The following is a 115343-nucleotide window of genomic DNA, read 5'->3' as shown; positions in this document are numbered from 1 at the left end:
TAATGGACTAAACATTGTTTTAAATTTAATACCTTGGGATGTCCATTTACTAGGGCGAGTGTATTAATACCAAAGCTAGTTTGAAGAGACGTTTGTTTATATAAGTTATTTAATAGGACATTTGCATTTGCGTCTTTACGAACCTCAATAACAATACGCATTCCATTGCGGTCAGATTCATCGCGTAAATCAGTAATGCCTTCTATTTTTTTATCACGATGCAATTCTGCAATTCGTTCAACTAATTTCGCTTTGTTTACTTGGTATGGTAATTCGTTAATAATAATAACTTCTTTACCATTTGATTTTTGTTCAATTTCGACTTTTCCGCGTATGGTGATTGATCCTCTACCTGTTTCGTATGCTTTACGAATACCGCTTCGACCAATAATAATTCCTCCGGTTGGAAAGTCCGGGCCTGGAATGACCTCCATTAATTCTTGGATAGTGATCTCTGGGTCACGAGTAACGGCTAATACGCCATCAATCACTTCACCTAGCTGGTGTGGTGGAATATTTGTAGCCATACCAACAGCAATACCCATAGAACCATTGACTAATAGATTAGGGAATCTTGCTGGCAGAACAGAAGGCTCTCTTTCTTCACCATCATAGTTGTCCTGGAAATCAATTGTGTCTTTGTTAATGTCCCTAAGTAATTCCATAGAAATTTTGGACATTCTAGACTCTGTATAACGCATCGCCGCTGCTGAATCGCCGTCTACTGATCCAAAATTTCCATGTCCATCAACAAGCATATAACGATAGTTAAAGTCTTGAGCCATCCGTACCATTGTTTCATATACGGCTGAATCCCCATGCGGGTGATATTTACCGATTACATCCCCAACGATACGAGCTGATTTTTTATAAGGTTTATCCGCGTGTATGCCAAGATCATGCATAGCGTATAAAATACGGCGATGAACTGGTTTTAAACCATCTCGAACATCTGGAAGGGCACGAGAAACAATAACACTCATTGCATAGTCAAGAAACGATGTTTTCATTTCTTGGCTGATATTAATATCCTTCACTTGAGAATTTGGTGTTTCGGCCATTTTAGTACCTCCTATTTTGGTGACGATCTGCCTTTAATCATCATCCAATGAGATCAAGATAAACGAAAAAAGGAGGATAGTGGTCACCCCTCTATCCCTTTTTGAAAAGCGGAAGCGCCTTGTCCAGTGGCTTAAGCCCCCGAATCCCTAAGCGCTGTTCGCTAGACAAAACTATATATCTAAATTCTTTACGTATTGAGCGTTTTCTTCAATGAAGTTACGACGCGGCTCTACCTTGTCTCCCATTAACATTTCAAATGTTTCATCTGCTTCAATCGCGTCTTCTAGACTCACTTGAAGCATAGTTCTATTAGCAGGATCCATTGTCGTTTCCCATAATTGTTCAGGATTCATTTCTCCTAAACCTTTATACCGCTGGATATTAGGCTTCGGCTGACTTGGGAGCTCGGCGAATATTTTTTCTAACTCTTTGTCATCATAAGCATACCTAACCTTTTTTCCTTGCTGAACTTTATATAATGGCGGCTGAGCAATGTATACATAACCGGCTTCTAAAATTTTGCGAATATAACGGTAGAAGAAGGTTAACAATAACGTTCGAATATGAGCACCATCAACGTCCGCATCCGTCATAATGACTATTTTATGGTATCTTGCTTTCGCGATATCAAAATCTTCACCAATACCTGTTCCTATTGCCGTAATCATAGAACGAACCTCGTTATTGGAGAGAATTCGATCTAAACGTGCTTTCTCAACATTGAGTATTTTTCCTCTCAATGGCAGAATTGCTTGGAAATGGCGGTCACGGCCTTGCTTTGCCGATCCACCTGCCGAGTCACCCTCAACAATGTACAGTTCGCTGATAGAAGGGTCCTTTGAAGAACAGTCAGCTAATTTCCCAGGTAAACTTGAAACCTCTAAAGCACTCTTTCGGCGCGTCAATTCTCTAGCTTTCTTTGCCGCAAGTCTTGCTCTGGCAGCCATTAATCCTTTTTCAACGATTTTTTTAGCTACTGGTGGATTTTCTAGTAAGAATTTTTCAAAGTGGCTCGAGAACAATGAATCCGTTATCGTTCTTACTTCAGAGTTTCCAAGCTTTGTTTTCGTTTGCCCTTCGAATTGTGGGTCCGGATGCTTAATTGAAACAATCGCAGTTAAGCCTTCACGAACATCTTCACCAGATAGGTTCGTATCATTTTCTTTTATCAAACCATTTTTTCTTGCATAATCGTTTATAACACGGGTTAAACCGGTTTTAAATCCAGATTCATGGGTACCGCCTTCATAGGTGTGGATGTTATTCGCGAAGGAATAAATGCTGTCTGTATACCCCTCATTGTATTGAAGAGCTACTTCAACGCTAATGCCATCGCGTTCTCCCTCAATATAGATCGGCTCATCATGAATAACCTCTTTTGTGCGGTTTAAATGCTCTACATACGATTTAATTCCGCCTTCGTAGTAATATTCATTCTGTTTATTTTCTACACGATTATCTTTAATCGTGATTTTTATTCCTCGATTTAAAAATGCGAGTTCACGCAGACGAGTTGCTAAAATATCATACTCATATTCCAATGTTTCAGTAAAAATTTCACCGTCTGGTTTAAAGTGAGTAATTGTACCTGTTGTATCTGTTGTTCCGACGACCTCTAATTCTTGAACCACAGCTCCACGTTCAAACTTAATGGAGTATATATTACCGTCACGATGTACCAAAACATCTAAATTTGTGGAGAGTGCATTAACTACGGAGGCACCTACACCATGCAGTCCACCAGAAACCTTATATCCTCCGCCGCCAAATTTACCTCCGGCATGAAGCACGGTCATAATAACTTCAACAGCTGGTCTGCCCATTTTCTCTTGAATTCCGACCGGTATACCACGTCCGTTATCTTTAACAGTTATACTGTTATCTTCCTCAATAATGACATTGATTTCGTCACAATATCCTGCCAAAGCCTCATCAATACTGTTATCTACAATTTCCCAGACAAGATGATGGAGACCTTTTCCACTAGTTGAACCAATATACATACCAGGTCTTTTTCTAACAGCTTCTAGACCTTCAAGAACCTGTATTTGATCCGCACCATATTCTTGTTCCTGGACTACTTTTTGTTCCATTGTCATATCGTTCACCCCGCACTTTCATTCAAAAAAATCACTCTATAACCTAAATGAAAAATAATAATCTCAAGATTCCTGCATTTCCTTTTGATTTGAACGTTTTTTTAATGTTCCAGAAGAAATTGGGGATAAATAAACCTTGTCGTAAGTAATTACGACAGATTTAAAGGGGTTTTTCGAAAGGTTAACAAGCTTTTCCTTATGCTGTTCTAAGAACTCTTCGACTAGATTTGAAGAATTCACGCACCCTTTATCAAGAATGGCGATGATATCTTTCGCCCTGATATTTAAATCTTCCCCGACATGAATATACACACTTCCCACCTCAATTAACCTTATTGATAACCCCAGACTCTACTTCAAAAGTTGAAGCTTCTTTTAATGTTTGATGATGGATCCCGTCCACACTCGTTGTGGTAACGAATGTTTGGACCTTCCCCTGGATGGTATTAAGCAAGTGTGACTGACGATAATCATCTAATTCCGATAAAACATCGTCAAGGAGTAAGATGGGATATTCGCGAATTTCTGAATGAATTAATTCAATTTCGGCAAGCTTAACAGAAAGTGCCGTTGTTCTTTGCTGACCTTGTGATCCAAATGTCGAAACATCCCGATTATTTACAAAAAACAACAAATCATCACGATGTGGTCCGAATAAGGTTGTACCACGTTCTATTTCCCTACTTCTAACCTTACTAAATTTTTCCTCAAAGCTTGCTTTCATTTTCGACAAATCTTGGTCTTCTAATACATCAACAGATGGTTTATAGACAATTTCTAATGATTCCAGCCCTCTAGAAATGCCCTTATGAATAGGTTTAGCCCAATTTTCAAGCAAGTGGAGAAACTCAAACCTTTTCAATACTATTTTCACAGCCATATCAATAAACTGCTCAGTAAGAATTTCAAGCATGGTTTGATCGGTTTGTTTTTTTATTTGCAACATTTTCAAAAAATGATTTCTCTGTTGAAGTATTTTTTGATATTGACTCATATCATGTAAATAAATGGGCGACACCTGCCCAATTTCCATATCAATAAACCGCCTTCTTACTTGCGGGCTGCCTTTTACTAAGTTTAAATCTTCCGGTGCGAACATGACCACATTCATGTTCCCGACATATTGGCTGAGTTTCTGCTGCTCTATATGGTTGCATTTAGCCTTTTTTCCTTTTTTGGAAATAATTAATTGCAATGGCAATGAGCTATACTGTTTTTGAACCCTACCCTCTATTTTAGCATACTCCTGGTCCCAGCGAATAAGATCTTTATCATTTGAGGTTCGATGAGACTTAGCCATCGCTAAAACATAAATAGATTCCATCACATTTGTTTTACCCTGAGCGTTTTCCCCAAGGATTACATTAACTTTATTTTCAAACTCGACCGATAGGCTCTGATAATTTCGATAATCCCTCAGTGCTAATTGTTCAATATACATGAAAACGACACAACCTTTAGTTACTCGTAATCAAAAACTCTCCAAAGCCTGGAATTGTGACTTTATCTCCCGCTCGAAGCTTTCTTCCTCTTCTTTGATCTTGTTCGCCATTAATAAAAATATCGTTTTCACTTAAAAACCATTTTGCCATTCCACCAGATTGGATAACGTCAGCTAATTTAAGAAATTGTCCTAACGTAATAAACTCTGTATTTAGCTTTATTTCTTCAGGCAATGTTTATCACTCATTTCTAAAATGGTCTCAATACTTTATTTTACTAAAAAACAAAAAATAAAGAAAGTCACCAAAAAAAATGGTGACTATTCATGGGGTTATCCTAGTAAGTTCTTACAGGTAAAATCAGCTGAAGTGTGGTTTCATCATGCAATGGATTGATAACAAACGGTCGCATTGCACCAGTGAAACTAATCCTTATATCTGTACCTTCAAGTGCTTTTAGGGCGTCCATCATATATTTAGCACTAAAAGATATCTTTAATTCTTCTCCATCGATGGATTGACTTTGAATTTCTTCGACGACTTTACCTACTTCAGGTGTGTTGGAGGAAATCTCTATTACTCCGCCATCAATAGTTGAAAGTTTCACAACATTATTTCTGCCTTCACGGGCAAGTAAGGAAGCACGATCAATGGCATGTAAGAATTCTTTTGTATTAACAATAATATCCGTTTTACTTTCACTTGGAATCAGTCTAGAAGTGTCAGGATAATTTCCTTCTAGCAGCCTTGAGAAAAATAATAAATGCTTCGCTTTAAACAAAATTTGATTCTCTGTGATAACGATATCTATTAATTCATTCGAGTCATCTATGATTTTACTCAGTTCATTTAGACTCTTACCTGGTATAACAACATTGTAGCTTTCGTTATTTTCAATTTCTATTTTTGCTTTTCTCAATGCCAGACGATGGCTATCTGTTGCAATACAGTTCAGTTCACCATTTTCGATCTTCCAGTTTACACCTGTCAAGATGGGACGTGTTTCTGATGTGGATACGGCAAAAAAGGTTTGGCGTATCATCGTTTTCAGAAGATCCGTTGCAATATGAAATTTATTATTTTCTTCTATTTGCGGCAGGTGCGGATACTCTTCTGCGTCAAGTCCGTTTAAATTAAATTCAGATTTCCCAGATCGGATAACGGTTTGTAAAGATCCTAGTACTTCAATTTCAACTGAGTCAGTAGGTAATTTTTTTACAATTTCACTAAAAAATTTTGCTTGAAGGACGATAGAACCGGCTTGTTTGATTTCTACAATCTCATCTCCGTCTTCCTCATTTGGAATAAAAGACTCAATTGAAATATCGGAGTCACTTCCCGTTAGGGTTACTCCCTCACTGCTAGCTGTAATTTTGATTCCCGTTAAAATTGGGATTGTCGTTCTCGAAGTGACAGCCTTCATAACATCTTGGACACTTTGGACAAGACGGTCCCGTTGGATGATAAATCTCATTTTATAATCCTCCCAGCAATTTTTGTTCTAAGTACGCATAAATGAAAATTTTTGAACATATAATAATAAGTTTTTTAAATAAAAAAACAGTAGAAGTACTAGTAGGTCCTGTTAGTATGTGGATAACTTATTTTTTACAATGGAAACACAGTCTATCCACATGTGGACAGACTGTGCATAAACTAGTCCAAGTTATTCACATTTTTTTAAACTCTCAACAACTCATTTAGCTCTTTCATTTGTTTTTGCAGCTGAAGATCGGTTTGCAAAAGCTTGGAAATCTTTTCATGAGCATGGATGACCGTGGTATGATCACGACCTCCAAATTCTTCTCCTATCTTTGGTAATGAATAATCGGTTAATTCCCTTGATAGGTACATCGCAATTTGTCTTGGAAAGGCTACTGATTTTGTTCTCTTTTTCGCTTTAAAATCTTCAAGTTTTACACTAAAGTGTTCACCGACCGTTCTCTGGATATCAAGAATAGTGATTACTTTAGGTTTTGAGCTAGGAATGATATCCTTTAACGCTTCCGAAGCTAAATCGGCATTAATATCTTTATTGATTAAGGAAGAATAGGCCACCACGCGGATCAATGCTCCCTCAAGCTCTCTGATATTTGTATCAATTTGGTTAGCGATATAGAGCATAACCTCATTTGGTATATCTAATCCTTCAGCCTTAGCCTTTTTCCGAAGAATCGCAATTCGTGTTTCTAAATCTGGAGGAGTAATATCTGTGATTAATCCCCATTCAAAACGTGAACGCAGTCGGTCTTCAAGTGTTGGAATTTCCCTAGGTGGACGGTCACTTGAAATAACGATTTGTTTGCTTTCCTCATGAAGAGTATTAAAAGTATGGAAAAATTCCTCTTGCGTTGATTCTTTTCCAGCTAAGAATTGAATATCATCAATTAGTAACACATCAACGTTTCGATACTTATTGCGGAATTCGACAGCTTTATTGTCACGAATAGAATTAATAAATTCATTCGTAAATTTCTCTGAAGACAAATAAACTACCTTTGCGTTCGGTTTATGCTCTAAAACGTAATGACCAATTGCGTGCATTAAGTGTGTTTTGCCTAAACCAACGCCCCCATAAATAAATAAGGGATTGTATGCTTTTGCGGGTGCCTCCGCTACAGCAAGGGATGCTGCGTGCGCAAATCGGTTGCCCGAACCAATAACAAACGTATCAAAAAGATACTTTGGGTTTAAAATATTTTGTGGAAAATCATGCTGATCATCCTCTTTTTTTGCCTTTTTAGCTGGCAATAGCAAGTCTGGGTCTTCCTCTTTTTGATTTTGCGGAATAATGAACTTAACAGATAGCTCTTCTCCAGTAATTTCATACAGGATTCCAGCAATTAACTGAGAGTAACGCTCCTCGAGCCAATCACGTGCAAATTCATTTGGAGCAGTAATCACAAGTAGATTGCCTTGAAGGGAATGGGCCTTTGTGGACTTCAGCCAGGTGTCATAACTAGGCTTGCTAATCTTTTTCTCAATATTGGCTAAAGCAGCATTCCAAAGATCCGCAATATTCTCCAACGGTTGTCCCTCCTTTATTATCTATCTATTATTCAAATGCATTTTGCAGGTTCGTTTCTGTCTAAACTCCATATATAGAGATATTTTTTCACAAAGAGTTGTGAAGTATCCGTAAATCGCAACCCCATAACAATTGGGCAATAGTTCCGTGAAAAAACAATGTTATACAAGCTGTACAACCTACTAATTTATAAATATACGAAACAATGGTTGTGGAAAAACATAATATAGGAAATAATGTGGAGTTTCGACAATATCCACCGCTTGTGGACAAGGTTCTGCAGTATGCTAGAATAACTTGTCCACACCTTATCCACAATTTGTGGATAACATATTTTAGAGACGAAGTTATTCAGAGTGAAAACACAAATATAATATCAGATAAAAGTCAGGTGTGCAATGCCTTTTCACTGTTTATCCACAACTGTAACAAGATGTGATTAAAACTTGTCCACAAGTAGTGGTTCCTGTGCAAAAACTGTCAATATCTTGTGAAACCTCGAAAAAAAAGTCGAAAAAAATATCCACAGGTAAATTTTTAAAAAGAAGATCGCTTTAAAAATCTTTGGTGACTAAAATGGATCTTGGCTTAAAAAGATTTGGAACTGGGGAACAATATTTTAAGGGTGGTTGACAATATGGGGGTCCGTCTTTATAATAAATTAGACTGTCTGTAACAGCTATTCCTCAGGGAGGTGTCATATATGAAAAGAACATATCAACCAAATAAACGTAAACATAGTAAAGTTCACGGTTTCCGTAGTCGTATGAGCAGTGCAAACGGACGTAAAGTTCTAGCACGCCGTCGCCAAAAAGGAAGAAAAGTATTATCAGCTTAGGCCACTGAAACATCAGTGGTCTTTTTTCTAATAAAATCTTTCTAATGTAGATGGAAGGTGTTTTCTATGAAGAAAGAATTACGCGTAAAGAAGAATAAAGAATTTCAAGAGGCATTTCAAAAGGGACAATCCTTTGCTAACCGGCAGTTTGTTGTCTATAGCCTGCCGAAAGAGGGTCAAGAGGATTTTCGAATCGGACTTTCAGTCAGCAAAAAGGTAGGAAATGCTGTAACGAGAAATCAAATAAAACGATACATAAGACAAGCTGTTTTCGAACTATCAGATCAAATTGTTCCAGGGAATGATTACGTGATTATTGCTAGAAAACCTGCAGCTGATATGGACTTTTTTGAAGTGAAAAAAAGTTTAACCCACGTCTTTAAGGTTGGAAAGGTTTTCAAGAGAAGGTAGTCAGCTAAAATAATGTTGTATTCATTATAAAATTAAGAGGTAAATTATTCTAAAAGATGGTAAAATACCATTTGAATATCACACTTGTTATTTTATAAAAAATTTTAATATTAAATAGAATATAAATTGTTCAAGGAGGAAAATTCGGTTGAAAAAACGAATATTACTTTTGCTTGGCATCGTTTCTGTATTTTTGTTATTAGCTGGTTGTACAGAAATTAATAAGCCAATAAATGCTGAAAGTACAGGTTTTTGGAACGAGTACATAGTCTATCCGCTGTCCTGGGTGATTGTGAAAGGTGCAGAAATACTTGGTGGAAGCTTTGGGTTATCACTTATTGTGGTTACGATACTGATTCGATTAGCGATTTTGCCGCTAATGATAAAGCAGACAAGAAGCTCGAAAGCAATGCAGGCGCTGCAGCCAGAAATGAAGGCGCTTCGAGAAAAATACAGCTCTAAGGATCAGAAGACACAGCAGAAATTACAGCAAGAAACAATGGCTCTTTTTCAAAAGCACGGAGTAAATCCGATGGCGGGATGTTTTCCATTAATCGTCCAAATGCCTATTCTAATTGGTTTTTATCATGCAATATCAAGAACAAGAGAAATTGCTGATCATAGTTTCCTTTGGTTTGATCTTGGGGACAAGGATCCTTTTTACATCTTGCCAATTATTGCGGGTATCACTACATTTATTCAGCAAAAATTGATGATGGCTGGTCAAGAGCATAATCCGCAAATGGCGATGATGCTTTGGATGATGCCAATTATGATTGTCATTTTTGCTTTTAATTTCCCAGCAGCCCTTTCCTTGTATTGGGTAGTCGGAAATCTTTTCATGATTGTTCAAACCTATTTCATTAAAGGACCGGACTTGAGAAAAGTGCAAGAATCCGGTAAAGCGGGAGGAGCAAAAAAGTGAAACAAGTAACTGCTACCGGACAAACAGTCGAAGAAGCAGTGGAATCAGCTTTAGCTCAGTTAAATACAACAAAAGACCGCACAGATGTAGCTATAATTGATGAAGGTAAAAAGGGCATTTTTGGGATTTTCGGTTCACGCCCTGCTGTTGTTAAGGTTACTGTCATCATTGATCCAATTGAAGAAGCTAAGAAATTTCTTCTTCAGGTTAGTGAACAAATGGGAGCCCCTATCGATATCGAAACGAGACGAGATGGAAAACAAATTCTATTTGTTATGACTGGTGAAAAGATCGCTCTTTTAATTGGAAAAAGAGGACAAACGTTAAATTCACTGCAATATTTAACACAGCTAATCATTAATCGTTTTTCTAATCAATACTTAACGGTTATTTTGGATGCGGAAGATTACCGAAATCGAAGAAATGATACGCTGATCCAGTTAGCTCATCGTCTTGCCCTAAAGGCCGTAAAAACTGGCAAGGATGTTGCCTTGGAACCAATGCCTTCTTACGAGCGTAAAGTCATTCACACAGCATTATCCGACAATAAACGCGTTAAAACCTTTTCAGATGGTTCAGATCCACACAGGCATATCGTTATTTCACCAGTTAAATAAAATGAGTATAGACATCCTGTTTGCAGGATGTCTTTTTTTTGTTGTCATTTTTAAGTCTAAAATGCACATGTTTATAACAATTATATGAAATCTCTTGTTTTATTGTTATTCACATGTGGATAAGTTAAAATAATAGGTAGACATTTTTCGGGTTGTGGATAAATTATCGCTGAGATTTCTGGTTTTTCAGAGAAGAACAGATGTGGTATTCTAATAATTTGGAGTAAAAATATTTCATTTTTATATAGATTAATTTTATAAAGAGTGGTGAAAGTAATGGAATTTGATACGATAGCTGCCATATCGACACCGATGGGTGAGGGAGCAATTGCAATTGTACGGTTGAGTGGCGATGATTCCATTAAAATCGCGGATCAAATTTTTCGAGGCATCGGCGGTAAAAGGTTAACAGAGGTTTCAACCCATACGATTCATTATGGCCATTTAATTGATCCAAGGACGGAGCAAGTAATTGAGGAAGTAATGGTATCGATTATGAAGGGACCAAAAACTTTTACAAAGGAAGATGTAGTAGAAATAAATTGTCACGGCGGAATTGTTTCTGTTAATCGTGTCTTGCAGCATGTACTGGCCTATGGGGCTAGACTAGCTGAGCCAGGTGAATTTACAAAACGGGCATTTTTAAATGGCCGGATTGATTTATCTCAAGCAGAAGCAGTAATGGATTTAATCAGAGCCAAAACGGATCGTGCAATGAATGTGGCTTTAGGACAAATGGAAGGTCGGTTATCAAAGTTAATCAGGGGCTTGCGTCAGGAAATTTTAGAAATACTTGCGCATGTCGAAGTAAATATAGATTATCCCGAATATGACGATGTTGAAGAAATGACACATAATATGTTGTTAGAAAAGGCTATTTATGTTCGAGATGAATTAAAAAAACTACTGCAAACCTCTCAGCAAGGAAAAATATTGCGTGAAGGTCTTTCTACAGTAATCGTTGGCCGCCCAAACGTCGGAAAATCTTCGTTATTAAATAGTCTGGTTCAAGAGAATAAAGCAATTGTCACTGACATTCCTGGGACAACCCGTGATGTCATTGAGGAGTATGTCAATGTTCGCGGCGTACCACTTAGACTACTAGATACTGCGGGTATAAGAGAAACGGAAGATATTGTTGAACGAATTGGAGTAGAAAAATCTAGACAGGTATTAAAAGAAGCAGATCTAATATTGTTGGTATTAAATTACGGTGACCAATTTACAAAAGAGGATGAAAATCTCTTTGAAGCGGTTAAAGGGATGGATGTTATCGTCATCGTCAATAAGACAGACCTCACGCAGAAAATTGATATGGAACGTGTAAAGGAGCTGGCAAGAGAGCACAAAATCGTAACCACCTCATTATTGGAGGATCGCGGTGTTGATGAGCTCGAAGAAGCTATATCATCCTTGTTCTTTGAAGGGTCCATTGAAGCTGGAGATATGACGTATCTATCTAACAGCCGCCACATTGCTCTGATCGGACAAAGTTTGCACACAATAGAAGAAGCGATTAATGGAGTAGAAATAGGAACTCCCATTGATATCGTACAAATAGATATAACAAGAACATGGGAATTGCTCGGGGAAGTCATCGGTGATAGTGTACACGAAAGTTTAATCGATCAGTTATTTTCACAGTTCTGTCTAGGAAAGTAATAGAAGTAGTATTGAAAGAGGAGGAAAGAGATGTCATACGAAGCAGGTAATTTTGACGTTGTGGTCATTGGGGCTGGTCATGCAGGCTGTGAGGCAGGCCTCGCGGCGGCACGTATGGGTGCAAAAACACTAATGATCACCATTAATCTCGATATGGTGGCCTTTATGCCATGTAATCCATCTATTGGCGGACCGGCAAAAGGAATTGTTGTCCGGGAAATAGATGCACTTGGCGGCGAAATGGGCAGAAATATTGATAAAACATATATTCAAATGAGAATGTTGAATACGGGGAAGGGTCCCGCAGTGCGTGCTTTGCGTGCCCAAGCAGATAAAGTTGACTACCAGTACGAAATGAAAAGAACAATAGAAGAAACACCAAACCTTACACTCCTTCAAGGAATGGTTGAAAGACTAATCGTTGAGGATGGGGTCTGTGTTGGGGTAATTACAAAAACCGGTGCGATTTACCGTGCCAAAACAGTTGTAATCACGACTGGTACCTATCTTCGTGGAGAAATCATCCTCGGAGAATTGAAATATTCAAGCGGTCCAAATAACCAACAGCCATCGATTAAGTTATCGGAACATTTAGAGGAACTTGGATTTGAATTGGTTCGTTTTAAGACAGGTACCCCGCCTCGGGTTAATAGCCATACGATTGATTACAGTAAAACGGAGATTCAGCCCGGGGATGAAGTTCCAAGAGCGTTCTCATATGAAACAACTAAGTATATTACTGACCAGCTTCCATGCTGGTTGACGTATACAAATGAGCAAACACATACATTAATTGATCAGAACCTTCATCGTTCACCGATGTATTCAGGAATGATTAAAGGAACAGGTCCGCGTTACTGTCCATCTATCGAAGATAAAGTGGTCCGTTTCAACGATAAGCCGCGTCACCAAATCTTCCTCGAGCCTGAAGGCAGAAAAACACAGGAAGTTTATGTACAAGGCTTATCGACAAGTTTACCGGAAGATGTTCAGCAGCAAATCCTTAAAACCATTCCAGGTTTAGAAAATGTTCAAATGATGAGATCTGGATATGCGATTGAGTACGATGCGATTAACCCAACTCAACTTTGGCCGACACTTGAAACAAAGGTAGTTAAAAATCTCTTTACTGCTGGTCAAATTAATGGAACCTCAGGATATGAGGAAGCAGCGGGACAAGGGATTATGGCAGGAATCAATGCCGGTTTAAGTGCACTTGGAAAAGATCCTTTAATACTAAGTCGTTCAGATGCCTATATTGGTGTATTAATAGATGATTTAATTACAAAAGGAACAAATGAACCATATCGTCTGCTAACATCCAGAGCAGAATATCGTCTTTTGTTACGCCATGATAATGCAGACTTACGGTTGACGGAGATTGGTTATTCGATTGGTCTAATACCTGAAGAACGTTATCAAAGATTTTTAGCTAAAAAAGCTGCGGTAGAAGCAGAAAAAGAAAGGCTTTCATCCATTAGAATAAGACCTTCCACTGAAGTTCAGGAGCTTATTCGAAGCATTGGCGGTAGTGAGCTTAAGGATGGAATTCTTGCGGCTGATTTATTGAAGCGACCTGAAATGAACTACGAACACATCGAAAGACTAGCACCAAGCGATGTGGAGTTAGACCAGGATATAAAAGAGCAGGTTGAAATCCAAGTTAAATATGACGGTTATATTGAAAAGTCACTTCAGCAGGTTGAACGTTTAAAGAAGATGGAGAATAAGAAAATTCCTGAAAACATCGACTATGATGCGATATCAAGTCTTGCAACGGAAGCAAAGCAAAAGCTAAAACAAATCAAACCCTTATCACTTGCCCAAGCTTCTAGAATCTCTGGTGTAAATCCATCCGATATATCGATTCTTCTTGTATATTTGGAACAAGGAAAAGTGTCTAGAACAAGTAATTCATAATTTTTACAAAAAGAGGAAGTTTTGCTGATGAATATCGAACAATTTAAAGCCATGCTTCTTGAGAAGGGGATTGCCCTTAGTGATGAGCAGCTAAATCAATTTGATCAATATTTCCACACCTTAGTGGAGTGGAATGAAAAAATGAACCTAACTGCCATCACTGATCAAGAGGATGTCTACTTAAAACATTTCTATGATTCCATATCTGCTGCCTTTTACTTTGATTTCACGCAGCCTCTACGTCTATGTGATGTAGGTGCAGGTGCGGGGTTTCCAAGCATTCCTTTAAAAATTGCTTTTCCTCATTTGGAGGTAACCATCGTGGATTCATTAAATAAGCGAATTTCCTTTTTAAATCATTTAGCAAATGTATTAAAATTGGAAAACGTTCATTTCATTCACGACCGCGCTGAGACCTTCGGTGTAAATCCAGCACATCGGGAGTCATATGACCTCGTAACAGCAAGGGCAGTAGCAAGAATGTCTGTGCTCAGCGAGCTTTGCCTTCCTCTTGTAAAAGTAGGAGGACATTTTATTGCCATGAAGGCTGCACATGCAAACGATGAGTTAACAGTGGGTCAAAAGGCAATTACGACTCTTGGAGGAAGATTAGAGCAAATGCATACTTTCACGTTACCAATGGAAGAAAGTGAAAGAAATATACTTGTGATTAAAAAGGAAAAACAAACGCCGAAAAAATATCCACGAAAGCCAGGGACACCTGGTAAAATGCCAATCGAATAGAGAAGGATATTTTTGTATAAATAAAACTGCAGGTTTGGCAGGAAGTAAACTGTATAATAGAGAATAAGTAATAGGGAGTTTCGTAAAGGTGGTGTTGGGGATGAAGAATTCGTTTTCACGCTTTTTTGGCCTCGGCGAAAAGGGAGATCAAAAGGTTGAGTTAGAAAAAGAGCTTGAAAAAGAGCTGGAACAAGAGCTAGAACAAGAACTAGATGTTGAAAAAAATGAGGAAATTAAAAAGATTCCGATTGAAAGTATTGTTCCTAACCGCTTTCAGCCTCGAACCGTATTCGACGATGAAAAAATAGAGGAGTTATCACGAACAATCCATACACACGGAATCATTCAGCCAATTGTGGTCCGACAGTTTGATGGAAATTATGAAATTATTGCCGGAGAGCGCCGCTGGCGTGCAATGAAGAAGCTGGGCTGGGAAGAAGCACCAGCTATCATAAAAAATTATTCCGATAGAGAAACAGCCTCTGTGGCATTAATTGAGAATTTGCAACGGGAAGAGCTTTCTCCGATTGAAGAGGCTATCGCCTATGGTAAGCTGCTCGAGCTGCATAACTTAACGCAAGAAGCTCTTGCTCAGCGTCTTGGAAAAGGTCAATCGACAGTGGCTAATAAGCTCCGGCTTTTAAAGCTGCCTCAGCCTATCCAAGAATCCTTGCTAAATAAAGAAATAACTGAACGGCATGCCCGTGCACTTATTCCACTTAAAAATCCAGAGAAACAAGTATTACTTTTACAGGATATTATTGAAAGAAATCTTAATGTAAAGCAAACAGAGGATCGAGTTGCCCGGCTGCTAGAAGAAAAGAATCAAAAACCGAAACCAAAAAGAAAAGCCTTCAGTAAGGATATGAGAATTGCTGTAAATACCATAAGGCAATCGTTAACGATGGTATCAGATAACGGTATCAATCTCGACTCACATGAAGAAGAATTCGAAGAGTACTATCAATTTACAATAAAAATCCCAAAGAAAAAATAAAATATTTACAAAATGGAACCAGACTATAAGCAGTTTGGTTTTTATTTTTGCATTTTAATCGGGATAGATTTATTTGTGACTGTAAAATAATGGTACTTATTAATTTGAATCGTTATGATTATTTTATGAAAACAAATAACAATAAATCAGATTCATGTTAAAATAAATAGCATGGAAATTATAATTTACTAGTTAAGCCTGCGAAAATGATAGGTTAACTAGTTGATATGACTAGAATTTAAGTACTTTATTTGAAACAAGGTAGGTGACATCGTGGGCAAAACTATTGCAATCGCGAATCAAAAAGGCGGAGTTGGAAAGACAACTACCTCTGTCAATCTAGGCGCCTGCTTAGCATACATTGGGAAAAAGGTTTTATTAGTAGACATTGATCCACAAGGGAATGCTACGAGCGGAATTGGTATCGAAAAGGCAGATGTAGCACAGTGTATATATGATGTTTTAGTAGACGATGTGGAAGCAAAGGATGTTATTAAACCAACATCTGTTGAAAATTTATATGCGATTCCGGCTACTATACAGCTTGCAGGAGCGGAGATTGAGCTTGTTCCTACTATCTCAAGGGAAGTCCGTTTAAAGCGTGCACTTGAAGAAGTGAAGGACCAATTTGATTATATTATTATCGATTGTCCGCCTTCATTAGGATTGTTAACGCTCAACTCCTTAACAGCTTCTGATTCTGTGTTAATCCCAGTTCAGTGTGAATATTATGCTCTCGAAGGTTTAAGTCAGTTATTAAATACTGTAAGACTAGTACAAAAACACTTAAACCAAGACTTGAAAATAGAAGGTGTGCTATTAACGATGCTCGACGCCAGAACGAATTTAGGCATTCAAGTAATCGAGGAAGTAAAAAAGTATTTTCAGGATAAAGTATATAAAACCATAATTCCAAGGAATGTACGTCTAAGTGAGGCTCCAAGCCATGGCGAACCAATTATTACGTATGATTCAAAGTCACGAGGGGCAGAAGTTTATTTAGATCTAGCAAAGGAAGTGGTCTCAAATGGCTAAGGGTCTAGGAAAAAAGGGCATAAATGCATTTTTCACAAATATCGAAGCCGGTAAGGAAGAGACTGTCCAAGAGATAAGTTTAAAAGATTTGCGTCCAAACCCTTACCAGCCAAGGAAAACCTTCCAACAAGAGGCCATTGATGAATTAAAAGAATCTATTTTAGAACACGGGATTCTTCAGCCTCTTGTCGTTCGAAAAAGTATTAAAGGTTATGAAATTGTCGTGGGAGAAAGACGTTTCCGGGCAGCAAAGGAAGCAAAACTTGCCTCTGTCCCAGCTGTAGTAAGAGAGTTAACCGAACAGCAAATGATGGAATTAGCAGTTTTAGAAAACCTGCAGCGTGAAGACTTGAACCCCATTGAAGAGGGACAAGCCTACCAAACGTTAATGGAAAAGTTAAAATTCACCCAGGAAGAAGTAGCAAAGCGTTTAGGGAAAAGCCGACCGCATGTTGCAAATCATATCAGGCTGCTCTCTCTGCCTGCAAAGATTCAAGAGCTGATTTCAGATGGGAAAATCTCGATGGGTCATGGTCGCGCACTTTTGGGACTGCGTCAAAAGGCGAAGCTGCCAGCGTTAGTAGATAAGATCATTCAGGAGTCATTAAATGTTCGTCAATTGGAAAAAATAATTCAAAATCTTAATGAAAATGTTCCACGTGAAACAAAAAAGCCTGAAAAGAAAAAGGATGTGTTTATCCAGGAACGGGAACACTCCCTTCGAGAACGATTTGGAACGACTGTAAACATTAAGCAGACGAAAAATAAAGGCAAGATAGAAATAGAATTTTTCTCCAAAGAGGATTTAGAACGTATTTTAGAAATGCTGGGTCAAGAAGAATCACTTTAAACCATCGCTGGATGGTTTATTTTTTTTACAAATGGCTGTGTTAATGGATACTGGTGATTTTAGAACCTGTTGATTGGAGCGCAAAACAACTGCCTGCCTAGTTTAACAGAGCCTTATAAAAAAATAACTTTCCAACTCTATTAAAAAGTGATAGTTTAATACTATTATTAATTTCGAGTTTCGAAGAATAGGTGAAGAGCAGATGTTTTTACTAGGGACACTTGTAAACGGATTATTAATTATCATTGGTACACTGATTGGAAAGCTTTTAAACAGAATTCCAGAAAGTATGAAAACTACAGTTATGTATGCAATCGGATTATCAGTGATTGTATTAGGACTGCAGATGGGTTTAAAAAGCGAGAATTTTCTGATTGTGATTATAAGTTTAGTTATGGGCGCTGTTTTTGGAGAACTCATGCAATTGGAGGAAAAGCTCAATCAACTTGGACTTTGGCTCGAAAAGAAAATTGGTTCTAGCAAAATAGGTTCAAATGGAAAAGGAAGTATTGCAGAAGGTTTTGTTACTGCAACCTTGATCTTTGTCATTGGGGCTATGGCAATTATAGGGGCACTTGATAGTGGAATACGCGGTGATCATGACGTCTTGTATACGAAAGGGCTCATTGACGGCTTCACGTCGATTATATTAACAACTACCCTTGGAGTGGGTGTTATCTTTTCGGCTATTCCAGTCATGCTCTATCAGGGGTTAATTGCCTTATTCGCCACCCAAATTAACACCTTTATTCCCCAGGTATTGATGGATCAATTTATTGTGGAAATGACTGCTACAGGCGGTGTCATGATTTTTGCTATTGGGCTTAATCTAACAGGATTAGTAAAAATAAAGGTAGCAAACCTCCTCCCTGCTATTGTTGTAACAGGATTAATCGTAACCGTTCTCTATTTATATCGTTTATTTTTGTAAAATTTTACAAATATAACAATAGTAATAAGAGCAGCTAGGCTGATCCCGGCTGCTCTTTTAATTGGTCTTTTTTTGCTCCTCTTGAATCAATTCCTGCAGCCTTCCTTTGGAATGGAGAATACTTGCTTGATAAATCCCATTTGCAATGGTCTTTGCCATTTTCATTACCAAATTTAATCGGGTATTTTGTAAGACAAAAAACTCCATAAAGCCACTCACATTGACAATCCCCGTAATGTGGATATCACCGACTGCAGGAAGCTCTTTGTTCACACCAGCCCCAGGTTTAACAGGCCCATTACCCACCTGAATCACCCCAACATTTTTCATTCGTCCTAAACACGCATCGATACCAATAATGTAGGGATCCTGATGTTTTACTGCTATTTCCTTTAACCGTTCACCCAAATTGACGGCATGAATGGGTTCATCTAATGTACCATAAACATGAAAAGAAGGTACGTCCTTCTCCTCTAAAAATGATCCAACAAGTGGTCCTAATGAATCTCCGGTTGAGCGGTCTGTTCCGATACAAACAAAAACGATAGGACGTTGAGATGCCCGTGGCAGGAACTTAAGCAATTCCATGGCTAAATTTTCAACAGCTTGAAAATCATCATGGGGTATCCGCCCAGTATTGGCCCTCCTATCAAAGAAATTAGGTTTTAGATTCATAAGTACACTCCTTAATTGTGACCAATTTTTCCCGCTTTTCTTTTAAGTGTTGTCTAGCTCCAGCGCCTAGGGGCTCGGGTCATAAGCCAATCCGTCAAGAATGTTAAAGAACAACCTTCATGCGGGCTCGACTAGACTCACGCCCCTGGTCAAGGCGCCTCCGCTTTTCTAACAGTATACGGAATATTAAGAAAATCTATACATGCTGAATAAAAGATATTCCAATGTTGAAAAAAGGAATAAATCACAATACTATAAACTACAAAGAAAACTTGATAAAATAAGATTGATTCAATAGTGTGAGAGGAAAGGATGTTCAAATGACTTCTACAGAAAGAATTATTCAGAGATTTGTTGATAAATTCCAAAATGAAGATACATGGCTGGCTATTGGGGAAGGTTTTCTAAAGATCATTGCGATTATGATTGTGGCAAAGATCTTAATCAAGCTGGGAAGTATGGCCATTGATAATGTTTTTAAGCTAAGAACTCGTTCGCCGCTTAAAACCTCAGAACGAAGAGAAGAAACATTAGCAAAGCTTCTTGATAATGTTCTTACATATGTGGTTTATTTTATTGCATTTATGATGATTCTCTCAGTCTTAACCATTGATGTAAAAGCATTGATTGCAGGTGCAGGGGTTGTCGGCCTGGCTGTTGGTTTTGGAGCTCAGAGTCTCGTAAAAGATGTAATAAGTGGTTTCTTTATTATTTTTGAAGATCAATTTTCAGTCGGAGATCATATTCGAATAGATCAGTTTGAAGGAACCGTTCAAGCTATTGGTTTACGGACAACAAAGTTAAAAAGTTGGACAGGAGAAGTTCACATTTTGCCGAATGGCAGTATCATTCAGGTCACGAATTTCTCTTTAAATAACAGCCTTGCGATAATTGATATATCGGTTGCATATCAGGAGGATATTGAAAAAACGCAAAATATCATCAGGGATTTACTTGAAACAATGCCGGATAAATACGAAGCATTAATAAAGGCACCAGAGCTTCTAGGGATTCAAACCTTAGGACCATCAGAGATTGTTTTACGAATCGTTGCTGAAACATTACCTATGAAGCATGCGGGTGTTTCTCGGGATATTAAGAGAGATATCAAACAATGTCTAGATGAGCATGGAATTGAAATTCCATATCCACGTATGGTCATGTACTCAAAGAATTCTGGAAATATCAATGAACCTAGTATTTAAAAGGAGAGGTATTGAATGGAAGAAAAAGAGTTTGGGTTAAATGATGTCGTTGAAATGAAAAAGCAGCATCCATGCGGGACCAATCGCTGGAAAATTATCCGGATGGGAATGGACATTCGAATCAAATGTGAAGGCTGCGAACATAGTGTAATGATCCCTAGACGGGAATTCTCAAGGAAAATGAAGAAAATATTGGTGAAGCATGAACAGTAGTTTATGCTTCTTTTTTTTGGTTAACTGTATTATTCTAGTTAAAAAGTAGAGATCGTTTTGGGGGTGGAGTAGTGGCAAGTATTGTGAAATCGGCATGTCCGTTGAATTGCTGGGACAGCTGTGGTTTTCAAGTTACGGTAGAGAACGATAAAGTAATAAAAGTTGAAGGTGACCCTTCCCACCCCATTACCAAGGGGAAAATTTGCGGCAGGGGCAGAATGCTCGAAACAAGGACGAATTCACCTGAACGGATTCTTTATCCTTTAAAAAAGGTGAATGGGAAATTTGAGCAAATTTCATGGGACCAAGCTCTTGATGAAATTGCCTTAGAGTTGAGGGAAATAAAAGAAAAATATGGTTCCACGGCTGTCCTCCATAGTCATGATTATGCGAACAATGGGATACTTAAAAATTTAGATCAACGGTTTTTTAATGCGTATGGCGGGGTAACAGAGCTTTATGGTTCACTCTGTTGGGGAGCTGGGATTGAGGCACAAAAATGGGACTTTGGCGATGCGTACGGTCATGCACCGGAGGATGTTTTGAATAGTAAAAACATTGTTGTTTGGGGAAGAAATGTAGCGCGGACGAATATGCATTTTTATGAAAAGCTCCTTGAAGCAAAGAAAAAGGGAGCAAAAATTTATGTTATTGATCCACTTTACAATGCGACTGCGAAAGTAGCAGATGAATATATTTCCGTAAAACCTGGAATGGATGGATTACTTGCCGCAGGGATAATAAAGGAAATCCTTCGTTTTGGTCTAGAAGATCGTGAATTTATTGAACTTCATTCATACGGCTTTGAGGATCTAGAGGACCTAATAAAGGGTATAACTTTAGAAAAAATCAGTGAAATGACGGAGGTTTCTATAGAGCTGATCCAGCTATTAGCAAAAGTCTTTGCAGATAAACCTACCTCTACCTTTATGGGGCTAGGTCTCCAGCGGTATAAAAATGGCGGGAATACCATTCGTTTGATTGATGCCCTTATAGCGGTAAGCGGCAATATTGGAATAACTGGCGGTGGTGCTAATTATGCTAACCTGCAAGTTGGCCAAAGTTTTGATGTTTCAAATCTAGCGCTAAGCAGCCGGAAGGAGAAACAGCGACAGTTTTCCATAATGAAGCAGGCGGAAGAAGTGCTTTCGGCAATTGATCCAGAAATAAAAATGATTGTGGTTACCTGTGGAAATCCTTTAACACAGGTCCCTGATTCATCGATTGTAGAAAAGGCGTTTTCATCTGTCTCGAAACTGGTTGTGATTGAGCAATTTATGACAGATACCGCTCAATTAGCAGATTATATTTTGCCAACCACCACTTCTTTTGAGGAAGATGATCTTTATTATTCGTCTATGTACCATCATTATGTTAATTATGGACCGAAACTCGTCTCCGCTCCTGGAGAAGCTAAGTCAGATTTATGGATTTGGACACAGCTTGCTGAAAGACTTGGATTTGGTGAAGATTTTCAGTTCTCAAGAGATCAGTGGCTGGAAATGTATCTTCAGTCATTATCACAAAAAGGGATGTCACTTGATCAACTAAAGGAAAACCATAACCTAGAATTGCCAGTGAAAGGTGTACCATGGGATGATTTTAAGTTTAAAACGCCATCTGGAAAATATGAGTTTACAGCGATAAATAAGGGTATTAAGGGACAGTTGAAATTAGCTGTGCCCGATGAATCAAAATGGAACAATCCAGAGCTGGCTGAAAAATTCCCTTATAATCTATTAACCATTCATCCACTAAGGTCTAACCATTCGCAACACTATCATCTTTTTCCAAAAGCACCTCAGTTAAGGATTGAAGTTGCCGAAAATATTGCGGATGCACATCACCTGAAGGATGGTGAGTTGGTGCGTGTATGGAATAACCGCGGTGAAGTTAAAGGATATCTTTCAATCCTGCCAAAAGCGCATCCTAACACCATTAATATTGATGAAGGAATCTGGAAAAGATTCGGCGGTTCTGTCAATAACCTAACCTCAAGCGGAGAGTCTGATAATGGTCTAGGCAGTACCTTATATGATTGCTTGGTGAATATTGAAAAATTGAACTAAACTGTCGCGGTGAGCGGCAGTTTTTTGATTGTTCAGCACTAGCGCCTGACCATTCGCTTCCGCTTTCCTTATTTCCTTGTCTTTTTCATTAGTTATCTCTATAATTGTGAGAGGCTTTTTAATAATTTTTGGACGATATTTTTTATAAATAGATATTTATCTCGAGGAGTGAATTTTATGGCATTAACAGCTGGAATCGTAGGTTTGCCGAATGTTGGTAAGTCTACATTATTTAATGCAATCACACAGGCTGGGGCTGAATCAGCCAATTACCCATTCTGTACGATTGACCCTAACGTAGGAATTGTAGAGGTACCAGATCACCGCTTAACAAAACTAACGGAACTTGTTCAACCGAAAAAAACAGTTCCAACAGCTTTTGAATTTACCGATATTGCCGGGATTGTAAAAGGTGCGAGTAAAGGTGAAGGATTAGGAAACAAATTCTTATCACATATTCGTCAAGTAGACGCGATTTGCCAGGTTGTCCGCTGTTTTGCAGACGATAACATTACCCACGTATCAGGAAAAGTTGATCCTATTTCCGATATTGAAGTCATTAACTTAGAGTTAATTCTTGCAGACATGGAGTCTGTTGAAAAAAGAATTAGCCGTGTTGAAAAACTTGCTAAGCAAAAAGATAAAGATGCAGCTGCTGAGTTTGAAGTACTCTCCATGCTTCGCGACGCGTTTGAAGCAGAAAAGCCAGCGCGTACGGTTGAATTTACGGAAGAACAATTGAAAATTGCCAAAATGCTTCACCTTTTAACCATTAAGCCTGTTTTATATGTGGCAAACGTAGGTGAGGATGATGTAGCAAATCCAGCCGAAAATGAATATGTTCAAAAAGTACGTGAATTCGCAGCAGCGGATAACGCTGAAGTGATCGTGGTCTGCGCCAAAATCGAGGAAGAAATTGCTGAGCTAGAAGGCGAAGAAAAGCAAATGTTCCTTGAAGAGCTTGGAATTGAGGAATCAGGTCTTGACCAGTTAATTCGTGCAGCTTATAACTTGCTTGGACTAGCTACCTACTTTACTGCAGGTGTTCAGGAAGTTCGTGCCTGGACGTTTAGACACGGCATGAAAGCTCCACAATGTGCTGGTATTATTCACTCAGATTTCGAACGCGGATTTATTCGTGCCGAAACAGTTTCATATGATGACCTATTAGCTGCAGGAAGTTATAATGCAGCTAAGGAAGCTGGAAAAGTACGATTAGAAGGAAAAGAGTATTTAGTAAAAGACGGCGATGTTATTCACTTCCGTTTCAATGTTTAAAATGGCTGGCCTTGCGTTTGCAAGGCTTTTTATATGGAAAGACTTTTAAAAACTAGAAATTGTGAACAACCTTGCTTTTCCTCATTAACTATGATAAAATCTTAACTTGTGAGTAATGAATAATTGCTCCTTGCCCAAAGTTGGGCCGTTTAGACCAAAAGGAGGTGACTGTGATGAATAAGTACGAAATCATGTACATCATCCGCCCAAACATTGAAGACGAAGCGAAAAAGGCTCTTGTAGAGCGTTTCAACGGAATTCTTCTTGAAAACGGTGCGGAAACTGCTGAAACAAAAGATTGGGGTAAGCGTCGTTTAGCTTACGAAATCAACGATTTCCGTGATGGTTATTACGAAATCGTGAAAACTAACTCTTCAGCTGACGCGGTACAAGAATTTTCTCGTCTTGCGAAAATCAGCGAAGATATCATTCGCCATTTAGTAATTAAAGAAGAAGCTTAATATAAATACATTTTGGTTGGATGTTTCACATGAAACATTCTCCTCAAAGAAAAGGAGTTGATTCTGATGATGAATCGTGTCGTGCTTGTTGGCCGTTTAACTAAAGATCCTGATTTGCGTTATACACCAAATGGGGTTCCTGTTGCTACTTTTACTTTAGCAGTTAACCGTCCGTTTTCTAGTCAGGCAGGTGAACGTGAAGCAGACTTTATTAATTGTGTTGTTTGGCGAAAACCAGCTGAAAATGTGGCAAACTTCTTGAAAAAAGGCAGTCTTGCAGGAGTAGATGGCCGCATTCAAACCCGCAACTATGAAGGACAAGATGGTAAGCGTGTTTACGTTACTGAAGTTCAAGCAGAAAGTGTTCAATTTCTTGAACCGAAAAATGCGTCTGGCGGCGGTGGCGGAAGAAGCGACAATGATTACTTCGGTGCTCCTCCTAGGGAACCACAAGGAAATCCTTATGGCGGCGGCAATCAGAATCAACGACAGTATCAAAATAATAACAATAACAATAATAAAGGTTTTACAAAAGTGGATGATGATCCGTTCGCAGGTAACGGTCAGATAGACATCTCCGATGATGATCTACCATTTTAATGAAAACTTTTTATAATCGTTAATCATTTAATAAAGGAGGGAATTTTCATGGCAGGTGGAGGACGTAAAGGCGGACGCGCGAAGCGCCGTAAAGTGTGCTATTTCACAGCAAATGGCATCTCACGCATCGATTATAAAGATGTAGATTTACTTAAAAAATTCATCTCAGAACGTGGAAAGATTTTACCACGTCGTGTAACTGGTACAAGCGCTAAATATCAGCGTAAACTAACTGTTGCAATCAAACGTGCACGTCAAATGGCATTATTACCATTCGTTGCAGGTGAATAAGAATTAGTATGTAAGGCAGCTGGGGGTCTACCCTTGCTGTCTTTTTATTTTATCTTGCAGATTTGTTGAATAGGAGAGCGTAACTGGCTAAAATTAAGAAATAGGCTTTTGAAATAATTGAGGTGAAGTAGTGAAAAATGTACGTAAATTAACAGAAGGCGCAATCCTTTTAGCAGCCTTTGCTGTTTTATTATTACTAACGATTTATGTCCCGTTTCTAGGGATGATTGTGAACTTGTTTTTAGCAGTGCCATTTATGCTCTTTGCATCCAAAAATGATGGGAAAAGTATCGTTGTTTTTATAGTGGCATCCCTTCTCCTATCGTTTATTGTAGGCACGATTATGTCGCTGCCATTAACGCTTGCATATGGGACAACAGGTGTCGTTATCGGCTACTTAATTCAGAAACAGAAGAACATGGGTGTTTTATTCATTACGGGTTCTCTTGTCTTTTTAGTCAACTTAATTATTATTTATGTGGCAAGTATCGTTCTCTTTAAAGTTGATATGATTACTGAAATGATTGAAATGATGCGGGAATCACTCAACGTTTCGGCGGACTTACTAAAGAATTTTGGGAATACACAAGACTCTGAAAAAGTGTTGGAACAATTTAATAATGGATTAAACTTGATTAAGACATTAATTCCCACTCTATTTGTTCTCTCATCTTTTTTGATTGTATTCATTATGCAGCTTATATCCTTTCCCATCATAAAGAGATTTGGCGTTAGGGTTGAAAAATGGAAAAGTTTTAAAGAGATATCACTTCCAAAAAGTATATTATATTACTTTCTACTTACCTTGCTAGTTAATATGTTGATGAATCCAGAAGAGGGCAGCTTTTGGTATATGGCCATTATCAATATGACCTATATTCTTCAATTTTTGATGATCCTGCAAGGGTATACATTTATCTTTTATTATTTCGACAAAAAGGGTTTTTCGAAGGCCATTTCTATTACAATAGCGATTGTCTCTTTTCTCATTCCAATTTTCCTTTATATTGTGGGGATATTAGGTATAATTGATTTAGGCTTTGATTTACGAAAAGGCTTTAGAAAAAAAGAGTGATGACTACTGTTTAGGAGCTGAAAAAATTGCCTGCATTTATAGAAAAACGCTCGATTCGATACCCTTTTTACGGGCTGATAGGCATTACAGTAGTGCTGCTCATTGTCCTGGGCTACTATAATTGGATACTTAGCCTAGTGGGCTTATTTCTCATTATTCCGCCGCTGTACTATATGATAGTCATTGAATCCAGCCAAAGGAAAGAGATGGAAGAATATATCTCAACCCTATCATACAGAGTGAAAAGGGTCGGCGAAGAAGCACTGATGGAAATGCCGATTGGAATTATGCTCATCAATGATGATTACTTTATCGAGTGGACCAATCCCTTCCTATCCTCTTATTTTGATGAAGACACCCTTATTGGTAAGTCACTCTACGAAATAGCAGATTCGTTAATACCGTTAATTAAGCAAGAGGTTGGCACAGAAATTATTACACTTCATGAGCGGAAATTCCGCGTCATTCTTAAAAGTGAGGAAAAGCTCCTTTATTTCTTTGATGTCACAGAACAAAAAGAAATTGAAAAAATGTACCATGATGAACGCACTGTTATCGCAATTATCTTTTTAGATAATTACGATGAATTAACACAAGGAATGGATGACCAAATGCGTGGAAGCATTAACAATTTGGTTACTTCAACCTTAAATAAATGGGCTCAGGATAACGGGATTTTTCTTAAAAGAATTTCCTCTGAACGTTTTATCGCTGTTTTTAATGAAGCGATTCTCCAACTGTTGGAAAAAGGAAAATTCACTGTCCTTGATGAAGTACGAGAGATGACCTCTAAGCAGAATATCTCCTTTACGTTAAGTATTGGTGTAGGGGCTGGGACTCCTTCACTGCCTGAGTTGGGCGTATTAGCACAGTCAAGTTTGGATTTAGCCCTAGGACGAGGCGGCGATCAGGTGGCGATCAAGCACCCAAATGGTAAGGTGAAATTTTTTGGCGGTAAAACAAATCCGGTTGAAAAACGGACAAGAGTACGTGCCCGCGTTATTTCCCATGCACTAAAGGATTTAATTACCGCAAGCGATAAGGTTATTATAATGGGACACAAAAACCCTGATATGGATTCTATTGGCTCTTCCATTGGTATTTACAAGGTAGCGCAGATGAATCAAAAAGATGCCTACATAGTTTTAAACTTTCAAGAAATGGATGGTGCTGTTCATAGGCTGATGGAAGAAATCCGCCATCAAGAGCAATTATTTTCTCGATTTATTGGTCCAGAAGAGGCATTGGAAATTTCAACAGAAAAAACACTATTGGTCATCGTGGATACCCATAAACCGGCGCTAGTAATTGAAGAACGACTTCTTAATAGAATTGATAACGTTGTTGTAATCGACCATCATCGCCGCGGGGAAGAGTTTATTGAAAATCCAGTTCTTGTTTATATGGAGCCATACGCGTCTTCTACAGCGGAGCTTGTTACCGAATTTCTTGAATACCAGCCAAAACGCGGTAAAATAGAAATGATAGAAGCTACTGCACTGCTCGCGGGAATCGTGGTGGATACAAAAAGTTTTACCTTACGGACAGGTGCCAGGACCTTTGATGCTGCCTCCTATCTAAGAGGCCAAGGGGCAGATACCATTCTCGTGCAGAAATTTTTAAAAGAAAGCGTTAATACCTATATTAAGAGGGCTAAGTTAATTGAATCCGTTGCTTTTTACCGCGATGGAATTGCCATTGCAAAAGGTGAAGAAAATGAGCTTCATGACCAAGTCCTTCTTGCTCAAGCCGCAGATACACTCCTTACGATGGATGGTGTAGCAGCCTCATTCGTTATTGCAAAACGTAATGAGGGGCTGATTGGAATTAGTGCCAGATCGCTTGGTAATGTCAATGTTCAGGTAATCATGGAAAAGCTTCAAGGCGGCGGTCATTTGACCAATGCAGCCACCCAGATGACCGGAATTTCCGTTACCGAAGCAGAAAGACAATTAAAGCTAGCAATTGAAGATTATTTTGAAGGTGGGAAAAAGGAATGAAAGTAATTTTTCTAAAAGATGTAAAAGGAAAAGGAAAAAAAGGTGAAGTAAAAAATGTGGCAGATGGTTATGCACATAATTTCTTAATTAAGCAGGGTCTAGCAATTGAAGCAAGCAACGCAAACATCAGTACGTTAGAAGGTCAAAAGAAGAAGGAAGACAAACGTGCGGCAGAAGAACTTGCGGAAGCGAAAAAGCTAGGAGAAGAATTAGAAAAGATTACAGTTGAGCTATCTGCTAAAGCAGGTGAAGGCGGCCGCCTCTTTGGTTCCATTACCACAAAACAAATTGCCGAAGAGCTTCAAAAGAAACACGGCATTAAAATTGATAAACGCAAAATGGAATTAGCAGACGCCATTCGTACCTTAGGTCATACAAAGGTTCCTGTTAAACTTCATCATGAAGTTGTATCTACGTTAACAGTTCATGTAAAAGAGGTAAAGTAATTTCCAGTTCAAATTTCAGCTAAACATGTTAAAATAATAAAAGTTAATCAGGAAAAAGCAAACTAACTTTTTCAAAAAATGATGTGATCGGTCGAGACTGGTCACTTTTCTTCATTATGGAGATATTTAGGTTTAAAACTATTAATATATATAATTTATCCTCTTCACAATAGGAGGTTTTTGATAGATGAGTAATGATGTATATGCAGATCGTCTGCCACCGCAAAATATAGAAGCCGAACAAGCTGTTTTGGGCGCTATTTTCTTAGAGCCCTCTGCTTTAACTGTGGCTTCCGAAATCTTAATACCAGAAGATTTCTATCGCGCCTCTCACCAAAAGATATTTAATGCGATGCTGAAGCTGAACGACGAAGGTAAGGTAGTTGACCTTGTTACGGTAACCGAGGAACTAGCCGCAGCGAAGCTGATTGAAGATACAGGCGGAGTGAGTTATTTAAGTGAATTGGCGAGCTCTGTGCCGACAGCAGCAAATATTGAATATTATGCTAGAATTGTAGAAGAAAAGTCTTTGTTGCGACGATTAATTCGGACTGCAACTGAGATTGCTTCAGATGGTTACTCACGTGAAGACGAAGTGGAAGCACTTTTAAGCGAGGCTGAAAAAAATATTCTGGCAGTGGCACAGCGTAAAAATGCTGGAGCGTTCCACAATATTAAAGATGTTCTTGTTCGTACGTATGACAATATAGAGCAAATGCACCAGCGTGCAGGAGAAATTACCGGTCTTGAGACAGGTTTTATTGAGCTTGACCGAATGACAGCGGGATTCCAGCGCAATGACTTAATCATTGTGGGCGCCCGTCCTTCTGTGGGTAAAACCGCTTTTGCTTTAAATATTGCGCAAAATGTTGCGCACAAAACAGGTGAAAATATCGCCATCTTTAGTCTTGAGATGGGAGCAGAGCAGCTTGTCATGCGTCTTCTTTGTGCCGAGGGGAATATCGATGCACAAAGGCTTCGTACCGGATCTTTAACAGATGAAGACTGGGGCAAACTGACGATGGCAATGGGCAGCCTTTCAAATTCAGGCATTTTCATTGATGATACACCGGGAGTAAGAATAAGTGATATTCGTTCTAAGTGCCGCCGTTTAAAACAAGAGCATGGTTTAGGAATGATCTTAATCGATTACTTGCAACTTATCCTAGGTAGTGGTCGTACCGGCGAAAACCGTCAGCAGGAAGTATCCGAAATTTCCCGTTCCCTCAAGCAATTAGCCCGTGAGCTCCAGGTTCCGGTTATTGCCTTGTCCCAGCTTTCCCGTGGTGTCGAGCAGCGTCAGGACAAACGTCCAATGATGTCCGATATCCGTGAATCTGGTTCGATTGAGCAGGATGCCGATATCGTGGCATTCTTATACCGTGATGATTACTACGATAAAGAATCCGAGAATAAGAATATCATCGAAATCATCATCGCCAAGCAGCGTAACGGTCCAACTGGCACCGTCTCACTGGCATTCGTAAAAGAATACAATAAATTTGTAAACTTGGAGACACGATACGATCCAAGTGCGTAGGGTTTTTGAGAGCTCAGCCAAGGGTTTTTGGCTGGTTTTTTTTTTGTAGGGTACTTCTAAAAAGAGGTAATTTTAATGATCTGAAGCATTTTGGCTCCCTTTAATAGTAAAAAACTCAGCTGGAGGGAATCAAAAGAAGTCTTTGAATCCCTTCAAAGGGAATAAAGCTGACTCAAGGGAATCAAAAGAAGCCTTTGGCTCCCTCAATAAGGTAAAAAGCAATTCGAAGGGTATCAAAAGGTGCTTTTGTTTCCCTTCATATGGATAAAATTCAACTCTAGGGATTCAAAAGAGGAGTTAAATTTCTACCAGGAGAAAATTTGTTTAAGTTCCTACATAATGGGCAGAAGTTCTATGCCCAACTAGTTTAAAATACTTAGATAGGACTCTTCGTACTGCTTTCTTCGACTTGATTCCACCACACCAATCGTAAATATCATTCGTTGTTATCTTTCTCTCTGGAAACAGTAACATATATTCCTTTACGCTCTTCAAAATAGCCTCTTCTCCGTCCTCTATGCATCCACACTTTTTACATACCAACGACTCATCTGAGAAAAAAGTCTTACAATTGGGGCAAAGCAGTCCTTTTTCCAACTGCTCAAACGTATATAGCGGCAGTCGTTCATAAGGAGATTCCACAATATGTCGCGCATTTAATTGTTCCGCTAATTGATAGTACTTTTTATGCAACTTTACAGGCCTAGTATTTAATTTTTTCAAAAAGCGATTTAACTGTGTTGGAAAAATAATTGCAGGATTTATGGAGGGTGTGTATAAATGAAACTCGGGGTTATTGAAAACTAGATAGGATTCAATCGTAAAATTATATCCTAATTCGTGCAGCAATTTTTTCAGTAAGGTCTCACAGCGTTCAAGTTGGTGTAGTGGATTCTTTTGGAGAATGCCTGCTGGGTTATACGATTTATCCTCTTTAATAGCGTAATCCCCTTCGAAATATTTTATATCTAAAAGGTAAATCTTCTCACAGGCAATTATTAAGGTATCAATTTGAAATTTTGAACCATTATATTCAAGTAATAAATCAGTAAGAATTAACCACTCATCGGTTAGTCCTTTTAACCAGACGTCACTTTTTAACTCCCCTTTATAGCCCTTTTCAAGGTTTAAAAAATTAAGGGCTTCACTACTGCTAAACACCATACGTGGGTGTAAATACTGTAAAAGAACTAATTCCAATTTTTCCGGCCGCGGTCTAAAAATCATATAACACTTCCTTTATCATTATTTTAAAATACTCTAATCCCTATTTTATGGAAAACCTACTTCCGATACAAGTAGATTACTAAATTAATATTTTACGAACATATTTTAATAACTTTATATAAATCGTTCGTGTTTAATTGACTTTTACCCATGAAAATTGTTAAACTTGTCTGTGGGAAAAAGAAATGCGTATATAATTTGGAGGTGCCTTTATGACATCAGTAGTGGTAGTTGGTACACAATGGGGAGACGAAGGAAAGGGTAAAATTACCGATTTCCTTTCGGAGAATGCAGAAGCAATTGCTCGTTATCAAGGTGGAAATAACGCTGGCCATACGATCAAGTTTAACGGTGAAACATACAAGTTACACCTGATTCCATCAGGAATTTTTTATAAAGAAAAAATCTGTGTGATTGGAAACGGAATGGTAGTCGATCCGAAAGCACTTGTGGCAGAGCTTGCCTACTTGCATGAAAAGGGAATTACAACGGATAACCTTCGTATTAGCAACCGTGCACATGTAATACTTCCTTACCATTTAAAGCTTGATGTTGTGGAGGAAGAAAGTAAGGGTGCCAATAAAATTGGAACCACGAAAAAAGGAATTGGACCTGCTTATATGGATAAAGCGGCGCGCGTTGGAATCAGAATTGCTGACCTTCTTGAGCGTGATGTTTTTGAAGAAAAGCTTGAACGCAACCTGGCTGAAAAAAATCGTTTATTTGAACGTATTTATGAGACCACAGGGTTCACAAAAGAAGAGATTTTAGATGAGTATTTTGAATATGGGCAGCAAATTAAACAATATGTTTGCGACACTTCAGTTGTCTTAAATGACGCTTTGGATGAAGGCAAACGGGTTTTATTTGAAGGCGCCCAAGGTGTTATGCTGGATATTGACCAAGGTACGTACCCATTTGTTACTTCTTCAAATCCAGTGGCAGGCGGCGTTACAATTGGTTCAGGTGTGGGTCCATCCAAAATCACCCATGTTGTGGGAGTTTGTAAGGCATATACTTCACGTGTAGGTGACGGACCATTCCCGACAGAATTATTTGATGAAATCGGTAATCAAATTCGTGAAGTTGGCCGTGAATACGGTACAACTACAGGACGTCCACGCCGCATTGGCTGGTTTGACAGTGTAGTGGTTCGCCATGCACGCCGTGTCAGCGGTCTTACTGATCTCTCTTTAAATTCAATCGATGTATTATCAGGAATCGAAACATTGAAGATTTGTACAGCATACAGCTATAAAGGTGAATTAATTACCGAATATCCTGCAAGCTTAAAGGTTTTAAGTGAATGTGAGCCTGTTTACGAAGAGCTTCCAGGCTGGACAGAGGATATTACTGGAGTTAAATCGTTAGATGAACTGCCTGTTAATGCACGCCATTACGTTGAGCGTGTAACACAGCTTACTGGCATACCATTAACAACTTTTTCTGTAGGACCAGATCGCAATCAAACCAATGTGGTTCGCAGCCCTTGGAGACAAATTTAATCATGAAAAGGCCCTCGATTTCCGAGGGCTTTCACTTTTATAAAAACTTTTTTAAAAAAAGTATTGCACTATATGTATAAGCCGTGCTATTATAAAAAGCGTCGTCACGAACGACAAACATTTAGTACGAGCCATTAGCTCAGTTGGTAGAGCATCTGACTTTTAATCAGAGGGTCGAAGGTTCGAGTCCTTCATGGCTCACCAAAGTTTTTTCGCGATAGTGAAAATAACTTTCCATTTTGCAACAGCAAAATAATTCTTAAAATATGGCCCCTTGGTCAAGTGGTTAAGACACCTCCCTTTCACGGAGGTAACACGGGTTCGAATCCCGTAGGGGTCATGGTATTTGATTGTTGGCAAGCGACTGGCAAGTCTAGTCTCCTTGCTAACGATCAATATAAAAAAATGGTTTGGTAGTTCAGCTGGTTAGAATGCCTGCCTGTCACGCAGGAGGTCGCGGGTTCGAGTCCCGTCCAGACCGCCATACATATGGCTCAGTAGCTCAGTCGGTAGAGCAAAGGACTGAAAATCCTTGTGTCGGCGGTTCGATTCCGTCCTGAGCCATTATAAAGGGGAAGCTTACGAAGTGTAAGCTTCTTTTTTATTTGTTACGAATTGTAATGTTATTGTAAAAAAATATCCAGATATTTACATCAAATTATCGAAGCTTGTCTTATTTTGTAAAAGGTGGTCAATTTATAATACCTACGATAAACGTTGGTATAATAAGTTTTACCTACAGAAATAGGAAATATAGCATACATAAAATTGTAATAATTTTGCTACTTAAAACTCCTACGAATGTAGTTAAATGTCAGGTATTATACAATTTTGTTACATTATAAAGACTATTCGTTATTTATTTAAAAATTATGGTAAGGTTATAGAGTAGAAAAAGAGGGAAATTTCACTTGTGGTTATAAAGTACTAGATTAAGAGAGTTGTTTCCGTAATTTAGGAGGTTCCAATGGTATTTTTTAATAAAGGAAATATATCAAGTAAATTTGCGAAAAAACAATCCTTGAAAACTGCTGTAATGACAGCGTTTGCAGTGTCTGCGTTAATTTTTAGCAGTGTTTCTGCTAGTGCTGCTGGATCAATAAAGTTAACAACGGTATACCATGTATACAATAATCAACAATATATAGGTACTGTTTCTAATAAAGAAGTTGTTGAAAAAATTGTCGAAGAAAAAGCAGCTGAGTTTCAAGAGTCAACTAAGGATTTAAACTTAGAGTTTGGCTCAGATATTGAGTACATAAAAGAACAAGTTTTTCATTCAACAGCAAATGATACAAAAACGATTCAAAATCTTGAGAGTTCGATTCAGCTTGAAGCGGAAGCTTCCTCCATTGTCATTGATGGACAGCACGTTGCGTTCGTAGAAAACCAGGAAACTGCTGAAGATGTTATTAAACGACTTAAGCTTGGGTTTGTAACACAAGAACAACTAGATGAAGTTGAAGCAAGAAAATCTGCACCTGCAGCGGAGTTACCTCCCTTGCAAGAAAATGAAACTCGTATATTAGACGTAAGTGTATCTAAAAATGTTTCATTTGAATCAGAAAATGTTTCACCAAACAAAATTATGTCTGCAGAAGAAGCAGTTACATTCTTACAAAAGGGTACGTTGGAAGAAAAAAAATATGTGGCACAATCAGGTGATGTTCTAGGAACGATTGCCAATGATCATGGATTAACGTTTGCAGACTTTCTTGCATTAAATCCAGGTCTTACAGAAGATTCTGTTGTAAATATTGGTCAAGAGGTTAATGTGACGGCTTTAAAGCCATACCTTGAAATCACCGTTGAAAAAGAAGAAAATCGAAAAGAAGCGATTCCGTTTGAAAATCAAGTAGTGGAAGACGCTAATATGCCAAAAGGCGAAACAAAAGTTCAGCAAGAAGGTAAAAATGGAGAACGCTCTGTAAATTATCGTATTTCAACACTAAATGGTGTAACCGTCAGCAATGTGGTCACAAGTGAGACTGTACTTACTGAGCCTGTTCCGCACATTGTTATAAAGGGAACAAAGGTGATTCCTTCACGCGGTACTGGAAATCTTACCTGGCCAACAGTGGGAGGATATATTTCCAGCCAGCAAGGTCAGAGATGGGGTAAAGCCCACAAAGGAATTGATATTGCGAGACCTAGCAATAGAACGATAAAGGCTGCTGATAATGGTAAGGTTGTATCTGCGGGAAATGGTGGCGACGGCTATGGTAACAAAATTGTTATAGATCATGAAAATGGTCTGCGTACAGTATATGCTCACCTAGATTCAATTGGCGTAAGTGTAGGACAAACGGTTTCACAAGGGTCAGCTATTGGTGTAATGGGTTCAACTGGTAACTCGACAGGAGTCCACTTGCATTTTGAAGTCTACAAAAATGGAGCACTACAAAATCCTTTAAATTACGTTCATCAATAAATACACAGCACAAAAGAGTCTCTACTGTACTAGAGGCTCTTTTGGTGTTAAATACTAGTAATAGATGAATTACTGCTGAAACCATGGTAAAGTAAACTAGAGTAGAAATGCCATTTAGTTAATCTATATATTTATTTTTAATAACAAAGGAGCAATAGGTATGGAAAAGAAAATTCTCGTAGTGGATGATGAAAAACCGATTGCGGATATTTTGCAGTTTAACTTAAAAAAAGAGGGTTACGATGTTTACAGTGCTTATGATGGAAATGAAGCTCTGGTAATGGTAGAAGAAGTACAGCCAGACTTAATTCTCTTAGATATTATGCTTCCGTTAAAGGATGGGATGGAAGTATGCCGTGAAGTCCGCAAGAAATATGATATGCCGATTATTATGCTGACTGCAAAGGATTCTGAAATAGATAAGGTTTTAGGACTTGAGCTTGGTGCGGATGATTATGTTACGAAGCCTTTTAGTACGAGAGAGTTAATTGCGCGGGTAAAGGCAAATTTACGCCGTCATCAAGTTGTTGTTTCTCAAGCAGATGAAGAGGTAGAAACCAATGAAATTGAAATTGGCTCGCTTACGATTCATCCTAATGCATATGTCGTTTCAAAAAGAGGAGAAACAATTGAATTAACTCACCGTGAGTTTGAACTGCTTTACTATTTAGCGAAACATATTGGACAGGTAATGACGAGAGAACATTTGCTGCAAACAGTATGGGGCTATGATTATTATGGGGATGTTCGAACAGTAGACGTAACGGTTCGCCGCTTACGTGAAAAGATTGAAGATAATCCAAGCCACCCAACGTGGATTGTTACCCGCAGAGGAGTGGGCTACTATTTGCGTAACCCTGATCAGGAGTAATGCCCTACATGAATAAGGTTAGTTTTTTTCGCTCTATACACGTCAAATTCGTCATTATCTATGTCCTGCTTATTCTAGTGGCGATGCAGATAATTGGCGTTTATTTTGTTAGGCAGCTGGAAGAAACATTAAGGACAAATTTCCAAAATTCCTTAAAGGAACGTGTGAATTTACTCGCCTATAATGTGGTCGAAGAGATGGAAAAGAAAAGAACACCTGAAGATCCTACCCTTGAAGAAGAAATAAGGAAAATACTGCGTGATTTTGAATCGGCTGATATTTTTGAAGTACGGGTGATTGAGGGTGAAACTCGTAAAATTGTTGGAACCTCCGATCCAAACCAAGTTGTGGTTGGTCAAAGAGACACGAACCTCCGTATAACCCAGTCGATCAATCTTGGAGAAGATTTGAGCAGTATCTTAATTGGAAACGGCGGTCATCGAATTTGGGTGCTGTCAACTCCGATAAAGTCAGGCAATACCGTCATTGGGGCGATTTATCTAGAAGCGAAAATTGAAAATGTATTTACCCAAATGAAAACCATCAATCGTATTTTTGCGACAGGAACGGGAATTGCTTTAGCGATTACTGCTATCTTAGGGATACTTTTAGCTCAGACCATCACCAGGCCGATTGTAGATATGAGAAAGCAAGCATTGGCGATGGCGAAGGGAAACTTCTCACGAAAAGTAAAAGTGTACGGTCAGGATGAAATTGGGACCTTAGCCGTTACCTTTAATAACTTAACGAAAAAGCTTCAGGAAGCACAGGCTATGACCGAAGGTGAAAGAAGAAAGCTATCTTCTGTCTTATCGTATATGACAGATGGTGTGATTGCGACAGACAGGAAAGGCCGTGTCATATTAATCAATGACCCTGCGGCAGAGATGTTGAATGTTTCACGTGAAACAGTTCTTTCTCAGCCAATCGTTTCTTTATTAGGGTTAACGGATACAAATACGTTTGAGGATTTGTTAGAAGAAAAGGAATCGTTAATTCTTGATTATAGTACAAAAAAGGAACCTTATATCCTCCGTGCTAACTTCTCTGTGATTCAAAAAGAGACAGGATTTGTTAATGGTTTGATTGCAGTCCTTCATGATATAACGGATCAGGAGAAAATTGATGCGGAAAGAAGAGAATTTGTGGCGAATGTATCACATGAATTAAGAACTCCACTCACGACGATGAGAAGTTACTTAGAGGCGCTTGCCGATGGTGCATGGAAGGATGAAGACATTGCCCCTAATTTCTTAGAGGTAACGAGGACTGAAACAGAAAGAATGATTCGGTTGGTCAATGATCTCCTTCAACTATCTAAATTAGACAGCACAGATTATCGACTTAACAAAGAGTGGGTCAACTTTGTAGACTTTTATCATCGAATTATTGATCGTTTTGAAATGGCGAAAGAACAAAATGTCAGCTTCAATAGGGAGCTGCCGACGCATGCTATTTTTGTAGAAATAGATGAAGATAAGATGACCCAAGTTCTTTACAATATTATCTCGAATGCACTGAAGTACTCTCCTGAAGGCGGCCAGGTTACCTTCTCCATAAAAGAGGAAGAAGAAAAAGTAATCGTCAGTGTTTCGGATCAAGGTGTAGGGATTCCGAAGGAGAATATCGGCAAAATCTTTGATCGTTTTTATCGTGTTGATAAAGCAAGAACACGGAAGTTGGGCGGGACAGGACTAGGTTTGGCCATTGCAAAAGAGATGGTTAATGTTCATGGCGGCATGATTTGGGCTGTAAGTGAAGAGGGAAAAGGAACGGAGATTTCCTTTTCGCTTCCATATGAACAAACGGAAGAGGATGACTGGTCATGAAATATGAAAATAGTAAATCTGCGATCTTAACTTTTCTCATTCTGGTTAGTATTGTTTTAACTTGGAATCTTTGGACGTACCAGCCTAATTTTGACACATTGGAAAACGGTAATACAGTTGAAGAGGTAACGTTAAAGGAAAAACGGGAACTTTACCAGATTATCAGTCCGGATCTTGTTCTTTTTCATCATAGCGGTCAGCATTTTGGAACTACAGATGCGGAAAGCCTTGATAAAATAATGAGTGAAATAAGGAAATGGTCTATCTATGATGTAAAAGATTATTCGGAGAATATAGAGGACATTAAGGAATTAGTTCATGGAAATGGAAATGCTGAACTTGTATTTCCTGCTGATATCCCCATTGAAATCTATCGAAATGTATTGAAGTTCGAGGAGAAAAGAATTCCGGTATTCAATTTTAATCGAATTGTGGTCAATGTTGAGAATTCTGAAAAGGGAAATGGTACGATTTACTTTGTTTCTTCCGATTATCAGCATGTATATATCAGCCATATCTCACCCAGTTTATTAAACGAGTTTAACAAGAACTTTTTTAAAAATGCAGAGCAATATCAGCGTTATTTCCCATTTGAAGCGACTAATCAGCGTACGGTTTATATCCCTGATGGTAATGTGGAAATGATGGAATACACCTATTTACCTGTCGTCTTAAACTCAGATGCTTTCAAAGAAGCATTGTTTAGTGAACCTAAGTTTGTACAAAGGGGCACCGTTTCTGGAGTAGAAGAATTTAGTGATGTTTCAAGTAAAATGACCGTTAATAACGATACCAATATGCTGCTCTATGTGAATCCTACAGGTGAGTCCAATTATGTGGACGACTCTTATGATCTATTAAAGAGGAGTATTGATTTTATTAATGGACATGGGGGCTGGACAGACCCTTATCGTTATGTAGCAAAGGATGAAAAAAGGAAATCTGTTAAGTTCCGTTTATATAGTATCGACGGGTATCCCGTTTTTAATGAAAGTGGTATGTCAGAGATTGAGGAAGTATGGGGCAGAGATGAAATAACGAAATATGTTAGACCTAATATATCCTTGGAGCTTCCCTTAACCACAGAAATGGTAAAAGTAACTCTTCCAACAGGTTCTTCTGCATTGGAATTTCTCAAAACCCGAAAGAATTTTAAACCGGAATTACTAGAACAACTCGTTTTAGGATATCGGATGTCAAAGGATACAAGCGAAAATAAACTGATCCTCCTAGAGCCAGCTTGGTTTTACCGATATAACCAGACATGGGGACAAATCACAAAGGATGACCTGGGGGGATTGTTACATGGATTGGAGTAAAATAAAAACAATTTTTATTATTACGTTTTTGATTTTAGACGTCTATCTCTTATTTCAGTTTATGAAAATACGGGACGCTAATAAATATGAATATATTACACCAACCTCCATTGAGGAAACATTGAAGTTAGACGAAATCAGCTATAAAGAACTGCCAAAGGGGCCATTTAAGGATCAGTATCTAAGCGCAAAGCCCAAGTTGTTTACAAGGGATGATATTTTAAAACTGAAGGGGCAGACAACGGCACTAAAGGAACCTAGTACGTCTCTGCAGATGAAATTGGATAAACCCATACCTTTAAATGAAAAATTTGAGGCAGCAGATATTACTGCTTTTATTAAGGATAATGTATTGTATGGTGACCAATATCAATTTTGGAAAAAAGATGATAAGAAGAACACCATCACCTACTTTCAACATTATGGAAATATGACTTTATATGAAAATCTAAGTGGAATGCTTACGTTTCATATTGACGAAAAAAATCAAATTGATTCCTACGAACAGACCTATTTAGAGGATATAGAAAAAATGACCGAAAAGGAGGAAATCCTCCCTCCTTTGAAGGCACTGGAAACCTTGTACCAAAAAGGTATGCTGAAGCCAAAAAGCAAAATCACAAAAGTTGAACTCGGCTATTCATCATTAATTCAGCTCTCTGCTTCGCAAGCATTAGCGCCCACATGGCGTTTTGTGGTGGATGATAATCAAAGTCTTTTTGTTAATGCGTTAGAAGGTCAGATTATAGAATTTAACAGCGATGGAAATTAGATGTGGAGTGAAATCATATGTCATTACGTTATAGCATTTTAGCGAGCGGAAGTACGGGGAATTCGCTTTATGTTGAATCAGACGAGCATTCCTTTCTAGTAGATGCCGGATTTAGCGGGAAGCAAATGGAGGCATTTTTCCAACATATAGATCGTGACATAAGTAAATTATCAGGGATATTTGTAACCCATGAACACAGTGACCATATTAAAGGAATTGGCGTGTTAGCCCGAAAATATAAGCTGCCAGTTTATGCAAATGAAAACACCTGGCGTGCGATGGATCGGTTAGTTGGTGACATCCCCACTGAACAAAAGATGATATTCAGCACCGAAAGCGTAAAAAGCTTTGGGGCCACAGATATTGAATCCTTTGGGGTATCGCACGACGCAGCAGAACCAATGTTTTATGTATTCCATCATTCGGGTAAGAAATTAGTGTTGATAACAGATACAGGCTATGTGAGCGACAGGATGAAAGGAATCATCTCAAATGCAGATGCCTATATTTTTGAGTCGAATCATGATGTGCAAATGCTAAGGATGGGAAGATATCCTTGGAATGTTAAACGAAGGATTCTGAGCGATCTTGGACATGTTTCAAATGAGGATGCGGCCATTGCTATGAGTGAGGTCATTGGAGACAATACAAAACGAGTGTACCTTGCCCATTTAAGTCTCGACAACAATATGAAGGACTTAGCAAGAATGTCAGTAGCACAAACACTTCAAAGCCAGGGACTAATCGTCGGTGAGGGGTTCGATCTCTATGACACAGACCCTAAAGTGCCAACGATTTTAACAGCAGTTTAAAAGAAAAGCGGAAGTGCCTTGCTCAGGGGCGACAGGCATAAGATGAGCCGGCATGAAGGTTGCTCTTTAACCTTCTTGACGGATTGGCTTATGACCCCGAGCCCCTAGGCGCTGAAGCTGGACCATACTAAGAACAAAGATACTTCCTATTTGGTATCTTTGTTCTTTTTTTATAAAATGGTTTTGGACAGAGTATAATTGTAACTATAAGCCAAAATATTAATTAGTTGCTTATGAAGGGAGACGTGGTGAAAATGGGTTACTATGATGATCATTCACAAGGGCGTAACCAAAAGATGAATAGGAACAGAGGTAGTTTTTTACTTGCAAGTATTGTTGGGGCAATACTTGGAGCCATGCTAGTTATCATTTCAATTCCGGCATTATCTAATGGAGGTTTCCTTCCCTACAATGTACAGCCCAATCAGAGTCAATCTGCAGGGACAAATGATAATAACCAAGACAATTTTGTACAGCAGCAGGTGTCCTATGATGTAAATACGAATACTACAAAAGCTATTGATAAGGCTGCCGATGCGGTAGTTGGGATTAATAATATACAAACTTCTAACTTCTGGAACGACGAGGGTGGAGACGACCAAGGGCCAGCAGGTACAGGGTCAGGGGTAGTTTATAAAAAGGCAGGAGATAAAGTTTATGTTGTGACCAATCATCATGTAGTTGAAGGTGCTACACAGCTGGAAGTGACCTTAAATGATGGCACAAAAATTCCTGCAAAACTTCTCGGTTCAGATGTTTGGACCGACTTAGCTGTACTTGAAGTTGATGCAGGCAAGATTAAAAAAATAGCTGAATTTGGTGATTCTGATGCCTTGAAAATGGGGGAACCGGTAATGGCAATTGGAAATCCACTAGGTGCCACCTTCTCTGGTTCTGTTACGCAAGGGATTATTTCAGGGATTAATCGGACAATCCCCGTTGATATTAACCAAGATGGTATTATGGATTGGCAGGCTGAGGTACTGCAAACAGATGCAGCCATTAATCCTGGTAACAGTGGCGGGGCATTAATTAATATTGCCGGACAACTTATTGGCATTAACTCGATGAAAATTGCTCAAAATGCCGTTGAGGGGATTGGATTATCAATACCGATCAACTATGCAAGACCGATTATTAATGACCTAGAACAATATGGCGAGGTCAGACGACCTTACATGGGGGTTGACTTAAAATCGGTTGCTGAAATTCCAGGTTATTATCAAGAAGAAGCCTTAAAATTACCAAGGGACATTAACTATGGTGTAGCTCTTCGCCAGGTTGTGCCGAATTCACCTGCATCACAGGCTGGATTACGGGAGCTAGATGTTATTGTAGAGATGGATGGGAAAACCATACATGACGTAATTGACCTCAGAAAGCATTTATATCAAGAGACAAAAATTGGCGACCAAATGGAGATTAAATACTATCGAGAAGGAAAGCTGCAAACGACCAAGATCACATTAGCAGAAGACCAATCTTAAAAGGAAGAACAGGAAGGTGTTTTCACCTTTCTGTTTTTTTATGGTATAGTGGTTGGTTGAATGATACAGTTTGGAAAGTAAAATAATAAGAGAAATAGTTATGCGGGAAGGAGGGTTCCAAATTGATTTATTGCTGTGAGGAACATGTAGATTTGGCACTAGATAACGTTGTGGAAGAGTTTGAAACCTTCCCAGTTTTATCAAAAGTAACTGGGGATAACTTATCAACAGGTTGTGAGTATTGCCAAAATAGAGCTGTATATATTGTGGCGAACAAATGATTCCATACAAGATGTGGATAAAAAATGTGGACATGTGGATAACTTCTGTGGATAAGTTGTTTGTAAACTGTTTGTAACATAAAAAAGAGGGTTGTGGATTGTGAATATCTCAATTATTACGGTTGGCAAATTGAAAGAGAAATATTTAAAATTGGGAATTGACGAATATTTAAAACGACTAAATGCGTATGCGAAAGTGGAAGTCGTCGAAGTACCGGATGAAAAAGCACCAGAGGAATTAAGCGAGTTAGAAATGATTCAGGTCAAGCAAAAAGAGGGAGAAAGAATCTTGGCTAAGATAAGCCAGGACACATATGTAATTGCCCTCGCAATAAATGGGAAAATGCAGTCTTCTGAAGAGCTAGCGGATACGCTAGATAAATTGGCTACATACGGGAAAAGCAAGATTGCTTTTATTATCGGAGGATCGTTAGGATTAAGTGATGAAGTGCTAAAACGTTCAAACGAACAGCTTTCTTTTTCAAAAATGACCTTCCCCCATCAACTGATGAAATTGATTCTAGTAGAGCAAATTTATCGAGCTTATCGAATAAACCGGGGCGAGCCTTATCATAAATGAGGCTTGAATATTGAACCAAAATTAGCAATCACAAACCGCCACATTGGCAAAGTGAGAGTGAAGAATAAATGGTGGATATCAGCAAAATTATTCAAGGGAAAAATTTATCTGAAGTTGAAGTTCAGATTGTACAATATATCATTACTAACATCGACAATGTCCTGGAAATGGGAGTACGAACGATTGCGAAAGAGAATTTTACCTCTCCAGCAACTGTAATTCGCCTTTCGAAAAAATTAGGCTATACGGGATTCATCGATATGTATTACCACCTCCTCCCTCTCGTTAAAAAAGCGGGTTTACCGGAAAGCAACGTGATGGAGGACTTTCTTGAGATTAGTTCAAAGGATTTTATGAGCCATAATTCAATGGAGGATATTGAAATCTTCATTAAAAAAGTATTAAATCTCAAACAAAGCTATATTTTTATATATGCTACAGGTTTTTCTGCAATTGCAGCAGAATATTTGTATAAAAAACTATTAGTACTAGGAAGAAAAACGATTTTTGCCAGTGGAACTGATTCGATTGGAGTATTCGAAAATAATCTGGAAGATATCGGTGCCTTAGTGGTGATCTCCAAATCAGGTGAAACACAGCTTGTCCTCGATAAAATGCAGGCCGCCAAAGAGCATCATATTTTTACTGTTTCTTTCACAAAGGAAACTGAAAGTCGGATTGCAGAACTTTCCGATTTGAATTTTAAAATCATCGATCATAATAAACTAGACGATAGAAACATGCTGCCGAACAGTTTTTTTCCCGGTCTAATGCTAATGTTTGAATATATTGTCAAACAGTATGTCGGGACATTATTACCAAAAAAAAATAGAAATGAGTGAAACGTGTTTCAATGTGTGAAACACGTTCTTTATTATGTGGAATCTATCGACTCTAAAACGTTTACATTGTATTCTAGTCCTGTCAACTACAAAAACATAAAAGGGGGAAGGCAAAATGAAAGCAAAAGTTATGGAAGGCATGCAGCGCTTTTCAAAAGCGATGTTCATTCCAATACTTATTTTGCCGATTGAGGGTATTTTAATTGCATTTGGAAATTTATTTACCAACCCAAGGTTAATGGAGGTCTTTCCATTTTTAGATAATCCGATCACAACCGGATTTGGGACCATCTTGACTGGATCATTGGTTTCAATTCTCACCAACTTGGGACTCATATTTTGTGTCGGGATAGCAGTCGGTTTAGCGAATAGAGAAAAAGCAATCGCTGGGTTTACATCTCTATTAGGTTATTTGGTATTTGTAAATGCTATGAATAAATTTATGCAGCTCACCGGGGTTCTTTATGAAGGGGAATCTTTGCAGGGAACTGGACAAACGATGGTCTTGGGCGTGCAAATTCTTGATATGGGTGTGTTTCTGGGACTTATTCTCGGTATTGTAACCGCTATCGTTCATAACAAATTTATTGATACAGAGTTCAAAGGTGCGTTTCAAATTTACGGCGGATCACGGTTTGTCTTTATTGTATTGATTCCTGTTCTTGTGTTGTTATCAGTTGCGCTTACGTTCATCTGGCCATTTTTCCAAGCTGGAATTAACAGTCTTGGAGGTCTAATCCAACACAGCGGAAGCTTTGGGATTTTCTTATACGGGGCATTGGAACGTTTGTTAATTCCAACAGGTCTGCATCACTTAATTTATACGCCATTTTTATATACATCATTGGGCGGTGCCGTAGAAATCGGCGGGCAAGTATACGAAGGGGCAAGAAATATTTACTATGCAGAAATTATCGATCCAACTGTAAAAGAGCTTTCATCAAGCGTGGTTTGGGATGCCCGCGGTATTTCAAAGATGTTTGGTTTAATTGGTGCTTGTTTGGCTATGTACCACACGGCAAAGCCAGAAAATAAAGGTAAAGTAAAGGCGATTTTAATTCCGGCTGCCGTTACATCATTTATTGCTGGTGTGACAGAGCCAATTGAATTTTCATTCTTGTTTGTAGCACCATTGTTATTTGTTGTTCATGCTGCTTTAAGCGGATTAGGGATGGTAGCGTATCATCTATTGGATGTCCGAGCCATTGGCCCAAATGGAATGATTGATTTTCTATTGTTCAATGTACCGCTTGGAATCGAAAAAACACATTGGCCAATGTATATCTTAGTAGGATTGTTCTCATTTGCTGCCTACTATGTGGTTTTCCGCTTCCTAATTGTGAAATTTAACTTCAAAACAATCGGAAGAGAAGATGAAGACGAAGAGACCAAATTATATTCCAAGAAAGATTATGAAAAGAAAAGTACAGGAGTAACTGGGAGTCCTGAGCCACAGTCGATTGGTGGAATTGCTCCAGTGATCGTCGATGCATTAGGTGGAGCAAGCAACATTAATACGGTAACAAATTGTTACACTAGACTCCGTTTAACACTGGATAACCCTGAAAAGGTCAACGAAGAAGTATTGAAAAGAGAAACTGGTGCCAGTGGAGTCGTGATTAAAGATAAGAATGTTCAGGTTGTGTATGGCTTACAAGTAACAAACATTCGGAAAGCTGTCGACAGCTATTTGGGATTATCAACAAACGAATAGAATCGAGATAAATACAACATAGAATACTAGAAGGGATGGAGAAAAATGAAAAATTTCTCAGTTGTTATTGCAGGTGGAGGAAGTACCTATACACCAGGGATTGTTATGATGTTATTGGATAATTTGGATCGTTTCCCACTTCGAAAATTAAAACTATATGATAACGACAGGGAAAGACAAGCTGTCTTAGGAGAAGCTATTGAGATTGTATTAAAAGAAAAAGCACCGGATATCGAGTATTGCTATACAACGGATCCGGAGGAAGCTTTCACTGATATCGACTTCTGTTTTGCTCATATCCGTACGGGAAAATATGAAATGCGTGAAAAAGATGAAAAAATTCCATTGAAACATGGTGTTGTCGGCCAAGAAACTTGTGGACCTGGTGGAATTGCATATGGGATGAGAAGTATCGGTGATATGATTGAATTAATTGACATTATGGAAAAGTATTCCCCGGATGCCTGGATGTTAAACTATTCCAATCCTGCGGCCATTGTTGCGGAAGCGTGCCGCGTGCTTCGTCCAAATTCAAAGGTATTGAATATTTGTGACATGCCAGTAGGAACATTACGCAGAATTTCGCATATCATCGGCAAAGAGCCGCAAGATTTAGAAGTCCGTTATTTCGGATTAAACCACTTTGGCTGGTGGACTAGCGTTAAAGATAAAGAAGGTAATGAATATCTGCCTCAAATCCGTGACTATGTGGCAGAGAACGGCTATCTGACTCAAAAAGAAGTAGATACCCAGCATACAGATGCCAGCTGGCAGGAAACACATAAGAAAGCGAAAGATTTGTTAGCAGTTGATCCAAGATTCTTGCCCAATACGTATCTAAAATACTATTTATACCCTGATTACGTCGTGAAGACTTCAAATCCGGAATATACAAGGGCAAATGAAGTCATCGATGGCAGGGAAAAGACGGTCTTTTCTACTGCAAGACAGATCATTGAAAGACGTACAGCAGAAGGCTGTGAATTTGAAATGGGCGCTCACGCAACCTTTGTCGTTGACCTTGCCCGTGCCATTGCCTTTAACACGCATGAAAGAATGCTGTTGATTGTTGAAAACAATGGTACCATTGCAAACTTTGATGATGATGCCATGGTAGAAGTTCCATGTATTGTCGGAAGCGATGGTCCAGAGCCATTAAGCCAAGGAAAGATTCCTGAATTCCAAAGAGCGTTAATGTACCAGCAAGTAACGGTTGAGAAATTAGTCGTACAAGCTTACATTGAAGGAAGCTATCAAAAGTTATGGCAGGCTTTAACACTATCAAAAACAGTACCAAGTGCAAAAGTAGCAAAAGAAATTTTGGATGATTTAATTGAAGCGAATAAAGGTTACTGGCCTGAATTAAACTAGCTTAATAAATACTAGAAAGGCGAAAAGCGAATTGCTTTTCGCCTTTTACTATGTCAGGCACCTTTAATGGTGACTGACACTTTTTTGTTTAATTGACGAATAAAAGGGTATTTACTTTCATAAGTAAGTTACTTAGCTAGGGTTATTGTAAAGATAAATGAGAGGGAAAGGGAATGATAGCCAACATGTGGTTGAATAGAAAGTTAATATTGGTTTTCAGTTTTATCGTCGTTTGCTTTTTATCAGCTTGTGCCGAGAAGGAGAAGCTTGCTGACGGATCTAAACTAATACATAATAATCAATTTGTTTTTGCTGCTTCCGGTGAGTTTAAACCTTTTAGTTATATCAATGATGATCTCACCATGTCGGGCTTTGATATTGAGGTTGGAGAAGCCATTGCAAAAGAAATGGGCCTTGAGCCGGTTCAAAAGCGAATAAAATTCAAGGGGATTGTAGAAGGGGTCAAAACAGGCCGTGCGGATGCTGCTGTTGCCAGCCACACGATCAATCCGCAGCGGAGCAAACATGTTTCCTTCACTACCCCCTACTATTATTCTGGACCGCAAATTTTCACCAGACCGGATAGCCAAATTAAGACTGTCAAAGATTTGGCGGGAAAAGAAGTAGCTGTGGCAAAAGGTTCGACTTATGCCGATACAGCTTCCAAGTATACAGAAAAAGTAAAAACATATGACAGTGATATTACAGCTTTAAAAGCGTTAAGCGGCGGGCGTCATGATGCGGTAATCACGGATTTTGTAACCGGGAAAAGTGCCGCAAAGGAAGGGTTTAAGATAAAAGGACAGCAGTTAATTAACCGCAGTGAACAAGCGATTGTGCTGCCTCAGGATAACCCAAAACTATTGAAGCGAGTAAACGAATCGCTGGAAAAACTCCGGGAAAATGGGACACTGACTCGGATTAGTATCAAATATTTTGGTGAGGACATTACCAATAAACCAGAATAAATCAATACCATAGAAGGGAAGTAGCTATATTGCCAAGTTTTTCGCATTTTTTCCACATACTAACGGATACAAAAGGTGTATTCATAAAAGCCATGCTTTTAACATTAGAGCTGACGGCTGTTTCTATCATAATCGGAATCGCCATCGGACTTTTCTTTGCTTTATTAAAAATCTCTAAAATAAAAATATTAGAACTCATTTCAGATACATATGTCTATTTGGTCCGAGGAACACCACTGATTGTTCAAATATTTATCCTCTACTTCGGGATTAGCGGGATTTTCCTCCTTCCTGATTTCTGGGCCGCTTCACTTGCCCTGGCGTTACATAATGGAGCCTATATTTCCGAAATCCTGCGAGGAGCAATTCAGGCAGTCGACAAAGGTCAGATGGAGGCAGGACGCTCTTTGGGAATGACGAAAGCACTGGCATTAAGAAGAATTATTCTTCCGCAGGCATTCCGCCGGGCGCTGCCGCCTTTAGGAAACCAATTTATCATAAGTTTAAAAGATTCTTCGTTAGCCGCCTTTATCTCCATGAATGAGCTGTTCAATGTGGCGACAACACTAGGGTCCAATAATTTTGACGAAATGACGTATTTACTCATTGTAGCAGTCTACTATTTATTGCTAGTAGCACTGATGACATTTGTAGTGAATCGATTTGAATTGAAATTGGCAGTAAGCGACAGATAGGAGGCGAAGACATTGGAAACAAAGGAAATGATTAAAATAAATCAATTGAATAAATCATTTGGAGACTTACATGTATTAAAAGATATCAATATGACAGTTTTAGAGAGCGATGTCGTTTGTTTAATAGGAGCGAGCGGTTCAGGGAAAAGTACCCTTCTTCGCTGTTTGAATTTTTTAGAAAAAAAGGATAACGGCGAAATTATAATTGAAGGAAATGAAGTCGATCCAGGTACTGATAACCTCAATAAGATTAGGGAAAGGGTAGGAATGGTGTTTCAACATTTCAACTTATTTCCACACAAAACCGTTTTAGAAAATATTATCGAGGCACCTATCATGGTAAAGGGCGTTAACAAAGAGGAGGCTATCTTCAAAGCAAAACAATTACTGAAAAAAGTAGGCTTAGAGGATAAGTCAGATGTGTATCCTAGTAAACTTTCGGGCGGGCAGAAACAACGGGTAGCGATTGCTAGAGCACTTGCGATGGAACCAGACATTATGCTTTTTGATGAGCCAACATCGGCACTCGATCCAGAACTTGTGGGAGAGGTTTTAACAACCATGAAGGAATTGGCTGAAGAAGGAATGACAATGGTTGTGGTCACCCATGAAATGGGATTTGCTAGAGAAGTAGCGGATTGGATTGTGTATATGCATGATGGGAAAATTATCGAGCGCGGCAATCCTGAGCAATTTTTCAATCATCCGAAAGAGGAGCGGACTCAGGAGTTTTTAAAGACGACAATGCTGAAATAAACATGCAAATACAATTAATGAATAGATTTCAAATCAACAGCACCCTCAAAATTAATGAAAGGGTGCTGTTTTGTAATTATAATTCACTTTTAATTTAAAAAAACGGGCCTCGTATTGTTCCGGTTAGTTTAGACTTTACGAGGCTTTCTGTTTTTAGCTTGTTTACGACTTCGCATATTTCGTCATCAACCTCATGACACCTAATCAGAATTTCCTCTTCTAAATCTTTGTTAATTTCTTCTATAGAGATTTTCATATCATCACCCAAGAAAATTCAAAATTATACTTTTCTCAATTTTTTACCAAAATAAACCTATTTATAAAATCACCAGTGTTCAATAATTTTTTTCATTAAGTGTTAACACTTGGAGGCTCACTTGTCCATGGTTTAGAGTAAAATACAAAAATTATTTTAATAGAATGAATTGGCAGCAAATACATGTTGACGAGTTTCGACAAAATGCTGTAGTATAAAAGAATAATTTAATAAGACCTCACTTTTTTTGTCAGTGAGGTAGAGGCGCGATATTTAACAGTCTTTAGTGGAGTTTGAGAAGCAATGATGCTAAGGAGAAGGAAATGTCGCCGAAGTTTGTAATATTCTCTGTATTACATGCTGGGTCTGTAGTTAAGAGCTGCAGGACTGTCTCAATAAACTCTCCGGTTTATTGAGTTGTGCTATCTCATTTGGGATAAAAGAGGGGACTTAAGGTAACTATGCATATCGCGGCCTGAGTTTATCTCAGGCCGTTTTTTGTTTTAGTAAAATAGTTAAAAAAACAGGGGGAGAGACATCATGAAAAATAAGTTTACGATTGTTATAGTTATGTTGGTTTCAGCGATTCTTCTATTAGCAGGTTGTGGAACAAGTAAAAGTTCTGGTTCTGGATCATCAGAGGATAATACCTTTAAGGTAGGTCTTGAAGCTGGATACGCTCCTTTTAACTGGACTCAAAACGATGATTCCAACGGTGGAGTTAAGATTAATGGCTCTGCAGAATATGCAGGCGGATATGATGTAGAAATTGCTAAAAAAGTGGCAGAAGGTTTAGGAAAAGAATTAGTGATTGTTAAAACAGAGTGGGATGGCCTTGTACCAGCTTTAACATCAGGTAAAATTGACGCTATCATCGCGGGTATGTCACCAACAGCGGAACGTAAAAAGACAATCGATTTTTCGGATAACTATTATACATCCAATTTAGTGATGGTTGTGAAAAAAGGAAGCAAGTATGAAGGTGCTACATCTATCCAGGATTTCAAAGGAGCAAAAATTACAGCTCAGTTAAATACATTCCACTATTCCGTGATTGATCAAATTGAAGGGGTAGATAAGAAAACGGCGATGGATAACTTCCCAGCAATGAGAGTAGCGCTTGAATCAGGAATGATTGATGGGTACGTTTCAGAGCGTCCGGAAGGTGTTAGTGCATCTGCAGCAAATGATAACTATGTAATGGTTGAATTTGAAGATGGTTTTAAAACATCACCAGATGATACAGCAATCGCTGTCGGTCTTAAAAAGGGCAGTGACTTAACAGATAAAATCAATGAAATTTTATCAGGTATATCGGAAGAAGAACGTACAAGCATTATGGATAACGCTATTAAAAATCAACCAGCAGCAAAATAATTTCAAAGAAGCCGGCTGTATTAAATGGTACAGTCGGTTTTATATAGTAAAGGAGGATAAAAGATGAGTCTTGAGTGGGTCATTACAATCATATCTGAAAACTGGCCTATGTTCCTTCGTGGTGCTGGGTTAACACTTTTGATTGCTCTGATTGGTACAGTTTTGGGAGCAATAATTGGATTATTAGCAGGGGTAATTCGTACAATTCCAGTACCTGAACGTGGAGCGAAAAAAGTATTTTTAAAAGTAATTAACGCGATTCTTTCTATCTATATTGAATTCTTCCGTGGAACACCAATGATTGTACAAGCGATGGTTATTTATTATGGTTCTGCGTTAGCATTTGGCATCGATATGAATGTTTTTGTCGCAGCTATTATTGTTGTATCGATTAATACGGGAGCCTATATGGCAGAAATTGTTCGCGGCGGGATTGTTTCGATTGATAAAGGACAGTTCGAAGCAGCGCATGCGATTGGAATGACTCATGTTCAAACGATGTGGAATGTGGTGTTACCACAAGTTGTTCGTAATATTCTACCGGCTACAGGAAATCAATTTGTTATTAATATTAAGGATACTTCCGTTCTGAATGTTATTTCTGTCACGGAATTATATTTTGTTACAAAGTCGATTTCAGGTAATAACTTTAGATATTTTGAATCATTTTTCGTGGCATGTATGATTTACTTTGTGATGACTTTTATAGTTACAAGAATATTGCTATACATTGAAAAAAAATTAGATGGCTCTGATAACTACACGATGATTGAAAATGACATTCAAAAATAATGGGAGAAGGAGGAGAGAATATGGAAAAGATTATTGATATTCAACACTTAAACAAATCCTTTGGAACACATGAAGTATTGAAAGACATTAATTTTTCAGTGAATAAAGGAGAAGTAGTTTCCATTATCGGTTCCTCAGGATCTGGTAAATCAACTCTTCTTCGTTGTATTAATCTTTTAGAAAAACCAAGCGGCGGGCAAATTATCTATCATGGAGAAAATATTCTAGATGATAAACATGATGTAGCCGACTACCGGAAACATTTAGGTATGGTATTCCAACAATTTAACTTATTTAACAACCACAATGTTCTTAACAACTGTGTAGTAGGACAAGTAAAGGTGCTGAAACGCACCAAGGAAGAAGCGGAAAAGGTAGCGTTGAAATACCTAAAGGTTGTTGGTATGGACAAATATATTAACGCGAAGCCGAAGCAGCTTTCCGGCGGTCAAAAGCAACGCGTGGCGATTGCAAGAGCACTTTCCATGGAACCAGATGTAATGCTATTTGATGAACCCACATCTGCACTTGACCCTGAAATGGTTGGAGAGGTTCTAAAAGTCATGAAGGAACTGGCTGAATCAGGTCTTACGATGTTGATTGTAACGCATGAAATGGAATTTGCAAAAGAAGTATCCGATCGAGCTGTATTTATGGACAAGGGAGTTATTGCAGAAGAAGGAAGCCCAGAGCAAATATTTAATAATCCAACACAAGAGCGGACAAGGGAATTTCTCAAGCGTACTTTAAAATAATAGCATGGTTAAGGTGAAAAAATGGAGCCAGGTTGAAACTTGGCTCCATTTCTATAGATATTTATTTGCCTCTTTTATGTTTAAATAATACGGGCGGTTACCATACCGGAAATTTGTTTGATTTTTTCCTCTAATGCCGGAATAACATCGCCATTAACTTTATTATCAATGTCAATCATCGTATACGCGTATTCCCCTCGGCTTCTGTTAACCATATCTGCAATGTTTAAATGGTAACTAGATATAGCGGAGGTAATCTGCCCAACCATATTTGGAACATTGTGGTGAAATGCGACTACTCTTTGCTTTCCTGTATAAGGAAGGTAAGTATTTGGGAAATTCACTGAGTTTTTAATGTTTCCTGTTTCTAAAAATTCCTTTACCTGACGGGCGGCCATAATCGCACAGTTTTCTTCGGATTCTTGTGTGGAAGCACCTAAGTGCGGAATTGGAACTGTATTTTTCATTTTGAGTATGTTTTCATTCGGGAAATCTGTAATATACCTGCCAACTTTCCCAAATTCAAGAGCTGCTGCCATGTCTACTTCATTCACAAGCTCCCCACGTGAGAAGTTTAAAATATGAACTCCCGGCTTCATTATGCTAAAGGTTGCTTCGTTAAACATTCCTTTTGTATCCTCAGTTAATGGTACGTGCACAGTAATAAAATCAGATTCTGAGAACAATTGTTCAATTGTCATAGCACGCTGTACATTGCGGGACAAATTCCAAGCCGTATCGACTGAGATAAACGGGTCAAACCCGATAACATCCATATCTAAATCAAGCGCATCATTCGCTACAAGCGCACCAATTGCTCCTAAACCAATAACACCTAACGTTTTTCCTTTAATTTCTTTTCCGACAAACTGCTTTTTTCCTGCTTCCACTAGCTTTGGAATCTGATCACCTTCGTCTTCCAAGGCCTTAGCCCAGGCAACACCAGCAAAAAGGTTGCGGGATGAAGAAATTAATGAGGTTAGTACCATTTCTTTTACAGCGTTGGCATTTGCACCAGGCGTATTAAATACAACGATTCCTTGCTCTGTACATCTATCTACAGGAATGTTATTCACACCTGCTCCTGCTCTTGCGATTGCTAATAAATTATCGCCGATTTCTTCTGAGTGCATATTAAAGCTGCGAACAAGGATGGCATCGGGATTTTCACTGCCGTTGTCAATTTGAAAATTGCCCTTATTGAATACCTTTAGTCCACTTTCTGCGATATTATTAAGTGTTTTGATTGTTTTTACCTTTTCTAAAGTGATAGTACTCATGATTTTCCTCCTAAATTTTTTGCTTTAATAAACAGAAAGAGGTAAGGGATAATATCCCTTACCTCTGCCCAGGCGAACGGCTGCGACACCATGTGCTCCCTCGCGGTTATCCGCGTTTCGCCAGTTACACATGGTCTTTTTTATTATTTTTATCTTATCATACTTCTCTACAGTTTAAAAGATGGTCTTTTAATCTCTTTTTTTAAAAAAATTCTATTCCCAATAGGATAAACCCCAAAATGGATGACGTTTCCAAAAATCTTAAGTATAATCGTATAATAAAAGGCTAATAGGACGTGAGTATAGGTTGAAAAAGGTAACAATAGAAAGCTTGGTTCAAAAGTATTCATTGAAAGTATTGGCTGGAGAAAACCACCTGCAGAAGATCATTACGCAGCCACGGGTGCATCGTCCGGGATTGGAATTTGTAGGTCATTTTGATTTTTTTCCAACAGAACAAGTTCAAATTTTAGGAAAAAAGGAGATTACCTATTTACATAAGTTAAGCAGAGAGGAACGTAAAATCCGAATCGGAAACATTGTTCACTACCATCCCCCATGTTTTATCGTAACCGCTGGCGAAGAAGGACTTACCTATTTAATTCACCATTGTACAGAGCAAGGTATCCCCTTGTTAGTAACAAAACAGCCAGAGACAACATCAGAGTTTATCACTAAATTGGATGCATTTTTGATAAAGGAATTAGCACCAGAAATATCTGTTCATGGAGTTTGTATGAATGTATCAGGTATTGGTATCTTACTTCGTGGAAATTCAGGGGTAGGAAAAAGTGAGACTGCCCACACATTAATTCGCCGCGGACACCGGCTAGTATCCGATGATATTGTTGTTCTAAAGAAACTTAGTACGCAAACCATTCTTGGTACCCATGATGGGAAAACAAAGGAGTTTTTGGCACTCCGTAGTATTGGATTGCTAAATGTCGTCCGTTTATATGGTCGTAAGGCCTTTCAGGATGAAACACGGATTTCCCTTGATATTCATTTGACGAAGTGGGAAAAGGATGCCTTGTATAATGATTTAGAACAAGAATATCATTATACAGACTATATGGGAGTTAAAATTCCTTCAATGGAAATCCAACTTCAGCCTGGACGTGATGTGGCTGGGTTAATTGAGGCAGCAGCAAACAACTGGTACTTAAAGCAGCAGGGTTACAGCGCAGTAGAAGAATTTATGAGCCGGGTTGAGGCTGATATAATGAAACCGGATAGGGATTAACCTTTAAGATTCGTTTAAATAAAATAATGAAAGACGCTCCCCATTGGAGCGTCTTTTTTGCTTATCAAAGAATCTGTAAAAAAGTTTTTAAAATATTTTAAAATAAGAGATTGTAATTTATATAATAACTGATTATAATACAAGACATAACAAATAAAAAAGCGTTTTCATAAAAGGGAGGTGAAATAAATGAAAATGGCAGGAATGAATATTACGTTCAAGCATTTTCCCTTTCACTATTTTTTAGAAAGCATGGAGCGTTTGGGAATCAATAGTATTGAATTATGGGCCGGCGAGCCGCATTTGTATGTTTATCGAAACATCCTAGGAAATATAAAAAATCTCAAAAGAGAAATCAAAGCGAGAAATATGAATATTGTCTGCTATACTCCAGAGCAATGCATTTATCCTTATAATATCGCTGCCGCTGACTCTGATTGGCGAAAGAAGAGTATGGATTACTTCCTAGAAAATCTATACGCTGCCCTTGAGCTTGAGACCCAGATGATGCTAATTACTTCTGGAATAGGGGACTTTTCCGTACCTCAAGAAGAATCATGGAAGTTTGCTAGCGACTCCATCTATCAACTATCAAAATTGGCTGAAAGGGAAGGGATTATCCTCGCTTTAGAACCATTAACGAAATTTGAATCAAATTTAATCACCGATTTGAATGGGATAAACAGAATGAGAGATGAAATTAAATCACCATCATTAAAAGGAATGATCGATACAGTGGCCTTGCAATTAGCTGGTGAAACACCTGATGATTATTTCGCCGCACTCCCGGAAGTTTGCCATTTTCACCTGATAGACGGGGATGGAGAATCAGATGCTCATTTGGGACTGGATGATGGGGTTTTAAATTGGAGGGATTACCTAAGAAGTCTTCAAAACCATGGTTATAAAGGGACGTGTACCCTTGAAATAATGGGATATCAATACTATCAAGATCCACAAGATGCAATCATGAAATCTTTTAAGAAGGTAAAGGAATTAGGAATCTTATCATCTTGATTTGGAGGAACTCTTTATGAGTAATGGGACACTTACACGAAAACTTGGCTTTTGGGCTGCTCTCGCCATTGCTGTTGGAACGACGGTTGGATCGGGGATATTTGTATCCTCTGGTGATGTAGCAAAAGCTGCTGGTACACCTACCATTTCTATTCTTGCCTGGATTATTGGAGGAGTCATTGCTATTCCTCAGGTCATGGTGCTGGCGGAATTATCGACGGCCTACCCTCAAAACGGAAGCGGCTATGTTTACTTAAATAAGGCAGGGTGGAGACCACTGGGCTTTCTGTATGGATGGGCTACGTTCTGGGCTTTAGATCCGCCGTCCATTGCTATTATGGCTTTGGCGATTGTTTCTTACATAGCATCCTTTCTGCCATTTTTCAATGGGATATCTGGAAAATTACTTGCCATTGCTATCATTCTCATTATTACTTCCATTCACTATCGAAGTGTAAAAGAAGGCGGACTATTCCAAGTAATCATTACAGCTGTAAAAATCATTCCATTTTTAATCGTCATCGGATTAGGGCTGATGTATATGAACCCGGGGAACTTTTCCTATGTACCTGCATCGGGGGAGGTGAAAACAAGCTTAATAGGCGGTGTTTCTGCCACTACTTGGGCATACACGGGAATGGCAGCGATTTGCTTTATGGCTGGGGAATTCAAAAATCCAGGCAAGGTCCTGCCGCGGGCGCTTATTAGCTCTGTATTAATTGTATTGGCCTTATATACCTTACTTGCTGTTTGTATTATTGGTCTAATGCCTTTTGAAAAATTAATCAACTCTAGCGCTGCGGTTTCTGACGCTGTCAAGTATATCCCGGGACTGTCTGATGTTGCCTCCTCATTTGTAGCTGTTACAGCGATTATTGTTATATTGGGATCGTTGAGCTCTTGCATTATGTTCCAGCCTCGTCTGGAATACGCGATGGCAAAGGATGGGCTATTCTTCCAGCGCTTTGCGAAGGTTCATCCGAAATATGAAACACCAAGTTTTTCAATTATTGTTCAGGTTACGTATGCCTGTATTCTTGTGATGTTTAGCAATTTAACGGCATTGCTGGGATATTTCACGCTGATTCAATTGCTCATCAATATCATGGACTTTGCAGCTGTTTATAAATGCCGTAAACGAGATGATTACAATCCAGTTTATCGAATGCCGATGTGGAGATTAACCACCATCCTAGCTATTCTTGGTGCGTCTTGGTTGGCTTGGGGAACGTTTACTTGGGCCCCTATCGAAGGAATGATCGCTGCATTTATAGTAATTGCGACAGGTCTGCCTGTGTATTACTACTGGGAAAAAAAATATGGTTCGAAAAACAAAAGTAATCTAGTTGCATAATCAGTATGAAACTAGGAAGTTGGTACATTTTTTACTAACTTCCTACTATTCTAAAGTAGTTGTTTTATATTTCAGCATAATACTAGATATAACAAATATAAAAATTTGATTCGTAGTTAGGGGAGGAAAACGTTAATGTTAAAATATGATGAAGAATTATTTCTAAGACTTGTCGAAAAAGAGGGCCTTGCTTTTCGAGGGCAAATTGAGGATATCGTAGATGGAATATCGAATAGAGGCTACAGCAATATTTTTCTTATTGGTGCTGGCGGTACCATTGCGATGATGTATCCTTATGAATATATACTAAAATCCAATTCTACTATTAATGTTCATGCAGTAATTGCCGCTGAATTCATGGTTATGAATCACCGGCAGTTTAGTAAAGATTCCGTTTGCATCTTTACATCCGTATCAGGAACGACACAGGAAACCGTTGCCGCTGCTGAGTTTTGTAAAGAAAGAGGAGCGACAACCATTGCTTTAGTAGCTGAGCCAAATACTCCGTTAACGAAAATTGTTGACCACTGTATCACAACAGGATCTGAAACACATTCCTTTGATACGTTCTTTATGCTTCTATATATGTTTTCATTCCGTTTTATGTATAACAACAATGAGTTCCCACAATATGAGCAGTTTACAAAAGAGGTTGCGTTATTACCGCGCGCTATTTTAAATGCTGTAAATTCTTTCGATAAAACCGCAGAGGAATTTGCTATTAAACATAAGGACACGGATTACCACATGATGGTTGGTTCCGGTAATTTATGGGGCAACACTTACTCTTATGCAATGTGTATTTTAGAGGAGATGCAATGGATTCACGCAAGGTCGATACATGCAGCAGAATTTTTCCATGGAACACTAGAATTGGTCGTTGAAGATACTAGTGTAATTTTACTTAAAGGTGAAGATGAAACAAGACCATTAATGGACCGTGTAGAGCGTTTTGCTGAAAAGATTACAAAACAGTTAACAGTGATCGATACAAAGGATTTTGAGATGGAAGGGATCAGTGAAGAGTTCAGAAAACACTTTTCTGTGAGCATTAACTGGTCTGTCCTTAGTCGCATCAGTGTTTATCTTGAACGTGAAAGAAATCATCCATTAACGCTAAGAAGATATTATCGACAAATGGAGTATTAAAAAGAACTTGAGCACTACTTAGTGGTGCTCATTCCTTTCAAAAAAGGGGGGGAAAAGATGAGGATTGTGACAGTCGGCGATAATTGTATGGATGTCTACCAAGCAAGCGGGAAGGCATATCCTGGTGGAAATCCTGTTAATGTGGCTGTTTATTTAAAAGATTTAGGTGCAGATTCCTGTTACATCGGCTGGGTTGGCTGTGATTCTTATGGCCAATTAATGAAAGAAGAAATCCTAAAAAAGGGTGTTGATATTTCTCATCTTACGAAGAAGGATGGAAAAACGGCTGTTACCCATGTCGAATTGGTCAATAATGATCGTGTTTTTGGAGATTATGATGAAGGTGTTATGGCGGATTTCACCTTAACACAGGAGGAACTTAACTTTATTGGAACGCATCAGCTAGTACATGCTGGAGTTTGGGGGCATGTAGAAGGGTATTATTCTCATTTTAAAGAAATGGGATTACAGACATCCTTTGATTTTTCTAACCAATTAGATCATAGACTTGTCAAAACCTTGCCTCAGTTTGTGGATTATTCATTCTTTTCCTATACGCAGGATGATCCTTTTATCCGCCAATTTCTAAAGGATGTAAAGAATAATGGATCAAAAATTACTATAGCGACTTTAGGTGAGAATGGATCACTTGCTTATGACGGTGAACAATTCTATAAATGCGGTGTAGTAGCAGTAGATGTGGTCGATACAATGGGAGCAGGAGATTCTTTTATATCTGGTTTTATTTATGGAAAATTGAAAGGTCTTCCTACTATCAAATGTTTAGATTTGGGAGCAGCAACAGCGGCGAAGACGATTCAATACTTTGGTGCTTGGTGACTGTGGGGATCAATCAATGTATAATGAATAGTATAATTGTCAATTGACGGATAAGGATGGATTTAGTATGAGTTTAAATCCTTCAACCCCACAGCCATTATACATGCAAGTCAGGCAAATGTTGAAGACTGATATTCAAAATGGAAAATACAAACCAGATGAGCAGATTCCAACTGAAGCAGAACTTTGTGAAATCTATAACGTAAGCCGTATTACGATACGTAAGGCAATTGAGGAACTGGTAAAGGAAGGCGCACTGACAAGAATTCCCCGTAGAGGCACCTTTGTTACATCAAAGAAGTTCCATAATGAATTACTATCTGTAAGCGGGTTCTCAGAATTTAGCCATCAGTTGGGCATGATACCTAATTCCCGGATTTTAAGAAGCGAGGTTATTCCTGCACCTGAAGATGTTGCGAAGCATCTATTAATTGATGAAGGAAGTCCTGTTCTGGTACTTGAACGGCTTATGTATGTAAATGACCGTCCCTTATTCTACGATATAGCCCATTATTCATTGATACGGTTTCCAGATTTAGAAAAGAAAATCGCCACCGATGAATCAACTTATAAAGTCCTTTCGGAAGTTTACCATACAGATATAGTTAGTAATGATAAGATTATTGATGTTATTGGTGCAACAAATGACTATGCGAAATTACTAGAATGTGATCTCGGAGCCAATCTGTTTAGAATCTTAAAAATTGCATTCAATGCTAATGACGAACCTGTTCATCTCTCTACTTTTATGTGTGAGACAAGTAAAGTCAATTTGACCGTTCATCGAGCGAGATAAGCTGATTAAACGACCGTTTAAAAAAATTTATTAAACAATAAAAAAAGCGGGAGAAATACCAATTGGCATTTCTCCCGCTTTTTTTATTTCGTGGAAATTTACTCTTCTCCTACATCTGCCCATTTGTATTCGTAAGTTGCCCCAAATGGGTTCACGAACACACCTTGAACTCTTGGAGAAATCAATTGTGCTCTAGAAGATTGATAAACCGGGGCAATTGCTCCGTCTTCAAAAAGCACCTTTTCAGCTTCTAAGAAGTTGTTATAACGAGCCACATTATCTGTCGCAAGTTTTGATGCTGTATCAAAAACTAATTGGTCATAAACTGGGCTTGAATATCCTGTCCAGTTGTTTCCGCTATCTGTCGTCCATAGGTTCATGAAAGTAAACGGATCTAGGAAGTCAGGACCCCATCTAGAAAGTTGAAGCTCATATTGCATATTTGAATCTAAATCTAGACGCTGTTCTTTGGGAACTTGTTTAATATTAATCTTTAATCCTTCTAAATTCGTTGAAAGTTGGTTTGCAACATATTCAACTAATAATTTAGTTGTTTTATCATCATCTGCCAGGAACTCAAGTTCAACACTATCAGTACCTAACTCTTCTAGTCCTTTTGCCCAGAATTCTTTTGCTGCTTCAAGGTCATACTTCACAAGATCACCGCTAACTTTACGGAAATCCTCACCAGTTTCAGGCATTGGTGTAAAGTCTTTTGGAACCAAGCCATTTGCAACGATTGAGCCGTTGTTTAAAATTTCATTTACTAAACCTTCTTTGTCAAAGGCTCTGCTAAGTGCTAGACGGATATTCTTATTTGCTAAAGCATCCGACGTTGTTTGGTTAAATTTAAGGAAGTATACAAAAGTATCAGCTGAAACCAAATAATCGTCATTAGTAGAATATTGGTCAACCAGGTCGGATGTTAAATCCATACGGTCAACTGTACCTTCTTCGTATAAATCTAAAGCCGTTTGTGGATCTTTTACGACTTTAAATGTAAGTTTATCCATTTTTACCGTATTTGCATCCCAATAATCCTTATTCTTCACAAGTTCCCAAGTGTCGCTTGTGCTAGACCAATTGGCAATGGTATAAGGACCGTTTGCTAATAAGTTTTCTGTGCTAGTAGCGAAACTATCTCCCTTTTCTTCGACAAACTTTTTATTTAATGGCAGGAATGTTCCAAATGTCGTTAATGTTTCAAAGTATGGAGTGGGGTTTTCTAATTGAACGACTAGAGTATAATCGCCTTCTGCTTTTACTCCTAGTTCTTCTACTGCTAGTTCGCCTTTGCTTATTGCAGTTGCATTTTTAATTACGCCATTCATCATATAAGGACCATATTCGGATGCGGTATCTGGGTTAACAGCACGCTGCCATGAATACACGAAATCATGAGCTGTTACAGGGTCTCCATTTGACCATTTAGCGTCTTCTCTTAATGTAAAGGTCCAAGTCAGACCATCATCACTTACTTTATGCTCGGTAGCAATCCCCGGAGTTGGTTGTGTTTTTTCATCTAAACGGTATAAACCTTCCATTGTTGCAGCTAAGTAGATAAAGGAAGACTCATCTGTAGCTAACGATGGATCCATGGAAGGAATCGCTTCTGGGTTTAAAAAGTTAAGTACTTTTTGGCCCGTTGCCTCCTCTTTTGTATCTGTACCTGCTGTTTCTTTTGACTCATCGCCGGAACATGCTGCTAGTACACTCAGCAACAAACCAAATGTTAACAGCAATAACCAATGTTTGACCTTCATTCGTTTACCCCCTAATTAGAATTTAATTCTGAATATTATCTATCTACTGAAAATTGAGACTCTAAAATTGATTATACTCATTAACTTGTTTACTTGTAAAGTTTTTGGGTAATTTTTCAAGTTGTTTTTAATTTCTCTATATCTATCAAGTTCGTTTTTTTCTACCTCTTGCAGTTGCAAATAAATAGGAATTTTGTCAAAAAAAGCAGAAAAGTATTTTGATAATTTTCAATTTTTAATCTTTAATTATTCCCATATAGTTAGTATGATGAATACGTCTAAGAAGAATAAGGAGGAAAAAAACATGAATCAAGGCTTTAACATTTATGACATGTGGAAGGATTATTATTCACAAACGAGTAAATTGTTTGATGAAAAAGTCGGCAAGGAATTCCCGTCTGAAGGGATGGGACAAATTTTGGAGATGAATCTCCAATTTAAAAAGATGATTGATGAATCAACATTAAAGTACTTGGAGTTTATGAATGTACCATCACGTAATGACATTGCTAACCTTTCATCATTGATTGTGAATGTAGATGCAAAGGTGGATGATTTAGAAGAAAGATTAGAAGAGAAGTTAGATCAGAACAAGAACCAGGAATCCTTTAGTAGGGAATTGTCGAATTTAAAAAAGGATATGAAGAGTTTAGATAATAAATTGAATCAAATTCTTACATTGTTAAAATCTCAAGAAGTAACAAAATAGAAAAAAGCATCACCTGTTTCCATGAAAATCAGATAACTATAAAAAGTTAAATAGAGAGGGTGGACAAAATGGCAAGTTTAAAGGATAAAGTAGCAATCGTAACAGGAGGAAGCAGAGGAATCGGTGCAGCCATTGCATTGGAACTGGCTAAAAATGGCGCAAAGGTTGTCATCAATTATAATATCCGTAAAGAACTAGCGGATAAAGTTGTCGCTGAAATAAATGAATTTGGCGGAGATGCCTACGCAGTTCAAGCGGATGTTTCTGAAAGTAATGAAGCAACATACCTTGTACATGAAACAATCAAGCATTATGGCAGATTAGATATCCTAGTTAATAATGCAGGGATTACAAGAGACAGCACATTTAAAAAGTTGAACGAAGAAGATTGGAGAAAAGTAATCGATGTTAACTTGAACAGTGTTTATAACAATACATCTGCAGCTTTACCTTATCTTCTTGAATCAGATGCAGGGCGTATCATCAACATTTCATCTATTATAGGACAAGCTGGAGGATTCGGCCAAACGAACTATGCTGCAGCAAAAGCTGGTCTAATTGGATACACTAAATCTCTCGCTCTTGAACTAGCAAAAAGTAATGTAACCGTTAATGCGATTTGCCCAGGATTTATCGGAACCGAAATGGTCCAAGCCATTCCTGAAAAAGTGCTTGCAGGAATTGTCGAAAAAGTACCTCAAAAGCGTTTAGGCAAACCAGAGGAAATTGCTCGTGGTGTTGTTTTCCTATGTAAAGATGGTGACTATATTACTGGACAGCAGTTAAATATTAACGGCGGACTTTACATGTAACTGTCATGAAGGTTTGGATTTATTAATAAATTGATAGAGTAAATAAATCATGTAAGGAGTGAACCGTCATTAGTGTACTGATGCCAACAGATTGGAATGAGTTGATCGAATTTACACCGCAGCAATATAAAGAGATGTTTCAACGTGCAGTAAGGGCAAGTCAAGTGCTGACAACCGATGCCGAGCCCGAGGTAGGACCTACTCCAAAAGAGCTCGTTTGGACAAGAAATAAAACAAAGCTCTATCGGTATATTTCAGAAGGTCCAACAAAACACAAGATTCCTCTTCTTTTGGTTTATGCCCTCATTAATAAACCATATGTATTAGATTTAACAAAGGGCGGCAGTTTAGTAGAATATTTGGTTAATCGCGGGTTTGATGTCTACCTTCTTGACTGGGGTGAACCAGGTTACGAAGATCGAAATATGAAATTAGATGATTACATTATGGACTATATACCGCGTGCAGTTCGTAAGGTACTGAGAAAATCAAATGTTGACGAAGTTTCAATCCTTGGTTATTGCATGGGAGGGACAATGACGTCTATATTTGCAGCGCTGCATCCAGAATTGCCAATCCGCAATCTTATCTTTATGACAAGCCCTTTTGATTTTGAAAAGACTGGTTCGTATGGGGCTATGTTAGATGAGCGCTATTTTAATATTGATAAAGTAGTAGATACCTTAGGTGTTATTCCACCTGAAATGATTGACTTTGGGAACAAAATGATCAATCCGGTGGCTACGAACTATGGACCTTTTATTAGTCTTTATGAACGTGCCGATAATGAGAATTTTATAAAGAGCTTTAAACTACTGCAAAAGTGGTTAAACGACGGTATACAATTCCCTGGTGAAGCATATCGTCAGTGGATTAGAGACTTTTATCAAAATAACAAATTGATAAAAGGAGAAATGGTTATTCGCGGTAAGAAGGTCAACCTTGAAAATATTAAGGCGAATGTACTCAATTTAGCGGGTAAAAACGACCTTATTGCTCAACCCCATCAAGTTGAAGCATTGATGAATGCCATTTCCAGTGAAGATAAAGAATATAAATGTTTGCCTGTTGGGCATACATCGATTACATTTGGCAGTCAAGCTGTAAAAATAACCTATCCAACTATTGCCGACTGGCTGGAGGAACGATCCAACGAATAGTCTGGTAAATAAAGCAGTGTCCCGTGATGGTGTTGGGGCACTGTTTTTTGTATTTCATATAATAAGGAAAACAAAGTAGAGACAGTGGTAAAATTTATTATATTAAATATTCAGAAAGCAGACAAGAGTAATAAACAAAAATGGTTAAATTTTTCTAAAAGTAAAACTCTCTCGGTTTCATTATTACTCGGTTTCTAAAATCTCCTCCATCTTATCTGTTATAAGCGGATAAAAATGGGTTTTAGCACTAGTCGTAGAATTACCACCGAAAAACCCAGTACCTGGACAAGATTTAACATTATAACTTGCTGTTGCATCTAATACTCGTTCTTTTGTTTTCATATGCCACCAATGATGGTACGTAATACTGTCAATCGATGGTGTTAACCCAAACTTAATACAGAGCAATGCATTGATATAAATGATTGTTTCCTGTTGTTCCTTTGTCATTACATCATGCCCGCTATCAAAGTTTCCGACATGTTCAATAGCAATCCCCACAGAATTTGCTTTTGGGCCGATTGTTCCCTCGGGAATGATGTTCAGCGGTCTGGAGACTGCTACTTTTCCATCTGGAAAGGTAGTAATATTTTGGGCAATGTTCTTCCAGCCCATTGTTTTCTTATGATGATTTTCCATCCCCATCAACATTTGAAAATGGTTAGAACCGGTAAAGTGTTTATAGGAAGGCAGCCAAGTATGGTGCTGTTGGATTAATTGGATATCTCGATTAACATGAGTGTTAAATAACCATTCCTTAAATTCCTCTTTCGTCATTAGGATATGCTGTCCCTGCATGGTCAGTTTTTTAGGAGTTACCTTTAATATCTGACCAGCATAAAGCTGCTCTGAGGAAAGCCCATTTACTGCTTTGATTGTCTCGACTGAGGCATGAAAAGTGGAAGAGATATCTACTAATGTATCCCCTGCTCTCACTTCATACATAATCGGAACCCATAACTTCTGCCCTGCAATTAATACATCCGATTGCAAGCCATTGGTAACTTTTAATTCTTCTATTGAAATATTGTATTTATCCGCAATCGCAGGCAGGCTGTCCCCCGCTCTTACCACATAAATATTACTGGGTCTAATCTCAGCTGTGTGGCCCGGAGGTATTGTTAAGAAAAACAAACTGAAGATAATGCCAAAAATAAGTAAAAATTTCTCTCTCATCTTTATAACCCCTTCATGACTTTTATGTATAGTTTGCAGAACGGCAATGAGATTATGCTAAATTATTATTCAATTCCTCCAACACTTTGCGTCAATTAACCGTTATCTAGATGAGAACGTAATATAACGATTAAAAAATCATTGTAGAAGGAGGAAGAGACAATGGCCTTAACGATCTTCTTTTTCACAATCATCATAAATAAACGGGAGGTCTCTCTTGAAGAGGCGATTCACAGAGAGGAAGTTGAGAAACGTATGCAGGAAGGTATCAATCGGTATCTTCGTACTATGGGCAGGTATTAAGATGAAGTTTTAGATAAAATGAAAAGAGACCGTAAATTTTCACGGTCTCTTGGGCACTTGATTAGACTTCAAATTCGCTCATTAATGCATGAGTATTATCTTCACTATCTTTAAAAAAAGCCATCCATGTTTCCGTTTGGCCCATTTTTGCAATAAGATGTGGTTCGTCAATAAAGATAACATCTTTACTTAGTAAATCCTCATAAGCCTCTTTTATGTTTGCAACTTGAAAGTAAATAATGCTTGAATGAGAATACTCCTCTGTTTCAGGAACACTTAACAAAAGACGGAGCCCGTTACAATCAAAAAACGCTAAACCATTTGAAGTAAATAATAGCGGAAGCCCAAGCTTTTCTTTATAAAAATTTACTGCTTGGTCTAAATTTTTTACTGGAACGGCAATTTGTCCTACTTTCTGAATCTGATTTTTCCCCATTCACAACTTCTCCCTTAATATAAGATAAACTTAATTTTTAGATAAATAGAGTATAACCAAATATTACATTGTATAGTAAAGAACAAGTAAAATCACAAGAAGGACAAGCAATGAGATAGATTGGAATTTAAGGCGTTGATAGAGTGAAGCGTTAAACTTTTCTGAGGGCAATGGTTTATCACGCCAAGATTCTAAATAATCGTTCTTTTTAAACATGAGAGTATTAAATCTTCTAAATCCGAAGGTAACACCATCAAAAAAACCGCCTTTAGCCGTATACATAAATAATACGATGATGAGATAAAAAAAGCTAAGATAGAAAACTGAATTGATAAAGTTCAGCAGATTATAGGCTGACGAAAATATAAGAAAGATCAAAAGGGAAATAAAAAGATTGAGTAATAAAAACTTCCATTTATTTTTAAACATTTACTTTCACCTTATCTTTATAATATTATTTTAAGCATGTAATAAAGAATAAGGGTATTTTAACCTAATACGCTGACAAAGTATACTTTATCCAATTTCTCTTAAAAATTAAGAAAGCGCATTCTGATTTTAGAATAATTTTTTTGTTAAATAATCTAACAAAAAGTATTGATATATCAACTGTAATGTTGCTGTAATCTATAATGATATAGTAATTTTTTGACTCTTTTATATATTTAGTCTTTACAAGAGTAGTAGAAAAATAGTATGATTTCTTTAGCTTCTTTTTTAAGAGCGAATTGACAGAAAAATAAAACAATAGGAGGTCATTTTTTCATGAAGAAAAAGTATGCATGGCTTTTAGCCCTTAGCTTAGTGCTAAGCATGTTCTTAGCAGCATGTTCAGGCGGCGGCGACAAAGACACAGCTGATGATTCCAAAGATACAGCTGATAAGCCAAAAGTAGAACAAACATTAAACTTTATTAATGGTGACACTATTCCATCTATGGACCCATCATTAGGTACTGATGAATATGCATTCCAATTCTTAGGTGCTACAATGGAAGGTCTATACCGTCTTGACGAAAAAGGTCAAGTAAGTGATGGTATTGCAACGAAGCATGAAGTAAGTGAAGATGGTAAAACTTGGACATTTACTTTGCGTGAAGATGCTAAGTGGTCTAATGGCGACCCTGTAACTGCTAACGATTTCGTTTATGCTTGGCGTCGTGCGGTTGACCCAGCAACTGGATCTGAATATGGTCCATACATGATGGGCGGCGTTATTAAAAACGCAACTGCTGTAAACAAAGGTGAAGTTCCTGTTGATCAATTAGGAGTTAAAGCTGATGGCGATTTCAAACTAGTTGTTGAACTTGAAAATGCAACTCCATACTTTGAATCTTTAACAACTTTCGGTACTTTCTTACCATTGAACCAAAAGTTCGTTGAAGAAAAAGGTGATACATTCGCTACTAGCGCTGATACATTATTATCTAATGGTCCATTCAAGTTCTCTAACTGGACTAGTACTGCTCAAGAGTGGGAATTAGTTAAGAATACAGATTACTGGGATGCAAAAACTGTTAAATTAGAAAAAATGCATTATGTAGTAGTTAAAGAATCACAAACAGCTGTTGACCTATATGAAAAAGGTGAAGTTGATCGTGCTGGTTTATCATCTGACCTAGTTGACCAATACTCAACTCATGATGATTACACAGTAGAACCTGATACTTCTGTATTCTATATTAAGTTCAACCAAACAAGAAACAAAGCTCTTGCTAACGCAAACGTACGTAATGCACTTGCTCGTGCATTTGATAAGCAAGCATTAGTAGATGAAATCTTAAACAACGGTTCTATCGTTGCTAACGGTCTAGTACCAAAAGATTTCGTTCCAACTCCAGATGGTAAAGACTTCCGCGAAGTTAGTGGAGATCTAATGAAATACGATTTAGACGAAGCTAAGAAATACTGGGAAAAAGCTTTAGCTGAACTAGGAACTGATTCAGTTGAAATCGAATTCCTAGGCGGAGACAACGAAGTTTCTAAAATGATGAACCAATACCTTGCAAACCAATGGACAACTAACCTACCTGGTTTAAAAGTTACTTTAAAAGAAGTACCATTTGAACAACGTCTAGAACTAGACACAGCTATGGATTATGACATGCAGTTTGCTGGATGGGGACCTGACTTCCTTGATCCATATACCTATATGAATCTTTGGTTAACTGATGGCGGAAACAACCAAATGGGCTATTCTAACCCAGAATATGATAAGTTAGTAAATGAAACAGCTACAACTTTAGCTACAGATCCAGAAGCACGTAATGAAAACTTCTTAAAAGCAGAAAAAATCTTATTTAAAGATGCAGCAATCGCTCCTGTATATCAAAGAGCATCTGCTCTACTAGTTTCTCCTAAAGTACAGGGTGTATTTACAAACCCATTCGGAGCAACTTATGAATACAAGTGGGCTAGCGTTGGCGCTGAAGAATAATAATCAGTAAAAAAATAGTATAGTATACTATTATAAAATTGAAGGGAGTGTATGCTTTTAAAGCATATACTCTCTTTCGGCTTATGGGTGTGAATATTCCGATTATAACAAAAATTTATAATCGACTCGATATAACATATAATAAAGAGAAATTTAGGAGGTGCAAACATGACTCGATATTTACTCCGTCGCGTATGGTATATGTTAATAACATTATTTATTATTGCGACTTTCTCGTTCTTTCTTATGAAAATATTGCCGGGTAGCCCGTTACAGGCAGAAGATAAATTGAGTGAAGAACAAAAGGCAATTATTTTAGAAAAATATGGGTTGAATGAACCTATTCCAGTTCAATATGCAAAATATCTTGGTGGGCTTGTAAAAGGTGATTTGGGCGTATCGTTTAAGTTTGACAATACACCGGTTACAACAATCTTGATGGACAGAATCGGGCCATCTGCACTATTAGGCTTTCAAGCATTGGTAGTTGGGTCTATCTTAGGTATAATCCTTGGATTATTAGCCTCTATCTTCAGGAATAGTCCAATTGACTTTTCTTCTACCATTATCGCAGTTATAGGAACCTCGATTCCTTCATTTGTGTTTGCAGGATTATTACAATATGTATTTGCTGTAAAATTAGGCTGGTTCCCTGTGGCTTTATGGGGCACATCTGCACATACCATCTTGCCAACGATCGCTTTGGCGATTCACCCGATGGCAACAGCTGCACGTTTTACAAGAACTGAGATGGTAGAAGTATTACATTCTAACTACATCATTACCGCGCGCGCGAAAGGTGTTTCTGAAACCGGAATCATTTTAAAACATGGATTGCGAAATGCACTTATTCCGTTAATCACCGTATTGGGCCCGATGGCAGTTGGTTTGATGACAGGTTCAATGGTTATCGAACAAATTTTTGCAATTCCTGGTATAGGTGAGCAATTCGTTACATCTGTTATGGTAAATGACTACCCAACAATTATGGGTACAACATTGTTATTTGCTTTTGGATTTATTGTGATTATCTTAATCATTGACCTCCTATACGGATTAATTGATCCTAGGATTAGACTAGCAGGAGGAAATAAATAAAATGGATAAAAATAACTTAAATAATATACCAAAAGATTTATTTGTTCCTCTGGTACGTAAAGAGGATACGAGTGAAAAAATATCAGCTCCAAGCAGAACGTTTTTTCAGGACGCAAAAAGAACACTTTTAGGTAATAAGCCTGCCGTTTTCAGTATGATTCTTATCCTGTTTATTATTATCATGAGTATTGTTGGTCCATGGATGAACGACTTTGGCTCAGATGAACAGGATTTAAAAAGAGCAAAAATGCCTCCACGTGTACCAGTTCTAGAGAATGTCTCTTGGCTAGGTATGGATGGTACATTATCTGGAAAGTTCCAAGGGAAAGATGTTCAGCAGGCTACGGCCAAGGCGAATGCAAGATTTGATAATAAAGAAGAGTTTATTGATATTAAAGTCCTTAATAAAGGTGACGGTACAAGAAATTCTGCAGAAGTTGAAGCAACCTACCGAATCTATGAAGCAAAGGATATGAAAGACACTTATTTCTGGTTTGGCAGTGATGCCTTAGGACGTGACCAATGGACAAGGCTTTGGGAAGGTACAAGGGTTTCCTTAATCATTGCTTTTGTTGCGGCAGTACTTGACCTTGTTATTGGGGTTGCTTATGGTGGGATTTCTGCTTTTTATGGCGGAAGAGTTGACAATGTGATGCAGCGTATCGCTGAGATTTTGGTAGGTATTCCTAACCTAGTTATTATCTTATTAATGATGCTCGTTCTTAAGCCAGGTATTATTTCGATTGTCATTGCTTTATCGATCACTGGCTGGATTGGTATGTCCCGAATTGTCCGTGGTGAAGTATTAAAGCTAAAAAACCAAGAGTTTGTTTTAGCTTCAAGAACTTTAGGGACGTCTAACGGTACAATCATTAGAAAACACTTAGTTCCAAATATCAGCGGTATTATCATTATTAACACAATGTTTTCAGTTCCAGGAGCGATCTTTTTTGAGGCATTCCTAAGCTTTATTGGACTAGGTATTGTTCCTCCAGATGCATCACTAGGATCTTTAATTGACCTTGGGTTTGATAACCTCAGACTTTATCCATACATGCTTGTGTTCCCGGCAATTGTAATTTCTGTACTTATGATTGCATTTAATATTGTTGGTGATGGTTTGAGAGATGCATTTGATCCTAAAATGCATAAATAAGAAGGTAGGTGTTTAATAAATGAGTAAATTATTAGAAGTCAAAGATTTAAAAGTATCATTTAACACCTACAATGGTGAAGTGCATGCTGTTCGTGGTGTTACCTTTGATTTAAATAAAGGTGAAACATTGGCAATAGTAGGCGAATCTGGATCCGGGAAGTCAGTAACCTCTAATGCGATCATGAGACTTCTTCCAGAGCCGCATGGCTATATTAAAGAAGGTCAAATCCTTCTTGAGGGAGAAGACATAGCAAAGAAAACCAGCAAGGAAATGCAAAAAATTCGTGGAAAAGACATTTCAATGGTTTTCCAAGATCCAATGTCATCTCTAAATCCGACGATGAAAATCGGAAATCAGATCATGGAAGGTCTGATTAAGCACCAAAATATGAGCAAACAAGAAGCAAGGAAAACAGCGCTTGAACTTCTAACTCTTGTTGGAATTCCAAGACCTGATGTACGTATAGATCAATACCCTCACCAATTCTCAGGCGGTATGCGTCAGCGTGTAGTTGTAGCGATTGCTTTAGCATGTAATCCCAAAATTCTAATTGCAGACGAACCAACGACTGCGCTTGACGTAACCATTCAAGCTCAAATCTTAGAATTGATGAAGAGTATTCAACAAAAAACGGATAGTGCGATTATTTTTATCACACACGACCTTGGTGTCGTAGCAAACGTGGCAGATCGCGTAGCGGTTATGTACGCTGGAAAAATCGTAGAAATTGGGACAGTAGATGATATTTTCTACAACCCTAAACACCCATATACGTGGGGATTGATCGGTTCTATGCCTACATTGGATAGCAGTGACGAAGAGCTTTTCGCTATTCCTGGCAGTCCGCCTAACATGCTTACTCCTCCTGTAGGGGATGCGTTTGCTCCAAGAAATCAATTTGCTTTAGAAATTGATACAGTAATGGAACCACCGATGTTTAAGGTTTCAGACACACATTACGCAGCAACCTGGCTACTGCACCCAGATGCGCCTAAAATTGAGCCGCCTGATGCTGTTAAGCACAGGATGCAAGGTTTTGCTCAAACAGGTACTAAAGGCGGTGGAAAACGGTGACAAGAGAAAAACTACTTGAAGTAAAGAACTTACAAAAGCATTTTGCTGTAGGGAAAAAGAATACAATCAAGGCTGTTGACGGTGTTAGCTTTGACGTATATAAGGGTGAAACCTTTGGTCTAGTTGGGGAATCTGGTTGTGGAAAGTCTACAACAGGGAGAACAATTATTAGACTTTACGATGCAACAGGCGGCGAAGTTAAATTTAATGGTGAAGATGTTCATGGCAAGAAAAACAAGTCCCAACTCCTTAAATTTAATCGGAAAATGCAGATGATTTTCCAGGATCCGTCTTCATCCTTAAATCCAAGAATGACGGTACTCGATATCATTGCTGAAGGTCTAGACGTCCACAAACTAGTAAAAAACGATGCTGAGCGCAAGGCAAAAGTTGAGGAATTACTAGAAGCGGTAGGTCTAAACAAAGAGCATGCTACTCGTTTCCCTCATGAATTCAGCGGCGGGCAAAGACAGCGGATTGGTATTGCTAGAGCGCTGGCAGTGGATCCTGAGTTTATCATTGCCGATGAACCTATTTCTGCATTGGACGTCTCTATTCAAGCACAGGTAGTTAATCTGCTTAAGAAACTCCAAAAAGAACGTGGATTAACGTATTTGTTCATCGCTCATGACCTTTCAATGGTTAAGTATATTTCAGACCGAATTGGCGTGATGTATATGGGTAACTTGGTAGAATTAGCAGAGAGTGATGAATTATACAACAATCCTATTCATCCTTATACAAAATCATTGTTATCCGCTATTCCTCTTCCAGATCCAAGATACGAGCGTACGCGTAAACGTATGCCTTATGATCCAACTGTACATGATGCAGATGGTGAGTTTGAGCTAAGAGAAGTTACACCAGGTCATTTTGTACGTTGTACGGCAAAGGAATTTGAAAGATACCAAAATGAGCAAAAAAATAAATAAGCAGTAGTTAAAAAAGAGTGTTGACGAATCAACACTCTTTTCTTATGGCTAAAAATAGGCCACCTCTACACTAGCATTACTTTCTTTTAGGACTTTATAAAGCATATCGATATGTTCGTTGTTTTTTGTTTCTACCGATATTTCCAGACCAGCATATCCAGGATATATATTTTTACCCATTCGATTGAGATTAACGGATTGGATGTTCGCATCTAATTCGGTAAGAGAGCTCAAAGTCTTTTGAAGTTCACCAGGTTTATCCTTTAGGGTGATGGTAAATGTAGCAAAGCGCCCCGACTCGACTAAACCGCGTTCGATGATTCTTGAAATAAAATTCATATCAACATTGCCTCCGCTTAATATGGCAACTACTTTCTTTTCTTTCAAGTTTACTTTCTCATATAAAAGTGATGATAGTGAACATGCTCCAGATCCTTCCACTAGCAGTTTGTTTCTTTCTAATAGCATAAGCATCGTTCTAGCAATTTCCATCTCATCGACACAATAAATATCATCTACATATTTTTGAATGATTTCAAATGTTCTCTGTCCCGGCTTTTTAACAGCGATCCCATCTGCCATTGTCGGAGTGGAGTCAACCATTACTGGTTTCTTTTCCTTTAAAGATGTTTTCATGCTTGGGCAGGCAAGCGCCTGGACTCCATATACGGCTATATGGGGGTTTTTCTCTTTTACAGCTAGTGCAACTCCCGCAATTAGCCCGCCGCCTCCTACAGGGCAAATAATTGCCTCTACGTCTTGGAGTTGGTCGAGTATCTCTAATCCAACTGTTCCTTGTCCGGCAATAATCGCTTCATCATCAAAAGCATGAATAAAGGTGGCGTCCCTTTCCTCTTTTAGTTCCAAAGCATATGCAAGGGCATCATCGAATGTACCTCCTTCTTGGAGTACCTGTGCTCCATACTGTTTCGTAGCTAATACCTTACTAAGGGGTGCACCCTTTGGCATTACAATCGTACAGTCTACGCCAAGCATTTGACTTGAATACGCAACTCCTTGTGCATGGTTGCCTGCTGAAGCAGCTACTACCCCCTTTTGCAGCTCTTCCTTTGACAGTGAAATCAGTTTATTATAAGAACCTCTCACTTTAAAGGACCCAGTCTTTTGGAGGTTTTCAAGCTTTAAATATACTTCATTATGAGAAAGCCGACTAAATGTCTTGGAGTAGTCTAAAGGCGTGCTATGGACAGCCCCCTTCATCTTCTCCCTTGCAATGATAATATCATCTACATTCACATTTCTTCCTCCTGTTTACATACTTTTTCTTAGGGTGTACTGCTAAAAAGTAAACTATGAGTTATTTCCGGGAAATAATATCAATATTAAGGTTTGGTCCTTTTGTAGGAGAAATAATGATATAAATATCACGTTTTTTAGGGAAATTGGAACATGAAGAATCATACAAAAATTGGAACTTTAGGAATAGGCGTTTGTATCTAATTAACCATATATTCCAAAAATTCATTATGTTACTATTATTTCGAAAACATATAGAGATAAAAGGGAGGAACCAGAAGTTGAAAAAGAAAAAGTTATTATCAATTCTAGCAACTGGTGCATTAGCGCTATCACTTTTTGCTCCGTTATCAGCTAATCATTCAAAAGCAGAAGCTGCTACTTCTACAACGGCAAAATGGGATGTAGAGCGTTATGGGGATCGAGTGGATATTGATGGTCAACTAAATCTACTAAGTAAAGATTCTTCATACTTAAAGCAGGCAGAAGCGAAGATTGCTGAGCAAGCTGCGAAGATTAATTTTAATGAAAATCAATCATCAGAAAGTGCTGCATCAACTAGCAGTTTTACATATGATGGGGGAACCAAACAATTCTTAAATAGAGGGTTAAAATTCAAACCATTTACATTACGTAGTGTGGGAGAAAATGTTGAAATCTGGGTGGCTAATGACCTCTCATTTAAACCGGGTGATCCGCGCCCAGCTCATGTGGTAACACAAGCACAAGTAGATAAACTACGTGATGAATTTGATAATAATATTTACCCGAAAGCGACAGCGTTCTTTGGAACACCGGATGTTCATGATGGGTCAAAATCTCCATTGGCAGGTAAAAATGTTCCTGTGGGATATTATGAGGGAAGCGACAAGGTTATCATGTTAGTAGATAATATTCAGGATGATAACTATAACAACCCTGCTTATCCATTCTTTGTTGCTGGTTTCTTCTGGCAAACACTAGAAAACTATATTGATAGAAATATCATTACAATCGATACAAACAGCTGGGAAACTCGTTTAGAGTCTACCTTCTTCGGTACAACCATTCATGAGTTACAACATTTAATTCATGCTGACAATGATGGTGCGGAAGAAACTTGGTTAAATGAGGGTATGTCTACTTTCTCTGAATATCTTGGTGGATATGGACATGACGACAGCTCTATTAACTTTTACTTAGATCATCCTGAGAACTCACTAGTGAATTGGGATGAACACCAAGGAGCAAAAACTGGTCCAGAAACAATTGCAGATTATGGTCAAGTTTACCTATTTACCTTATATATGAATGACAAATTTGGTCGAGAGTTTATTCGTGACTTAGCGCTAAGTGAAACACAAGGGATGAACAGTGTAAACGATGTATTAAAGGCACATGGTTCTAGCCTTGACTTTACGCAACTTTATCAAAACTTTATTACTGCCTTAACACTAGATACTGATCGAGTTGGTAATGGAATCTATAATTTTGACAGTATTGACCTTCGTGATGTAGTTGTAAATGCTACAACAGGTGCAAAGCGTGGCAAGACTGTTGACTTTGAAAAAGCTGTTACATTTGAAAAAGAAGGGGTACCAGCTTGGGGTGGTGACTTTAAAGAGTTAGATTTCCAAGATAAAATTAGAAGTATTTCTTTTGATGGTGTGGATTTCTTAGGAACTCCATGGACATCTGTGACAGATCCTAAAAATGCTGCAAATAAAGTATTATGGGGTGGACAGGGAGACGAAGCTGATAATGCTTTAATCTTCGAAGCCGATCTTACTGGTGTTAAAAGTGCAACATTGAAGTTTGATAACTTAATTGATATCGAAGAGCAATGGGATTTCGGAATGGTTCAAGTTTCAACTGATGGTGGAGAGACTTGGAATAGCTTAGAAAATGAAAATACACGCAGTGATGTTGTTGAAGAAGGCTATCCAAAAATTAAAGATAACGTACCTGGATTTACAGGAACATATGACAACTGGCAGGAAGAAAGCTTTGATTTAAGTCAATATGCAGGTCAAAAAGTATTAGTTTCATTCCGTTACTTAACTGACTGGGGTACAACTCAAGCTGGATGGTATGTAGATGATATTGCAATTCCAGAAATCGGTTATAGCAACGATGGAAGCTCTACAGACAGCTTCAAATCGTTCCAAGAACTAGCTGGTCAATATGTAAACTACACTGTAACATTTATAAACGAGAAGGAAGTTGGTAATAAAAAGGGTGCAAAAACGAATTACAAGGTAATCACAGTAGATCCATTCAATGTTACAGAAGAGGATGCACTAACTCTAAGACAGTTATTCAAAGATGGAAAGAACTATATGATTACATCTTACGCGGCTCCTGCCGATGATAAAAATCCAGTTGATTTTTCTTATGAAGTACATTTGAAAGAGAAAACTGGAAAGAAGAAGTAAGAATTAAGACCGGATAATGACTTAAAATAGTCGTTATTCGGTTTTTTTATTATAAAAGTGACTCCGGCAAGCACCGGAGTCACCAAAAGTAGATATTTAATTTTATTTAAAGATTAATACTTTACCAACAGTACCATCGGAGCTTTCACCAACGACACGGAATTTTAAACCGTATTTTGGGACATTACGTCCTGCGTCAACAAGACCCGGATTGGAGTAGTTTGCACTATCATCGAATAGTGGGTTACGTTGAGTAAAGTTGTCAGTCATTGTAAATTGACCTGGGTAATTTAAGAACATTTTCTCTGTTTTACTTAATCCAAATGCTGCGTCATGCATTTGGTATCGAGTAGAACCTACCGCTTTATCACTCCAGTAATTTGTATGCTGGTCTGCATCGACTACCCCTAAGAATCCTTCACCAGGGTGAATACCAGTCCAGTTGTCGTCCCCATAGGACTCATCTACATACCATACTACGAGGCCTTTATCATAAGACATCAAGCTTGCACCGCGGCGGATATTCTTTAATCCAATATCAACTCCGTTGTGAGTTCTCCATTCTAATAAATAGTAACGGTTTGAGAAAAACTTTCCTTGATCTGTTTTAAACCCGTCCAATTTAAAACTAGACGAACCTTCGGCATCGTCAGTTAAAACTTTGCTGCCGTCAACAGTAATGGAAATGTCATCAACATAGAAGCCGGTTAAGGAAACAGCTACATCTGTCCAGTAATTAAGCCTTAATTCAATATTTTTACCCGTATAGGCAGAAAGGTCGAAAGAAGCGTCAACCCACCCATTGGATGAGCCAGTAATACCGTTACCAGGATTTTGCTTGTTGGGATTAGTATCTGTGGTGATGTTTCCTTTAATAGCTGTCCAGGTATTACTTCCAGCTTCCTTAACTTGAACAGAAGCATAATCCCAATCCGTTTCAATATCGTACCACGCTTTGAAGTTTAGAACTGCGTTTGTAGCATTGGTAAGATCGACAGTAGTCGACATCGAATTGTCTAGTTCATCACCTTTGCCGCCGTAATATTCATTTTTTCCACTGGCAGGGGTATTAACCACAGTTTCCTTATCAGGTAAATCAACTCGAACTGCGTCGTTATTTGTGCCCTTTGTTACAGCTTCGTCAAGAAGAAAAGTTGTACCATTCTTATCGATTTCAGTTGAATTAAGTGTTGTTCCACTTAACCAGTTGCCTCCATGTAGATCCTGAAGCATTTGTCTTGAATACGGGCTAATTCCAGGTGGCTCTGTACCAGGAATAGCACCTGTCCAGCTTCCGCTTGACATCAATGACCAGTACTCTACAGGTTCTCCAGCCCCACTGTAAATGGTATCATATTCATCTGGAAGACCTAAGTCATGTCCAAATTCATGTGTAAAGACACCCGCAGCACCATCTTCAGGCTCGATTGTATAATCCCATGCACCTAAAAGGCCGCCAAAACGGTCACTGTTAGATGATCCACCAGGTACTGCAACAGGTCCTGTCGAAAGTTTAGATCTGTGTGACCAAATGGCATCGCCACCTAGGCTTCCTCCTCCTGCTTCTTCTCCTACACCTGCATGGATAACCATTAAGTGGTCAATTAAACCGTCTGGCTCAGCATATACACCGTCTCCATCATAATCATCACGATCCCAAGCATCATATTCACTTAAATCCACATTAGGATCTTTTGCTGCTTTTTTAAGAGCTTCATAAACTAGTGTTCTTGCTGCTGCATCATTACCGTCAGGAGCAGGAACGTTTTCACCGTAATATTTTGCTGGGTGATCTGCAGTGTACCAGCCTGCGATTTCACCTTCAACCGAGTAACTGCCGCCAGATTGCTGCTCATAGTATTGCTTCATAGAAACATAAGTTTTTCCATCTGGACCTTTATAGCCATTATCCCCAAAGACCATATCCTGGAAGTGTGATTTTGGATAATCTTCATACCACATGTCTGTTTCTTCTTTAGTGATGGAGCCTGTCCGATAATCAGGAAAGTCTATTGCCAGAACTAGAACTTTATCTGTACGAACTTCACCGTTATAGTTTTCTTTTTGTACGGGAGCTACAGTGTCCTTCTTTGCTTGTCCTAATTTATTTCCATTTCCATTCTTAAGACCATTTGATATGGAATTGTTATCTTCTTTTATATTTGCAATAGCCTTTGGTAATTTATCTTTTGTCTTAGTTGATTGGCTCTTTGCTTTTAAATAGACTTTTAATGCCTTTTCCGCCTCTGCAGGGCTAGCATTTTTTGCTATTTTTCCCTCACGTTTCAGCATTTCTATTAATCTCTCATCATTTGCAAGTGCTAAATCTGCTGTTACCCCAAATTTACTACCTTTTTCTACTGCTTTTACATTTAGTGGGGTTGCTGCCACATTAAACAATCCTAGACCGAGTGATAGTGTAAGTGCAGTGGATAGTATTTTTCTCTTCTTCATATAGAACCTCCCTTTATTTGTTTTTACCCCTTTTAATACAGTTACTACTATGTACAAATCCCTCCTTATTAGAAAAGAATCTACTAATCTTAAAATGGTTCGAGTCCCTAAGAATATAGTAGTGTAATATGATGATATAATTTTGATTGAATATTGTAAATATTAAAATAACTACTTACAAAAATAGAAGTAATATTACCAAAAACGACAACAGCCTTCGAGGAATAGTTGGAGTATTTTACAAAAAAGTTAAAATAAAGGGGTGTTCATCTATAAGAAAAGGAAAAAACCTGAGTCCAGTTGAACTCAGGTCTTTGTAAAATATTACTTTTGCGTAGCTTCATTAAAGCTATAGTAGAACTTAGCAGTGATAGAACCGTCAGCATTTTCTTTAATATCAGTTACATGAATTCCAGAGTCTGCTGGAGTAGCGCTATAGCCTTTCCAGAAGTAGTAGGAACCAGTATGAACATTAGAAGAGGTTGGAGTAATCTTTGCACCTGTCTTAAAGAAGTCTCCAGCATTACCGCGGTTTAGGTTCTTTTCTAATTCATATTTTCCATCGGCCTGAAGTAGGGATAAACCATAATGGGTAACAACAGTGCCGTCACTTGCTGTTTGTGACTGATTAAACTGGAATCGTTTGTTCATCCAGTTTTCAACGTTGTTAGGACGGAAGCCGGCAGTTTGATATAAGTTTAAGATGTTTTCATCGACATGCCATGCTAATAATCCGTGAGAATCTGTACCTTGGCGAATTAAGCCTTTATTAAATCCATCTTGCTGTACGTTTTCGAATAAGAAATACTCTGTTCCGTTAGAACCTGGAACCTCCATTTTTACGATTCCATTTGTAGCACTGGCTTTATTAATAGGTGGTAAGGTAATTTCTTTGACTCCATCTGTTGGTTTAACTTCTTTTGGCTCTGCCCATCCTAGGAAAACTTTTGAGAATGGATCAAAGTGAGTAGGTGAGTTACCAGAGTAGGCGTTATTGTCTGGATAACGCATCCATGAACCGCCTGCCATCATTGAGTAGTTTCCAACACCTTCAGAAGTATATACAGTATCATAGAAATCTGGTAAACCTAAAGCATGGCCAAATTCATGAGCATATACCCCAGCTTGTGCAGGATATGGACCTGTTTTAGAAGCTTCATCATAGCCTCCAGTTGTTAAATTGAACCCTGCTACGTTTCCACCAATAGCTGGCTGAATGTTATAGTTGTCAACGATAACACCATCATATGTCATATCTTCTTTTACGGTTTTATTGATCCAAGCACTTTGACTCATACCAGAATGAACATCTGCAGGTTTACCAGTTTCATAGTATTTACCATAGTATAATGCACTTAATAGACTCCATTTGTGGGACCAGAATTGTGCAGGGTCTTGGCTCCACTCAGCTCCTGTTCCTTCGTGAATAACGAAAACGTTTGGAACTTCGCCGTTTTCAGCATACTTTGAGAAATCTACTTGTGCGTCTGCAGCTTTTAATAGATCACGGACGAATTCACCAGTATGAGCATCTCCGTTTACGTTACCTAGTACGTATTTACCATTCTCAGCATAAGTTCCTTTTTGGTCTAAATAATATGAAGCCCCTTTAGGAAGTTCTACCCATACAAATTCAGTGTTTTCCTTGCGAACTAAATTAACTCTGCCATTACTAGATTCTTTATAGGCATTTTGCATGGTGCGATCTGTTGGAGCCTTAACTCCGTTATATTCAGCATATTGTTTGAATGCTTCATAACCATATGGATTATATTCTGTACCAAAAATTAAGTCTTCATAGTAATGAGCAGGAACCTGTCCTTTTAGGTCACCAACAGGCTCATCGCCATCCTTATATTTTGCCAGGATTACTAAAACAGGTACATCTCCTGTAGCAGGCTTATTGGTTACGTGGTTGCCGCCAGGCTCCTGGAATTTGGTCCCTATATTAGCCTTTTGAGCAGGGTCAACCTTTGATAAGTCGACACCTAGTTCTTTAGCCTTTGCTGCCAATTCTGGAGCAGCTCCAACAAAATCAGCTGGACTTAGATTGTATGTACCGTTTGTTGCGGATGGAGCTTCAGTAGGTTGAAAGCCTGCTGCAACAATACTTCCAGCTAATGCTAGAGTTAGACCGGTTTTTGATAGTACTTTTAACATGAGCGTCACTCCTAAAATTATTTGAGAATTATAATATATCAGAATTGTCAGATATATAAGAGGGATAAAAGACCTTATTTTGTTATATATTTAGGGAGGCGAAATTCCTAATTACTAGCATTTTTTTGTGATAAAAGTTTTTGATTAATAGACTGAAGTTATAGGATGTTTCTAGATACTATTATAATGCTCTGATAAAACGGCTATGCTAAGGTATAGGGTATATAGATAGAGAGGAAGGTTTATCAATGAAAGAAGCAGCATCTGTGTTAAAAAAGCTAAATTTTAAGGATCAAGGATGGCCAGTATTAGTTATCAATGCACCACCGTCTTATAATGATGTTAAGGCAGCCTTCGAAGGGGAGATCCATCAACAGGCTGAGCTTGAGAAGTATGAATTTGTGCAAGTGTTTGGAACAAGTAATCAAGAACTTCAATCACATGCAAAAAACGCGGTGGCATAGGTGATTGGAGTTGGTTTACTGTGGCTTTGTTATCCTAAGAAGTCATCGAAAGTCTATAAAGGATCAGATTGCAGTCGTGAATCAGTCATGTATATGCTCTCTGAAGAAGGTTATGAACCAGTAAGACAGATCGCTATTGACGATGACTGGTCTGCATTAAGGTTCCGGAGCACTGATAAAATTAAGAAAATGGTTCGAACCTTTGCTGTAACAGAGGCTGGTAAAAAACGTACGGAGCAGGAATAGACTCTCTAGATTGAGGGTCTATTTTTGTTTACAAAAAGTGTTTACCTGTTTACGTGAATTGTACACATGTTTACGATCTTGTTTACATTGTGTTTACAAAAATGTTTACACGTATACAAATTAGTACACATGTTGATATGACGCTATGTATACAGGTTTGTAATCGTTGTACACGAAAAGTGTATACAACGATTACGTAATGTTTACAATTTTACACTTTCATTTCTTTTAAACTTCCTGATTGAAGAATCTATCAATCTCCTATACTCTTATACTAGAGAAGTTAGATACATATCTTTATTAACATCTTAATTAATAGAATGAAAGGATGACAATTTTGAATAATAGTAGAATTGCAGCCGTTGATGTTGGAAATGATTCGATTAAGGCGATTTTTGGAGAAATGGAATATGAACTTAATATCCCAAATATTATTGCCAGAGATACTGAGGACCGCCCTGTAATTGGAATTGAGGAATTAGATGACAAAAATCCTCTTGATGGCATTCATGTCAGAGTCCACTCCCCTGCTTTGAAGGATAATAATGCTATTTACCGTGTTGGTAATCTCGCAACAAAAAGTCCTAATGGAACAGAACTAGATCCTGGCAGCAGCAAGTCTGAGGAAGACCAAACGTTAGTTCTACTTTTTACTACATTAGCATTAGACGCGGTAAAAGAAGGGAATAAGAATAATTTCCGTCAAACGAAAAACGTCATTGATGCGAACTACACACTTGGAACGGGCCTCCCTCTTCGTGAAGTTAAGGAAGGAAAGGACGCAGGCTACCGTTCAAAGTTAATCGGTTCCGTTCACCAAGTTGAGTTTCTAGTTACACCTAAATATCAAGGATTAAAAGTAAACATTAAGTTTGATGAAATAAAAGTATACCCTGAAGGCTTTGCGGCTTACATTAACCTTGTTATGGATAATAACTCAAAAATTATTAATAAGGACTTAATTGATAAGCGTATCTTGATTCAAGATATCGGAGGATTATCAACGGATATCGCCGTTATTAAAAATCGAAATGTCGATGATGATAAAGCACAAGGCTTTAATCTTGGGGTTTCAGAATCATTGGAAGCAATCCGTGAAGAAATTAGAACAAAGCATGGTGTGGAACTAGATAGCCGCCGTGATGTTGTTGAAATCATCACGAAGAAAAACGACCGAAATCATATCATGGTTAAAGGAAGCCGTACTAGTGTTCACGATATAACAGACCGTATCCTGCTAGATTTGGCAAAGAAACAATACCGTTTATTGCGAAATGTTTGGTCAAAGAACTCCCAAACAGAAATTTGCTACTTTGTTGGCGGCGGTGCAACCGTATTAAAGGATTATCTTAAAACATTAAATAATAATCTTGATGGCTTTAATATTGACTTCTTTGAAGATGAAAAAGAGAGTATTTGGATGATGGCAAATGCCTATTACAAGCTCATTATGGATTATGCGAGAAAAGCAGAGAAACAAAAAGTTGAACAAACGCAAACGAAAAAACCTGTTACCAATTAATAGGGTGATGATATGAAGAAGGCTGGTTCAACTGAAATTCAACGGGGACAGGCTATTTCCTTCCGTGTCCCTTCTGACACACCTGACCATTTAATTAAGCAACTGCAAAAATTAAAGGATACCGAAAGAAGAAATTTTTCAAGCAAAATCGCTGAGTTTGTGATGGAAGGTGTCGGTAACGTCAATGCAAGAGAGCGCGAGATCATTACTGTTCCGCTTCCGAAAAAGCTCACAAAGGCACAGCGGGACTGGTTGAAGCACGAGCATTCAGAGGCATTATTGGGCAGTATTATCTATCAATTAATATCTGATCCGGTTCGTTCTACCACTCTCCTCGCAAGTTTAAATAGCAAATCAATCGATATTGATGAAGCTCTATACCTGCAAGAAGAAGTATTTCCTGAGAAACCTGAAATCAGCTCCTATCCAGATAACAATAGTGCGGTTGAGGAAATTGCTGCTTCTATTGATTTATCAGATATGGATGATGATTTAGATGAGTTTGATTGGGAAAATGCCAAACCTTTGATACAAGAAGAAAAGGTAGAGGAAGAGCCTGATTTAGATGACTTGTTGGGTGGATTTTTAGCCAGTATGAATAAGTAAAAAATATGGACCCCATCATAGGGGTCCATATTTTTTTATTGGATCCAAAGTTTAAATAAACCTTCAGTTATGCCTAAGTTGTACATGTAATAGATACCAAACACAGTACTAATTACACCTGTAAACTGGGTAAGGGCCCTATTTAAACTGAATTTTTTCGCACTAAATACAAACGGAATTCCAATTAAGGTAGTAAAGAAAAGCATCCCGATTACAGTTCCAGTTCCAAAAATCAGGATATAAACAGCTGCTTCCCATGCATTATTTACTGTACTCATGGTTAAAACGATCATTGCACCACTTCCTGCAAGACCATGAATCAAACCAATTAGCATAGATTTTAGGTAGGAAACTTTTTTATACTGAGGGGAATGTTCATGTGTGCCGATATGGTCATGGGAATGGACATGTTTATGTAACTCGCCATTATGTTCATGCTTATGTAAATGAATATTTCTAAAGGAAAGAATCGTAGTAATACCAAGGTAAACAAGCATAATTCCTACTAAAAATTCTAATGACATCGCCCATTTTTCTGGAATCTCACCCTTCATAAGAATAAGGACGATTCCAATAATAAATAATGTTGCAGTGTGACCAATCCCCCAAAACACACCAGCTAAAGACGAACGCAGTAACTTTTTACTTTGACTGGCGATGGTGGATACAGCAATAACATGATCCGGCTCAATCGCGTGTTTGATACCAAGAACAAATCCTAAACCAAGTATGGAAAGTAAACCAATTTCCATCCTTTTTCCCCCTTTACTTTTTAAAAATGAAGTAAAGCTAATTATAACATAGAAAAGGATGATCTTATTTTTAATCTATTTGAAATTTAAAGTAGAATATTAAAATTTCCCTATCTGCTATAAAGTTATAATCATATAATAGAAAGTGATTTAGTGAACAAACACTTTTTTTATTTATCTGGAAAAGGAGAAGTACCTATGGAAAAAATGAAAAATTATCGTTTTCCTATAATTTTATTACTATCGATACTCATTGGCGCTATGATCGGATTAGTTATGGAGGAAGACGCCGTAATCCTCCAGCCAATCGGTGATGTCTTTTTAAATTTATTATTTACGATCATTGTTCCACTTATTTTCTTTACGATTTCCTCCTCTATTGCAACTATGGATGGAGCAAAAAGATTAGGGAAAATTCTTGGCTGGATGTTTGGAACCTTCCTCTTTACAGGTCTTATTTCAGCGATTTATATGTACTTTATAGTGAAGTTTGTAAATCCTGGTGATGGTGTAAATTTAAAACTAGTAAAACCAGAGGCTGCGGAGGAATTAAATCCGGTTGCACAAATTGTACGGTACCAGACTTCGTAGAATTGTTTTCGAGAAGCAATATGTTGGTGCATATCGTGATATCCATTCTGTTTGGGTTCGCAGCGCAATCAGTTGGAGAACGAGGAAAGCCTTTTACGAGCTTTTTAAGTTCAGGCTCAGAAGTAATGATGAAGGTTGTTTCTTTAACTATGTATCTAGCACCTATTGGTCTAGGAGCTTATTTTGCAACCTTAGTTGGTCAATACGGTCCGATTCTATTAGGCTCTTATATTAAAGCAGGTATCACCTATTATGTGGCTTCAATTGTGTATTTCTTTGTGGCGTTTACGATATATGCGTTTATGGCAGGTAAGGGACAAGGAATTAGAGTGTTTTGGAGCAATATGCTGATCGACCCGCCAGCAACTATGCTGAATGCAAGCGGAGATAATGTTGCGGGGATGATGGTTTCAAGAATGGTTGAGGGCAGGAATTGGCTTAAGAAAGACGGCATAAAATAAGGGTGCTCCGCTTTCGGGGCACCCTTGCTATTTAGATTACACCTTGTGCAATCATTGCGTCCGCTACTTTTAAGAATCCTGCAATATTGGCACCGACAACAAGGTTGCCTGGGTAGCCATATTCTTCGGCAGCATTCATACTGTTACGATAGATGTTGATCATAATTTGGTGCAATTTTGCATCGACTTCTTCAAATGTCCAAGAAAGTCTTTGGCTATTCTGAGCCATTTCAAGCGCAGATACAGCTACACCGCCAGCATTAGCTGCTTTTCCAGGGGCAAATAAAATATCATTTTCTAAGAATACCTCAACGGCTTCAAGAGTAGATGGCATATTAGCACCCTCTCCAACAGCTTTTACACCATTAGAAACGAGGATTTTTGCAGATTCCTCATCAATTTCATTTTGAGTTGCACATGGTAACGCAATATCACAAGGAATGGACCAAATACCAGCACAGCCCTCATAATACTGAGCTTCAGGATGCGCTAGGACATATTCGCTGATTCTCTTACGTTCTACTTCTTTAATTCGTTTAACAGTCTCAAGATTAATGCCGGATGGATCGTAAACATATCCATTAGAATCGCTGCAAGCAACAACTTTTGCACCTAATTGCGTTGCTTTTTCAATTGCATAAATCGAAACATTTCCTGAACCAGAAACCACAACCGAGCTTCCTTCAAAGCTATAACCTTTGTCAGCAAGCATTTCGTTTACAAAGTAAACAGTACCGTAACCAGTTGCTTCTGTTCGTCCTAAACTACCGCCGTATCCAAGGCCTTTACCAGTTAACACGCCTGCTTCATAAGCACCGCGGATTTTCTTATACTGTCCGAACATATAACCGATTTCACGTGCACCAACACCAATATCACCTGCTGGGACGTCGACATCAGGTCCAATATGTCTGTAAAGCTCAGACATAAAGCTTTGTGTAAAGCGCATAATCTCATTATCTGATTTGCCTTTCGGATCAAAATCAGATCCACCTTTACCTCCGCCAATTGGCTGACCAGTTAATGAATTCTTAAAGATTTGCTCAAAACCTAGGAATTTAATAATACTGGCATTTACGGATGGGTGGAAGCGTAATCCGCCTTTATAAGGTCCGATTGCACTGTTAAACTGTACACGGAAGCCGCGGTTTACTTGAACTTGCCCTTTATCATCGACCCAAGGAACACGGAAGTAAATGACTCTTTCAGGCTCTACGATTCTTTCAAGAATATTGTGCTCCATGTATTTCGGATGTTTCGCAAAAACAGGAATTAGGGAGTCAAAGATTTCCTTAACTGCTTGGTGAAATTCAGATTCATAAGCATTTCTACATACAACTTTATTAAACACTTCGTCCACATATTGAAGTGCTTTGCCTTGTGCATCATGTTTTAACTGTTCAATTGTTTTCAAGCTATCCACCTCTTTAATGGGAAGTTATTTTTTTAAATAATTAGATTATTAATAACCAATATTCTATAATTAAATAATAATCTTAACAATATTAATAATAGATAACATTCATCTCATAATGAGATGAATCGAGGTAAGCATTTTAGAATTACGACAGATTCAATACTTTATGGAAGTAGCGAAACGCGAGCATGTTACCGAGGCTGCAACCGCACTGCACGTCGCACAATCGGCTGTAAGCAGGCAAATCTTTAACCTCGAAAAAGAACTCGGCGTTAATTTATTCATCCGCGAGGGGCGAAACGTCAAACTGCGATGATTGGTCAGATGTTTCTAGAGCATATGGAACAAGCGCGATGAAGGTAATTGACGAGGCACAACGAGAAATTAAGGAATACTTAGACCCCATGAAAGGGACAATTCGTATAGGATTTCCAAGCAGCTTGGCTGGGTATACACTTCCTACCTCCATATCTGCCTTTCGTGAACACCACCCTCAAGTGAAATTTTAACTAAAACAGGGCACATATTAAGAACTGATTAAGGGGGTTATGAATGGTGAGTTCGATATGGCATTGAACAGACCTGTTCCAAAACACAAGAAGATAGTGGGGACAACATTATTTACAGATAATATTGTCACACTTTTACCTTCTAGCCATCCTTTGGCCAAACAGACAGCGATAAAATTAAGTCAACTGCGTGAAGAATCCTTTGTCTTGTTTCCAAAGGAATATATATTAAGGGAAATTATCGTACAAGCATGTGAACAGCTTGGTTTCAAACCGAAGGTGTCGTTTGAGGGAGTTGATATAGACTCGATAAAAGGGTTGGTTTCAGCTGGTCTCGGAATTACACTAATTCCGGAAATCACGCTGGTGGATGGGTTCCCCCGTTCAACGGTTAAGGTACCAATTATTGAGCCTGAAGTGAGCCGTACGGTTGGGGTCATTATACCAAGAGAACGCAAAATGCTCCCTACAGTCAAGCTTTTCAATGACTTTTTAAAAGATTTCTACTCCATCTTGGATCGCTATCAAATGTAAAAGCCCAACTGTGCAGTTGGGCTTAATTTTATGCTTTTTGTTCGAAAAGCTTTGCTATTTCAATGACAGTGTTGACTGCTTTAATCATATTATCGACTGAAATAAATTCATACTTGCCGTGGAAGTTCTCTCCGCCTGTAAAAATATTTGGAGTCGGCAGACCCATATAAGAAAGCTGTGAGCCATCCGTACCACCGCGTATTGGTTTAATGAGCGGTTTGATCTCAAGGTTTTCCATGGCCTGTTGGGCAATGTCGACGATTTCCATAACCGGTTTGATTTTTTCACCCATATTGTAATATTGATCTTTTAATTCCAGTAGGATTGAATCTTTGCCGTATCTATCGTTGAGCATGTCGACAATGCTTTCGATTCTATTTTTTCTCGCTGCGAAGATTTCTTTGTCGTGATCACGGATAATATAATACATTTTCGTTTGCTCGACATCACCGTTGAAGGAAATCAGATGGAAGAAACCTTCATAACCTTCTGTATGCTCAGGTGCTTCCAGGGCTGGCAGCTGGCTATGTAATTCCATGGCAATCTTCATTGAATTCACCATTTTATCTTTTGCTGAGCCTGGATGAATATTAGTGCCCTTGATTGTGATTTTAGCTGCAGCAGCATTAAAGCTTTCGTATTCCAACTCCCCTAGCGGACCACCATCGACAGTGTAAGCATATTTGGCGTTGAATGCTGCAACGTCAAACTTATGCGGACCTCTGCCAATCTCTTCATCCGGCGTGAACGCAACGCGAACCTTACCGTGCTTAATTTCTGGATGTTGAATGAGGTAAGACATTGCGGTCATGATTTCAGCAATCCCCGCCTTGTTATCGGCACCCAGCAGTGTGGTACCGTCCGTAGTTATCAGCGTGTGCCCTTTATAGCTTGGCAGGCTTGGGAAATCCTTCGTTGTCATGGTGACGTTTGGGTTAAGAGGGATATCATTCCCGTCATAGTTTTCAATGATTTGTGGGTTCACGTTCTTGCCTGTGAAATCGGTGGCAGTATCGACGTGAGCCAAAAACCCGATCGTTGGTACATCCTTGTTCGTATTGGAAGGAAGGGTTGCCATCACATACCCATTTTCATCGATTGTCACCTCTTGCATTCCAATCGACTTTAACTCCTCAACCAGCATGTTGGCCAACGTGAGTTGTCCAGGTGTAGAAGGACAGCTCTCATTGCTCTCATTCGACTGCGTATCCACCTTCACATAGGAAGTAAATCTCTCAATGATTTCGTTTTTCACTTTTGCAGCACTCCCCTTTCAATTTTTTACCACTTAATAATAGCATGTGCATGGGGGTGGGAGGAAATGGGATGTGGTTTTGGTTTTGCTTTTGCTTTTGCTTAAAATAGGTAATATGGGTTTCGTAGTGATGGTTGGTGATGGAATACTTGCGGATGGCAGAAAATACTTGCGGATAGCGGAAAATACTTGCGGATAGCAGAGAATACTTGCGGATAGCAGAAAATACTTGCGGATGGCAGAAAATACTTGCGGATGGCAGAAAATACTTGCGGATAGCAGAAAATACTTGCGGATAGCAGAAAATACTTGCAGATGGCAGAAAATACTTGCGGATAGCGGAAAATACTTGCGGATAGCAGAAAATACTTGCGGATAGCGGAAAATACTTGCGGATAGCAGAAAATACTTGCAGATGGCAGAAAATACTTGCGGATAGCAGAAAATACTTGCGGATAGCAAGTATCACTTAGTTTACCTGAAGTCCATTTTATAGACTCTGTCTTTAAATGTTCCTTTACATATGAAATTCATGCTATTTAGAATTCGATTTGCTGTATAGATATCCACCCCCAAAAACTCACGGCACTCCCGATTGGTAATCGTCCTCTTCACCACCAAAAACCACTCGTTCAGAGTCTGCTCATGAGCTAGATGATTGGTCACCTTACAAACTGGACAGTGCCACGATCTTGGTATTTTATTCATCCCAATGTTCCCACAAGATACACACCTCACCCCTGGTTTAATAGCACTAACCGGAATTTGATAAGATTCACAAACAGGTTTTGGAATGTAGGTTTGATGACACCTCAATAATTCAGATGACAGCCAGTTAAATGTAGAAGTATCCAGTCCCTTTCCTTCTCGTGGAAGGCTTTTGATAAAAGGAGGGACCAGGTTCGGGAATAGTATCTTAGTATCGGCAGGGGGAATGTCCACATGTTGCTTCGGATAGGCTAATACAATAGCGCCATATAGGGGTAAATCAATATTCCGCTCGGATAACCATGCGGAAAAGAGTTCTATATTACGCTCCAATTGAACGACGGGACTTTCATAATATTTGATTTGTCCGTCTTCTCGCTTTTGAATAAGCTGTGGCGGGTTATCCCTGAATTCTAAACTGCCTGCTAAGTTTTTGGTTTCTAAAACGACGCCGTAATGGGGTGTTTTCAATAAGTGGTCAATTTGAAAGTAAGTGTCGGAAGAAAGTGATAAATCGTGGAAAATGTTATTTCTGAATGGAAACCGATACCTTCCAAGGACATCTGCCACCTGCTGCTCACCGCCAATTCCAGCCTCAAGGATGGATTGTTTGGAAGCAATCACGGAAATCATTGGATGTTTGTCAGGCAGCCTGCTTTGGGCAGCAATTAAGCCCATTAATGTAAGTGAGTCAGAACGCTCTTTCATTTTTCACCTCCAAATGTATCCTAGCACATCCTCCCCCTTAAATATATAAACTTCATAATTTTGTAAAAAATATAGCTTGTCTAGCGTTGACCAGAGGAGTCAATCGGAGTACACTGTGATTGACTCCTCTGGTCAACGGTAAATGGAAAGGGGCCAAACAGCATGTTTTCGAAGTTTTTAAGCCTGGATTCGGAAAAACAGGATCGAATCATCAACGCAGCAATTAAGGAATTTGCCCAAAAGGGGTATGATAACGCATCAACAAATGAAATGGTGAAAGAGGCTGGCATTTCAAAGGGGCTGCTCTTTCATTATTTTAAAAATAAAAAGCAGTTGTTCTTCTTCCTATTTGATTATTGCTACAACCTGGTGGCAGATGAATTTTATAAAAAGGTTGACTTAACCGAAAGAGACTTTTTTAAAAGAATTCGCCAGGCAGTGCTCATCAAAATGGACCTGCAGCAACAATACCCAGATATCTTAACATTTATCCAAGAAGCCTTTATGCAAGACTCACCGGAAATAAAGGACGAATTTGATAAAAAGAAAATGGAACTTAACGCGGTAAATATAGGGATCATCTATGATGGAATCGATCTCTCGAAATTTAGGGATGACGTCGATGTTCAAAAAATATTAAAAGTCATTTCATGGACCTTTGAAAAAATGAGTGATGAGGAGCTCCACAAAGCGAAAATGGTCCCTGGTCACAAGATTGATTATGATAAAGTTTTTCTGGAAGCAGAAGAATATTTTGAGCTTTTCATTAAATGCTTTTACAAATAAGGGGGCAGTGATGATGAATGTGATTGAGATTAAGAATCTAACAAAGACTTACGGCAAATCAAGAGGGATCAGCGACATTAGCTTTTCTGTCGAGGAAGGTGAGATTTTTGGATTTATCGGACCGAATGGTGCGGGGAAATCGACTACCATTCGGACACTCCTCTCCCTCATTTATCCTACCAGCGGAAGCGCGACTATCTTTGGGAAGGATACTGTCCAATTTGCCCCTGAAATTAAGAAGGAAATTGGCTATTTGCCATCTGAAGTTTTTTATTACGACAATATGAAGGTCAAAGATCTATTAAACTATTCGGCTAGTTTTTATAAAAAGGATTGCAGTAAGAGAATCAAAGAATTGGCGGAAATTATGGATTTAGATCTCAACAAAAAAATTGACGATCTTTCACTGGGAAATAAAAAGAAGGTTGGGATTGTTCAAGGGCTGCTACATGAGCCAAAGTTGATTATTCTGGATGAACCGACGAGTGGATTAGACCCTCTTATGCAGCAGAAGTTCTTTGAACTGCTTGAGGAAGAGAATAGAAAAGGTGCTACCATTCTATTTTCCTCTCATATCCTAACCGAGGTTCAACGACTTTGTAATCGGGTTGCCATTATAAAAGAGGGAAAGATTGTTACCGTAGAAAAGATTAGTACATTGAAAGAAAATACCTATAAGAAGTTCAAAGTAGAAACAAAAGAAACCCTCGCCCCCTATTACTTTAACCTGCCTGGTGTAAATAAATTAGAAGTAAAGGGTAACCTAACGAGCTTTTTATTTAAAGGAAATATCAATGAAGTCATGAGGAAAATTGCGGAAATAGAGATTACAAATCTATGGATTGAAGAGCCAGACCTTGAGGAGATTTTTATGCACTACTACGAGAAGGAGGCCTAAAGCCATGAATATCCTACTTCATGAATTAAGGGCTTATCGAAAGTCTACAATGATCTGGACGCTATCATTAATTGCCGTCGTAGCGCTGTTTATGTCATTTTTTCCTTCTTTTACAAAGGATACAGAAGAATTTAGGAAGCTGCTTGAAGGGTATCCGGTTGCTCTAAGAGAAGCCTTCGGGATAAATCTTGATAATTTCTTCTCCATCCTTGGCTTCTATTGCTATGGGCTGTCGTTCGTTACGCTTTGCGGTGCGATTCAGGCCATGAACCTTGGTACGAGTATTGTCAGCAAAGAAGTCAGGGAAAAAACCGCTGACTTTCTATTAACAAAACCGGTTACACGTACCGCGGTGTTAACAAACAAATTATTGGCGGCACTGATCTCAATTATCATAACGAATATCATATATTTAGCAGCAGCGACCCTGCTCGCATACCAAGTAGCAACAGTAGACTTTAAGGTTAGCATTTTTATCCTGCTTTCATTGACTGTATTTTTTGTACAACTGATCTTTCTAGCATTAGGAATTATTATCTCTGTCGTTGTTCAAAGAATAAAATCAGTGTTGACGGTGTCGCTTGCAACTGTTTTTGCCTTCTACTTTTTAGGAATGTTTAGTAGCACTTCCGGTGATGAAGTAAAACGGTATCTGTCTCCATTCAAATATTTTGATACTGCTTATATCATAGAGAAATCTGGTTATGAGGCTTCGTTTTTAATAACTGGAGCAGTTGTTATTATTATTGCGATTGGCGCTAGCTTCTATATCTATGCCAAAAAGGATATTCACTCGGTCTAACAAGGAGAAGTGATGATAAGATGAATATTTTTTTAAAAGAAATGAAGTCACATAGAAAATCGCTTCTATTTTGGAGTATCGGGATATTCCTAATGGTTGCGTCAGGGATGTTTAAATATGAGAGTCTTTCTTCTTCTGGACAGCCGATGAATGAAATGCTGGGGGGAATGCCCAAATCAATGCTTGCTGTATTAGGAATAGGAGAATTTGATATTTCAACGGCAACCGGTTATTACGGGTTACTATTTATCTATTTGTTATTAATGGCGACCATTCATGCGGCCATGCTCGGCGCAACGATCATTGCAAAAGAAGAGCGGGACAAAACAACGGAGTTTTTATTTGTTAAGCCCGTATCAAGAAATCGAATTATTACCGCAAAATTGCTGGCAGCATTCTCAAATATCCTAATCTTGAACTTGGTTACCTTTGTTTCATCACTTGCATTAGTCAGGAAATACAGCAATGGTGAAGTGGTTACCGAGGATATTGCAATGACAATGGCGGGAATGTTTATTTTGCAGCTGTTATTCATGGTAATTGGCAGCTCCCTTGCAGCGGGTAAAAGGAAATCCAAATCGGCAGCTTCCTTAGCAACCGGCGTTCTTTTGCTTACGTATGTGATTTCGGTTGCCATTGACTTGAATGAAGACATTGAAGGCTTAAAATACATTACCCCGTTTAAATATTTCGAGGCAAAAAGTGTGATGTTCGGAGGCGGTTTTGAGCCGATCTTTGTCCTATTATCCGGCGTCCTGATTGCTGCACTTACAGTCGCGACCTTTGTCTTTTATAAAAAAAGAGATTTAAATGTGTAAACGTTTTTAATAACATGGTTATAGTGTTAAAATAGTGAAAGCGCAATTGGATAAAGGAGGATAACACTATGAGCCAAAATGAAAACACTACACTACCGCCAAAAACATGCTCCATTGAACGTTTAGTTACAATGGAAAGTGATGTTAAAAAGGTGCTTGCAGGAGAAAAGACTGCAACTCGCCGAAATGGAAGATATGCCGATCCAGGAGAAATCATGACACTTGAAGGACGTCAATTTGTCGTGGAACGAGTCTATTCACAAAGCTTAGGTGAGTTGACGGATGATGACGCTCGCCGCGAGGGCTTCCCTACGGTTGAAGAGTATAAGCAATCAATTCTTGCTTACCACCCTGGGATGCCATGGCTGCCGCAAATGCGCGTTTGGGTTCATGAATTTCGCCCGCTGGAAGATTAATTAAAAGTATGAGTTCTTATCCTAGAACTCATACTTTTTTTGCTATAATAGCTTTATCCATAAATTTGAAAAGGGTCCTCGAGGTGAAGGGTAATGGGGTTTTTAGCAAAATACATAAAGAAATATTGGAAGTCTTTTAGCTTAGCAGTGTTATTTTTAACCTTTGAGGCGATAAGTGATTTGTTAATGCCAACGATCATGGCGAAAATCATTGATGTCGGTGTCGCGGGCAGGGATATAGGTTATGTACTTAATATGGGCGGATTAATGCTGCTGATTACACTTTTTGGTGCGATTGCAGCTTCAACACGAAGTATATTAGCCAGTATTGTTTCCCAAAGCTTTGGGTCGGAGTTACGGTCGGACTTATATAAGAAGATCCAAACGCTATCCTTTAAAAATATCGACCGTTTTGAACGCGCGTCGTTAATCACGAGGCTGACCAACGATGTAACACAGGTACAAGTTTTTGCGAATGGTTTAATGCGAATTTTTGTAAAATCCCCGCTATTAGCCATCGGGGGTTTAATCATGGCGACACGATTAAACTTCCATTTATCGGTTGTATTGATTGTAGTGGTCCCGATTGTCGCCTTATTTATCATTCTAAATTTAAGACTTGGGTTCCCCATGTTCTCAAAAGTCCAAAAAGCACTGGATCGTGTAAACGGAGTCATGCGCGAGTACTTATCGGGTGTCCGCGTGGTGAAAGCATTCAATCGCTTTGATGTTGAAGTCAACAAGTTTGAGAAGACGAATGAAGAGTTTAAACAGCAATCGGTTTCAGCAACTAGGTTAATGGCGGTGTTCAGCCCAGCGATTATGCTGACGGTGAACCTTGGCATTGTCGCTGTCCTTTGGATTGGCGGTTACGGGGTGACGAATGGCAATGTGCAGGTTGGACATATTATTGCTTTTATTAACTACATGACGCAGATTCTTTTTTCATTAATGATGATCTCGATGGTTTTTAATATGTTTGTCCGCGCAAAAACTTCTGCCGTCAGAATAGGTGAGGTTTTTTCCGAGGAGGTTGACTTGACCTGGGAAGAGGGACAGAACTCTGCCCTAGTTGAAAAAGGAAGAATTGAGTTTAGCAATGTTTCCTTTTCTTATGAAGGAACAAGCGGGGAACCCGTTTTGAAAAATATTAATCTATCAATCTTACCAGGTGAGACTGTCGGAATTATTGGCTCGACAGGCTCTGGAAAAAGTACTCTTGTTGGCTTAATACCCCGGTTTTATGATATCAGTGCTGGGTGTATCAAGGTCGATGGTGAGGATATACACCTCGTTGACCCTAAAAGACTGCGAGAAAAGATTGCCTTTGTCCCGCAAAAGACGATTCTTTTTACCGGAAGTGTCGAGGAAAACATTAAATGGGGAAAAGAAGACGCCTCAACTGAAGAAATCTTAAAAGCGGCAGAGATTGCCGGTGCGCATGACTTTATTAGTGCTTCTCCTGAAGGATATCAAACTAGAATCGGACAAGGCGGAGTAAACTTTTCTGGAGGTCAAAAGCAACGGCTTTCGATCGCTAGGGCTTTAATTAAAAATCCGGAAATTTTGATCTTGGATGATAGTACCAGTGCGGTTGATGTCACCACAGAGGCTAGAATCAAAGAGGGTTTAAAAAAATATGCAAAGGGTCTGACATGCCTCCTCATTGCACAGCGGATCACCTCAATTATCGATGCAGATAAAATCGTGGTCATGGACCACGGGGAAATCGTTGGAATTGGAAAACACGAACAATTATTAAGAGACTGCAGAGTTTATCAGGAAATCTATCAATCACAAGTCGGTAAGGAGGTGGCACTCTAAATGTCGAAAACAGCAGATCAATCAAGTAACACACCACCTCCCTTATCCATGCCGGGAAGACCTGGCGGCTTTTCCGGCCATCGCCGGGGAGCGCCGATTGTAAAACCAAAGAACTTTAAGGAAACAATTAAGAGGTTATGGTATTATTTCGGCAATGAAAGAAGAATGCTCAGTATTGTTTTTTTATTCATTTTTTTTAGTGCAGCACTATCCTTGCTGTCACCATTTTTAATTGGAAAAGCTGTCGATGCGATAAGCTTGAAAAAACAAGTAGATTTTAATTTTCTTGAAGTCATGATCGTTATTCTAATATCAGCATTTATCTTAGACGCGGTGTTGACTTTTCTCCAGGGCTGGCTGATGGCAGGTGTCTCGCAACGAATTGTCAAACGATTGCGTGATGCACTTTTTAAAAAACTGCAAAAACTGCCAGTTGCTTTTTTTGACAAGCGGACACATGGAGAATTAATGAGCCGGCTTTCAAACGATATTGATAATGTCAGCAGCACCATCTCGCAATCGACAACACAGCTGATGTCCGGTGTCATAGTAATTAGCGGTTCATTCATTATGATGTTAATCCTCAGCCCGATTTTGACAGTGGCAAGCTTGGTAACGGTTCCACTTGTGTTTCTGTTAACGAAGACGATTGCAAAACGAACAAGTGTCCTGTTTAAAGATCAGCAAATCCAGCTGGGAAAACTAAATGGACAAATTGAGGAAACGATTTCGGGCATTGAGGTAGTGAAGGCCTTTAATCATGAAGAAAAAGTAATCTCAGAGTTTGAAGAGGTCAATCAGAAACTGCGTGAGGTCGGCCTTAAGGCGCAAATTTGGTCCGGCTTTCTTATGCCAATCATGAACGTCATTAACAATTTAGGCTTTGCGATTGTAGCGGTAACAGGGGGATTTTTGGCTGTCGAAAATATGATTACCGTAGGTGCGATTGCAAGCTTTATCACCTACTCTCGTCAGTTTGTCCGGCCGCTGAATGACCTGGCGCAAATTTTTAATATGCTGCAGTCAGGTGTAGCTGGTGCGGAGCGCGTATTTGAAATACTCGACGAGCAGGAGGAACCAGATGATGTGCAGGATGCGGTTGTACTGGAAAATCCAAAGGGACATGTTGTGTTTGAAAATGTCAGCTTCGGCTACCGCGGCGATGTGTCGATTTTAAAAAATGTTAGTTTTGAAAGTAATATTGGCAGCAGTACGGCGCTAGTTGGACCAACCGGGGCGGGAAAAACGACAATCGTTAACTTGCTAACAAGGTTTTATGATGTGACAGATGGCAGGATTTTGTTAGACGGCCGTGATATTCGGGAATATACCCGCGATAGCTTAAGAAGCTGTTTCGGCTTTGTTTTGCAGGATACTTACCTCTTTTCAGGAACCATTAAGGAAAATATTAAGTATGGAAAGCCTGGTGCAAGTGATGAGGAAGTCATCAATGCGGCTAAGATGGCGAATGCAGATGCCTTTATTAAACGTCTGCCAAATCAGTATGAGACCATCCTCTCAGAAAACGGTGGAAACTTAAGTCAAGGGCAGCGCCAGTTGATTGCCATCGCCAGGGTAATTCTCGCAAAGCCAGCTGTATTGATTTTAGATGAGGCCACGAGTAGTATTGATACCCGTACTGAGCTTCATATTCAAGAGGCACTGCTATCTCTTATGGAGGGCAGGACAAGCTTTATTATCGCCCATCGTTTGAACACCATTCGTGACGCAGATAGCATTATGGTGATTGAAAATGGGAACATTGTAGAACAAGGAAATCATGGGGAACTCATGGATCAGCAAGGCAGATATTATAATATGTTCTTTAATCAATTTAAAAATGTAGAAATCGCGGTAGATTAAATAATGATAAATCATTAGGGAATAATGTCACTAATGGTATCTATAAGGGGGCAGGTTATGAAAAAAGAAATTTCTAACCGGAGATTGCTCTGGGTTTCTGGAACGGGCTGGATGTTTGACGCAATGGATGTGGGAATGCTTTCTTTCATTATTGCAGCATTAAGTGTGGAGTGGGATTTAACGGCCAAACAAATGGGCTGGATTGGCAGTATTCAATCGATTGGAATGGCGGTTGGGGCATTACTTTTTGGCTTAATGGCAGACCGAATTGGCCGAAAAAATGTTTTTATTATAACCTTATTATTATTCTCCATTGCAAGTGGGATTTCTGCTTTTGCCACATCAATTACTATTTTTCTTATATTAAGATTTTTTATTGGAATGGGGCTAGGCGGTGAGCTTCCTGTAGCCTCGACACTGGTATCGGAAAGCGTTCCGGCAGAAAAACGAGGGAGAATCGTTGTGTTACTGGAAAGCTTTTGGGCAGCCGGTTGGCTGATTGCAGCCGTGATTTCCTATTTTATTATTCCAAAATTCGGCTGGCAAACGGCCCTGTTAATTAGTGCGACACCTGCACTGTATGCCTTATATTTAAGGATTGGTTTACCTGACTCTCCTAGATTTGAAGCAATTAAGGATAAAGAGAAGATTTCTGCATTCCAAAGCATCGCGAATCTTTGGACCAATGAGTACCGCCGCCGGACTACTATGCTCTGGATTGTTTGGTTCTGTGTCGTCTTTTCTTATTATGGCATGTTTTTATGGCTCCCGAGTGTAATGGTGTTAAAAGGGTTTAGTCTCATAAAAAGCTTTGGATATGTATTGATCATGACGCTTGCTCAATTACCTGGTTATTTTACAGCTGCATGGTGTATTGAAAGATTCGGCCGAAAATTTGTACTAGCTGTTTATTTAATTGGGACAGCCATCAGTGCTTTTCTTTTTGGAAATGCAGAGTCAACGGCACTATTAATCACATCAGGAATACTTTTATCGTTCTTTAATCTTGGAGCATGGGGCGGATTATATGCCTATACTCCTGAACAATATCCAACGATTATCCGCGGGACGGGCTCAGGATCGGCCGCAGCCTTTGGTCGATTAGGAGGAGTGCTTGGACCGTTATTAGTTGGTTATCTAGTGGCGCAAAATACATCCATCTCCACCATCTTTACTATCTTTTGTATATCCGTTTTCATCGCTGCATTGGCTGTAATCTTCTTAGGAAAAGAAACAAAAAATAAAGTATTAGTATAATGATTAGGTGAGAGAGATTTCTATTGAAGACTCTCTCTTTTATTTTTTAACACAGCATGATTTTAGCCCTTTAATGCGGAAAAGCCTTTGAACACAATAGTTTAACCTTATGATTATAGTAGGAATTCAACATTATACTAATTTTTCAGAATTATATTAAAATAATGCAGTTTCTACTAGACGTACAGGAAATTATTTTGTACAATGTTTTCAGAATATTATCTTTTTTTAAACATCTCGGAGATAAACACAACGGTTAAAAGGGGACTATTAAAAATAGGGGGTATAGACAGTGAGGAAGAAAAAGTTAGCAGGTATTTTTATGTCGTTCATGATGGCTGCAGGCGTATTAGCAGGCTGTAACTCATCAAGTACAAGCGGTGAAAAGGATGGGGAAACCATCAAAATCGGTGCCAACCTTGAACTTTCAGGCGGGGTAGCTTCTTATGGTCAGTCCATTGAAGAAGGTTTGAAATTGGCCATTGAAGAAATCAACAAAGAAGGTATTGATGGTAAGAAGCTAGAGCTTGTAACATTCGATAATAAATCAGACGCAGCTGAAGCAACAAACGGCGCCATTAAGCTGATCAGCCAAGATAAGGTTTCAGCTATTATTGGTGCAGCTACAAGTACAAATACATTAGCACAAGTGGAAATTGCACAGAAAAACAAAACTCCATTGATAACACCAACTGGTACAAATTCAACGATTACGTTCAAGGATGGGGTTCTGAATGACTTTGTATTCCGTACTTGCTTCATCGACCCATTCCAAGGTACGGTAGCAGCTAACTTTGCTTCCAAGGACCTTAAAGTTAAAAACGCTGCTATCATCATTGACAGTTCTAGTGACTATTCAAAAGGACTAGCTTCTTCTTTCCAAAAATCGTTTGAATCAAGCGGTGGGAAAGTGGTTGCTGAAGAAGCATATGTAGCAAAGGATACTGATTTCAATGCGATCTTAACAAATATTAAAGCTAAGAATCCAGAGTTTGTTTTCCTTCCAGGGTTTTATGAAGAAGTTGGTTTAATCATCAAGCAAGCACGTGCTTTAGGCATTAATGTACCAATCATGGGAGGCGACGGCTGGGATTCTCCTACTCTAGTAGATATCGCAGGTGCTGGTTCGTTAAACAACACATACATCACAAACCACTATTCTTCTGGAGACTCTGACCCAAAAGTACAAGACTTTGTAAAAGCATTCCAAGGAAAATATAAAGATAAATCTCCAGATGCTTTTGCTGCATTAGGTTATGATACTGCCTACTTCCTTGCAGATGCGATTAAGCGTGCTGGCAGCGGCGATCCTGAGAAAATCCGTAAAGCTCTTGAAGAAACAGATGGACTTGCAGTTGTATCTGGTAATTTAAAAGTTAACGAGAACCATGATCAGGTTAAAGCGGCAGTTATCCTTGAGTACAAAGAGGGCAAACAAGAATTTAATACGAAAGTTAATCCGTAATTTTATAGAGAAAAAGAATAGGGAGAATGAGTGTCTCCCTATTCCCTTTTTGAAAATAGTTTCCTAATTTTAGGAGGGTCAAGACATGGAATTTTTACAACAGCTTGTTAACGGGGTGTCTTTGGGCAGTATATATGCGTTGATTGCCCTTGGTTATACGATGGTTTATGGAATTGTTAAATTAATAAACTTTGCCCATGGGGACGTATTCATGGTCGGAGCATTTATCGGTTTTTATTCTATTACGATATTAGATTTAGGATTTTTCCCATCCTTGCTGATCTCAATGGTAACCTGTGCCATCCTGGGAGTTTTAATTGAAAGGATTGCTTACAAACCTTTGCGTAATGCAACTAGGATTGCTGCACTTATTACGGCAATTGGAGTATCACTGTTAATTGAATATGGAGTAATTTATGTACGAGGCGCACAGCCAGAGGCATATCCAGGCGACCTTATCCCGGCAACAAGCATTGACTTCCTGGGTGTAAAGGTTAGTAGTCAGTCATTGATGATTTTAGGTACCTCTGTCGTATTGATGGTCTTATTGCAATTTATTGTTCATAAAACCAAAATTGGAAAAGCCATGCGTGCAGTTTCCTATGATATGGATGCTGCGAGATTAATGGGTATCAATGTTAACAATACCATTTCTGCAACTTTTGCGATTGGATCTGCGTTAGCCGGTGCGGCGGGTGTTGCTTTTGGTATGTACTATACAAAAATTGAACCATTGATGGGGATTATTCCAGGCCTTAAAGCCTTCGTTGCGGCCGTACTCGGCGGAATTGGAATTATTCCGGGTGCAATGGTTGGCGGTTTGTTGTTGGGTGTCATTGAATCACTAGTAAGTGCTGCTGGCTTCTCATTATGGCGAGATGGCGTAGCGTTTGTCGTACTAATCTTAATTTTGATTTTCCGTCCAGCCGGTTTATTCGGTAAAAATGTACGGGAAAAAGTGTAAGGGGGCTATAGCGATGAATATGCTTAAAGGTGCGAAAGGTTTTTGGTCATCAATCGTATTAGCCGTTGTTTTTGGTATTGCCATGCAATTTTTAATTACCGGAGAAATAATTAATTTCTTTTATGTAAACACACTTTATTTTATTGGTATTAACATTATTCTTGCTGCGAGCTTACATCTGATTATTGGAATTACCGGACAGTTTTCAATTGGACATGCAGGCTTTCTTGCTGTAGGCGCTTATGCCTCAGCCATTATTACGATGAAATTAGAGCTGCCTTTCGTGCTTGGATTAGTGGCGGGAGGAGTCGCCGCTGCAATTGCGGGCTTAATTATTGGTATTCCAACACTTCGGCTAAAAGGAGATTATCTAGCAATTGCCACACTTGGGTTTGGGGAAATTGTCCGGATTGTCTTTTTAAATATTGAATATGTCGGTGGAGCAAGCGGGATGACCGTTACGCAGCTCACTACTTGGCCATGGCTTTTCGGGAGTATCCTTTTAACACTTCTTGTCATCAGGAACTTTACGAATTCAACTCATGGACGAGCTTGTATCTCTGTTAGAGAAAATGAAATTGCGGCTGACGCCATGGGGATCAATACAACTTACTATAAGGTAGTTGCATTTGCCATTGGAGCCTTCTTCGCGGGTGTCGCGGGTGCTTTATATGCACACAACTTTTTCATTATCCAGCCGACAAACTTCGGTTTCTTAAAATCTTTTGATATCTTAATCTTCGTTGTTCTAGGTGGATTAGGAAGCATGTCTGGTGCAGTATTGGCTGCAATCCTTTTAACAATTGTTTCTACCTTCTTGCAAAGCTATCCTGAATTACGGATGATTATTTATAGCCTAGTGTTAATCATTATGATGCTTTACCGTCCACAAGGAATTATGGGAACAAGAGAATTAACTTCATTCTTTAAGTTTGGAAAGTCTGCAAAAGGGGGAGTCAACGATGGCAGTAAAAACACCGTTGCTTAAAGTAAATAATGCAGGCATCCGTTTTGGCGGATTAAAGGCTGTTTCAGACGTGAACCTCGAATTAAAGCAAGGTGAGTTAGTTGGTTTGATTGGACCGAATGGTGCCGGTAAAACCACATTCTTCAACTTGTTAACAGGTGTCTATGTACCAACTGAAGGCAGTATTGAGTTGGATGGAGACAAATTAAATGGATTAGCACCCTATAAAATTACTAAAAAGGGAATCAGCAGAACCTTTCAAAATATTCGTTTGTTTAATGAATTGTCGGTGCTCGATAATGTAAAGGTAGCCTATCACTCCCTTGCTAAGCATTCGATTATGAGTTCGATCTTCCGCCTCCCTAAGCACTTTTCAGAGGAAAAGTATATGGAGGAAAAAGCAGTAGAGTTTTTGAAAATCTTTAACCTAGATAATGTTATGCATGAAACGGCGAAAAACCTGCCATACGGCCAGCAGCGCCGTCTAGAGATTGCCAGGGCGCTGGCAGCGAATCCGAAATTATTGCTGCTTGATGAACCTGCAGCAGGTATGAATCCACAGGAAACAGAAGAATTAATGAATTTAATTGCCTTAATTCGTAAAAGGTTTGATTTAACGATTCTTTTAATTGAGCATGATATGCTTCTCGTCATGGGTGTATGTGAGCGAATCTATGTACTTGACCATGGTCAACTAATTGCGGAAGGAACTCCTGAGCAAATCAGAAATAATCCAAAAGTCATCGAGGCGTATCTTGGGGAGGAGGTTTCGTAATGCTGAAAATTGAAGATATCAATGTATATTATGGCAATATCCATGCCTTAAAGGGCGTTTCTCTCGATATTAACGAAGGGGAAATCGTGACCTTGATTGGAGCGAATGGAGCAGGGAAAAGTACGCTCTTAAAAACGATTTCTGGATTACTAAAGCCAAAGAACGGAAACATTTTGTTTGAGGGTCAACCGATTTCCGGCAAGGTAGCACAGGCGATTGTGAAACAGGGGCTTTCACATGTTCCTGAAGGGCGCCGTGTATTTGCTAATATGTCAGTAGAGGAAAACCTCGAATTAGGGGCATATTTACGAAAAGATAAGCAAGGCATTAAAGAGGACTTTGATAAGGTCTATAACCTGTTCCCGCGTCTGCTGGAGCGGCGTAAGCAGCTGTCTGGTACACTATCAGGCGGTGAGCAGCAAATGCTTGCAATGGGCAGAGCGTTGATGGCACGTCCGAAGCTTTTGCTATTAGACGAGCCTTCTATGGGTCTGGCTCCCCTTTTAGTAAAAACCATTTTTCGAATCATTGAAGAGATTAATAAGTCTGGTACTACCATCCTATTGGTAGAGCAGAATGCGAACATGGCATTATCGATTGCAGACCGCGCCTATGTTATAGAGACAGGAAAAATCGTTCTTTCAGGCTCTTCCGATGAATTAAATCAGAGCGACCAGATAAGAATGGCCTACCTTGGTGGACATTAAAAGACATGTGACTTTTTCACATGTCTTTTTTCTTGGACTATTACATTTTTACTTTTTGTTGTTGTGTTTCTAGCTTAAATTGATGGCGAAGCTTTGGCTGGAGGGCATGTTTGACTTTAATCACATACTCTTCATATAGCTGCTCTAAACCAACTAATGCAAGAGAGAAAAAGTTTGCGTAATTTTTTTGTACCTCCCACTTTAACTCGTTCTTACCACAAATACTATATTTATTTAATTCTTCGATTTCCTTTTGGATTTTTGCTAATTCTACTTGCTGTTCTGCCTCAGGCAGAGAAAGAACATAATCTATTTTTTCAATATAAGCTTGTGACTTTTCAATCTTGCCTTTAATTTCTTCGTAGCTGGCTTTATCGATTAGACCATACTTTAATTTAAAATCGTTCAGTTTTTGTGCAGAATCATAGGTTGAGTTTACGATATCATCACGTGTCATTTGTGTTGTTTCATAGCTTAGCATATGCTTCCAAGACGGCTGGGTAATCGCCTTGCGGTGGTCCTCAAGAGTATGACAGAATTTTTTAAAGCCGTGAAGTTCTGGATTTTCAAAAGCTGGGCTTGCAGGATCAAGGAACGGTGCAAGCGGTGCGACAAAGTAGAAAAGTCTAGGATCTTGATTGCATGCAAGATGAATTTCTTCACAGAAATCAATGTTTTCAAGCGCACTTTGGTAGGTCTGGCTCGGAATCCCTGTCATGAAGAATAAGTCGATTTTCTTGGCACCATGCTTTAAGGCGAAATTAAGTGTTTCAATTACCTTAGGATTGGTACAATTAAACTTACCATTATACCTTCTGATTTTTTCATCATGCGTTTCTAGCGTAATTTCAATACTGTATTTTGGACAGCTTTCATTCATCATTTGAAAGAATTCTTCACCTGCGTATTGGAATAATTCGAACACGATTTCATTTTTAAGATTAAGTTGTTTAAGACGGCTAAAGAATTCTTTTACATATTCACGTCCGCCTTGACGCAGGTCATGCAGGATAAAGATAGGCGCGCGGCTGAAGCGTGAAATAAATTGAATATCGCAGGCAAGCTTTTCTGGCGACCTTAAGGCTAGAGAACTTCTTCCACAGTTTTGATCGTAGGCGTCCTTCGAACCACCGCAGATAAGACAGTTTTGCGAACAGCCTCTTGCAGTCAGTAGTGCGGTATTAGGATATTGCAGCCAGCCGTTGTATGGCAGTTGGTCAAGGAAGTTACGATATTTAAAGACAGATCGGACAGTGTAACGATAGCCTGGCACATCGATATCATCCAAATCCTTTGGTACATAAGTGATGGGGTTATAACCAATCTCACTGCCTTTTTTCCAAGTTAGATTTGGAATGTCAGCATAGTGCATATTTCCAAGCTCCAATTTATTCATCAGCAGAAGCATAAGCTTTTCTGTTGAGTCACCACGCATAACGAAATCAATAAAAGGATATTTAATTAACTCTTTATGATAATAGGTGGCTGATAAGCCCCCAAAAATCATCGGTTTATCTGGATGGAGCTTTTTAACAATTTTAGCTAATTCAATACTGCCATGTGCATGCGGTAGCCAATGAAGGTCTATTCCGAAGGCACGTGTATTGATTTTTTTTAGTTTTTTCTCAACATCAAATTTTTCACTCATCAGCATGCGATTCGCGATGTTGATAATTTTTACGCGAAGACCGAACCGTTCTAAATAGTCAGCAATACTGGTTAATCCAATTGGATACATTTCAAACACTGGTGATGACGGCACTACATCGCTGATTGGACCTGCAAGCAGGGAATTTTTTCGAAAGTCATAAACACTTGGTGCGTGTAAAAGGACTAAATCGTACTTCATATAAGCCACCCTTTTCATATTTATAAAGTTTATATTTTTATTGTGAATGATTTCACATATTATCTTTGATCTAAACGTGGCAAAATGATAAACCAGATAAAAATTATTGCCAGAATCCACTACTGTAATTATTTTCTAACTACCTTTATTTTACTATAACGATGGATTAATAGAGTGACAAACGGGTGACAACAATTTGGAGATTCCGTGGAAAAAAATTAAACCCAAATAGACAATTTGAGCATACTTTATTGGGAAAACACATAAAGGGAGGAATATGTCTTGAATTATTATGGTTATCCCAATCAGTACGGAATGTATCCTGTATCAGAACCAAACCAACAGACAGCTCGTTTTGGGGGAGGGCAACAGCCAGGATTCCAGCCCCCGCCATTTGGTGGCGGACAGCAAGGTTTTCCACCGTTTGGAGGAGGGCAACAAGGTTTTCCACCATTCGGAGGAGGACAACAGCAAGGCGGGGCACCATCCTCACCACCACCATCTTACACGCCACAAGAATCACCCTCTTTATACGCTGTAGACCCTGGAGCAATCAGAGGCTGTCTTTACCGCTATACCTATGTTTGGCTCAGCAATGGGAGCAGTTTCTGGTATTATCCAACATATGTTGGAAGAGATTCAATTGCCGGATATCGTTGGAGAGGATACCGCTGGGTATATTATGGAACTGATTTAAGAAGAATTCGATCATTTAGATGCTCATAGATTATTAAACTAGGTAATGAATCGAGGGATTCATTACTTTTTTTATTTTTGTACGTGATAATTGTTATAATGATTGTAAAAATAAAGGATGAGAAAAATTGGCTAAGGTGAAAACAAACGCTATTCGGATTCTAGATGCAAAGAAGATCGCCTATGAAGTGCTTACATATGATAATCAGGATGGAAAAATTGATGGTGTTTCTGTTGCGGCGAAGATAGGCAGGGATCCGCGTGAAGTATATAAGACATTGGTCGCCCAAGGGGCAAGTAAAAATATTTATGTATATGTGATACCAGTAGAAGCTGAATTAGATTTAAAAAAGGCAGGAAAGGCAGCAGGAGAAAAAAATGTGGAAATGATTCCTGTTAAGGATATTTTGAAATGGACCGGATATATTCGCGGCGGCTGCTCGCCCATTGGGATGAAAAAGGAATATAAGACATTTATCGATGAAAGTTGTTTAGAGCTTGACTATATGGTGGTCAGTGCGGGGAAAATAGGCGTCCAAATCGTAATCGATCCAAAATTGTTAATAAATCTGACTAAGGCTGAAACAGTTGATGTCAGAAAATAATTAATAGGCATTCACCTATAAACGGATATTGCATAAGATATGTTGAAATGAAAAGCGGAAGCGCCTTGATCAGGGAAAAAGTGAACTGCTTTTTTCCTAGGGAAAAATGAAGTTCAATTTTTCCTAGGCGTTACAGCTAGACATATGAAACTTTGCTATGTCACGTAAAAGGGAGTGTTCAGAAGTGGCAGGAAAGATAAAAAATTATTATGCAGGCGGCAATACAGCTAGGGGATTTCATAACCTTTATGATTCAAACCTCCAAGGGCTAGAACGGCTCTACATTCTTAAAGGTGGACCTGGAACAGGGAAATCCTCTTTAATGAAAAACATCGGTAATGAGTGGCTCGAAAAAGGGTATGATATTGAGTTCTTGCATTGCTCGTCAGATAATAGTTCTATTGATGGAGTAATCATACGTGCCTTAAAGGTGGGAATCGTGGATGGAACCGCTCCGCATGTAATTGAACCCAAAGCTCCAGGTGCTGTGGAACAGTATATTAATCTAGGGGAAGCATGGGACGCAAAAGCGCTCGCTGGTGAGAAAACGAATATTCAACGTTTAACTAAACAAATCAGTGCGTCCTTTAATTTAGCTTATTCAACCTTTAAACAGGCTTTAGATATCCATGATGATTGGGAGAAAATTTATATTGAAAACATGGATTTTGAAAAAGCAGATCAGCTGACCAACAAGTTAATCCAGTCTTTTTTTGGAAAGCTGAAGATAAATAAACAGGCAGATATCCGCCATCGGTTCTTAGGGGCTGCAACACCTAAAGGAGCGGTTGATTTTGTTCCGAATTTAACGGAGGATATTGAAAAACGTTATTTTATTAAAGGTCGTCCCGGTTCCGGGAAATCAACGATGCTGAAAAAGCTCGCGGCAGCGGCAGAAGCAAGAGGCATTGATACAGAGGTTTATCACTGTGGATTTGACCCTAACAGTTTGGATATGGTGATCTATAGAGAGCTTGGTATAGCTATTTTTGACAGTACAGCTCCACACGAGTATTTCCCGAGCCGTGCCGGCGATGAAATCATTGATATGTATGAGCTGTTGATTACTCCTGGAACGGATGAAATTTACGAAGATAAAATTAAACCAATCGCCGAAAGCTATAAGAATAAAATGCAGGAAGCTATCTCTTATTTAGCAAGAGCGAAAGAACTTCACGATCAACTCGAAGCGATTTATGTTCCAGCAATGGATTTTGCTGTTGTCGAACATATACAGGCAAGGATTTCAGAGGAAATTAGACAATTAGAAAACGACACAATTGTAAGTCCTCAGTAATCAAAAAGAGAAAAAAGCATGTATAAGAACTGTCTGAATAGGGGCAGTTTTTTACGTGATACTTATGTGCTGGGTTGGGGAGGATAACTGTAATGTCCAATAATTTTTCTGTCGAAGGAGCTATTTATCGTGAAAAATGACCCGAATTCAGTAAAAAACATTGTAGAAGCCAATCTTGAAATCAATAAAGAGTTGGAAGATGGGGAGGTGCAGGAGCCTATACAATCAAAATCAGAAACTGAAAGAGCCAATATAGAGTTACAGAATCAATTCAATAATGATAGTAATAAAGACATACGTACCTCTCCTGCAGCCATTTCTACCCCTCAATAGACCCAAAGAGAGTCGGCTTCCCTACATGGTTAGCCGACTCTCTTTTATTCATGAGGATTGGTTTTGCTTTGCTGACTTTTGTTTCGCTTATTTCCCTTGCTGTTATCTCCGCTGACAAACTCACTCGCGAATTCAGCTTCAGCATGTCCAGCTTGAGGCGAATTTTGATTTTTACTGCCCTTATTAACTTTTTTTGTCATGATATCTTCTCCTTCCTTCAATTGGTACACTATAGTTTGGCATTTGCCCAATTGTTTATGCACCTAAAGAGGAGTTAGAAAAGAAGTACCGAATACTGTAAAAGCACCCTCTTTTTAAGGAGAATGCTTTTTGATGGTTTATTTTTTTTCGGATAACCAAGTAGCTAGAATTTTTGCATCTGTCTCGTCAACTAACTTACCAGGCATCATGCCTTTACCATCTTGAATACGTGTTAGGATTCCTTTTTTAGATAGCTGACTGCCGATTGTTTTTAAAGTAGGACCAGCTTTGCCTTCTAGCTGATCACCATGACAGGAAGCACAGCTTTTTTTATAGACAAATTCTCCTGCCTCAGCTACAGAATGGGTTCCTTGTGAGTGGACTTCTTCACTGCTTAAAGGTACTTCATCAACTAGCGCTGAATAAGGAACAAATTGAATTTCATGTGGTACACCTTCTGCAGGAATTTCGGTAATTAATTCTCCTGTTTCAGTATCCCAAATTTGAACGCCAGAAACTGCCTCGCCGCCAAGTTTATACGGATAACGTTTATCCATTCCATGATTTAATGTCCAGAGTTCCTTGCCGTCTGGGCTTATCCCAGTGTGAGCAGGGATCGTTGTTCCAGTTGATTCCCACAGTTTTTCATAGGTTTTCGTATCGAGCTTGTAAATCTTGTTGCCTCCAGTGGTTACGTAAGCAAATTTACTATCTGGGCTGAGGGATATGTGAATAGGACCGCCTTCAAATGAAATTTGTTTTGTGATTTCGAGAGTGGCAGCGTCAATAACGACAACTTCCTTTTTACCGCCAACTGCTACCCAAACTGATTTACCGTCTGGTGTAAGGTTGACTCCGTGCAGGCTGCCGCCAACTGGAATTTCCTTAACAATTTTGTTGTTTTTCCAATCTAGTACTGCTACCTTATCTTCTTTGTCAATACTGATAAATAGATAAGGAGAGTCAATGGCGTTTCCATCCCAGTACATGGATGGAGAAATATAGTCTGTACCTTCTCCAGTAGATATGTCTGCTATTTTCGTATGCGAATGGACATCTACGACTGACACAGTACCGCCGTACTGGTTTGCTACATAAAGGTATTTATCATCAGGAGACAGTGCAGAGTGATGGCCGCCCTTACCCACTGGAACTCTCCATAATTCTTTAAATGTAACAGGATCAAGTGCAATCGCGTTTGAAGTGTCATCATATTCAAACCAATCTACAGTAAACATCGTTTTAAAGTCTTTTGTAAATGTAACGGCATGGGTATCGTGCAGGTTAGGATACATTTGTTGCGTTCTTTCATTCTTAGGTCCTTCAATATCAATAGCAGTCAGCATTTTATGGTATTTTGCATCAATTACCCAAATTTTATTGCTAGAGCCGCCGCCAACATATGCTAGACTTTCACTGCCTAGTTTCCCTCCGGCGAGTTTTTCATCCATGCTCAGTTCTTCGGTTTTAGGTGTTACTGTCTTTTCCTTTGTTGCAGCTGCCTCTTTTTGGGCACAACCGCTAATTAAGAGAGCAGAGAGAACGGCTGTTATAATCCCTAGAGATGCTACTATTTTTCGCTTAACCATTGTTTTTTTCCTCCAATGTATCATGATAGCTAAAGAATATAGAGAAGTTATATAGATGATATGAAGAAAAATAGTCTAATTTATGACAGTTAATAACGTAAATATGTAATAATATCCCAATTTTATAAAGGGGTGTTCAGGTTGAGTAATGAAATAGAGATACTAGCGGCATTATTTGAGGAAAACAGGAATGAAGAAAATGCGGGTCCGATGAAAAAGTATATGAAGGATCACTTCCCTTTTTTAGGAATTAAGTCGCCGCTCCGTAAAGAGCTTGAGAAGCAATTCTTCAAAGAGACAGGGATTTTGAAAGAGCCATTTGACAAGGATTTCGTGACAGGTCTTTGGGAAAAGGATGAAAGAGAGTATCACTATACAGCTATTACATATATAGGGAAATTCATTAAAAAACTGCCTAAGGAAGTAATTCCCTTTCTCGAAAAGTTAATTACGACAAAATCCTGGTGGGATAGTGTTGATTCCATTGCCCCTCTAGTTGGAGAGCTTGCTAGGAAGTATCCTGAAGTAATCGAAGAGACAATTGATGGTTGGTCAGTCAATGATAACTTTTGGCTGCGGAGAAGTGCTATTCTTTTACAATTAAAATATAAACAGCAAACCAATGAATCACTTCTTTATGATTACATTGTAAAGAATGCGGATAGTAAAGAATTCTTCATTCAAAAAGCGATTGGCTGGGCGTTAAGAGAATACTCGAAAACAAACCCTATATCGGTTAAGGCATTTATTGAAGGAAACAAGCTTGCTCCTTTAAGTGTAAGAGAAGGAAGTAAGTATGTTTCATGAGCAAATTGGTGAAAATGCATGTGAATATCTGATAAGATGGCAGTAACAAAAAATAGAAATAGGTGAACAGCATGATTAAGTGTATTGCGTCAGATATGGATGGTACCTTATTAAATTCATACCAGCAAGTTAGCCAGGAAAATAAAGAAGCGATTTTAAAAGCCCAGTCTCAGGGAATTGAAGTAGTTATAGCAACTGGGAGGTCTTATCAAGAGGTGCGGTTTGTCCTGGATGAAGCAGATTTACAGTGCCCTGCCATTTGTGTAAACGGTGCAGAAGTTCGCTCAAAAGAAGGAGAAATTTTATCTGCTACACCAATTGAAAAGCACGTAGCCAAAAAAGCTGCGGAAAAGCTAATGGAAAAGGATATCTATTTCGAAGTATATACAAACAAAGGTACATACTCCCTAGATCCTAATAAAGCCGTCGCAATTATAGTTGACATTGTAGTGAGTGCCAATCCTGATGTGAAACCAGAAGATGTGGTTAAACGAGCAGAAGAACGCACTCGTCATGGTTTAGTCCATCAGGTTGAAAGTTATGATGTTTTATTCAATGATGAAACACACCAAATCTATAAGCTTTTCGGGTTTGCACTGGATTCAGACAGGCGTGAAGCTGCAGAAAACGCACTAGAAGAATTAACAGAGTTGGCAGTGTCCAGTTCAGGACATAACAATCTGGAAATCACTCATTGCAATGCGCAAAAAGGAATTGCTTTAGAAACGTTCGTGAAATCAAAAGGAATCGACATCACCGAAACAATGGCAATGGGTGATAGTTTTAATGATATCTCCATGCTGGAAAGAGTCGGCAGAGCGGTTGCGATGGGGAATGCCGATTATGAAATAAAAACGCTATGTGATGTGATTACTGCTACAAATGATGAACATGGAGTGGCACAGGCAATACTGGAAGTTTTATAGGAAAGGAAGAGATGGATGGTCAAAGTGTGTTCCATTTTATTATCAATAATTCTATTGATATCAGGTTGTTCTCTTTTTGAAAAAGAAAATCTGCAGCCGAAGGACCACGAAGAGGACGAAGCAATCGTCCTGCAGCCAGAGATTGAAGTAGTTGCTGATACACTAAGTGTGCCATGGTCGATTAATAAGGTTAATGAGACTTTTTATGTGAGTGAACGAACAGGAAGTATCGTGAAAATTGATAATGGAAAAATGGAACGGCAGCAAGTGGAGTTGGAAAAACCGCTCGCAAAAGCGGCGGAAGCAGGGCTGCTTGGCTTTGTGCTTGATCCGGGGTTTCCTGCGAATCAAAAGGCATTTGCCTATTATACGTATGGGAATGGGCAGGGACAGTTTAACAGAGTGGTTGTATTACAGCTTGAAGGGAATCGATGGATGGAAGAAAGGATTCTTCTTGATAGGATTCCAAGTGCAGCTTACCACCATGGGGGCCGTTTGAAGATTGGTCCGGATGGTAAACTGTACATTACCACTGGTGATGCCACTACTCCGGAACTCTCTCAGGATAAAACGTCCTTAAATGGGAAGATTCTAAGAATGAACTTAGATGGAAGTATTCCAGGGGATAATCCTTTTGGAAATTCCTATGTATACAGCTATGGGCATCGTAATCCTCAGGGGCTGGTGTGGCTGGGTGGTACGTTATATGCGAGTGAGCATGGTCAATCTGCACACGATGAAGTCAATGAAATAAAGCCAGGAGCAAATTATGGCTGGCCGGTAATCCAAGGAAATGAAAAGAAAGCTGGAATGGAGACGCCTTTGTTTCAGTCTGGCGATGAAACGTGGGCACCATCAGGAATGGCCGCTCACAACGGTCGGTTATATGCAGCTACATTACGAGGAAATGCAATCCGAGAATTTGACATAGAAAAGAATACGACAAGTGCAGTAATTACAGGATTAGGCAGGATCCGGGATGTGTATGTGGAGGGTGAATACCTCTATTTTGTCAGTAACAATACAGACGGCAGAGGGAACCCTGATGAAAAGGATGACAAATTGTACCGAGTGCTGCTGACGAATCTGAAGTAAAAGGGTAAAGGCTGGTGTGATTATGACGACAAAAAGCAATAAATTACAATATGGATGGACACTGATTGCCCATCCAACGTATCAAATCTTTACGAACAAAAACTCCTACGTCATCATCGACGAAGACAATGACGTCATGCTCAGATTTACCCTGCAAGAAAACGAAATCGAAATCCAAGGCGCAAACTGGAACCTAAACTACAAAATCAACCTCGGCTTCAAAACCCTAAAAATCATCAACACACCCGAAGACTAAAGAATTAATGGTGACAGGCACCAAATATACAAAAATCGCTGTTTATGCAGCGTTTTTTGTATATTTGGCAATGGCGATGGCAGTTAATGTATTATAGGATTTCTATTTTTAAAGAGTTAACCTGTGATACTAGGAGTTCTTCGTATTGTTTTTGGGCTTGGAGGTTGATTTCTTGTTGGCTCATTTCTGGGTTTTCTTTTTTTACTTTTTCGATCATGTCTTTTTGTACTTTTTGAGAGAGAACAATGAGTTGGTATTGCTGTTTTTCGGTTTCCCAAAATTTCTCTTCGCCGTATTCGG

The 115343-nt window shown here is 38.8% G+C and carries 110 protein-coding genes, 4 tRNA genes, 1 pseudogene and 2 riboswitches (2 of these 117 cut by a window edge); of the genes and pseudogenes, 89 read left to right on the top strand and 26 right to left on the bottom strand.

Annotated features, from left to right (window positions below):
- The 7 genes from gyrA to dnaA form a co-directional block, all read right to left on the bottom strand.
- Positions 1-1061, bottom strand: the 5' portion of a protein-coding gene (gene gyrA / locus F4694_RS14420; protein WP_179599002.1) for a DNA gyrase subunit A. It extends 1510 nt beyond the left edge of the window; 1061 of the gene's 2571 nt are visible here — the first part of the coding sequence; the start codon lies at positions 1059-1061; its stop codon lies off the left edge, out of view.
- Positions 1062-1232: 171 nt separating this feature from the next.
- Positions 1233-3155, bottom strand: coding sequence for a DNA topoisomerase (ATP-hydrolyzing) subunit B (gyrB, locus tag F4694_RS14415; protein WP_179599083.1), 1923 nt, complete (start codon positions 3153-3155; stop codon positions 1233-1235).
- A 69-nt stretch (positions 3156-3224) separates the two neighbouring features.
- Positions 3225-3473 (bottom strand): extracellular matrix regulator RemB, encoded by a 249-nt coding sequence (gene remB / locus F4694_RS14410; protein WP_179599000.1) that lies wholly within the window; start codon positions 3471-3473, stop codon positions 3225-3227.
- 10 nt (positions 3474-3483) lie between these two features.
- Entirely contained in the window at positions 3484-4602 is a 1119-nt protein-coding gene (recF, locus tag F4694_RS14405) for a DNA replication/repair protein RecF (RefSeq protein ID WP_179598998.1), read from the bottom strand.
- A 16-nt stretch (positions 4603-4618) separates the two neighbouring features.
- Positions 4619-4837, bottom strand: a complete 219-nt coding sequence (gene yaaA / locus F4694_RS14400) for a S4 domain-containing protein YaaA (RefSeq protein WP_179598996.1) — start codon at positions 4835-4837, stop codon at positions 4619-4621.
- A gap of 103 nt (positions 4838-4940) precedes the next feature.
- Positions 4941-6077 (bottom strand): DNA polymerase III subunit beta, encoded by a 1137-nt coding sequence (gene dnaN / locus F4694_RS14395; RefSeq protein WP_179598994.1) that lies wholly within the window; start codon positions 6075-6077, stop codon positions 4941-4943.
- A gap of 206 nt (positions 6078-6283) precedes the next feature.
- Entirely contained in the window at positions 6284-7630 is a 1347-nt protein-coding gene (dnaA, locus tag F4694_RS14390) for a chromosomal replication initiator protein DnaA (RefSeq protein WP_179598992.1), read from the bottom strand.
- A gap of 704 nt (positions 7631-8334) precedes the next feature.
- On the opposite strand from dnaA, the gene rpmH reads away from it, so the two are divergent.
- The 11 genes from rpmH to F4694_RS14335 all read left to right on the top strand — a co-directional run bounded on the left by rpmH (position 8335) and on the right by F4694_RS14335 (position 18561).
- Entirely contained in the window at positions 8335-8469 is a 135-nt protein-coding gene (gene rpmH / locus F4694_RS14385) for a 50S ribosomal protein L34 (RefSeq protein WP_063255153.1), read from the top strand.
- 66 nt (positions 8470-8535) lie between these two features.
- Positions 8536-8880 (top strand): ribonuclease P protein component, encoded by a 345-nt coding sequence (gene rnpA, locus F4694_RS14380; RefSeq protein ID WP_179598990.1) that lies wholly within the window; start codon positions 8536-8538, stop codon positions 8878-8880.
- A 148-nt stretch (positions 8881-9028) separates the two neighbouring features.
- The gene (gene spoIIIJ, locus F4694_RS14375) at positions 9029-9805 is read left to right on the top strand and encodes a YidC family membrane integrase SpoIIIJ (RefSeq protein ID WP_179598988.1); all 777 of its coding nucleotides are present in this window, start codon (positions 9029-9031) and stop codon (positions 9803-9805) included.
- Entirely contained in the window at positions 9802-10422 is a 621-nt protein-coding gene (gene jag, locus F4694_RS14370; RefSeq protein WP_179598986.1) for an RNA-binding cell elongation regulator Jag/EloR, read from the top strand. Before spoIIIJ ends, jag begins: the two co-directional genes overlap by 4 nt.
- 276 nt (positions 10423-10698) lie before the next feature.
- Entirely contained in the window at positions 10699-12084 is a 1386-nt protein-coding gene (mnmE, locus tag F4694_RS14365) for a tRNA uridine-5-carboxymethylaminomethyl(34) synthesis GTPase MnmE (RefSeq protein WP_179598984.1), read from the top strand.
- Positions 12085-12114: 30 nt separating this feature from the next.
- On the top strand, positions 12115-14004 hold the full coding sequence (mnmG, locus tag F4694_RS14360) for a tRNA uridine-5-carboxymethylaminomethyl(34) synthesis enzyme MnmG (RefSeq protein ID WP_179598982.1): 1890 nt from the start codon (positions 12115-12117) through the stop codon (positions 14002-14004).
- Between the two features lie 27 nt (positions 14005-14031).
- Positions 14032-14748 (top strand): 16S rRNA (guanine(527)-N(7))-methyltransferase RsmG, encoded by a 717-nt coding sequence (gene rsmG, locus F4694_RS14355; protein WP_179598980.1) that lies wholly within the window; start codon positions 14032-14034, stop codon positions 14746-14748.
- 100 nt (positions 14749-14848) lie between these two features.
- The gene (noc, locus tag F4694_RS14350) at positions 14849-15745 is read left to right on the top strand and encodes a nucleoid occlusion protein (RefSeq protein WP_179598978.1); all 897 of its coding nucleotides are present in this window, start codon (positions 14849-14851) and stop codon (positions 15743-15745) included.
- A 273-nt stretch (positions 15746-16018) separates the two neighbouring features.
- Entirely contained in the window at positions 16019-16780 is a 762-nt protein-coding gene (locus F4694_RS14345) for a ParA family protein (protein ID WP_179598976.1), read from the top strand.
- On the top strand, positions 16773-17630 hold the full coding sequence (locus F4694_RS14340) for a ParB/RepB/Spo0J family partition protein (protein ID WP_179598974.1): 858 nt from the start codon (positions 16773-16775) through the stop codon (positions 17628-17630). The genes F4694_RS14345 and F4694_RS14340 overlap by 8 nt, the downstream gene beginning before the upstream one ends.
- Positions 17631-17832: 202 nt before the next feature.
- Positions 17833-18561: a DUF554 domain-containing protein gene (locus F4694_RS14335; RefSeq protein WP_179598972.1), complete on the top strand. Its 729-nt coding sequence runs from the start codon at positions 17833-17835 to the stop codon at positions 18559-18561.
- Between the two features lie 57 nt (positions 18562-18618).
- On the opposite strand, the gene yyaC is transcribed toward F4694_RS14335, so the two are convergent.
- A complete protein-coding gene (gene yyaC / locus F4694_RS14330) occupies positions 18619-19236 on the bottom strand; it encodes a spore protease YyaC (protein ID WP_179598970.1) in 618 nt (205 codons plus the stop codon).
- A gap of 320 nt (positions 19237-19556) precedes the next feature.
- On the opposite strand from yyaC, the gene F4694_RS14325 reads away from it, so the two are divergent.
- From F4694_RS14325 to dnaB, 11 genes are all read left to right on the top strand, one after another.
- Positions 19557-20441 (top strand): mechanosensitive ion channel family protein, encoded by an 885-nt coding sequence (locus tag F4694_RS14325; RefSeq protein ID WP_179598968.1) that lies wholly within the window; start codon positions 19557-19559, stop codon positions 20439-20441.
- 15 nt (positions 20442-20456) lie between these two features.
- Positions 20457-20654 carry a DUF951 domain-containing protein gene (locus tag F4694_RS14320; RefSeq protein WP_045519309.1) on the top strand — a complete coding sequence of 66 codons (198 nt, stop codon included), beginning with the start codon at positions 20457-20459 and terminating at the stop codon, positions 20652-20654.
- A 71-nt stretch (positions 20655-20725) separates the two neighbouring features.
- Entirely contained in the window at positions 20726-22723 is a 1998-nt protein-coding gene (locus F4694_RS14315) for a molybdopterin-dependent oxidoreductase (RefSeq protein ID WP_179598966.1), read from the top strand.
- A gap of 177 nt (positions 22724-22900) precedes the next feature.
- A complete protein-coding gene (gene ychF / locus F4694_RS14310; protein WP_179598964.1) occupies positions 22901-24001 on the top strand; it encodes a redox-regulated ATPase YchF in 1101 nt (366 codons plus the stop codon).
- A 173-nt stretch (positions 24002-24174) separates the two neighbouring features.
- Positions 24175-24462, top strand: a complete 288-nt coding sequence (rpsF, locus tag F4694_RS14305) for a 30S ribosomal protein S6 (protein ID WP_063255172.1) — start codon at positions 24175-24177, stop codon at positions 24460-24462.
- Positions 24463-24528: 66 nt separating this feature from the next.
- Positions 24529-25062: a single-stranded DNA-binding protein gene (gene ssb / locus F4694_RS14300; protein ID WP_179598962.1), complete on the top strand. Its 534-nt coding sequence runs from the start codon at positions 24529-24531 to the stop codon at positions 25060-25062.
- A 48-nt stretch (positions 25063-25110) separates the two neighbouring features.
- The gene (gene rpsR / locus F4694_RS14295; protein ID WP_063255175.1) at positions 25111-25353 is read left to right on the top strand and encodes a 30S ribosomal protein S18; all 243 of its coding nucleotides are present in this window, start codon (positions 25111-25113) and stop codon (positions 25351-25353) included.
- Positions 25354-25483: 130 nt separating this feature from the next.
- Positions 25484-26428 carry a YybS family protein gene (locus tag F4694_RS14290; protein WP_179598960.1) on the top strand — a complete coding sequence of 315 codons (945 nt, stop codon included), beginning with the start codon at positions 25484-25486 and terminating at the stop codon, positions 26426-26428.
- A gap of 26 nt (positions 26429-26454) precedes the next feature.
- Complete coding sequence (locus F4694_RS14285) at positions 26455-28428, top strand: DHH family phosphoesterase (protein WP_179598958.1); 1974 nt, start codon at positions 26455-26457, stop codon at positions 28426-28428.
- Positions 28425-28874, top strand: a complete 450-nt coding sequence (gene rplI, locus F4694_RS14280) for a 50S ribosomal protein L9 (RefSeq protein ID WP_179598956.1) — start codon at positions 28425-28427, stop codon at positions 28872-28874. Before F4694_RS14285 ends, rplI begins: the two co-directional genes overlap by 4 nt.
- A gap of 187 nt (positions 28875-29061) precedes the next feature.
- A complete protein-coding gene (gene dnaB / locus F4694_RS14275) occupies positions 29062-30414 on the top strand; it encodes a replicative DNA helicase (protein WP_179598953.1) in 1353 nt (450 codons plus the stop codon).
- Positions 30415-30738: 324 nt separating this feature from the next.
- On the opposite strand, the gene F4694_RS14270 is transcribed toward dnaB, so the two are convergent.
- Positions 30739-31641, bottom strand: coding sequence for a nuclease-related domain-containing protein (locus tag F4694_RS14270; protein ID WP_179598951.1), 903 nt, complete (start codon positions 31639-31641; stop codon positions 30739-30741).
- A gap of 212 nt (positions 31642-31853) precedes the next feature.
- Here F4694_RS14270 and F4694_RS14265 point away from each other — a divergent pair, with 212 nt between their 5' ends.
- The 23 genes from F4694_RS14265 (at position 31854) to F4694_RS14155 (ending at position 53054) form a co-directional block, all read left to right on the top strand.
- Entirely contained in the window at positions 31854-33146 is a 1293-nt protein-coding gene (locus tag F4694_RS14265; protein WP_179598949.1) for an adenylosuccinate synthase, read from the top strand.
- Positions 33147-33274: 128 nt separating this feature from the next.
- Positions 33275-33350, top strand: a tRNA-Lys gene (locus F4694_RS14260).
- 64 nt (positions 33351-33414) lie between these two features.
- Positions 33415-33486 (top strand) — tRNA-Glu (locus F4694_RS14255).
- 67 nt (positions 33487-33553) lie between these two features.
- Positions 33554-33630 (top strand) — tRNA-Asp (locus F4694_RS14250).
- Positions 33631-33637: 7 nt separating this feature from the next.
- A tRNA-Phe gene (locus F4694_RS14245) sits at positions 33638-33710 on the top strand.
- 403 nt (positions 33711-34113) lie between these two features.
- Positions 34114-35577: a peptidoglycan DD-metalloendopeptidase family protein gene (locus F4694_RS14240; protein ID WP_179598947.1), complete on the top strand. Its 1464-nt coding sequence runs from the start codon at positions 34114-34116 to the stop codon at positions 35575-35577.
- 160 nt (positions 35578-35737) lie between these two features.
- Entirely contained in the window at positions 35738-36448 is a 711-nt protein-coding gene (yycF, locus tag F4694_RS14235) for a response regulator YycF (RefSeq protein ID WP_179598945.1), read from the top strand.
- 8 nt (positions 36449-36456) lie between these two features.
- Positions 36457-38277 carry a cell wall metabolism sensor histidine kinase WalK gene (gene walK / locus F4694_RS14230; RefSeq protein WP_179598943.1) on the top strand — a complete coding sequence of 607 codons (1821 nt, stop codon included), beginning with the start codon at positions 36457-36459 and terminating at the stop codon, positions 38275-38277.
- Positions 38274-39596, top strand: coding sequence for a YycH family regulatory protein (locus F4694_RS14225; RefSeq protein WP_179598941.1), 1323 nt, complete (start codon positions 38274-38276; stop codon positions 39594-39596). Before walK ends, F4694_RS14225 begins: the two co-directional genes overlap by 4 nt.
- Entirely contained in the window at positions 39583-40368 is a 786-nt protein-coding gene (locus F4694_RS14220; RefSeq protein ID WP_179598940.1) for a two-component system regulatory protein YycI, read from the top strand. Before F4694_RS14225 ends, F4694_RS14220 begins: the two co-directional genes overlap by 14 nt.
- A 17-nt stretch (positions 40369-40385) precedes the next feature.
- Positions 40386-41180, top strand: coding sequence for an MBL fold metallo-hydrolase (locus F4694_RS14215; protein ID WP_179598939.1), 795 nt, complete (start codon positions 40386-40388; stop codon positions 41178-41180).
- 254 nt (positions 41181-41434) lie between these two features.
- On the top strand, positions 41435-42667 hold the full coding sequence (locus F4694_RS14210; protein WP_179598938.1) for a S1C family serine protease: 1233 nt from the start codon (positions 41435-41437) through the stop codon (positions 42665-42667).
- A gap of 122 nt (positions 42668-42789) precedes the next feature.
- Positions 42790-42948 (top strand): CxxH/CxxC protein, encoded by a 159-nt coding sequence (locus F4694_RS14205; protein WP_179598936.1) that lies wholly within the window; start codon positions 42790-42792, stop codon positions 42946-42948.
- 100 nt (positions 42949-43048) lie between these two features.
- Positions 43049-43528 (top strand): 23S rRNA (pseudouridine(1915)-N(3))-methyltransferase RlmH, encoded by a 480-nt coding sequence (rlmH, locus tag F4694_RS14200; protein WP_179598934.1) that lies wholly within the window; start codon positions 43049-43051, stop codon positions 43526-43528.
- A 68-nt stretch (positions 43529-43596) separates the two neighbouring features.
- Positions 43597-44370: a MurR/RpiR family transcriptional regulator gene (locus F4694_RS14195; RefSeq protein ID WP_179598932.1), complete on the top strand. Its 774-nt coding sequence runs from the start codon at positions 43597-43599 to the stop codon at positions 44368-44370.
- 115 nt (positions 44371-44485) lie between these two features.
- Positions 44486-46084, top strand: coding sequence for a PTS transporter subunit EIIC (locus F4694_RS14190; protein ID WP_179598930.1), 1599 nt, complete (start codon positions 44486-44488; stop codon positions 46082-46084).
- A gap of 45 nt (positions 46085-46129) precedes the next feature.
- Positions 46130-47455, top strand: coding sequence for a 6-phospho-alpha-glucosidase (locus tag F4694_RS14185; RefSeq protein ID WP_179598928.1), 1326 nt, complete (start codon positions 46130-46132; stop codon positions 47453-47455).
- 185 nt (positions 47456-47640) lie between these two features.
- The gene (locus F4694_RS14180) at positions 47641-48423 is read left to right on the top strand and encodes a transporter substrate-binding domain-containing protein (protein ID WP_179599081.1); all 783 of its coding nucleotides are present in this window, start codon (positions 47641-47643) and stop codon (positions 48421-48423) included.
- Positions 48424-48452: 29 nt separating this feature from the next.
- Entirely contained in the window at positions 48453-49118 is a 666-nt protein-coding gene (locus F4694_RS14175) for an amino acid ABC transporter permease (protein WP_179598926.1), read from the top strand.
- 27 nt (positions 49119-49145) lie between these two features.
- Positions 49146-49874, top strand: a complete 729-nt coding sequence (locus F4694_RS14170; RefSeq protein ID WP_179599079.1) for an amino acid ABC transporter ATP-binding protein — start codon at positions 49146-49148, stop codon at positions 49872-49874.
- 507 nt (positions 49875-50381) lie between these two features.
- Positions 50382-50563: riboswitch (Lysine riboswitch) on the top strand.
- A 107-nt stretch (positions 50564-50670) separates the two neighbouring features.
- Positions 50671-51507: a transporter substrate-binding domain-containing protein gene (locus F4694_RS14165; RefSeq protein ID WP_179598924.1), complete on the top strand. Its 837-nt coding sequence runs from the start codon at positions 50671-50673 to the stop codon at positions 51505-51507.
- A gap of 63 nt (positions 51508-51570) precedes the next feature.
- A complete protein-coding gene (locus F4694_RS14160) occupies positions 51571-52299 on the top strand; it encodes an amino acid ABC transporter permease (RefSeq protein WP_179598922.1) in 729 nt (242 codons plus the stop codon).
- Positions 52300-52319: 20 nt separating this feature from the next.
- A complete protein-coding gene (locus F4694_RS14155) occupies positions 52320-53054 on the top strand; it encodes an amino acid ABC transporter ATP-binding protein (protein WP_218895652.1) in 735 nt (244 codons plus the stop codon).
- A gap of 80 nt (positions 53055-53134) precedes the next feature.
- On the opposite strand, the gene F4694_RS14150 is transcribed toward F4694_RS14155, so the two are convergent.
- Positions 53135-54334: a phosphoglycerate dehydrogenase gene (locus tag F4694_RS14150; protein ID WP_179598920.1), complete on the bottom strand. Its 1200-nt coding sequence runs from the start codon at positions 54332-54334 to the stop codon at positions 53135-53137.
- 59 nt (positions 54335-54393) lie between these two features.
- A riboswitch (ZMP/ZTP riboswitch) is annotated at positions 54394-54472 on the bottom strand.
- Between the two features lie 169 nt (positions 54473-54641).
- On the opposite strand from F4694_RS14150, the gene hprK reads away from it, so the two are divergent.
- The 6 genes from hprK (at position 54642) to F4694_RS14120 (ending at position 60733) form a co-directional block, all read left to right on the top strand.
- Positions 54642-55577 carry an HPr(Ser) kinase/phosphatase gene (hprK, locus tag F4694_RS14145; protein WP_179598918.1) on the top strand — a complete coding sequence of 312 codons (936 nt, stop codon included), beginning with the start codon at positions 54642-54644 and terminating at the stop codon, positions 55575-55577.
- Positions 55578-55766: 189 nt separating this feature from the next.
- Positions 55767-56594: a TIM barrel protein gene (locus tag F4694_RS14140; protein ID WP_179598916.1), complete on the top strand. Its 828-nt coding sequence runs from the start codon at positions 55767-55769 to the stop codon at positions 56592-56594.
- A 16-nt stretch (positions 56595-56610) separates the two neighbouring features.
- Positions 56611-57948 carry an amino acid permease gene (locus F4694_RS14135; RefSeq protein WP_179598914.1) on the top strand — a complete coding sequence of 446 codons (1338 nt, stop codon included), beginning with the start codon at positions 56611-56613 and terminating at the stop codon, positions 57946-57948.
- Positions 57949-58083: 135 nt separating this feature from the next.
- On the top strand, positions 58084-59097 hold the full coding sequence (locus F4694_RS14130; protein WP_179598912.1) for an SIS domain-containing protein: 1014 nt from the start codon (positions 58084-58086) through the stop codon (positions 59095-59097).
- A gap of 57 nt (positions 59098-59154) precedes the next feature.
- A complete protein-coding gene (gene frlD, locus F4694_RS14125) occupies positions 59155-59937 on the top strand; it encodes a fructoselysine 6-kinase (protein WP_179598910.1) in 783 nt (260 codons plus the stop codon).
- A 67-nt stretch (positions 59938-60004) separates the two neighbouring features.
- Positions 60005-60733 (top strand): GntR family transcriptional regulator, encoded by a 729-nt coding sequence (locus tag F4694_RS14120; protein WP_179598908.1) that lies wholly within the window; start codon positions 60005-60007, stop codon positions 60731-60733.
- Between the two features lie 98 nt (positions 60734-60831).
- Here the strand turns inward: F4694_RS14120 and F4694_RS14115 are convergent, their stop codons facing one another.
- Positions 60832-62496 carry a peptide ABC transporter substrate-binding protein gene (locus tag F4694_RS14115; protein ID WP_179598906.1) on the bottom strand — a complete coding sequence of 555 codons (1665 nt, stop codon included), beginning with the start codon at positions 62494-62496 and terminating at the stop codon, positions 60832-60834.
- Positions 62497-62800: 304 nt separating this feature from the next.
- On the opposite strand from F4694_RS14115, the gene F4694_RS14110 reads away from it, so the two are divergent.
- The 3 genes from F4694_RS14110 to phaC all read left to right on the top strand — a co-directional run bounded on the left by F4694_RS14110 (position 62801) and on the right by phaC (position 65177).
- Positions 62801-63205, top strand: coding sequence for a polyhydroxyalkanoic acid synthase subunit PhaR (locus F4694_RS14110; protein ID WP_179598904.1), 405 nt, complete (start codon positions 62801-62803; stop codon positions 63203-63205).
- 68 nt (positions 63206-63273) lie between these two features.
- Positions 63274-64017, top strand: a complete 744-nt coding sequence (locus F4694_RS14105) for a 3-oxoacyl-ACP reductase (protein ID WP_179598902.1) — start codon at positions 63274-63276, stop codon at positions 64015-64017.
- A gap of 80 nt (positions 64018-64097) precedes the next feature.
- Positions 64098-65177, top strand: coding sequence for a class III poly(R)-hydroxyalkanoic acid synthase subunit PhaC (gene phaC / locus F4694_RS14100; protein ID WP_179598900.1), 1080 nt, complete (start codon positions 64098-64100; stop codon positions 65175-65177).
- Between the two features lie 183 nt (positions 65178-65360).
- On the opposite strand, the gene F4694_RS14095 is transcribed toward phaC, so the two are convergent.
- Positions 65361-66353, bottom strand: a complete 993-nt coding sequence (locus tag F4694_RS14095; RefSeq protein ID WP_179598898.1) for a peptidoglycan recognition protein family protein — start codon at positions 66351-66353, stop codon at positions 65361-65363.
- Positions 66354-66515: 162 nt separating this feature from the next.
- Here F4694_RS14095 and F4694_RS14090 point away from each other — a divergent pair, with 162 nt between their 5' ends.
- Positions 66516-66656 (top strand): YrzI family small protein, encoded by a 141-nt coding sequence (locus F4694_RS14090; RefSeq protein WP_179598896.1) that lies wholly within the window; start codon positions 66516-66518, stop codon positions 66654-66656.
- 61 nt (positions 66657-66717) lie between these two features.
- On the opposite strand, the gene F4694_RS14085 is transcribed toward F4694_RS14090, so the two are convergent.
- Both F4694_RS14085 and F4694_RS14080 read right to left on the bottom strand, forming a co-directional pair.
- Positions 66718-67092, bottom strand: a complete 375-nt coding sequence (locus F4694_RS14085; RefSeq protein WP_179598894.1) for a VOC family protein — start codon at positions 67090-67092, stop codon at positions 66718-66720.
- Positions 67093-67155: 63 nt separating this feature from the next.
- Positions 67156-67470, bottom strand: coding sequence for a DUF3899 domain-containing protein (locus F4694_RS14080; protein WP_257029238.1), 315 nt, complete (start codon positions 67468-67470; stop codon positions 67156-67158).
- A gap of 387 nt (positions 67471-67857) precedes the next feature.
- Here F4694_RS14080 and F4694_RS14075 point away from each other — a divergent pair, with 387 nt between their 5' ends.
- The 5 genes from F4694_RS14075 to F4694_RS14055 all read left to right on the top strand — a co-directional run bounded on the left by F4694_RS14075 (position 67858) and on the right by F4694_RS14055 (position 73789).
- Positions 67858-69528, top strand: a complete 1671-nt coding sequence (locus tag F4694_RS14075; RefSeq protein WP_179598890.1) for a peptide ABC transporter substrate-binding protein — start codon at positions 67858-67860, stop codon at positions 69526-69528.
- Positions 69529-69696: 168 nt separating this feature from the next.
- A complete protein-coding gene (gene opp3b / locus F4694_RS14070) occupies positions 69697-70626 on the top strand; it encodes an oligopeptide ABC transporter permease (protein WP_179598888.1) in 930 nt (309 codons plus the stop codon).
- Position 70627: 1 nt separating this feature from the next.
- A complete protein-coding gene (gene opp3C, locus F4694_RS14065; protein WP_179598886.1) occupies positions 70628-71782 on the top strand; it encodes an oligopeptide ABC transporter permease in 1155 nt (384 codons plus the stop codon).
- Positions 71783-71801: 19 nt separating this feature from the next.
- Positions 71802-72857, top strand: coding sequence for an ABC transporter ATP-binding protein (locus F4694_RS14060; RefSeq protein ID WP_179598884.1), 1056 nt, complete (start codon positions 71802-71804; stop codon positions 72855-72857).
- On the top strand, positions 72854-73789 hold the full coding sequence (locus F4694_RS14055; protein ID WP_179598882.1) for an ABC transporter ATP-binding protein: 936 nt from the start codon (positions 72854-72856) through the stop codon (positions 73787-73789). The genes F4694_RS14060 and F4694_RS14055 overlap by 4 nt, the downstream gene beginning before the upstream one ends.
- Positions 73790-73837: 48 nt before the next feature.
- On the opposite strand, the gene ilvA is transcribed toward F4694_RS14055, so the two are convergent.
- Positions 73838-75010, bottom strand: a complete 1173-nt coding sequence (ilvA, locus tag F4694_RS14050; protein ID WP_179599074.1) for a threonine ammonia-lyase — start codon at positions 75008-75010, stop codon at positions 73838-73840.
- Between the two features lie 317 nt (positions 75011-75327).
- Here ilvA and F4694_RS14045 point away from each other — a divergent pair, with 317 nt between their 5' ends.
- Positions 75328-77460, top strand: a complete 2133-nt coding sequence (locus F4694_RS14045) for an immune inhibitor A domain-containing protein (protein ID WP_179598879.1) — start codon at positions 75328-75330, stop codon at positions 77458-77460.
- A gap of 102 nt (positions 77461-77562) precedes the next feature.
- On the opposite strand, the gene F4694_RS14040 is transcribed toward F4694_RS14045, so the two are convergent.
- Together F4694_RS14040 and F4694_RS14035 are read right to left on the bottom strand one after the other, a co-directional pair.
- Positions 77563-79914, bottom strand: coding sequence for an immune inhibitor A domain-containing protein (locus F4694_RS14040; RefSeq protein ID WP_179598878.1), 2352 nt, complete (start codon positions 79912-79914; stop codon positions 77563-77565).
- Between the two features lie 324 nt (positions 79915-80238).
- Positions 80239-82074: a M6 family metalloprotease domain-containing protein gene (locus F4694_RS14035; protein WP_179598876.1), complete on the bottom strand. Its 1836-nt coding sequence runs from the start codon at positions 82072-82074 to the stop codon at positions 80239-80241.
- Between the two features lie 248 nt (positions 82075-82322).
- Between F4694_RS14035 and F4694_RS32675 the strand changes: the two genes are divergently transcribed.
- From F4694_RS32675 to F4694_RS14020, 4 genes are all read left to right on the top strand, one after another.
- Positions 82323-82538, top strand: coding sequence for a hypothetical protein (locus F4694_RS32675; RefSeq protein WP_306458471.1), 216 nt, complete (start codon positions 82323-82325; stop codon positions 82536-82538).
- On the top strand, positions 82539-82784 hold the full coding sequence (locus F4694_RS32670; RefSeq protein ID WP_306458470.1) for a hypothetical protein: 246 nt from the start codon (positions 82539-82541) through the stop codon (positions 82782-82784).
- A gap of 337 nt (positions 82785-83121) precedes the next feature.
- Complete coding sequence (locus F4694_RS14025) at positions 83122-84306, top strand: ParM/StbA family protein (RefSeq protein ID WP_179598874.1); 1185 nt, start codon at positions 83122-83124, stop codon at positions 84304-84306.
- Positions 84307-84318: 12 nt separating this feature from the next.
- Complete coding sequence (locus tag F4694_RS14020) at positions 84319-84912, top strand: hypothetical protein (protein WP_179598872.1); 594 nt, start codon at positions 84319-84321, stop codon at positions 84910-84912.
- A gap of 35 nt (positions 84913-84947) precedes the next feature.
- On the opposite strand, the gene F4694_RS14015 is transcribed toward F4694_RS14020, so the two are convergent.
- On the bottom strand, positions 84948-85664 hold the full coding sequence (locus F4694_RS14015; RefSeq protein ID WP_179598870.1) for an urease accessory protein UreH domain-containing protein: 717 nt from the start codon (positions 85662-85664) through the stop codon (positions 84948-84950).
- A 198-nt stretch (positions 85665-85862) separates the two neighbouring features.
- Between F4694_RS14015 and F4694_RS32190 the strand changes: the two genes are divergently transcribed.
- A complete protein-coding gene (locus F4694_RS32190) occupies positions 85863-86255 on the top strand; it encodes a dicarboxylate/amino acid:cation symporter (RefSeq protein WP_257029237.1) in 393 nt (130 codons plus the stop codon).
- Between the two features lie 2 nt (positions 86256-86257).
- Positions 86258-86716: a dicarboxylate/amino acid:cation symporter gene (locus tag F4694_RS32185; protein WP_257029236.1), complete on the top strand. Its 459-nt coding sequence runs from the start codon at positions 86258-86260 to the stop codon at positions 86714-86716.
- A 31-nt stretch (positions 86717-86747) separates the two neighbouring features.
- Here the strand turns inward: F4694_RS32185 and gdhA are convergent, their stop codons facing one another.
- Entirely contained in the window at positions 86748-88130 is a 1383-nt protein-coding gene (gdhA, locus tag F4694_RS14005) for an NADP-specific glutamate dehydrogenase (RefSeq protein WP_218895651.1), read from the bottom strand.
- 169 nt (positions 88131-88299) lie between these two features.
- Between gdhA and F4694_RS14000 the strand changes: the two are divergent.
- A pseudogene (locus F4694_RS14000) lies at positions 88300-89176 on the top strand (LysR family transcriptional regulator).
- A gap of 28 nt (positions 89177-89204) precedes the next feature.
- Here the strand turns inward: F4694_RS14000 and pepT are convergent.
- The 3 genes from pepT to F4694_RS13985 are packed head-to-tail and all read right to left on the bottom strand — an operon-like array spanning position 89205 to position 91847.
- Positions 89205-90431 carry a peptidase T gene (pepT, locus tag F4694_RS13995; RefSeq protein WP_179598868.1) on the bottom strand — a complete coding sequence of 409 codons (1227 nt, stop codon included), beginning with the start codon at positions 90429-90431 and terminating at the stop codon, positions 89205-89207.
- Entirely contained in the window at positions 90412-90900 is a 489-nt protein-coding gene (locus F4694_RS13990; RefSeq protein ID WP_179598867.1) for a hypothetical protein, read from the bottom strand. The genes pepT and F4694_RS13990 overlap by 20 nt, the downstream gene beginning before the upstream one ends.
- Positions 90901-90905: 5 nt before the next feature.
- On the bottom strand, positions 90906-91847 hold the full coding sequence (locus F4694_RS13985; protein ID WP_257029235.1) for a nuclease-related domain-containing protein: 942 nt from the start codon (positions 91845-91847) through the stop codon (positions 90906-90908).
- 162 nt (positions 91848-92009) lie between these two features.
- Here F4694_RS13985 and F4694_RS13980 point away from each other — a divergent pair, with 162 nt between their 5' ends.
- From F4694_RS13980 to F4694_RS13920, 13 genes are all read left to right on the top strand, one after another.
- A complete protein-coding gene (locus tag F4694_RS13980) occupies positions 92010-92633 on the top strand; it encodes a TetR/AcrR family transcriptional regulator (RefSeq protein ID WP_179598865.1) in 624 nt (207 codons plus the stop codon).
- Positions 92634-92646: 13 nt separating this feature from the next.
- On the top strand, positions 92647-93531 hold the full coding sequence (locus F4694_RS13975) for an ABC transporter ATP-binding protein (protein WP_179599068.1): 885 nt from the start codon (positions 92647-92649) through the stop codon (positions 93529-93531).
- Between the two features lie 4 nt (positions 93532-93535).
- Complete coding sequence (locus tag F4694_RS13970; protein ID WP_179598863.1) at positions 93536-94333, top strand: ABC transporter permease subunit; 798 nt, start codon at positions 93536-93538, stop codon at positions 94331-94333.
- Positions 94334-94353: 20 nt separating this feature from the next.
- Positions 94354-95151, top strand: a complete 798-nt coding sequence (locus tag F4694_RS13965) for an ABC transporter permease subunit (RefSeq protein WP_179598861.1) — start codon at positions 94354-94356, stop codon at positions 95149-95151.
- A gap of 68 nt (positions 95152-95219) precedes the next feature.
- Positions 95220-95567 carry an ASCH domain-containing protein gene (locus F4694_RS13960; protein ID WP_179598859.1) on the top strand — a complete coding sequence of 116 codons (348 nt, stop codon included), beginning with the start codon at positions 95220-95222 and terminating at the stop codon, positions 95565-95567.
- Between the two features lie 93 nt (positions 95568-95660).
- Positions 95661-97391: an ABC transporter ATP-binding protein gene (locus F4694_RS13955; protein WP_179598857.1), complete on the top strand. Its 1731-nt coding sequence runs from the start codon at positions 95661-95663 to the stop codon at positions 97389-97391.
- The gene (locus tag F4694_RS13950; RefSeq protein WP_179598855.1) at positions 97392-99254 is read left to right on the top strand and encodes an ABC transporter ATP-binding protein; all 1863 of its coding nucleotides are present in this window, start codon (positions 97392-97394) and stop codon (positions 99252-99254) included.
- A 57-nt stretch (positions 99255-99311) separates the two neighbouring features.
- A complete protein-coding gene (locus F4694_RS13945; protein ID WP_179598853.1) occupies positions 99312-100511 on the top strand; it encodes an MFS transporter in 1200 nt (399 codons plus the stop codon).
- Between the two features lie 292 nt (positions 100512-100803).
- Positions 100804-101976, top strand: coding sequence for an ABC transporter substrate-binding protein (locus F4694_RS13940; RefSeq protein WP_179598851.1), 1173 nt, complete (start codon positions 100804-100806; stop codon positions 101974-101976).
- Between the two features lie 85 nt (positions 101977-102061).
- Entirely contained in the window at positions 102062-102940 is an 879-nt protein-coding gene (locus F4694_RS13935; protein ID WP_179598849.1) for a branched-chain amino acid ABC transporter permease, read from the top strand.
- Between the two features lie 13 nt (positions 102941-102953).
- A complete protein-coding gene (locus tag F4694_RS13930) occupies positions 102954-103928 on the top strand; it encodes a branched-chain amino acid ABC transporter permease (RefSeq protein WP_179598847.1) in 975 nt (324 codons plus the stop codon).
- Positions 103903-104682 carry an ABC transporter ATP-binding protein gene (locus tag F4694_RS13925; protein WP_179598845.1) on the top strand — a complete coding sequence of 260 codons (780 nt, stop codon included), beginning with the start codon at positions 103903-103905 and terminating at the stop codon, positions 104680-104682. The genes F4694_RS13930 and F4694_RS13925 overlap by 26 nt, the downstream gene beginning before the upstream one ends.
- On the top strand, positions 104682-105389 hold the full coding sequence (locus tag F4694_RS13920; RefSeq protein ID WP_179598843.1) for an ABC transporter ATP-binding protein: 708 nt from the start codon (positions 104682-104684) through the stop codon (positions 105387-105389). The genes F4694_RS13925 and F4694_RS13920 overlap by 1 nt, the downstream gene beginning before the upstream one ends.
- A gap of 40 nt (positions 105390-105429) precedes the next feature.
- On the opposite strand, the gene F4694_RS13915 is transcribed toward F4694_RS13920, so the two are convergent.
- Positions 105430-107238 carry a TIGR04190 family B12-binding domain/radical SAM domain protein gene (locus F4694_RS13915; RefSeq protein WP_179598841.1) on the bottom strand — a complete coding sequence of 603 codons (1809 nt, stop codon included), beginning with the start codon at positions 107236-107238 and terminating at the stop codon, positions 105430-105432.
- A 315-nt stretch (positions 107239-107553) separates the two neighbouring features.
- On the opposite strand from F4694_RS13915, the gene F4694_RS13910 reads away from it, so the two are divergent.
- The 4 genes from F4694_RS13910 to F4694_RS13895 all read left to right on the top strand — a co-directional run bounded on the left by F4694_RS13910 (position 107554) and on the right by F4694_RS13895 (position 110169).
- Positions 107554-107964 (top strand): hypothetical protein, encoded by a 411-nt coding sequence (locus tag F4694_RS13910; RefSeq protein WP_179599066.1) that lies wholly within the window; start codon positions 107554-107556, stop codon positions 107962-107964.
- 98 nt (positions 107965-108062) lie between these two features.
- Positions 108063-108539 carry a Cys-tRNA(Pro) deacylase gene (gene ybaK, locus F4694_RS13905; protein WP_179598839.1) on the top strand — a complete coding sequence of 159 codons (477 nt, stop codon included), beginning with the start codon at positions 108063-108065 and terminating at the stop codon, positions 108537-108539.
- A gap of 184 nt (positions 108540-108723) precedes the next feature.
- Positions 108724-109836 (top strand): PRK06851 family protein, encoded by a 1113-nt coding sequence (locus F4694_RS13900; protein ID WP_179598837.1) that lies wholly within the window; start codon positions 108724-108726, stop codon positions 109834-109836.
- 129 nt (positions 109837-109965) lie between these two features.
- Positions 109966-110169: a hypothetical protein gene (locus tag F4694_RS13895; RefSeq protein WP_179598835.1), complete on the top strand. Its 204-nt coding sequence runs from the start codon at positions 109966-109968 to the stop codon at positions 110167-110169.
- A gap of 44 nt (positions 110170-110213) precedes the next feature.
- Here the strand turns inward: F4694_RS13895 and F4694_RS13890 are convergent, their stop codons facing one another.
- Entirely contained in the window at positions 110214-110369 is a 156-nt protein-coding gene (locus F4694_RS13890; RefSeq protein WP_165979134.1) for a hypothetical protein, read from the bottom strand.
- A 138-nt stretch (positions 110370-110507) separates the two neighbouring features.
- Positions 110508-111959, bottom strand: coding sequence for a c-type cytochrome (locus tag F4694_RS13885; protein ID WP_179598833.1), 1452 nt, complete (start codon positions 111957-111959; stop codon positions 110508-110510).
- 141 nt (positions 111960-112100) lie between these two features.
- On the opposite strand from F4694_RS13885, the gene F4694_RS13880 reads away from it, so the two are divergent.
- The 4 genes from F4694_RS13880 to F4694_RS13865 all read left to right on the top strand — a co-directional run bounded on the left by F4694_RS13880 (position 112101) and on the right by F4694_RS13865 (position 115043).
- Positions 112101-112766 carry a DNA alkylation repair protein gene (locus tag F4694_RS13880; protein WP_179598831.1) on the top strand — a complete coding sequence of 222 codons (666 nt, stop codon included), beginning with the start codon at positions 112101-112103 and terminating at the stop codon, positions 112764-112766.
- A 71-nt stretch (positions 112767-112837) separates the two neighbouring features.
- Positions 112838-113692, top strand: coding sequence for an HAD family hydrolase (locus F4694_RS13875; RefSeq protein ID WP_179598829.1), 855 nt, complete (start codon positions 112838-112840; stop codon positions 113690-113692).
- A 15-nt stretch (positions 113693-113707) separates the two neighbouring features.
- Positions 113708-114787: a PQQ-dependent sugar dehydrogenase gene (locus F4694_RS13870; RefSeq protein ID WP_179598827.1), complete on the top strand. Its 1080-nt coding sequence runs from the start codon at positions 113708-113710 to the stop codon at positions 114785-114787.
- 22 nt (positions 114788-114809) lie between these two features.
- Positions 114810-115043: a hypothetical protein gene (locus F4694_RS13865; protein WP_179598825.1), complete on the top strand. Its 234-nt coding sequence runs from the start codon at positions 114810-114812 to the stop codon at positions 115041-115043.
- A 91-nt stretch (positions 115044-115134) separates the two neighbouring features.
- Here the strand turns inward: F4694_RS13865 and F4694_RS13860 are convergent, their stop codons facing one another.
- Positions 115135-115343, bottom strand: the final stretch of a protein-coding gene (locus F4694_RS13860) for a FixH family protein (protein ID WP_179598823.1). 694 nt of this gene lie beyond the right edge of the window; the window shows 209 of its 903 coding nt (coding positions 695-903); its start codon lies beyond the right edge, outside the window; its stop codon occupies positions 115135-115137.

Source organism: Neobacillus driksii, from assembly GCF_013409995.1.
Lineage (GTDB): Bacteria > Bacillota > Bacilli > Bacillales > Cytobacillaceae > Neobacillus > Neobacillus driksii.
The sequence above is the reverse complement of the archived record's forward strand: the minus strand, read 5'-3'. Positions and strand labels throughout refer to the sequence as shown.

Bases quoted from the DNA above. Each gene is read 5' to 3' on its own strand.
- gyrB (WP_179599083.1), bottom strand. From the start codon at position 3,155: ATGGAACAAAAAGTAGTCCAGGAACAAGAATATGGTGCGGATCAAATA.
- recF (WP_179598998.1), bottom strand. From the start codon at position 4,602: ATGTATATTGAACAATTAGCACTGAGGGATTATCGAAATTATCAGAGC.
- dnaN (WP_179598994.1), bottom strand. From the start codon at position 6,077: ATGAGATTTATCATCCAACGGGACCGTCTTGTCCAAAGTGTCCAAGAT.
- rpmH (WP_063255153.1), top strand. From the start codon at position 8,335: ATGAAAAGAACATATCAACCAAATAAACGTAAACATAGTAAAGTTCAC.
- rnpA (WP_179598990.1), top strand. From the start codon at position 8,536: ATGAAGAAAGAATTACGCGTAAAGAAGAATAAAGAATTTCAAGAGGCA.
- mnmE (WP_179598984.1), top strand. From the start codon at position 10,699: ATGGAATTTGATACGATAGCTGCCATATCGACACCGATGGGTGAGGGA.
- mnmG (WP_179598982.1), top strand. From the start codon at position 12,115: ATGTCATACGAAGCAGGTAATTTTGACGTTGTGGTCATTGGGGCTGGT.
- rsmG (WP_179598980.1), top strand. From the start codon at position 14,032: ATGAATATCGAACAATTTAAAGCCATGCTTCTTGAGAAGGGGATTGCC.
- noc (WP_179598978.1), top strand. From the start codon at position 14,849: ATGAAGAATTCGTTTTCACGCTTTTTTGGCCTCGGCGAAAAGGGAGAT.
- F4694_RS14340 (WP_179598974.1), top strand. From the start codon at position 16,773: ATGGCTAAGGGTCTAGGAAAAAAGGGCATAAATGCATTTTTCACAAAT.
- F4694_RS14335 (WP_179598972.1), top strand. From the start codon at position 17,833: ATGTTTTTACTAGGGACACTTGTAAACGGATTATTAATTATCATTGGT.
- yyaC (WP_179598970.1), bottom strand. From the start codon at position 19,236: ATGAATCTAAAACCTAATTTCTTTGATAGGAGGGCCAATACTGGGCGG.
- F4694_RS14325 (WP_179598968.1), top strand. From the start codon at position 19,557: ATGACTTCTACAGAAAGAATTATTCAGAGATTTGTTGATAAATTCCAA.
- F4694_RS14320 (WP_045519309.1), top strand. From the start codon at position 20,457: ATGGAAGAAAAAGAGTTTGGGTTAAATGATGTCGTTGAAATGAAAAAG.
- ychF (WP_179598964.1), top strand. From the start codon at position 22,901: ATGGCATTAACAGCTGGAATCGTAGGTTTGCCGAATGTTGGTAAGTCT.
- rpsF (WP_063255172.1), top strand. From the start codon at position 24,175: ATGAATAAGTACGAAATCATGTACATCATCCGCCCAAACATTGAAGAC.
- ssb (WP_179598962.1), top strand. From the start codon at position 24,529: ATGATGAATCGTGTCGTGCTTGTTGGCCGTTTAACTAAAGATCCTGAT.
- rpsR (WP_063255175.1), top strand. From the start codon at position 25,111: ATGGCAGGTGGAGGACGTAAAGGCGGACGCGCGAAGCGCCGTAAAGTG.
- rplI (WP_179598956.1), top strand. From the start codon at position 28,425: ATGAAAGTAATTTTTCTAAAAGATGTAAAAGGAAAAGGAAAAAAAGGT.
- dnaB (WP_179598953.1), top strand. From the start codon at position 29,062: ATGAGTAATGATGTATATGCAGATCGTCTGCCACCGCAAAATATAGAA.
- F4694_RS14270 (WP_179598951.1), bottom strand. From the start codon at position 31,641: ATGATTTTTAGACCGCGGCCGGAAAAATTGGAATTAGTTCTTTTACAG.
- F4694_RS14265 (WP_179598949.1), top strand. From the start codon at position 31,854: ATGACATCAGTAGTGGTAGTTGGTACACAATGGGGAGACGAAGGAAAG.
- F4694_RS14240 (WP_179598947.1), top strand. From the start codon at position 34,114: ATGGTATTTTTTAATAAAGGAAATATATCAAGTAAATTTGCGAAAAAA.
- yycF (WP_179598945.1), top strand. From the start codon at position 35,738: ATGGAAAAGAAAATTCTCGTAGTGGATGATGAAAAACCGATTGCGGAT.
- walK (WP_179598943.1), top strand. From the start codon at position 36,457: ATGAATAAGGTTAGTTTTTTTCGCTCTATACACGTCAAATTCGTCATT.
- F4694_RS14225 (WP_179598941.1), top strand. From the start codon at position 38,274: ATGAAATATGAAAATAGTAAATCTGCGATCTTAACTTTTCTCATTCTG.
- F4694_RS14220 (WP_179598940.1), top strand. From the start codon at position 39,583: ATGGATTGGAGTAAAATAAAAACAATTTTTATTATTACGTTTTTGATT.
- F4694_RS14215 (WP_179598939.1), top strand. From the start codon at position 40,386: ATGTCATTACGTTATAGCATTTTAGCGAGCGGAAGTACGGGGAATTCG.
- F4694_RS14210 (WP_179598938.1), top strand. From the start codon at position 41,435: ATGGGTTACTATGATGATCATTCACAAGGGCGTAACCAAAAGATGAAT.
- F4694_RS14195 (WP_179598932.1), top strand. From the start codon at position 43,597: ATGGTGGATATCAGCAAAATTATTCAAGGGAAAAATTTATCTGAAGTT.
- F4694_RS14190 (WP_179598930.1), top strand. From the start codon at position 44,486: ATGAAAGCAAAAGTTATGGAAGGCATGCAGCGCTTTTCAAAAGCGATG.
- F4694_RS14185 (WP_179598928.1), top strand. From the start codon at position 46,130: ATGAAAAATTTCTCAGTTGTTATTGCAGGTGGAGGAAGTACCTATACA.
- F4694_RS14180 (WP_179599081.1), top strand. From the start codon at position 47,641: ATGTGGTTGAATAGAAAGTTAATATTGGTTTTCAGTTTTATCGTCGTT.
- F4694_RS14170 (WP_179599079.1), top strand. From the start codon at position 49,146: ATGATTAAAATAAATCAATTGAATAAATCATTTGGAGACTTACATGTA.
- F4694_RS14165 (WP_179598924.1), top strand. From the start codon at position 50,671: ATGAAAAATAAGTTTACGATTGTTATAGTTATGTTGGTTTCAGCGATT.
- F4694_RS14160 (WP_179598922.1), top strand. From the start codon at position 51,571: ATGAGTCTTGAGTGGGTCATTACAATCATATCTGAAAACTGGCCTATG.
- F4694_RS14155 (WP_218895652.1), top strand. From the start codon at position 52,320: ATGGAAAAGATTATTGATATTCAACACTTAAACAAATCCTTTGGAACA.
- F4694_RS14150 (WP_179598920.1), bottom strand. From the start codon at position 54,334: ATGAGTACTATCACTTTAGAAAAGGTAAAAACAATCAAAACACTTAAT.
- F4694_RS14140 (WP_179598916.1), top strand. From the start codon at position 55,767: ATGAAAATGGCAGGAATGAATATTACGTTCAAGCATTTTCCCTTTCAC.
- F4694_RS14135 (WP_179598914.1), top strand. From the start codon at position 56,611: ATGAGTAATGGGACACTTACACGAAAACTTGGCTTTTGGGCTGCTCTC.
- F4694_RS14130 (WP_179598912.1), top strand. From the start codon at position 58,084: ATGTTAAAATATGATGAAGAATTATTTCTAAGACTTGTCGAAAAAGAG.
- frlD (WP_179598910.1), top strand. From the start codon at position 59,155: ATGAGGATTGTGACAGTCGGCGATAATTGTATGGATGTCTACCAAGCA.
- F4694_RS14120 (WP_179598908.1), top strand. From the start codon at position 60,005: ATGAGTTTAAATCCTTCAACCCCACAGCCATTATACATGCAAGTCAGG.
- F4694_RS14115 (WP_179598906.1), bottom strand. From the start codon at position 62,496: ATGAAGGTCAAACATTGGTTATTGCTGTTAACATTTGGTTTGTTGCTG.
- F4694_RS14110 (WP_179598904.1), top strand. From the start codon at position 62,801: ATGAATCAAGGCTTTAACATTTATGACATGTGGAAGGATTATTATTCA.
- F4694_RS14105 (WP_179598902.1), top strand. From the start codon at position 63,274: ATGGCAAGTTTAAAGGATAAAGTAGCAATCGTAACAGGAGGAAGCAGA.
- phaC (WP_179598900.1), top strand. From the start codon at position 64,098: ATGCCAACAGATTGGAATGAGTTGATCGAATTTACACCGCAGCAATAT.
- F4694_RS14095 (WP_179598898.1), bottom strand. From the start codon at position 66,353: ATGAGAGAGAAATTTTTACTTATTTTTGGCATTATCTTCAGTTTGTTT.
- F4694_RS14090 (WP_179598896.1), top strand. From the start codon at position 66,516: ATGGCCTTAACGATCTTCTTTTTCACAATCATCATAAATAAACGGGAG.
- F4694_RS14085 (WP_179598894.1), bottom strand. From the start codon at position 67,092: ATGGGGAAAAATCAGATTCAGAAAGTAGGACAAATTGCCGTTCCAGTA.
- F4694_RS14075 (WP_179598890.1), top strand. From the start codon at position 67,858: ATGAAGAAAAAGTATGCATGGCTTTTAGCCCTTAGCTTAGTGCTAAGC.
- opp3b (WP_179598888.1), top strand. From the start codon at position 69,697: ATGACTCGATATTTACTCCGTCGCGTATGGTATATGTTAATAACATTA.
- opp3C (WP_179598886.1), top strand. From the start codon at position 70,628: ATGGATAAAAATAACTTAAATAATATACCAAAAGATTTATTTGTTCCT.
- F4694_RS14060 (WP_179598884.1), top strand. From the start codon at position 71,802: ATGAGTAAATTATTAGAAGTCAAAGATTTAAAAGTATCATTTAACACC.
- ilvA (WP_179599074.1), bottom strand. From the start codon at position 75,010: ATGAAGGGGGCTGTCCATAGCACGCCTTTAGACTACTCCAAGACATTT.
- F4694_RS14040 (WP_179598878.1), bottom strand. From the start codon at position 79,914: ATGAAGAAGAGAAAAATACTATCCACTGCACTTACACTATCACTCGGT.
- F4694_RS14035 (WP_179598876.1), bottom strand. From the start codon at position 82,074: ATGTTAAAAGTACTATCAAAAACCGGTCTAACTCTAGCATTAGCTGGA.
- F4694_RS32675 (WP_306458471.1), top strand. From the start codon at position 82,323: ATGAAAGAAGCAGCATCTGTGTTAAAAAAGCTAAATTTTAAGGATCAA.
- F4694_RS14020 (WP_179598872.1), top strand. From the start codon at position 84,319: ATGAAGAAGGCTGGTTCAACTGAAATTCAACGGGGACAGGCTATTTCC.
- F4694_RS14015 (WP_179598870.1), bottom strand. From the start codon at position 85,664: ATGGAAATTGGTTTACTTTCCATACTTGGTTTAGGATTTGTTCTTGGT.
- F4694_RS32190 (WP_257029237.1), top strand. From the start codon at position 85,863: ATGGAAAAAATGAAAAATTATCGTTTTCCTATAATTTTATTACTATCG.
- F4694_RS13985 (WP_257029235.1), bottom strand. From the start codon at position 91,847: ATGAAAGAGCGTTCTGACTCACTTACATTAATGGGCTTAATTGCTGCC.
- F4694_RS13980 (WP_179598865.1), top strand. From the start codon at position 92,010: ATGTTTTCGAAGTTTTTAAGCCTGGATTCGGAAAAACAGGATCGAATC.
- F4694_RS13975 (WP_179599068.1), top strand. From the start codon at position 92,647: ATGAATGTGATTGAGATTAAGAATCTAACAAAGACTTACGGCAAATCA.
- F4694_RS13970 (WP_179598863.1), top strand. From the start codon at position 93,536: ATGAATATCCTACTTCATGAATTAAGGGCTTATCGAAAGTCTACAATG.
- F4694_RS13965 (WP_179598861.1), top strand. From the start codon at position 94,354: ATGAATATTTTTTTAAAAGAAATGAAGTCACATAGAAAATCGCTTCTA.
- F4694_RS13960 (WP_179598859.1), top strand. From the start codon at position 95,220: ATGAGCCAAAATGAAAACACTACACTACCGCCAAAAACATGCTCCATT.
- F4694_RS13955 (WP_179598857.1), top strand. From the start codon at position 95,661: ATGGGGTTTTTAGCAAAATACATAAAGAAATATTGGAAGTCTTTTAGC.
- F4694_RS13950 (WP_179598855.1), top strand. From the start codon at position 97,392: ATGTCGAAAACAGCAGATCAATCAAGTAACACACCACCTCCCTTATCC.
- F4694_RS13945 (WP_179598853.1), top strand. From the start codon at position 99,312: ATGAAAAAAGAAATTTCTAACCGGAGATTGCTCTGGGTTTCTGGAACG.
- F4694_RS13935 (WP_179598849.1), top strand. From the start codon at position 102,062: ATGGAATTTTTACAACAGCTTGTTAACGGGGTGTCTTTGGGCAGTATA.
- F4694_RS13930 (WP_179598847.1), top strand. From the start codon at position 102,954: ATGAATATGCTTAAAGGTGCGAAAGGTTTTTGGTCATCAATCGTATTA.
- F4694_RS13925 (WP_179598845.1), top strand. From the start codon at position 103,903: ATGGCAGTAAAAACACCGTTGCTTAAAGTAAATAATGCAGGCATCCGT.
- F4694_RS13920 (WP_179598843.1), top strand. From the start codon at position 104,682: ATGCTGAAAATTGAAGATATCAATGTATATTATGGCAATATCCATGCC.
- F4694_RS13915 (WP_179598841.1), bottom strand. From the start codon at position 107,238: ATGAAGTACGATTTAGTCCTTTTACACGCACCAAGTGTTTATGACTTT.
- F4694_RS13910 (WP_179599066.1), top strand. From the start codon at position 107,554: ATGTATCCTGTATCAGAACCAAACCAACAGACAGCTCGTTTTGGGGGA.
- F4694_RS13890 (WP_165979134.1), bottom strand. From the start codon at position 110,369: ATGACAAAAAAAGTTAATAAGGGCAGTAAAAATCAAAATTCGCCTCAA.
- F4694_RS13885 (WP_179598833.1), bottom strand. From the start codon at position 111,959: ATGGTTAAGCGAAAAATAGTAGCATCTCTAGGGATTATAACAGCCGTT.
- F4694_RS13875 (WP_179598829.1), top strand. From the start codon at position 112,838: ATGATTAAGTGTATTGCGTCAGATATGGATGGTACCTTATTAAATTCA.
- F4694_RS13870 (WP_179598827.1), top strand. From the start codon at position 113,708: ATGGTCAAAGTGTGTTCCATTTTATTATCAATAATTCTATTGATATCA.
- F4694_RS13865 (WP_179598825.1), top strand. From the start codon at position 114,810: ATGACGACAAAAAGCAATAAATTACAATATGGATGGACACTGATTGCC.